Origin of the sequence: Stenotrophomonas sp. BR163 (assembly GCF_047520985.2) — a bacterium.
GTDB classification, from domain to species: domain Bacteria; phylum Pseudomonadota; class Gammaproteobacteria; order Xanthomonadales; family Xanthomonadaceae; genus Stenotrophomonas; species Stenotrophomonas sepilia.
Genome location: NZ_JAXBRE020000012.1, coordinates 1 through 107,299, shown reverse-complemented (window position 1 = coordinate 107,299; position 107,299 = coordinate 1). Strand labels below are relative to the sequence as shown.

The 107,299-nt window shown below is 67.5% G+C and carries 96 protein-coding genes, 3 tRNA genes, 2 pseudogenes and 1 riboswitch; of the genes and pseudogenes, 31 read left to right on the top strand and 70 right to left on the bottom strand.

The genetic code is table 11. The annotated features are described in order from the left end of the window. Positions 1-139 (top strand): annotated as a pseudogene (locus ACM0PY_RS12090) (NADP-dependent oxidoreductase); the annotation flags it as partial. A gap of 79 nt (positions 140-218) precedes the next feature. Here ACM0PY_RS12090 and ACM0PY_RS12085 read toward each other — a convergent pair. After that, entirely contained in the window at positions 219-494 is a 276-nt protein-coding gene (locus ACM0PY_RS12085) for a methylated-DNA--[protein]-cysteine S-methyltransferase (RefSeq protein WP_495493259.1), read from the bottom strand. Here ACM0PY_RS12085 and ACM0PY_RS12080 point away from each other — a divergent pair. Beyond that, positions 432-824: pseudogene (locus ACM0PY_RS12080) on the top strand (methylated-DNA--[protein]-cysteine S-methyltransferase); the annotation flags it as partial. The gene ACM0PY_RS12085 and the pseudogene ACM0PY_RS12080 sit on opposite strands and share 63 nt — an antisense overlap. A 79-nt stretch (positions 825-903) precedes the next feature. Here the strand turns inward: ACM0PY_RS12080 and curA are convergent. After that, entirely contained in the window at positions 904-1,929 is a 1,026-nt protein-coding gene (gene curA / locus ACM0PY_RS12075) for an NADPH-dependent curcumin/dihydrocurcumin reductase (protein WP_111202250.1), read from the bottom strand. A 364-nt stretch (positions 1,930-2,293) separates the two neighbouring features. Between curA and ACM0PY_RS12070 the strand changes: the two genes are divergently transcribed. From ACM0PY_RS12070 to dxs, 7 genes are all read left to right on the top strand, one after another. After that, positions 2,294-2,369 (top strand) — tRNA-Phe (locus ACM0PY_RS12070). Between the two features lie 71 nt (positions 2,370-2,440). Next, positions 2,441-2,516: transfer RNA gene (locus tag ACM0PY_RS12065), tRNA-Phe, on the top strand. Between the two features lie 159 nt (positions 2,517-2,675). Beyond that, the gene (locus tag ACM0PY_RS12060; protein WP_005417806.1) at positions 2,676-3,227 is read left to right on the top strand and encodes a lipocalin family protein; all 552 of its coding nucleotides are present in this window, start codon (positions 2,676-2,678) and stop codon (positions 3,225-3,227) included. A gap of 142 nt (positions 3,228-3,369) precedes the next feature. After that, the gene (locus tag ACM0PY_RS12055; protein WP_111202251.1) at positions 3,370-3,846 is read left to right on the top strand and encodes an LEA/WHy family protein; all 477 of its coding nucleotides are present in this window, start codon (positions 3,370-3,372) and stop codon (positions 3,844-3,846) included. A 64-nt stretch (positions 3,847-3,910) separates the two neighbouring features. Further along, a complete protein-coding gene (locus ACM0PY_RS12050) occupies positions 3,911-5,701 on the top strand; it encodes an acyl-CoA dehydrogenase C-terminal domain-containing protein (protein ID WP_180884610.1) in 1,791 nt (596 codons plus the stop codon). A gap of 390 nt (positions 5,702-6,091) precedes the next feature. Next, positions 6,092-6,757, top strand: a complete 666-nt coding sequence (locus tag ACM0PY_RS12045) for an HNH endonuclease (protein ID WP_032954353.1) — start codon at positions 6,092-6,094, stop codon at positions 6,755-6,757. Between the two features lie 105 nt (positions 6,758-6,862). Next, positions 6,863-8,770, top strand: coding sequence for a 1-deoxy-D-xylulose-5-phosphate synthase (gene dxs / locus ACM0PY_RS12040; protein WP_134971690.1), 1,908 nt, complete (start codon positions 6,863-6,865; stop codon positions 8,768-8,770). 119 nt (positions 8,771-8,889) lie between these two features. On the opposite strand, the gene ACM0PY_RS12035 is transcribed toward dxs, so the two are convergent. From ACM0PY_RS12035 to ACM0PY_RS12025, 3 genes are all read right to left on the bottom strand, one after another. Continuing rightward, positions 8,890-9,093: a hypothetical protein gene (locus tag ACM0PY_RS12035; RefSeq protein ID WP_005417823.1), complete on the bottom strand. Its 204-nt coding sequence runs from the start codon at positions 9,091-9,093 to the stop codon at positions 8,890-8,892. Positions 9,094-9,267: 174 nt separating this feature from the next. Further along, on the bottom strand, positions 9,268-9,825 hold the full coding sequence (locus ACM0PY_RS12030; protein ID WP_005417825.1) for a DUF3011 domain-containing protein: 558 nt from the start codon (positions 9,823-9,825) through the stop codon (positions 9,268-9,270). Between the two features lie 132 nt (positions 9,826-9,957). Next, positions 9,958-10,164 (bottom strand): hypothetical protein, encoded by a 207-nt coding sequence (locus tag ACM0PY_RS12025; protein WP_072169134.1) that lies wholly within the window; start codon positions 10,162-10,164, stop codon positions 9,958-9,960. 401 nt (positions 10,165-10,565) lie between these two features. On the opposite strand from ACM0PY_RS12025, the gene ACM0PY_RS12020 reads away from it, so the two are divergent. The 3 genes from ACM0PY_RS12020 to ACM0PY_RS12010 are packed head-to-tail and all read left to right on the top strand — an operon-like array spanning position 10,566 to position 11,462. After that, on the top strand, positions 10,566-10,850 hold the full coding sequence (locus ACM0PY_RS12020) for a hypothetical protein (protein WP_053499224.1): 285 nt from the start codon (positions 10,566-10,568) through the stop codon (positions 10,848-10,850). Between the two features lie 12 nt (positions 10,851-10,862). Beyond that, positions 10,863-11,096 (top strand): DUF1653 domain-containing protein, encoded by a 234-nt coding sequence (locus ACM0PY_RS12015; protein WP_180884609.1) that lies wholly within the window; start codon positions 10,863-10,865, stop codon positions 11,094-11,096. 33 nt (positions 11,097-11,129) lie between these two features. Beyond that, positions 11,130-11,462 (top strand): SMR family transporter, encoded by a 333-nt coding sequence (locus ACM0PY_RS12010; protein WP_053499229.1) that lies wholly within the window; start codon positions 11,130-11,132, stop codon positions 11,460-11,462. Positions 11,463-11,484: 22 nt separating this feature from the next. Here the strand turns inward: ACM0PY_RS12010 and ACM0PY_RS12005 are convergent, their stop codons facing one another. The 5 genes from ACM0PY_RS12005 to ACM0PY_RS11985 form a co-directional block, all read right to left on the bottom strand. After that, complete coding sequence (locus ACM0PY_RS12005; protein WP_005417836.1) at positions 11,485-11,658, bottom strand: DUF1328 domain-containing protein; 174 nt, start codon at positions 11,656-11,658, stop codon at positions 11,485-11,487. Between the two features lie 94 nt (positions 11,659-11,752). Further along, positions 11,753-12,394 (bottom strand): LysE family translocator, encoded by a 642-nt coding sequence (locus tag ACM0PY_RS12000; protein ID WP_134971694.1) that lies wholly within the window; start codon positions 12,392-12,394, stop codon positions 11,753-11,755. Between the two features lie 98 nt (positions 12,395-12,492). Further along, entirely contained in the window at positions 12,493-13,101 is a 609-nt protein-coding gene (locus ACM0PY_RS11995; RefSeq protein WP_134971696.1) for an ATP-dependent Clp protease proteolytic subunit, read from the bottom strand. A 37-nt stretch (positions 13,102-13,138) separates the two neighbouring features. Continuing rightward, the gene (locus ACM0PY_RS11990; RefSeq protein ID WP_134971698.1) at positions 13,139-13,489 is read right to left on the bottom strand and encodes an SRPBCC family protein; all 351 of its coding nucleotides are present in this window, start codon (positions 13,487-13,489) and stop codon (positions 13,139-13,141) included. Next, positions 13,489-13,800 (bottom strand): ArsR/SmtB family transcription factor, encoded by a 312-nt coding sequence (locus ACM0PY_RS11985; protein ID WP_072169128.1) that lies wholly within the window; start codon positions 13,798-13,800, stop codon positions 13,489-13,491. The genes ACM0PY_RS11990 and ACM0PY_RS11985 overlap by 1 nt, the downstream gene beginning before the upstream one ends. 86 nt (positions 13,801-13,886) lie before the next feature. Here ACM0PY_RS11985 and ACM0PY_RS11980 point away from each other — a divergent pair, with 86 nt between their 5' ends. Further along, the gene (locus ACM0PY_RS11980; protein WP_180884607.1) at positions 13,887-14,579 is read left to right on the top strand and encodes an aspartate/glutamate racemase family protein; all 693 of its coding nucleotides are present in this window, start codon (positions 13,887-13,889) and stop codon (positions 14,577-14,579) included. 12 nt (positions 14,580-14,591) lie between these two features. Here ACM0PY_RS11980 and ACM0PY_RS11975 read toward each other — a convergent pair whose 3' ends face one another. Continuing rightward, the gene (locus ACM0PY_RS11975; RefSeq protein ID WP_061478088.1) at positions 14,592-14,987 is read right to left on the bottom strand and encodes a hypothetical protein; all 396 of its coding nucleotides are present in this window, start codon (positions 14,985-14,987) and stop codon (positions 14,592-14,594) included. Positions 14,988-15,228: 241 nt separating this feature from the next. Between ACM0PY_RS11975 and ACM0PY_RS11970 the strand changes: the two genes are divergently transcribed. Then, a complete protein-coding gene (locus ACM0PY_RS11970; RefSeq protein WP_005417847.1) occupies positions 15,229-15,744 on the top strand; it encodes a DUF3011 domain-containing protein in 516 nt (171 codons plus the stop codon). Positions 15,745-15,947: 203 nt separating this feature from the next. Here the strand turns inward: ACM0PY_RS11970 and ACM0PY_RS11965 are convergent, their stop codons facing one another. The 11 genes from ACM0PY_RS11965 to thrS all read right to left on the bottom strand — a co-directional run bounded on the left by ACM0PY_RS11965 (position 15,948) and on the right by thrS (position 24,398). Further along, positions 15,948-16,289 (bottom strand): low molecular weight protein tyrosine phosphatase family protein, encoded by a 342-nt coding sequence (locus tag ACM0PY_RS11965; protein ID WP_111200639.1) that lies wholly within the window; start codon positions 16,287-16,289, stop codon positions 15,948-15,950. Then, positions 16,286-16,486, bottom strand: coding sequence for a hypothetical protein (locus ACM0PY_RS11960; protein ID WP_088496157.1), 201 nt, complete (start codon positions 16,484-16,486; stop codon positions 16,286-16,288). The genes ACM0PY_RS11965 and ACM0PY_RS11960 overlap by 4 nt, the downstream gene beginning before the upstream one ends. Before the next feature lie 117 nt (positions 16,487-16,603). Then, positions 16,604-16,680: transfer RNA gene (locus tag ACM0PY_RS11955), tRNA-Pro, on the bottom strand. 68 nt (positions 16,681-16,748) lie between these two features. After that, complete coding sequence (locus tag ACM0PY_RS11950) at positions 16,749-17,105, bottom strand: MerR family transcriptional regulator (protein WP_053518690.1); 357 nt, start codon at positions 17,103-17,105, stop codon at positions 16,749-16,751. Next, a complete protein-coding gene (locus ACM0PY_RS11945; RefSeq protein WP_005410432.1) occupies positions 17,086-17,385 on the bottom strand; it encodes an integration host factor subunit alpha in 300 nt (99 codons plus the stop codon). Before ACM0PY_RS11945 ends, ACM0PY_RS11950 begins: the two co-directional genes overlap by 20 nt. Positions 17,386-17,412: 27 nt before the next feature. Then, on the bottom strand, positions 17,413-19,794 hold the full coding sequence (gene pheT / locus ACM0PY_RS11940; RefSeq protein WP_180884605.1) for a phenylalanine--tRNA ligase subunit beta: 2,382 nt from the start codon (positions 19,792-19,794) through the stop codon (positions 17,413-17,415). 87 nt (positions 19,795-19,881) lie between these two features. Further along, positions 19,882-20,877, bottom strand: a complete 996-nt coding sequence (locus ACM0PY_RS11935) for a phenylalanine--tRNA ligase subunit alpha (RefSeq protein ID WP_072169124.1) — start codon at positions 20,875-20,877, stop codon at positions 19,882-19,884. 193 nt (positions 20,878-21,070) lie between these two features. Next, complete coding sequence (gene rplT / locus ACM0PY_RS11930) at positions 21,071-21,430, bottom strand: 50S ribosomal protein L20 (protein WP_005410435.1); 360 nt, start codon at positions 21,428-21,430, stop codon at positions 21,071-21,073. A gap of 11 nt (positions 21,431-21,441) precedes the next feature. Beyond that, positions 21,442-21,639, bottom strand: coding sequence for a 50S ribosomal protein L35 (gene rpmI, locus ACM0PY_RS11925; RefSeq protein ID WP_005410436.1), 198 nt, complete (start codon positions 21,637-21,639; stop codon positions 21,442-21,444). Positions 21,640-21,905: 266 nt separating this feature from the next. Then, complete coding sequence (gene infC / locus ACM0PY_RS11920) at positions 21,906-22,448, bottom strand: translation initiation factor IF-3 (protein ID WP_080104334.1); 543 nt, start codon at positions 22,446-22,448, stop codon at positions 21,906-21,908. 48 nt (positions 22,449-22,496) lie between these two features. Further along, positions 22,497-24,398, bottom strand: coding sequence for a threonine--tRNA ligase (gene thrS, locus ACM0PY_RS11915; RefSeq protein ID WP_049413664.1), 1,902 nt, complete (start codon positions 24,396-24,398; stop codon positions 22,497-22,499). 428 nt (positions 24,399-24,826) lie between these two features. Between thrS and ACM0PY_RS11910 the strand changes: the two genes are divergently transcribed. From ACM0PY_RS11910 to ACM0PY_RS11900, 3 genes are read left to right on the top strand one after another with little or no spacing between them, the layout of a single operon-like run. Continuing rightward, positions 24,827-25,123 carry a hypothetical protein gene (locus ACM0PY_RS11910; RefSeq protein ID WP_111200641.1) on the top strand — a complete coding sequence of 99 codons (297 nt, stop codon included), beginning with the start codon at positions 24,827-24,829 and terminating at the stop codon, positions 25,121-25,123. Next, positions 25,123-25,386 carry a hypothetical protein gene (locus ACM0PY_RS11905; protein ID WP_061478092.1) on the top strand — a complete coding sequence of 88 codons (264 nt, stop codon included), beginning with the start codon at positions 25,123-25,125 and terminating at the stop codon, positions 25,384-25,386. The genes ACM0PY_RS11910 and ACM0PY_RS11905 overlap by 1 nt, the downstream gene beginning before the upstream one ends. Before the next feature lie 10 nt (positions 25,387-25,396). Beyond that, on the top strand, positions 25,397-26,956 hold the full coding sequence (locus tag ACM0PY_RS11900; protein WP_134972537.1) for a PepSY-associated TM helix domain-containing protein: 1,560 nt from the start codon (positions 25,397-25,399) through the stop codon (positions 26,954-26,956). Positions 26,957-26,993: 37 nt separating this feature from the next. Here ACM0PY_RS11900 and ACM0PY_RS11895 read toward each other — a convergent pair whose 3' ends face one another. The 9 genes from ACM0PY_RS11895 to ACM0PY_RS11855 form a co-directional block, all read right to left on the bottom strand. Beyond that, positions 26,994-28,184: a glycoside hydrolase family 18 protein gene (locus ACM0PY_RS11895; RefSeq protein WP_134969084.1), complete on the bottom strand. Its 1,191-nt coding sequence runs from the start codon at positions 28,182-28,184 to the stop codon at positions 26,994-26,996. A gap of 287 nt (positions 28,185-28,471) precedes the next feature. Beyond that, positions 28,472-30,580: a polyribonucleotide nucleotidyltransferase gene (pnp, locus tag ACM0PY_RS11890; RefSeq protein ID WP_005417884.1), complete on the bottom strand. Its 2,109-nt coding sequence runs from the start codon at positions 30,578-30,580 to the stop codon at positions 28,472-28,474. A 151-nt stretch (positions 30,581-30,731) separates the two neighbouring features. Next, entirely contained in the window at positions 30,732-30,992 is a 261-nt protein-coding gene (gene rpsO, locus ACM0PY_RS11885) for a 30S ribosomal protein S15 (protein ID WP_005417886.1), read from the bottom strand. Between the two features lie 173 nt (positions 30,993-31,165). After that, a complete protein-coding gene (gene truB / locus ACM0PY_RS11880) occupies positions 31,166-32,074 on the bottom strand; it encodes a tRNA pseudouridine(55) synthase TruB (protein ID WP_134972535.1) in 909 nt (302 codons plus the stop codon). Positions 32,075-32,179: 105 nt separating this feature from the next. Continuing rightward, positions 32,180-32,563: a 30S ribosome-binding factor RbfA gene (gene rbfA / locus ACM0PY_RS11875; RefSeq protein ID WP_005410447.1), complete on the bottom strand. Its 384-nt coding sequence runs from the start codon at positions 32,561-32,563 to the stop codon at positions 32,180-32,182. A gap of 163 nt (positions 32,564-32,726) precedes the next feature. Further along, positions 32,727-33,206 (bottom strand): transcription antitermination factor NusB, encoded by a 480-nt coding sequence (gene nusB / locus ACM0PY_RS11870; protein ID WP_005415268.1) that lies wholly within the window; start codon positions 33,204-33,206, stop codon positions 32,727-32,729. Next, positions 33,203-33,670 (bottom strand): 6,7-dimethyl-8-ribityllumazine synthase, encoded by a 468-nt coding sequence (gene ribH, locus ACM0PY_RS11865; protein WP_005415267.1) that lies wholly within the window; start codon positions 33,668-33,670, stop codon positions 33,203-33,205. Before ribH ends, nusB begins: the two co-directional genes overlap by 4 nt. Positions 33,671-33,806: 136 nt before the next feature. Further along, complete coding sequence (ribB, locus tag ACM0PY_RS11860; RefSeq protein ID WP_180885644.1) at positions 33,807-34,907, bottom strand: 3,4-dihydroxy-2-butanone-4-phosphate synthase; 1,101 nt, start codon at positions 34,905-34,907, stop codon at positions 33,807-33,809. Then, positions 34,904-35,530 (bottom strand): riboflavin synthase, encoded by a 627-nt coding sequence (locus ACM0PY_RS11855; RefSeq protein WP_134972008.1) that lies wholly within the window; start codon positions 35,528-35,530, stop codon positions 34,904-34,906. The genes ribB and ACM0PY_RS11855 overlap by 4 nt, the downstream gene beginning before the upstream one ends. Positions 35,531-35,604: 74 nt before the next feature. Next, positions 35,605-35,750: riboswitch (FMN riboswitch) on the bottom strand. Positions 35,751-36,050: 300 nt separating this feature from the next. Here ACM0PY_RS11855 and ACM0PY_RS11850 point away from each other — a divergent pair. The 3 genes from ACM0PY_RS11850 to ACM0PY_RS11840 all read left to right on the top strand — a co-directional run bounded on the left by ACM0PY_RS11850 (position 36,051) and on the right by ACM0PY_RS11840 (position 38,195). Then, entirely contained in the window at positions 36,051-36,671 is a 621-nt protein-coding gene (locus ACM0PY_RS11850; protein ID WP_134972006.1) for a hypothetical protein, read from the top strand. Positions 36,672-36,821: 150 nt separating this feature from the next. Next, positions 36,822-37,706, top strand: coding sequence for a hypothetical protein (locus ACM0PY_RS11845; protein ID WP_134972004.1), 885 nt, complete (start codon positions 36,822-36,824; stop codon positions 37,704-37,706). A gap of 114 nt (positions 37,707-37,820) precedes the next feature. Next, positions 37,821-38,195, top strand: coding sequence for a hypothetical protein (locus ACM0PY_RS11840; RefSeq protein ID WP_180885646.1), 375 nt, complete (start codon positions 37,821-37,823; stop codon positions 38,193-38,195). Between the two features lie 34 nt (positions 38,196-38,229). On the opposite strand, the gene ribD is transcribed toward ACM0PY_RS11840, so the two are convergent. From ribD to ACM0PY_RS11805, 7 genes are all read right to left on the bottom strand, one after another. Next, positions 38,230-39,315, bottom strand: a complete 1,086-nt coding sequence (ribD, locus tag ACM0PY_RS11835; protein ID WP_134972002.1) for a bifunctional diaminohydroxyphosphoribosylaminopyrimidine deaminase/5-amino-6-(5-phosphoribosylamino)uracil reductase RibD — start codon at positions 39,313-39,315, stop codon at positions 38,230-38,232. A 136-nt stretch (positions 39,316-39,451) separates the two neighbouring features. Then, positions 39,452-39,973, bottom strand: coding sequence for a transcriptional regulator NrdR (gene nrdR / locus ACM0PY_RS11830; protein WP_005415256.1), 522 nt, complete (start codon positions 39,971-39,973; stop codon positions 39,452-39,454). A gap of 90 nt (positions 39,974-40,063) precedes the next feature. Continuing rightward, positions 40,064-40,498 (bottom strand): hypothetical protein, encoded by a 435-nt coding sequence (locus tag ACM0PY_RS11825; RefSeq protein WP_180885648.1) that lies wholly within the window; start codon positions 40,496-40,498, stop codon positions 40,064-40,066. A gap of 86 nt (positions 40,499-40,584) precedes the next feature. After that, positions 40,585-41,019: a hypothetical protein gene (locus tag ACM0PY_RS11820; protein WP_134971998.1), complete on the bottom strand. Its 435-nt coding sequence runs from the start codon at positions 41,017-41,019 to the stop codon at positions 40,585-40,587. Between the two features lie 27 nt (positions 41,020-41,046). Next, positions 41,047-41,466, bottom strand: a complete 420-nt coding sequence (locus tag ACM0PY_RS11815; RefSeq protein WP_072167831.1) for a hypothetical protein — start codon at positions 41,464-41,466, stop codon at positions 41,047-41,049. A gap of 67 nt (positions 41,467-41,533) precedes the next feature. Then, positions 41,534-42,787, bottom strand: coding sequence for a serine hydroxymethyltransferase (gene glyA / locus ACM0PY_RS11810; protein ID WP_057494411.1), 1,254 nt, complete (start codon positions 42,785-42,787; stop codon positions 41,534-41,536). A gap of 185 nt (positions 42,788-42,972) precedes the next feature. After that, positions 42,973-43,452 (bottom strand): RcnB family protein, encoded by a 480-nt coding sequence (locus ACM0PY_RS11805; RefSeq protein ID WP_049414548.1) that lies wholly within the window; start codon positions 43,450-43,452, stop codon positions 42,973-42,975. Positions 43,453-43,704: 252 nt separating this feature from the next. Here ACM0PY_RS11805 and ettA point away from each other — a divergent pair, with 252 nt between their 5' ends. From ettA to ACM0PY_RS11790, 3 genes are all read left to right on the top strand, one after another. After that, positions 43,705-45,369: an energy-dependent translational throttle protein EttA gene (gene ettA, locus ACM0PY_RS11800; protein WP_005415249.1), complete on the top strand. Its 1,665-nt coding sequence runs from the start codon at positions 43,705-43,707 to the stop codon at positions 45,367-45,369. 183 nt (positions 45,370-45,552) lie between these two features. Continuing rightward, positions 45,553-46,869: an NCS2 family permease gene (locus ACM0PY_RS11795; RefSeq protein WP_070488733.1), complete on the top strand. Its 1,317-nt coding sequence runs from the start codon at positions 45,553-45,555 to the stop codon at positions 46,867-46,869. Between the two features lie 83 nt (positions 46,870-46,952). Next, positions 46,953-47,957 carry a DUF4434 domain-containing protein gene (locus tag ACM0PY_RS11790; RefSeq protein WP_180885650.1) on the top strand — a complete coding sequence of 335 codons (1,005 nt, stop codon included), beginning with the start codon at positions 46,953-46,955 and terminating at the stop codon, positions 47,955-47,957. Here the strand turns inward: ACM0PY_RS11790 and ACM0PY_RS11785 are convergent. The 8 genes from ACM0PY_RS11785 to ACM0PY_RS11750 form a co-directional block, all read right to left on the bottom strand. After that, positions 47,951-50,785 carry an NfrA family protein gene (locus ACM0PY_RS11785; RefSeq protein WP_180885652.1) on the bottom strand — a complete coding sequence of 945 codons (2,835 nt, stop codon included), beginning with the start codon at positions 50,783-50,785 and terminating at the stop codon, positions 47,951-47,953. The two genes, ACM0PY_RS11790 and ACM0PY_RS11785, sit on opposite strands and share 7 nt — an antisense overlap. After that, a complete protein-coding gene (locus tag ACM0PY_RS11780) occupies positions 50,782-52,929 on the bottom strand; it encodes a glycosyl transferase family protein (protein WP_414609388.1) in 2,148 nt (715 codons plus the stop codon). The genes ACM0PY_RS11785 and ACM0PY_RS11780 overlap by 4 nt, the downstream gene beginning before the upstream one ends. 6 nt (positions 52,930-52,935) lie before the next feature. Next, positions 52,936-55,137, bottom strand: a complete 2,202-nt coding sequence (locus ACM0PY_RS11775; RefSeq protein ID WP_180885654.1) for a hypothetical protein — start codon at positions 55,135-55,137, stop codon at positions 52,936-52,938. Continuing rightward, entirely contained in the window at positions 55,134-56,318 is a 1,185-nt protein-coding gene (gene wecB, locus ACM0PY_RS11770; protein ID WP_134972085.1) for a non-hydrolyzing UDP-N-acetylglucosamine 2-epimerase, read from the bottom strand. The genes ACM0PY_RS11775 and wecB overlap by 4 nt, the downstream gene beginning before the upstream one ends. A gap of 266 nt (positions 56,319-56,584) precedes the next feature. Next, positions 56,585-57,619 carry a fimbrial protein gene (locus tag ACM0PY_RS11765; protein ID WP_180885656.1) on the bottom strand — a complete coding sequence of 345 codons (1,035 nt, stop codon included), beginning with the start codon at positions 57,617-57,619 and terminating at the stop codon, positions 56,585-56,587. Beyond that, the gene (locus ACM0PY_RS11760; protein WP_134972089.1) at positions 57,610-60,174 is read right to left on the bottom strand and encodes a fimbria/pilus outer membrane usher protein; all 2,565 of its coding nucleotides are present in this window, start codon (positions 60,172-60,174) and stop codon (positions 57,610-57,612) included. Before ACM0PY_RS11760 ends, ACM0PY_RS11765 begins: the two co-directional genes overlap by 10 nt. A gap of 92 nt (positions 60,175-60,266) precedes the next feature. After that, positions 60,267-60,995: a fimbrial biogenesis chaperone gene (locus ACM0PY_RS11755; protein ID WP_005415239.1), complete on the bottom strand. Its 729-nt coding sequence runs from the start codon at positions 60,993-60,995 to the stop codon at positions 60,267-60,269. Between the two features lie 85 nt (positions 60,996-61,080). After that, positions 61,081-61,620, bottom strand: coding sequence for a fimbrial protein (locus ACM0PY_RS11750; RefSeq protein WP_005415238.1), 540 nt, complete (start codon positions 61,618-61,620; stop codon positions 61,081-61,083). 459 nt (positions 61,621-62,079) lie between these two features. Here ACM0PY_RS11750 and ACM0PY_RS11745 point away from each other — a divergent pair, with 459 nt between their 5' ends. Continuing rightward, a complete protein-coding gene (locus tag ACM0PY_RS11745; RefSeq protein WP_134972086.1) occupies positions 62,080-62,445 on the top strand; it encodes a fimbrial protein in 366 nt (121 codons plus the stop codon). 10 nt (positions 62,446-62,455) lie between these two features. Here the strand turns inward: ACM0PY_RS11745 and pncB are convergent, their stop codons facing one another. From pncB to purL, 17 genes are all read right to left on the bottom strand, one after another. After that, the gene (gene pncB, locus ACM0PY_RS11740; protein ID WP_005415236.1) at positions 62,456-63,634 is read right to left on the bottom strand and encodes a nicotinate phosphoribosyltransferase; all 1,179 of its coding nucleotides are present in this window, start codon (positions 63,632-63,634) and stop codon (positions 62,456-62,458) included. A gap of 108 nt (positions 63,635-63,742) precedes the next feature. Beyond that, the gene (locus ACM0PY_RS11735; RefSeq protein ID WP_134972087.1) at positions 63,743-64,582 is read right to left on the bottom strand and encodes a glycosyltransferase family 2 protein; all 840 of its coding nucleotides are present in this window, start codon (positions 64,580-64,582) and stop codon (positions 63,743-63,745) included. Continuing rightward, positions 64,579-65,430, bottom strand: coding sequence for a glycosyltransferase family 2 protein (locus ACM0PY_RS11730; RefSeq protein WP_065179817.1), 852 nt, complete (start codon positions 65,428-65,430; stop codon positions 64,579-64,581). The genes ACM0PY_RS11735 and ACM0PY_RS11730 overlap by 4 nt, the downstream gene beginning before the upstream one ends. Before the next feature lie 682 nt (positions 65,431-66,112). Continuing rightward, entirely contained in the window at positions 66,113-68,314 is a 2,202-nt protein-coding gene (gene gspD / locus ACM0PY_RS11725) for a type II secretion system secretin GspD (RefSeq protein ID WP_180885658.1), read from the bottom strand. Positions 68,315-68,323: 9 nt separating this feature from the next. Further along, positions 68,324-69,112 carry a type II secretion system protein, XpsN-like gene (locus ACM0PY_RS11720; RefSeq protein ID WP_180885660.1) on the bottom strand — a complete coding sequence of 263 codons (789 nt, stop codon included), beginning with the start codon at positions 69,110-69,112 and terminating at the stop codon, positions 68,324-68,326. Then, positions 69,102-69,815, bottom strand: a complete 714-nt coding sequence (gene gspM / locus ACM0PY_RS11715; RefSeq protein WP_061478433.1) for a type II secretion system protein GspM — start codon at positions 69,813-69,815, stop codon at positions 69,102-69,104. The genes ACM0PY_RS11720 and gspM overlap by 11 nt, the downstream gene beginning before the upstream one ends. Next, positions 69,790-70,935 carry a PilN domain-containing protein gene (locus tag ACM0PY_RS11710; RefSeq protein ID WP_065179642.1) on the bottom strand — a complete coding sequence of 382 codons (1,146 nt, stop codon included), beginning with the start codon at positions 70,933-70,935 and terminating at the stop codon, positions 69,790-69,792. The genes gspM and ACM0PY_RS11710 overlap by 26 nt, the downstream gene beginning before the upstream one ends. Then, entirely contained in the window at positions 70,932-71,795 is an 864-nt protein-coding gene (locus tag ACM0PY_RS11705) for a type II secretion system minor pseudopilin (RefSeq protein WP_065179641.1), read from the bottom strand. The genes ACM0PY_RS11710 and ACM0PY_RS11705 overlap by 4 nt, the downstream gene beginning before the upstream one ends. Continuing rightward, positions 71,792-72,424 (bottom strand): type II secretion system protein J, encoded by a 633-nt coding sequence (locus ACM0PY_RS11700; RefSeq protein WP_111200815.1) that lies wholly within the window; start codon positions 72,422-72,424, stop codon positions 71,792-71,794. The genes ACM0PY_RS11705 and ACM0PY_RS11700 overlap by 4 nt, the downstream gene beginning before the upstream one ends. Then, positions 72,421-72,840: a type II secretion system protein XpsI gene (gene xpsI / locus ACM0PY_RS11695; RefSeq protein WP_111200814.1), complete on the bottom strand. Its 420-nt coding sequence runs from the start codon at positions 72,838-72,840 to the stop codon at positions 72,421-72,423. The genes ACM0PY_RS11700 and xpsI overlap by 4 nt, the downstream gene beginning before the upstream one ends. Then, complete coding sequence (gene xpsH / locus ACM0PY_RS11690; RefSeq protein ID WP_049417201.1) at positions 72,837-73,331, bottom strand: type II secretion system protein XpsH; 495 nt, start codon at positions 73,329-73,331, stop codon at positions 72,837-72,839. Before xpsH ends, xpsI begins: the two co-directional genes overlap by 4 nt. 6 nt (positions 73,332-73,337) lie before the next feature. Further along, entirely contained in the window at positions 73,338-73,781 is a 444-nt protein-coding gene (gspG, locus tag ACM0PY_RS11685) for a type II secretion system major pseudopilin GspG (RefSeq protein ID WP_005415225.1), read from the bottom strand. 49 nt (positions 73,782-73,830) lie between these two features. Continuing rightward, a complete protein-coding gene (xpsF, locus tag ACM0PY_RS11680) occupies positions 73,831-75,051 on the bottom strand; it encodes a type II secretion system protein XpsF (protein ID WP_069139470.1) in 1,221 nt (406 codons plus the stop codon). 24 nt (positions 75,052-75,075) lie between these two features. After that, positions 75,076-76,797: a type II secretion system ATPase GspE gene (gspE, locus tag ACM0PY_RS11675; RefSeq protein ID WP_414609387.1), complete on the bottom strand. Its 1,722-nt coding sequence runs from the start codon at positions 76,795-76,797 to the stop codon at positions 75,076-75,078. A 136-nt stretch (positions 76,798-76,933) separates the two neighbouring features. Next, positions 76,934-78,787, bottom strand: coding sequence for a S8 family peptidase (locus ACM0PY_RS11670; RefSeq protein ID WP_072168891.1), 1,854 nt, complete (start codon positions 78,785-78,787; stop codon positions 76,934-76,936). 158 nt (positions 78,788-78,945) lie between these two features. Then, positions 78,946-86,853: an ESPR-type extended signal peptide-containing protein gene (locus ACM0PY_RS11665; protein WP_180885664.1), complete on the bottom strand. Its 7,908-nt coding sequence runs from the start codon at positions 86,851-86,853 to the stop codon at positions 78,946-78,948. Positions 86,854-87,292: 439 nt separating this feature from the next. Continuing rightward, positions 87,293-91,177 (bottom strand): phosphoribosylformylglycinamidine synthase, encoded by a 3,885-nt coding sequence (gene purL, locus ACM0PY_RS11660; RefSeq protein WP_235646810.1) that lies wholly within the window; start codon positions 91,175-91,177, stop codon positions 87,293-87,295. A gap of 814 nt (positions 91,178-91,991) precedes the next feature. On the opposite strand from purL, the gene ACM0PY_RS11655 reads away from it, so the two are divergent. After that, entirely contained in the window at positions 91,992-94,091 is a 2,100-nt protein-coding gene (locus ACM0PY_RS11655) for a glycosyl hydrolase family 18 protein (RefSeq protein ID WP_180885668.1), read from the top strand. Between the two features lie 121 nt (positions 94,092-94,212). Here ACM0PY_RS11655 and ACM0PY_RS11650 read toward each other — a convergent pair whose 3' ends face one another. After that, positions 94,213-94,998 (bottom strand): thioredoxin fold domain-containing protein, encoded by a 786-nt coding sequence (locus tag ACM0PY_RS11650; protein WP_088496901.1) that lies wholly within the window; start codon positions 94,996-94,998, stop codon positions 94,213-94,215. A 100-nt stretch (positions 94,999-95,098) separates the two neighbouring features. Beyond that, positions 95,099-96,076 (bottom strand): site-specific tyrosine recombinase XerD, encoded by a 978-nt coding sequence (gene xerD / locus ACM0PY_RS11645; protein ID WP_072168877.1) that lies wholly within the window; start codon positions 96,074-96,076, stop codon positions 95,099-95,101. Positions 96,077-96,132: 56 nt separating this feature from the next. Between xerD and ACM0PY_RS11640 the strand changes: the two genes are divergently transcribed. Then, the gene (locus ACM0PY_RS11640; protein ID WP_072168876.1) at positions 96,133-96,624 is read left to right on the top strand and encodes an RDD family protein; all 492 of its coding nucleotides are present in this window, start codon (positions 96,133-96,135) and stop codon (positions 96,622-96,624) included. A 90-nt stretch (positions 96,625-96,714) separates the two neighbouring features. Here the strand turns inward: ACM0PY_RS11640 and lptG are convergent, their stop codons facing one another. After that, positions 96,715-97,821 carry an LPS export ABC transporter permease LptG gene (gene lptG, locus ACM0PY_RS11635; RefSeq protein ID WP_134972845.1) on the bottom strand — a complete coding sequence of 369 codons (1,107 nt, stop codon included), beginning with the start codon at positions 97,819-97,821 and terminating at the stop codon, positions 96,715-96,717. Continuing rightward, a complete protein-coding gene (gene lptF, locus ACM0PY_RS11630; RefSeq protein ID WP_180866674.1) occupies positions 97,818-98,900 on the bottom strand; it encodes an LPS export ABC transporter permease LptF in 1,083 nt (360 codons plus the stop codon). Before lptF ends, lptG begins: the two co-directional genes overlap by 4 nt. A gap of 104 nt (positions 98,901-99,004) precedes the next feature. Here lptF and ACM0PY_RS11625 point away from each other — a divergent pair, with 104 nt between their 5' ends. From ACM0PY_RS11625 to ACM0PY_RS11610, 4 genes are all read left to right on the top strand, one after another. Next, positions 99,005-100,483, top strand: coding sequence for a leucyl aminopeptidase (locus ACM0PY_RS11625; protein WP_180885670.1), 1,479 nt, complete (start codon positions 99,005-99,007; stop codon positions 100,481-100,483). Positions 100,484-100,565: 82 nt separating this feature from the next. Then, positions 100,566-100,991, top strand: coding sequence for a DNA polymerase III subunit chi (locus ACM0PY_RS11620; RefSeq protein ID WP_005415211.1), 426 nt, complete (start codon positions 100,566-100,568; stop codon positions 100,989-100,991). Between the two features lie 72 nt (positions 100,992-101,063). After that, positions 101,064-103,892 (top strand): valine--tRNA ligase, encoded by a 2,829-nt coding sequence (locus ACM0PY_RS11615; RefSeq protein ID WP_180885676.1) that lies wholly within the window; start codon positions 101,064-101,066, stop codon positions 103,890-103,892. A 133-nt stretch (positions 103,893-104,025) separates the two neighbouring features. Continuing rightward, positions 104,026-104,847, top strand: coding sequence for an EamA family transporter (locus ACM0PY_RS11610; protein WP_134972707.1), 822 nt, complete (start codon positions 104,026-104,028; stop codon positions 104,845-104,847). 45 nt (positions 104,848-104,892) lie between these two features. Here ACM0PY_RS11610 and rimI read toward each other — a convergent pair whose 3' ends face one another. The 3 genes from rimI to pssA are packed head-to-tail and all read right to left on the bottom strand — an operon-like array spanning position 104,893 to position 106,663. Then, the gene (gene rimI, locus ACM0PY_RS11605; protein ID WP_053462112.1) at positions 104,893-105,390 is read right to left on the bottom strand and encodes a ribosomal protein S18-alanine N-acetyltransferase; all 498 of its coding nucleotides are present in this window, start codon (positions 105,388-105,390) and stop codon (positions 104,893-104,895) included. Further along, positions 105,387-105,890, bottom strand: coding sequence for a hypothetical protein (locus ACM0PY_RS11600; RefSeq protein ID WP_061480607.1), 504 nt, complete (start codon positions 105,888-105,890; stop codon positions 105,387-105,389). Before ACM0PY_RS11600 ends, rimI begins: the two co-directional genes overlap by 4 nt. Continuing rightward, positions 105,887-106,663 (bottom strand): CDP-diacylglycerol--serine O-phosphatidyltransferase, encoded by a 777-nt coding sequence (gene pssA / locus ACM0PY_RS11595; protein WP_414609497.1) that lies wholly within the window; start codon positions 106,661-106,663, stop codon positions 105,887-105,889. Before pssA ends, ACM0PY_RS11600 begins: the two co-directional genes overlap by 4 nt. A gap of 80 nt (positions 106,664-106,743) precedes the next feature. On the opposite strand from pssA, the gene ACM0PY_RS11590 reads away from it, so the two are divergent. After that, positions 106,744-107,121, top strand: a complete 378-nt coding sequence (locus ACM0PY_RS11590) for a DUF4124 domain-containing protein (protein ID WP_032953917.1) — start codon at positions 106,744-106,746, stop codon at positions 107,119-107,121. Positions 107,122-107,299 lie beyond the last annotated feature (178 nt).

The following is a 107,299-nucleotide window of genomic DNA, read 5'->3' as shown; positions in this document are numbered from 1 at the left end:
CGAGATGGCGCAGTGGCTGCGTGAGGGCCGCATCCAGTACCGCGAGGATGTAGTGGAAGGGCTGGAAAATGCACCGGAGGCGTTCTTCGGGCTGCTGCAGGGGCACAACTTCGGCAAGCTGGTGGTGAAGCTGGACTGAGGGCTTGGCCGATGCCGGCCAAGGTTGGCGGCTACCGGAGGTTGGGTGCGCCGACAAGGTCGGCGGCTTGCGGGTCGCGTCAGCCGTTGGCGACCTTTTCCCGGCGCAGCAGTTCGCGCTTGCGTGCCACGCCCCAGGCATAGCCGGACAGGTCGCCGTCGCGGCGCACCACCCGGTGGCAGGGCACCGCCACGGCCAGCGGATTGCTGGCGCAGGCGCGTGCCACCGCGCGGCTCGATCGCGGCGCGCCGATACGCGCGGCGATTTCGGCATATGAGGCCGTCTGTCCGCGCGGAATCTGCAGCAGCGCTTCCGCCAGGCCGAACTGGTCGGGGCCGACAGCGGCTATGAGCAACTGGTGGCACAGGTGGTGGGCCTGGTCGAGGATCCCTCGCGAGGCGCCACGTTGCCGCTGGACATCCGCGGCACGGCTTTCCAGCAACGTGTATGGCAGGCGCTGCAGCAGATTCCGCGCGGACAGACGGCCTCATATGCCGAAATCGCCGCGCGTATCGGCGCGCCGCGATCGAGCCGCGCGGTGGCACGCGCCTGCGCCAGCAATCCGCTGGCCGTGGCGGTGCCCTGCCACCGGGTGGTGCGCCGCGACGGCGACCTGTCCGGCTATGCCTGGGGCGTGGCACGCAAGCGCGAACTGCTGCGCCGGGAAAAGGTCGCCAACGGCTGACGCGACCCGCAAGCCGCCGACCTTGTCGGCGCACCCAACCTCCGGTAGCCGCCAACCTTGGCCGGCATCGGCCAAGCCCTCAGTCCAGCTTCACCACCAGCTTGCCGAAGTTGTGCCCCTGCAGCAGCCCGAAGAACGCCTCCGGTGCATTTTCCAGCCCTTCCACTACATCCTCGCGGTACTGGATGCGGCCCTCACGCAGCCACTGCGCCATCTCGCGCTCGAAGTCCGGCCACAGGTGCTTGAAGTCGTGCACGATGAAACCGCGCACGGTCAGGCGCTGGCGCAGGATCTGGCTGAACAGCACCGGCAGGCGGTCCGGGCCAGGCTGCGCAACACCACGATTGTTGTAGGTGGCGATGGTGCCGCACACCGGAATGCGGGCGAAGTCGTTGAGCAACGGCAGCACCGCATCCAGCACATGGCCCCCGACGTTCTCGAAGTACACGTCGATACCCGCAGGTACCGCCGTGCGCAGCTGCTCGGCAAAATCAGCCGCGCGATGATCCAGCGCCACGTCCACGCCCAGCGTCTGCAGATAGGCACGCTTGGCCTCGCCACCGGCGATAGCCACTACGCGCGCGCCCTGCAGCTTGGCCAACTGCGCCACGGTCGCGCCGACCGGCCCCGTTGCGGCGGCCACCACCAGCGTCTCTCCCGGCTGCAGGCGGGCGATTTCATGAAGGCTGGAATAGGCGGTGAAGCCCGGCATGCCATACACCCCCAGCGCCGTACTCAACGGCAGCCCGGCCGGGTCCAGGCGGCGGCCCAGCGCCTTGGCCGGCAGCACGGCGTGGGTCTGCCACCCGCCCGGCGCCAGCACCCGTTCGCCCACTGCGACACCCTCGGCCCTGGACTGCATCACCTCGGCCACGGTCTGGCCTTCCATCACAGCCCCCACTGCCACCGGCGCGGCATACGACGGTCCCTCATCCATGCGTCCACGCATGTACGGGTCCAGTGAGAGGTAGCGATTGCGCAGCAGCACCTCGCCGTCGCCCAAGGGCGGCAGCGCGGCCTGCTCCAGGCGGAAATTGGCTGCGGTGGGCGCCCCCTGCGGACGCGACGCCAGCACGATGCGGGTGGTGGTCGATGAGTCGGACATGACGACGGTCTCTGCTGTTGCCAGCATCAGGAAAGGAACGCCGACACTACGCCGCAGCGTTCCCCCATGGCGGTCACGAAAACAGCGTTCCATGTCCGGTATTGGTGCCGTCCACGCGCAGGCCGCGCCACGCCGCGTTTGTCGATCACCGTGGCCCGCTGAATTCCGCCGCACGCGATGATCACCGCGCCGCCGCACCCGGTTGAATCGGCATCCAGCGCGCCCCCGCTCCGCGACGGCGGATCAAGTACTTGCGCCTGCGCAGACGGCAATGTGAAGGTTTTTTGCCAAAATGCTTGCCGTAGGCGGCTGACCTCCGTAATATGCGCGTCCTTGGCAGCGACCTCGCTGCAATGAACTACGTGGCCGAGTAGCTCAGTTGGTAGAGCAGGGGATTGAAAATCCCCGTGTCGGCGGTTCGATTCCGTCCTCGGCCACCACGTTCGACAGCCTGCAGAAATGCAGGTCTTTTTTTCGGGAATCGCAGTTGATCGTGATTGCCACACAGTTTGGCCGAGTAGCTCAGTTGGTAGAGCAGGGGATTGAAAATCCCCGTGTCGGCGGTTCGATTCCGTCTTCGGCCACCATCTTTCGAGACCTGCAGAGATGCAGGTCTTTTTTTGTCCGTGCTTCGCGCACTGCACGAGTGGCGGATGCGGCGCCTGCGCACACGCCCGGTTGACGAAACATTTACACCGGCATGCGCGGCGGCACCTACGCTCCAGACTCCTGCCTGGAGCCTGACGATGCCTCTGCGCCCCGCCCTGTTCGCCTGCCTGCTGCTGGCCGCTTTCCCGGTGATCGCCACTGAACCTGTGCGCGCGGTCGAGCGCCTGGACATCGATCGCTACGCCGGCCAGTGGCACGAGATTGCGCATCTTCCGGTCTCGTTCCAGAAGCAGTGCGTGGGCGAGATCACCGCCAACTACGGACTGCGCAGCGATGGCCGCATCAGTGTCACCAACGCCTGCCGCAACGGCGACGGTGAGCGCGTGGTCGCCGAAGGCGTGGCTCGCGCGGTGGCCGGCCATCCCGGCCAGTTGCAGGTGCGCTTCGCGCCGGACTGGCTGAGCTGGGTCCCGCTGGTCTGGGCCGACTACTGGGTGCTGGCGCTGGATCCGGACTATCAGTGGGCGCTGGTCGGTGAACCGGACCGAAAGTACCTGTGGATCCTCTCGCGCCTGCCGGAAATGGATCGCGCACGCTTCGAAGCGCTGAAAGAAAAAGCCGAGGCCATGGGCTACGACCTGCGCCCGCTGCGCCTGATGGCCCCGCTTCGCGATACGCCCGCCGATTGAACCGCGTCGCAACCGCGGCGCCGCGCACGCCCGGCCACCATCTTCACGCGCTACCCTCTGCGACGGGTCGCCACAGGCGATCCAAACGACCATACGCCGTAGTATGCTTATTCAAACGCACCCCTCCAGAGGACTTGCGCCCATGCTCCACCGTTTCCGTATCGCCTTGATTGTCCTGTGCACCCTCGCCCTTGTTGCCTGCAACAACGGCATCGTCAAGCGTGTTTCGGAACCGGCGGCCAGCCTGCAGCAGCTGACCGTGCGTGCCGACGGCAACTGGACCGTGGCCCTGCGCCTGCAGAACTTCAGCTCGATGCCGATGACCTTCGATGACGTCTCGCTGGCGCTGACCGTCGGCGACAACGAAGCCGGCACCCTGCAGGCCAAGCCCGGCATCTCCATCGGCGGCACCTCCGCCGACGTCATCAATGTCGACCTCGTGCCCAGCTCGGCCGCGCGCCTGGTGGTGGCCGATGCGCTGGCCAGCAACCGCACCCTGGCCTATGGCCTGAAGGGAACGGTGGCGGCCACGCCGCAGGAGAAGAAGCAGCGCAGCTTCGACATCAACAGCCGCAGCACCCTCAACCAGGCCCCCGGCCTGCCCGGCGTGCTGCGCTGAACCCGCCTTTCGTGGCGGCGCCCGGCGCCGCTCTCCCCTGCCCTGATCAAATCGAGACGTACCGATGAGCAGCTACACCGCCCCGCTTTCCGACCTCCGTTTCGCGCTGCACGACGTGCTCAAGGTCGAACCCCTGTTCGCCCGCCTGGGCTTCACCGACGCCACCGCCGACGTGGTCGATGCCGTGCTGGAGGAAGCCGGCCGCTTCAGCGCCACCGTGCTGGCCCCGCTCAACAGCGTCGGCGACGAGATCGGCTGCGTGCTCGACCAGGCCACCGGTGAAGTGACCACCCCGCCCGGCTTCAAGCAGGCCTACGACCAGTTCGTCGATGGCGGCTGGACCGGCCTGACCGCCTCGCCGGAGCTGGGCGGCCAGGGCCTGCCGCACACCCTGGGCGTGCCGCTGAACGAAATGATCAACGCCGCCAACCTGGCGTGGGGCAACTTCCCGCTGCTCTCGCACGGCGCGATCGAAGCATTGAAGCAGCACGGCGAGGCCTGGCAACACGAGGCTTTCCTCAAGCCGCTGATCGAGGGCCGCTGGACCGGCACCATGTGCCTGACCGAACCGCACTGCGGTACCGACCTCGGCCTGCTCAAGACCAAGGCCGAGCCGAACGCCGATGGGAGCTATTCGATCACCGGCACCAAGATCTTCATCACCGCCGGCGAGCATGACCTGACCGGGAACATCGTGCACCTGGTGCTGGCCAAGCTGCCCGACGCTCCCCCGGGTGCCAAGGGCATCTCGCTGTTCGTCACCCCGAAGTTCAAGGTCGACCGCGACGGCAACGTCGGCGAGCGCAACGCACTGCGCTGCGGCTCGATCGAGCACAAGATGGGCATCAAGGGGTCGGTCACCTGCGTGATGAACTTCGATGGCGCGCAGGGCTACCTGGTCGGCCAGCCGCACAAGGGCCTGCAGGCGATGTTCACCATGATGAACACCGCGCGCCTGGGGGTCGGCCTGCAGGGCATCGGCCTGTCCGAGCGCGCCTACCAGAACGCGCTGAAGTACAGCCGTGAGCGCCTGCAGTCGCGCGCCCTGAGTGGTGCCAGGTTCCCTGACAAGCCGGCCGACCCGATCCTGGTCCACCCGGATGTGCGTCGCATGCTGCTGACGGTGAAGTCGCTGGTCGAAGGCAGCCGCCTGCTGGCGCTGCACGCCGCCACCCTGATCGACGTCGCCCACCATGCCGAAGATGCGGCCGAGCGCGAGCGCGCCGACACCCTGGTGAGCTTCCTGACCCCGATCTCCAAGGCCTGCCAGACCGAATGGGGCATCGAGAACACCTACAACGCCCTGCAGTGCTTCGGTGGCCACGGCTACATCCGCGAACACGGCATGGAACAGCTGGCCCGCGATGCCCGAATCACCACGCTGTATGAAGGCACCACCGGCATCCAGGCGCTGGACCTGATCGGCCGCAAGACCGCGTCCAGCCAGGGCGCCGGCCTGAAGCTGATGCTGGCCGAGATCGAAGCCTTCGCCAAGCAACACGAGGGCAACGAAGCGCTGACCGAGTTCATTGGCCCGCTGCGCGCCAAGGCCGCCGAATGGGGCAAGCTGACGATGGACGTGCTGCAGCGCGCGGCCGCCAATCCGGACGAACTGGGCGCGGCCAGCTACGACTACCTGTTCTATTCGGGTTACGTGGTGCTGGCCTACTGGTGGGCCCGCAGCGTGGCCGCCGCCGATGCCAGCGCGCACGGCGCCGCCTTCGCCCAGGGCAAGCGCGAGACCGCGCGGTTCTACTTCGCCCGTGTGCTGCCGCGCACGCTCAGCCACGCCGCTGCGATCCAGTCCGGCGCCGCCCCGCTGATGGCGATGGACGACGAGCGCTTCGGCGTCTGAGCCGGGCTGCCGCCCGGCACCGGTAGTGCGGGCCGCTGGCCGGCAACCGCAACAGCAACAGCTGCATCCCGGTGGATGGCGGGGCGGTGTGGGCTGGCAGGACACGCCGTAAACCCATCCATGGGGGCTCGATGGCGCCATCCATGGCGCCAACGGTCCTGCCACCCCACACCGCCCCGCCTCTGACAGTTCCCCGCGAACTGCGTAGATCCACGGCATGCGTGGATGCCCCCCCCGAAATCCATCTGGAGAAGAGCCCCCTTTTGTTAAAGGGGGCGCGCCAAAGGCGCGGGGATTAGGAGGAATGCGCGGACCTGAATCTTGCGATTTGGGTTTCGCCCTCCGGGCGATACCCAAATCGCAATGATTCAGGTATAAGCTGTTCTCCCGATGGAGACAGACACTACACGCTTGGGTCTGATCGAAGCCGGAGCTCCGTTTTCTGCTCCGGGCGCCGAAGCATCGCCCAACGCCACGACGCTGCATCGCCCCGGTTCGGTCCGGCTGCTCTCGCTTGATGCTCACGGACGCGTACTGGACTGGATCACCTGGCAGGATGCGGCCTGCCTCTACGCCCGCGAGGCAGTGGCCTGGACGCTCGGCGATCCCTGCCTGCACATCCACGGTGGCACCAACCGCTTCAGCGGCCTGCAGAGCGGCATGGACCTGCACCCGATCATCGCTGCCCGCGGCCACGCCCGCTCCCGCGCGATCGACCCGACGCCGAACCTGACCAACCAGGCCCTGTTCGCCCGCGACGCCCATCTGTGCATGTACTGCGGCCAGCAGTTCACCCGCCCGACGCTCACCCGCGACCATGTCATGCCGCTGTCCAAAGGTGGCCTGGACTGCTGGGAAAACGTGGTCACCGCGTGCTTCCACTGCAATTCGCGCAAGAGCGACCGCACCCCGCAGCAGGCCGGCATGCCCCTGCTGGCAGTGCCCTACCGGCCCAGCTGGATCGAGCACCTGATCCTGTCCAACCGCAACATCCTGGCCGACCAGATGGCCTTCCTGAAGGCGCAGTTACCCAAGCGCTCGAAACTCAGCACCTGAACGCCCGAACATGCAACCCTCACCGTCCTGTCACGGACGGCGGCGTTTGCTTGCCCCACCCCCGTTTGAGGGCGAAAATGGGCGTTCAGAAAAAGTGCGAACATGATGATCGACTCTGCCCGCTATCCCCGCCTCGCGCGCATCCAGACACCGGATGACCTGCGCACGTTCGACGAATCCGAATTGAGGGCGGTCGCCGACGAACTGCGCGCCTACCTCATCGAATCGGTGGGCAAGAGCGGAGGTCACTTCGCCGCCGGCCTGGGCGTCATCGAGCTCACCGTGGCCCTGCACTACCTGTACCAGACCCCGGTCGACCAGCTGGTGTGGGACGTCGGCCATCAGACCTACCCGCACAAGATCCTGACCGGCCGCCGCGACGAGATCCATACCGTCAAGCAGAAGGACGGTGTCGCGCCGTTCCCGAAGCGCGAGGAAAGCGAGTACGACACCTTCGGCGTCGGCCACTCCTCCACCTCGATCTCGGCCGCGCTCGGCATGGCCATCGCCCGCCAGTCCGAAGGCGACGACCGCAAGGTCGTGGCAGTGATCGGTGACGGCGCGATGACTGCCGGCATGGCGTTCGAGGCGCTGATGCACGCCGGTGGCATGGAGCCGGAGCCGAACCTGCTGGTGATCCTCAACGACAACAACATGTCGATCTCCGAGGCAGTGGGCGGCCTGACCAAGATGCTGGGCCGAGCGACCGGCAGCCGTACGCTCAACGCGCTGCGCGAAGGTGGCAAGAAGATCCTCGGTGACAAGAAGAACAACCCGGCGCGTTTCGTGAAGCGCTGGGAAGAACACTGGAAGGGCATGTTCGTGCCCTCCACGATGTTCGAGGAAATGGGCTTCCACTACACCGGCCCGATCGACGGCCACGACATGCCGGCGCTGTTGTCCACCCTGAAGACGCTGCGCGCCTCCAAGGGCCCGAAGCTGCTGCATGTGATGACCACCAAGGGCAAGGGCTACGAGCCGGCAGAAGGCGATCAGATCGGTTACCACGCCGTGGGCCCGTTCGATCCGGACAAGGGCCTGGTGGCCAAGGGCGGGGCCAAGAAGCCGACCTATACTGATGTATTCAGCGACTGGCTGTGCGATGCCGCCGCCGCCGAGCCGCGCCTCTACGGCATCACTCCGGCGATGCGCGAAGGCTCTGGCCTGGTGCGCTTCAGCAAGGAATATCCGCAGCGCTATTTCGACGTGGCGATCGCCGAGCAGCACGCGGTCACCCTCGCCGCCGGCATGGCCACCCAGGGTGGCAAGCCGGTGGTGGCGATCTACTCCACTTTCCTGCAGCGTGCGTACGACCAGCTGGTGCACGACGTGGCGATCCAGGATCTGGACGTGCTGTTTGCGATCGACCGCGCTGGCGTGGTCGGTCCGGACGGCGCGACCCACGCCGGCAACCTCGACCTCAGCTTCCTGCGCTGCGTGCCGAACATGGTGGTGATGGCACCCTCCAATGAAGCCGAGTGCCGGCAGATGCTCAGCACCGGCCTGCAGCACCCGGGTCCGGCTGCCGTGCGCTACCCGCGCGGTACGGGTACCGGCGTTGCGGCCGGCACCGACCTGTCGACCCTGCCGATCGGCAAGGGCGAGCTGCGCCTGCAGGGCAACCGCATCGCCCTGCTTGCCTTCGGCAGCACCGTGCCCGCCGCCGAGCAGGTCGGCCGCGAACTGGGCCTGAGCGTGGTCAACATGCGCTTCATCAAGCCACTGGATCGCGAGCTGGTGCTGGCCATGGCCGCCCAGCACGAGGGCCTGGTCACGATCGAAGACAACGTCGTGGCCGGTGGTGCCGGTTCCGGTGTCGGTGAACTGCTCAATGCCGAAGGCGTGCTGCGTCCGATCCTGCACCTGGGCCTGCCCGACAGCTACCAGCACCACGCCAGCCGCGAGGACCTGCTGGCCGAAGCCGGTATCGATGCGGCCGGCATCCGCGCCGCCGTGCTCAAGCGTTGGCCGCAGCTGGCCGCAGGCAGCCCGCCGCTGAGTGCCGCAGGCTGAGGCCGATCAGGAATCCACGCATCACGGGAAGGTGCAGTCGAAGGCTCGCACCTTCCACGGTGGAAGCAGGTGGTTCCACGCCATGCGTGGATGGCCGAACCCCGGCAGGCGCCCCACGCTCAACCGTAACTGACCGCTTCCACGAACGCCCCGCTGGCCTCCACGCGCACGGCGGCGCGCTGCCCGGTGTCGACGAAGTGCAGGCGGGCCAGGGTCTCGGCAAAGTCATAGGCTCGTGCGCCATCACGGAACTCGATCGGCTCCGGCCTATCCGGGTGCAGCACGCGCCACTGGCGCTGTTCGCATTGCAGGCGGATCAACATGCAGCTCACTCCTTGAGGCAGCGTATCGACAGCGGCGCGATGCTGATGCCGGCTACGGCAATCGACATCACCGGGTATCAGGGCACGCAGGGCGCCCTGATCACAGACGATACGTCGTTCAAAATGTGAGCTGTATCAGATTATTCTGATTTTCACGGGTTGATCCCGTAAAGCTCAGTTCACCTGGAACTGCGCCCTGCAGCCATCGCTCACCCAGATGCCGCGGCGATCCCAGCCCCAGCTCTGACCTTCGATGCAGGCACTGCGCGAGTCCTGGCGGATCAGGCGCACGCCCCGGCGGATGCGGGCATCGCAATACTCCTGCCGGTGGCCATTGGAATGGCAGGTGACCACATCGCCACCACCCCATCCATTGCCGTTGCCCCAGCCGCCGCCATTGCCGCCCCAGCCGCCGCCGCGGCGGTATTCACCGACGAATTCGGCACGGCACCCCTGTGTGACCCAGACGCCGTTGCGCGACTGGCCCCAGGTCTCACCTTCCACACAGGGCGAACCGGACAATTGGCGGATCAACCGCGCGCGGCCATCCAGGCGGCACTCATTGCTGCGGTTCTTGACCGACTCGCAGCGCACGATGCCACTGCCATCGCGGCCGCCGTAGCGGTCGTCGTCGTAGCCGTAGCCATAGCTCTGCGCCTGGGCGCCGCCGGCGGCCGCCAGCATCGGCAACAGGGTGCAGGCCAGGGTGCGCCAGGTGAGTGCCTTGCCCATCGAGATCTCCAGATGAATACGATGGCGCAAGCATCCGGGATTCACGGCCCGGCGCACAGAGGGAGGCGCGATGGCAGTTGTTCCCCCATTCAAACAACTCAACCGTGGCTGACTGCACTAAGGGGGCTGGCGTCACTCTCCAACGTAAAGCGCGTCTACCGTGTTGCCAAGCGCCTCGACCCGCACCGTGCTGCGCTGGCCGGTGCGGCGGTGATGCTCCAGGGCCAGCGCGGCGGCGGCATCAAAGGCGTCGGCGCCCCGCGCGTAACCCGTGGTGTCGCTCAGCTGAGGATGCAGTACGGACCAGCGCTGGGCATTGCATTGGACGGTGATGACCATCGGAGTCTCCTGCGGATGAAAGGGTGCAGTGGCAGGCAGTTGGCCGCTTGCCGTTACACCATCAGGCTAGCGACCGCCTCCGGGATGGCCTATCAGATTTGTACGAAAATGCCGCGCCCTCGCGTCGGATCTTGGCTTTCCTCACATCCCTGAGTCCGTTTAGCCCGTTCATTCCGTGATCCTTGTCACGGAGTCAGGCTGGCTTCACACTACCGTCATCAACAGGGGCCCCTTCCACATGCGCACCTTCTTCTCGCACCAGCGTTCGACGTTGCTGAAGTTCTATTTCGTGGCCAGCTATCTGATCCTGATCGAAGAGTTGATCCGCGCCGCCGTGCATTGAGCGCTTGCTGACGGGCTATTTGCGACAGAAAATGTCGCTTTACGCACGGAGCTCGCGCATGAAGGTGCTTCTTCTGATCCCGGCCCTGCTGGCTCTGGCCGCCTGTGCCAGCCAGGACACGGCGACCGCGCGCGCTGATGCCGCTGAGGCGTCGCCAGCGACGCCGGTGGTCGGGGGCGATCGTGATGCGCACGGCTGTATCGGCTCTGCCGGCTATCAGTGGTGCGAACACAGCCAGCGCTGCGAGCGCCCCTGGGAACTGGCGCAGGCGCAGGGCCTGGCCAACACGGCCGAGGCCATCGACGCGTACTGCGCCAAGCCCGCCAGCCCGGCGCGCAAGTGAGCACGCCCTGCCATGGCTGAGCTGACTCCCCTGCCCGATCTCGCCCGTGGCCGGTATCGCCACTTCAAGGGCGGCGAGTACGAGGTGCTCGACATCGTCCGCAGCAGCGAGACGTTGGAACCGATGGTGCTTTATCGCGCACGCTATGGCGAAGGCGGCCTGTGGGTACGCCCCTACCCGATGTTCATCGAGCAGGTTCCGGGCGAACACGGCCCGCAGGCGCGCTTCGCTCGCATCGACGATTGATCCGGTGCGACCCGCAGTGACCCGGAGCCCGCGATGAACCCCTATATCTACCTGGCCGCCGCCATCGTGCTGGAAGTGATCGCCACGTCACTGCTGAAAGCCTCGGACGGCATGAGCCGGCTGTGGCCGACAGTGGGCGCGCTGGTTGGCTATGGGCTGTGCTTCTACCTGCTGTCGGTCACCATGAAGTCGGTGCCGACCGGCATCGCCTATGCAATCTGGTCCGGCGTCGGCATTGTGCTGATCTCGCTGATCGGCCTGGTGGTGTTCAAGCAGCGGCTGGATGCACCGGCATTGATCGGGATCGGCCTGATCTGCGCCGGCGTACTGGTGATCAATCTGTTCTCGCGCAGCAGCGCGCACTGAAGACGCTGCTGCGCGACTGGCGCTAGCTGACCTTCTTCGCCACGCTCATGCCGATCAGGAACAGGACAACGGCGATGATGATGCCTGCCCAGAACAGGAACTTGGCGATGCCCACGGCGGCGCCAGCGATGCCGCCGAAGCCCAGCACGCCCGCGATGATGCCGATGATGGCGAAGATGATGGCCCACTTGATCATGTCGATCCTTTCCCTGCAGGGAATGCAAACGGTGCGATCAGGCTAGGCCGCCACCGATGCGGCGCTCGTGAACGGGCCGCGTGTGCGGCGTGAATCAACGCGGCCGGAAGCGCAACAACGCCACTGCGAAAGCCAGGAACACGCTTCCCACCAGCCGCTCGAACCAGCGCCGTGCGAATGGCTTTGCAAGCCAACGGCGCAGGCCGTGGCCACCGGCTGCGTACATCACGTACCAGAACAGTTCGCAGGCCGCGAAGGTTGCCACCAGCACGCTGTACTGCACGGCCTGGCTGCGCGACGGGTCCACGAACTGTGGCAGGAACGCTGCGGCGAACAGCAGTAGTTTGGGATTGCTCAGGCCAACCCACAGGCCGCCGCGGAACACCGTTCCTGCGCCATGTACCGGCGCCAGCAGCGGCTCGGCGTCGCCGCGCACCGTGGAGGCGGGCCGGCAACTGTCACGCCAGGCCTTGATGCCGAGCCAGGCCAGGTAGGCCACACCGAGATAGCGCAGCACTTCGAACAGCATCGGCGAGGAATGCAGCAGCGCACTCAGGCCCGCTGCGGAAGCCGCCAGCACCAGCAGCATCGCCAGCAGGCAGCCGGCCATGGCCGGCACACTGCCACGGAACCCCAGCCCGACGCTGCGGCCAAGGATGTGCAGCATGTTGGGCCCGGGCGTCCCGCACAGCACGAAGACCGTGGCCAGGAACCACCACCAGGTATGCAGGGCCATATCAGGCGTCCACTTCAGAACATCCATCCAGCATAGAGTGCGCCGGCCTGGCACGGCACACACAGTGCAGCATGGATGCGGTGGTTACAGAAACAGGCTCAGGCCGCGGGCGCGTCGCGCCGTACCAGTACCTGGTCGATCAGGCCCCATTCGCATGCCTGCTCGGCGCTCATGAACCGATCGCGGTCCAGGGTCTGTTCGACCTCCTCGAAACTGCGTCCGCAATGCCGCGCATACAGCTGGGTGATGCGATGCTTGGTGCGCTGCATCTCCTCGGCGTGGATGAAGATGTCCGAAGCCTGGCCCTGCACCCCGCCCAGCGGCTGGTGCACATGCAGGCTGGCATTGGCCAGCGCCGCGCGGTGACCCGGCTCGCCGGCCATCAGCAGGAACGAACCCATCGACCGCGCGGTGCCCATGCACAGCGTATGCACCGGGGCCGAGATATATTGCATCGTGTCGTACATCGCCAAGCCGCTGGAGATCACCCCGCCCGGCGAGTTGATGTACAGATGGATCGGCTTCTCCGGATTTTCAGATTCAAGGAACAGCAGTTGCGCGCAGACCAGCGCCGATACGGTGTCATCGACTTCGCCGTTGAGAAAGATGATGCGCTCGCGCAGGAGCCGCGAGTAGATGTCATAGGAGCGCTCACCGCGCTCGCTGCGTTCCACCACCATCGGTACCAGCTGCATTCTGTCCCGCATGTGCCTGCTCCCTGTAGCGTTCGATCCAGGCGCCGGCTCACGCCGCGCGCATCACCGTGCGATGGTCATCGTTGGACGCCGGCGGTATCAGCGCGCGCCGGTCGGTGAGCCGATGCACGATGGTCAGCACCGTTCCCCCATCCTCATCACCGCGCAGCCGGAAACACACCAGGCTGTGCAGATGTGGGGGCTGTGCATCTCGCAAGCGGAACCCCAGCTCCCGCCCCTCCTCGCACAGGCAGGGCTGTGGATCGGCAAGATCGGCGGCAGGCAACCAGCGCTCACGCAGTGCCGGATCGAACAGTGCGCGCCAGACCCGTTCCGGTGGCGCAGGCAACCGCTGCTCCATCACCAGCGCGGGAGCCGCTTCCTCCAGAACATCGTCCATCAGTCCATCTCCTCCAGCAGGTTCTGCAGTGCGGACATCCGCGCCGGCCAGTAGGCCCGGTAACGCTGCAGCCAGCGACCGATGTGGGCCAGCCCGCGCGGATCGACTTCATAGTGGACGAAACGTCCCTGACGCTGCTCACGCACCAGCCCTGCATCGCGCAGCACTGCCAGGTGCTGGGACATCGCAGACTGGCTGATCGCAATGCCCTCGCGTAGCGCGCTGGCATGTTGCCCGCCATCGGCCAGCTTTTCGAAGATATGGCGGCGGGTGGGGTCGGCCAGCGCCTTGAACAGGGCGTTCTCGATCATAGCCTATACATTAGCGATCACTAATGTGTCGTGCAAGTCCCGCATCGGTTGTGCTGCAATGACGGCTTCCTGGCATGGAGCTGAGCATGAAGACCCTTGGCCTGATCGGCGGCATGAGCTGGGAAAGCTCCGCGCAGTACTACCGTCTCATCAACGAGGCGGTGCGGAACCGCCTCGGTGGCGCCCATTCGGCGCAACTGCTGCTGTGGTCGGTGGATTTCGCCGGCATCAAGCAGTTGCAGCACGACGGTCGGTGGGATGTGCTGGGCAACCACATGCTCGATGCCGCACGGCGACTGCAGGCCGGTGGCGCCGAGCTGCTGGTGATCTGCACCAACACCATGCGCATGCTGGCCGGCCGGATCGAAGCCGAATGCCCGCTGCCCCTGCTGCATATCGCCGACCCGACCGCCACGGCGATCCTGCAGGCAGGCATCCGCAAGGTCGGACTGCTCGGCACCGCCTTCACCATGGAGCAGGCGTTCTACCGCGACCGGCTGCAGGACCGCTTCGGGCTGCAGGTACTGGTTCCGGAGGCTGATGATCGCCGCTGCGTGCACGACATCATCTACCAGGAGCTGATCGCCGGCGTGGCCAGCGAGCACTCGCGGCAGGTGTACGCCGGCGTGATTGCGCGGCTGGTCGCGCGCGGCGCCGAAGCGATCATCCTCGGCTGTACCGAGATCATGCTGCTGGTGCGCCCCGAAGACAGTGCGGTGCCGTTGTTCGACACCACCACCCTGCACGCGCTTGCGGCGGTGGACGCTGCGCTGGCCTGACCGCGCGCAGCGTCAGCCTTCGCCCTGGACTTCCAGTGCGGTGATCAGCCAGTCGACCACAGCCTGCGAATCACACAGGAAGAAGATGGCATCGCCCGAACGCGCTTCGGTCAGCAGCCGATAGACGGTAATCGCCACCGCCGACTGGTTGGCGATGAACACCTCCGGGCTGCGCGGCCCTTCGCTGTGGCCGGCCACGGCGTGCAACGCCTTGCGCGCAGCCACGGTGGCGGGCGGGTCTGCGCTGCGGGTCAGTTCCGGCCCGCGCAGGCCCCACGCAATGAACACATGCTTGCCCTTGAACGTGGTGTCCAGGACACGCACCTGCCCGGCCTCTGCGCCAGCCGAGCGATGAATGACGGTACTGCTGATCAACGCAACCCCCTGTGGTCGTCGTGGTCCGCGCATCCTCCTCCGCAAGCCGGCTGCACGCCAGTGACGGCAGCCACAGGCTGCGCCGGCATGCGTGGGAGACATGTAAGAAGGTGTAAGCCGATGCGATCGGATGTGCCGCGATGATAAGGGATGTAAGGCCCTGCATGGGCCGGTGCGCACTACTAAATCCCCACTGAGCCAGCGCCGGAACGATCCGTTCCGACGGCCTCGGGCTGGTCCATTCTTGCGGCCGTTCCCCCTGCCGAGGCTCTCCATGACCCATCGCCTGTTGCCGCCCATTGCCACCTCCGCCCTGGCCCTGCTGCTGGTCGCCACCACGGTGGCCGCCCAGGACTACGACAGCGATCACATTCCGCCGCTGCGTTGCGAGTCGCAGTTCAACAAGACCCAGCAGTGCCCGATCGAAGGCCGCATGCGCATGGCCAGGCAGCTGTCGGTCACCCGCTGCGTCGAGGACCAGAACTGGGGCCAGAGCCGCCGCATGCTCTGGGTCACCGAAGGCTGCCGCGCTGAGTTCGTGGCCGACGAACAGGGACGCGGCCGCTGGCCGGGGCGCGGCCGGGATCGTGATCGGGATGACGACGGCGAGCGCCTGGTCTGCGAGTCCTACGAGCAGAAGGACAAGGAATGCCGCATCCGGGTGCGCCATGAAGTGCGCCTGGTCAAGCAGAAGTCGGTGACGCCGTGCGTCGAGGACCGCAACTGGGGCTGGGACCGCCGCGGGGTGTGGGTCAGCGACGGCTGCCGTGCCGAGTTCCGCGTGTATTGACTGCCGACCACACGCTGGCTTTGGCGGATACGCAGACACGGCCGACATGATCGATGGACTGGGCGCATCCAGTCCAGGAGCCTGCGATGGCACCCCCCGATCCTTCCTCGACGATGCTGCATATCCGCGAGGTGATGCTCGCCTCGGGTTCTTACCGGCAGCGACATCGTGCAGGGTTTGGACGAAGGCGATCCGGAGCTGATCTACCGCTTTTCCGGCAGCTGATCGAGATACATGGTCACCTTTGCGTCCAGCAGGTTCATCAATACCGGATCCATGCAGCGATAGTCGTCGGGGATATCCAGGCAATGCAGGCGCTTGTGTTCCAGCAGGCGCGCGTACGCGGCCTGCAGGCGATGCTGGTGCTTGGCCTCCATCACGAAGATGACATCGGCCCAGCGGATATCCGCCGGGCCGATGGGGCGTCGTGCGTGCGGGCTGGTGCCGGCCGACTTCGCGTTGAAGCCGGGCCGCCGTCGCCACATGGCTTCGGCGGTCGGGCTACGCAGCTGGTTGCGGCTGCAGACGAACAGCAGGTTGATCATTCCTGTTCCTGCAGTTGGCGGGCGCTGAGGACCGGATAGGTGAAGCCCAGCTGGCGTGCACGCGCGAGCTTGGCATCGCGCGTATACAACAGCTTCCAGTTCTTCTCGGGCTTGTAGCGGTAGGCCGTCGTGGCGCGGTCGCCACCACGGTTGCGGGCCTGGCTGCGACGCCAGGCACGGTTTCTTGCAGATTCCATGATGTGTTCTCGTGAGTACCGGGTTCAGCAGCCGCGGTAGTACGAGTGGCGCGCAGCATACACCGCACGCACAAAAAAGCCCACGCATCGCTGCGCGGGCTTCTTGATTCATCACAGTGGTCGGGACGGCCGGATTCGAACCGACGACCCTCTGCCCCCCAGGCAGATGCGCTACCAGGCTGCGCTACGCCCCGACTGATGCTGCGATGTGCCCGCCAGTGCGGCGGGCCGTGAAGTATAGCGGATTACGATGGAAATGGGATCAGCGGCGCAGCAACTGCAGCACTTCTTCCAGTTCCATGCGCACCTGCTTGATGATCTGGTTGCTCAGCGCCGATTCCTCGCGGGCATCGGGACCCTCCAGGCGCAGGCGTGCACCACCGATGGTGTAGCCCTGTTCGTACAGCAGGCTGCGGATCTGCCGCACCATCAGCACGTCATGGCGCTGGTAGTAGCGGCGGTTGCCTCGGCGCTTGGCCGGCTCAAGGCTGGGAAACTCGGTTTCCCAGTAGCGCAGGACGTGCGGCTTGACGTCGCACAGCTCGCTGACTTCACCGATGGTGAAGTAGCGCTTGGCCGGGATCGGCGGTAGTTCGCGATTACTGCCCGGATCCAGCATAAGCTTCCACCCTCTCCTTGAGCTTCTGGCCCGGACGGAAGGTAACCACCGTACGGGCGGAAATCGGAATTTCCTCGCCGGTCTTGGGGTTGCGACCCGGGCGCTGGTTCTTGCGCCGCAGATCGAAATTACCGAAGCCCGACAGCTTCACCTGACGTCCCTGTTCCAATGCTTCACGCAGCACATCGAAAAACGCGTCGACGAATTCCTTGGCTTCCCGCTTGTTCAGACCGACTTCGTCGAACAGCTTTTCCGCCATCTCCGCCTTGGTCAATGCCATTGCCTGCTACCCCCAAGTGCTGCCCGCTCAGCCGCGGATCCGGGCGTGGTGTTCACGCTCGATGGCAGTGACCGCCTCGGCCACCACCGCATCCACGTCGCGGTCCGTCAGAGTGCGCGACTTGTCCTGCAAAATCAAGCCCATAGCGAGACTCTTGAACCCCGGCTCGACGCCCTGGCCAACATAGCGATCGAACAGATTCAGGTCGCGCAGCAGCGGGCCGGCGGCCTGGCGGACGGTCGCCGCCAGATCGGTCCAGGCCACCTGTTCAGGCACCACGAACGCCAGGTCGCGACGCACCGCCGGGAAGCGCGACAGCTCGCCGGCACGTGGCAGGCGACGAGCGGTCAGCGGTTCCAGATCCAGCTCGAAGGCGTAGACATCGGCCTCGATATCCATCGCCTTGGCCAGGCGCGGGTGGATCTGGCCGATCCAGCCGATCGCCACGCCATCGCGGAACACCTCGGCCGACCGCGCCGGGTGGCCGTAGGCACGGGCCGACGGGCGGAGCTCCAGTACCGCACCACTGGCAGCCGCCAGCGATTCCAGGTCGCCCTTCAGGTCATGGAAGTCGGCCTTGCGAGTCGGCAGGCCCCACTGCACCGCCTGCGCGTCACCGCAGATAGCTGCCGCCACGCGCAGGGTTTCCAGCGGTGCCAGTTGGCCATCTCCGGCCTGCTGGGCGAACACGCGGCCGAGCTCGAACAGGCGCACGCGGCCGAGCTGGCGGGCGGCGTTGCGGCCCAGGGTGGCGACCAGGCCCGGCAGCAGCGACGGGCGCATCACCGCCAGTTCGGCCGACAGCGGGTTGGCCAGCGGCACCAAGGCGTCGCGCAGCTGCCACTGGGCCAGCAGGGCATCGTCGACGAAGGCGAAATTGACGGTTTCCTGCAGGTCGCGGGCGATCAGCTGGCGGCGCACGCTCAGCGCGTCCAGCTGGGTCTCGCTCGGCATCGCCACGCGCGAGGCACCGCCCGGCAGCGTGGTCGGGATCTGCTCGTAACCGTGGATGCGGGCCAGCTCTTCGATCAGGTCTTCTTCAATGGCGATGTCGAAGCGGCGGCTCGGCGCGGCGACCTGCCAGCCCTCGGCCGTGGCAGCCACGTCCATGCCCAGCGCGCGCAGGATGCGCTCGACTTCGGCGTCGTCGATGGTGATGCCCAGCACGCGGGTGATGCGTGCGCGGCGCAGTGCGATCGTCGCCGGCTGCGGCAGGTCATCGGCGCGCACGGCCTCGGTGACCGGCGCCGGGGTACCGCCGGCCAGGTCCAGCACCAGGCGGGTGGCGTATTCGATGGCGGTGCGCGGCAGTGCCGGATCTACGCCACGCTCGAAGCGGTGGCCAGCATCGGTGTGCAGGCCCAGCTTGCGGCCACGGCCCATGATCGCAGCCGGCGCGAAGTGCGCGGCTTCCAGGAACACGGCAGTCGTCGCGTCGGTGACGCGGGTGTCGAAGCCGCCCATCAGGCCGGCAAGGCCGATCGCACGATCGGCGTCGGTGACCACCAGGAAGCTGTCGTCCAGCGCGGCATCGCGGCCGTCCAGCAGCTTCAGCGTCTCGCCCGCGCGCGAACGGCGCACGGCAATGCTGCCCTGCAGGGTGCCGAGGTCGTAGGCATGCATCGGCTGGCCCAGCTCCAGCATCACGTACTGGGTGATGTCGACCAGCAGCGAGACCGGACGCACGCCACTGCGGCGCAGGCGCTCGGCCATCCACAGTGGGGTCTTGGCGGCAGCGTTGACGCCCTCGATCACACGGCCCAGATAACGCGGCGCTTCGGCGCCAGCGTCGAGCTGGATGGCCAGCTCATGGCTGCCGGCAGCCGGAATGGCGTCGGCGGCGAAATCCAGCACTTCACTGCGGGTAGCGGCGGCGACGTCGTAGGCGATGCCGCGCAGGCTGAAGCAGTCGGCGCGGTTCGGGGTCAGCTTGATTTCGATACTGGCGTCCGGCAGGCCCAGGTACTCGACCAGGGCCTGACCGACCGGGGCGTCATCGGGCAGTTCCAGCAGGCCGGAGGCATCGTTGTCCAGGCCCAGCTCCTTGGCCGAGCACAGCATGCCGTTGGACTCCACGCCGCGCAGCTTGGCCGGCTTGATCTTCAGCTCGCCGATCTGCGCACCCACCATGGCCAGCGGCGCGACCAGGCCCGGGCGCGCGTTCGGTGCGCCGCAGACGATCTGCAGCAGTTCGCCCTGCCCGGCATCGACCTTGCACACCTGCAGGCGATCAGCTTCGGGATGGCGCACGGCCTCGACGATGCGCGCCACGACCACGTGATCGAGGCCTTCGCCCAGCGCGGTCACGTCTTCCACTTCCAGGCCGATGGCGGTCAGCACTGCACTCAGTTCATCGCGCGAGGCGCCGGTCGGGACATGGCTGCGCAGCCAGTTTTCGGAGAATTTCATGGTGTCACCCTGGTGGGCCCGGCGCATGCGCCTGGGCCTGCAAATTTAGGAGCAGCCGAGCATGGCTCGGCTCTACGTGGTTGCGGCTTACGCGAACTGTTTCAGGAATCGCACGTCGTTCTCGAAGAACGCGCGCAGATCGTTGACGCCGTAACGCAGCATCGCGAAACGCTCCACGCCCATGCCGAACGCGAAGCCGGTGTAGCGCTCCGGATCGATGCCGACGTTGCGCAGCACGTTCGGATGGACCATGCCGCAGCCCAGCACTTCCAGCCAGCGGGTGCTGCCGTCGGGCTGCTGCCAGGCAATGTCCACTTCCGCGCCCGGCTCCACGAACGGGAAGTAGCTGGGGCGGAAACGCATCTCGAAATCGCGCTCGAAGAACGCGCGCACGAACTCGGCCAGCGTGCCCTTCAGGTCGGCGAAGGTCGAATGCTCGTCCACCAGCAGGCCTTCGACCTGGTGGAACATCGGCGAGTGGGTCTGGTCGCTGTCGCTGCGGTACACCTTGCCGGCGGCGATCATGCGCAGTGGCGGCGCGTGGTCGCCCATGTAGCGCACCTGCACGCCGGAGGTGTGCGTGCGCAGCAGGCGGCCGTCGCCGAAGTAGAAGGTGTCGTGCATGGCGCGCGCCGGATGGTGCGGCGGGAAGTTCAGCGCCTCGAAATTGTGCCAGTCGTCCTCGATCTCCGGCCCTTCCGACAGCTCGTAGCCCAGCCGGCCGAAGATGCCGGTGATGCGCTCCAGGGTGCGGGTGATCGGGTGCAGGCCGGCACGCTCGCCGTTGCGGCCCGGCAGGGTGATGTCGATGGCTTCGGCGGCCAGGCGCGCATCCAGCGCCGCGTCTTCCAGCAGCGCCTTGCGCTCGCCCAGCGCGCGGGTCAGCGCGTCGCGGGCCTGGTTGATCGCTTCACCAGCGGCCTTGCGCTCGTCCGCCGGCAGGGCGCCGAGCTGCTTGAGCTGCGAGGTGATGCTCCCACTCTTGCCAAGCAGGGCAACGCGCAGCTGTTCCAGCACGTCGGGACTCTGTGCGGCGGCCACATCGGCCAGCGCCTGGGTGGTGAGGGATTGGATGTCGCTCATGGGGGGCCGGAACTCCAGTCGATCTGCCATCGCGATGCGCGAAGGGCCGACCCCTGTCGCCACCGCCGTCCCCGCGCTGCCGCCATGGCCTCGCCGGAACCCAAAAAAGAATGGGGAAGGACTTGCGCCCTTCCCCATGCATTGCCTTGACCTGACACCGTTCCGAGTGAACGGTTACGGCATCGGGAAGGACTTATGCCGCCAGCGCGCCCTTGGCCTTTTCGGCCAGCGCGGCAAAACCGGCTGCGTCGTGCACGGCGATATCAGCCAGGACCTTGCGATCCAGGGTGATGCCAGCCTTCAGCAGGCCGTTCATGAAGCGGCTGTAGCTCAGGCCGTTGATGCGGGCAGCCGCATTGATACGGGTGATCCACAGCGAACGGAAGTTGCGCTTCTTCTGCTTACGGCCGATGTAGGCGTACTGCTGTGCCTTGATGACCGCCTGCTTGGCGACGCGGAAGACCTTGCGACGGGCGTTGTAATAGCCCTTGGCGAGATCCAGAATCTTCTTGTGGCGGCGACGCGCCTGTACGCCACGCTTAACTCGTGCCATTTTTCAGTTCCTCAGAGGTAAGGGAGCATGCGGTCCAGACGGCCTGCGTCTTCTGCACGGACATGGCCCGTCTGACGCAGATTACGCTTACGCTTGGTCGCTTTCTTCGTGAGGATGTGGCTACGGTTGGCGTGGCCGCACTTGTACTTGCCCGAGGCGGTCTTGCGGAAACGCTTGGCCGCTGCCCGGTTGGTCTTGATCTTGGGCATTGCAATGTCCTTGATGGGATATGACCCTGGTTTCTGACTGATCTGGCGGCGGCCTGGGCCGCTCTTTCCGTCCTGCCATGATCGGCGTACGACCCGTCCTGGGTGGGTCGAGCCGGGCATGATACAGGCAAAACCGCCCTGCCACCAGCCCCTGCAACCCTTTCGCCGGCACTTCACCGGCATCCTGCAAAAGCAAAGGGACGCCAGCGGCGCCCCCTTACCCTGAACCATTCAGCCAGGCGCCCCGCAAGGCGGCCCGTCAGGCCTCAGGTCTTCTTCTTCGGCGCGATCATCATGACCATCTGACGCCCTTCCAGGCGCGGACGGGATTCGATGACGATGTCCTCGCCCAGATCGGCCTCGATCCGGTTGGCCATTTCACGACCCAGTTCCTGGTGGCTCATTTCACGGCCACGGAAGCGGATGTTGACCTTGATCTTGTCGCCTTCTTCAAGGAACCCGCGCATCTTGCGCAGCTTGATCTGGTAGTCGCCCTCGTCCGTGACCGGACGGAACTTCACTTCCTTGATCTCGACCTGCTTGGTCTTCTTCTTGGCCTCGCTGGCCTTCTTCTGCGCTTCGAACTTGAACTTGCCGAAGTCCATGATCTTGCAGACCGGCGGATCGGCCTGCGGCTGGATCTCGACCAGGTCCAGGCCTTCATCTTCGGCCATGGACAGCGCTTCGTCGCGCGACAACACGCCGATCATTTCTCCGTCACTGCCGATCACGCGGACGCGCGGCACACGGATTTCCTGATTCTTGCGGTTCTGTTTGTTGTCAGGGGTGCTGATATTACGTTCTCCCAAGGGTATCGAACCGGTCCGGGTGCCTGTGCGCCCGGACCGGACCTTTGCTTACGCGCCCTCGGCGTGGAGCCGCTCGATGAAGGCCTGCAGGCTCATGCTGCCCAGGTCTTCGCCAGAACGCGTACGCACCGCTACAGCCCCATTCTCCTTCTCGCGGTCACCGATGACCAGCAGGTAGGGCACGCGCTGCAACGTATGCTCGCGGATTTTATAGCCGATCTTCTCGTTACGCAAATCCGAGCTGACGCGGAAGCCTTGCTCCGCAAGGGTTTTGGTCACGCCCGCGACGTAGTCGGCCTGGGCATCGGTGATGTTGGCCACCACCACCTGGGTCGGCGCCAGCCAGGCCGGGAACTGGCCGGCATGGTGCTCGATCAGGATGCCCAGGAAGCGCTCCATCGAGCCGACGATGGCGCGGTGCAGCATGACCGGGTGCTTCTTCTGGCTGTTCTCGTCCACGTACTCGGCGCCGAGGCGACCCGGCATCATGAAGTCGACCTGCATGGTGCCCAGCTGCCAGGTACGGCCGATCGCGTCCTTCAGGTGGTACTCGATCTTCGGGCCGTAGAAGGCACCCTCGCCCGGCAGCTCCTGCCACTCCACGCCACAGGCGGTCAGTGCCGAGCGCAGCGCGCCTTCGGCCTTGTCCCAGGTCGCGTCGTCACCCAGGCGCGATTCCGGACGCAGCGCGATCTTGATCTGGATCTCGTCGAAGCCGAAGTGCCGGTAAACCGCCAGCGCCTGCTGGTGGAAGGCCGTCACTTCCGACTCGATCTGGTTTTCCGTGCAGAACACGTGGCCGTCGTCCTGGGTGAAACCACGCACGCGCAGGATGCCGTGCAGCGCGCCGGACGGCTCGTTGCGGTGGCAGGAACCGAACTCACCATAGCGGATCGGCAGGTCGCGGTAGCTGTGCAGGCCCTGGTTGAACACCTGGATGTGGCCCGGGCAGTTCATCGGCTTGACCGCGTACGTGCGCTTCTCCGATTCGGTGAAGAACATGTTGTCCTGGTAGTTGTCCCAGTGGCCGGACTTCTTCCACAGGCTCACGTCCAGGATCTGCGGGCAGCGCACTTCGCCGTAGCCGCTGTTGCGGTAGACCTTGCGCATGTACTGCTCGACCACCTGCCACAGTGCCCAGCCCTTCGGGTGCCAGAACACCAGGCCCGGGGCTTCTTCCTGCAGGTGGAACAGGTCCTGCTGCTTGCCGATGCGGCGGTGGTCGCGCATCTCGGCTTCCTCGATGCGCTTGATGTACGCCTCGAGCTGCTTCTTGTCGGCCCAGGCGGTGCCGTAGATGCGCTGCAGCTGCTCGTTCTGCGCGTCGCCGCGCCAGTAGGCGCCGGAGATGCGGGTCAGCTTGAAGGCCTTCAGGAAGCGCGTGTTCGGCACGTGCGGGCCGCGGCACATGTCCACGTATTCCTGATGGTAGTACATGCCCATCGCCTGGATGTCGTCGGACATGTCTTCGATCAGGCGCAGCTTGTAGTCCTCGCCACGGGCCTTGAAGATCTCGATCACTTCAGCGCGCGGCGTCATCTTCTTGATGACGTCGTAGTCCTGGGCGATCAGTTCACCCATGCGCTTCTCGATCGCGGCCATGTCGTCCGGCGTGAACGGGCGCTCGGAATAGATGTCGTAGTAGAAGCCTTCGGCGATCACCGGGCCGATCACCATCTTCACGTCCGGGTACAGCTGCTTGACGGCGTGGCCGACCAGGTGGGCGCAGGAGTGGCGGATGATCTCCACGCCCTCCTCGTCCTTGGCGGTGATGATGCGCAGGCTGGCATCGTGGTCGATGACGTCGCTGGCATCGACCAGCACGCCATCGACGGAACCGGCGATGGTGGCCTTGGCCAGGCCGGCACCGATCGACTGGGCGACGTCCATGACGCTGACGGGATTTTCGAACTCGCGGCGGCTGCCGTCGGGAAGGGTAATGTTGATCATCGCAGTGGCTTCGTGCGGGGCCCGCGGGGCGGGCTGGAAAGCGTTCCCGGGCCGCGGCCCGGGCAATAAAAAAGCGCCGCGAGGGCGCCTGGAACACAGGGCCTTCGGGGGCAGGTCAACAGTGGGCGGTGGTAGTGCTCATGTCGCACGCTCGGCCGGCGCTGGGCGCGGGCCACCTTGTTCCAGTCAGGAGTCTGCGACGATCTTAAACCAGCGCACCGGAAAGCCCAAGGGCTGCCGTACGGTCCGCTGAATGGCCGGCGCTGGCGGCGTGAAAACGCAATGATTACCATGTCCGCGCAGCCCGCCCCGTGCCAGCCTGCCCGCTTCCCCCAGGACCTCGTGATGCGCCACCCGCTCCGACCGGCTCCCGCCGGCCCCGCCCGTGCCCCGCGTTCGCCGGCCCACTGCCGCGGCGCCCGCCCGCAATGATCACCGTCGGCCTTTCCACCCTGGGCTTCTGCAGCCTGGGCATGCTGGCAGCGATGTTTTCGGCACTGGCCTTCTATGCCGCCTCGCCGCACTGCCGTTGGCCGCGCCTGCGCCGCGCCGGTCGCCTCGGCCGCCAGATCGGCCTGGTCGCCGCGGCTGCCGCATTGTGGCTGTGGATGGCCGAACTCGGCTTCGCTGCCGGTCTGGTGGCGATGCTGTGCACCTGGATGCTCGTCGCGATGCTGCTGCCGGCGCTGGCCGCCTGGCATCGCCCGGGCACGGAGTCGCCGTGATGTGGTCGCGCGCCATCGCCGGCATCATCGCTGGCTTCCTGCTTGCGGCCGCCGCGACCGGCCTGCTGGCCTGGCTGCCGCCCGGCCCGTGGCAGCGCGCACTGGTGCCGACCCTGATCGCCTTCATCCCGTTATGGATGCTGGCCGCCCTGTGGGCGTTCAGCTTCCGCAGCGCACTGCGCGCCTGGCTGGTTCTGGGTGGCAGCGCCGCAGCCGGCTTCGCCGTGCTCGGGCTGCTGCGCCTGGCCGGCGCGGTGCAATGAGAGCTCCCCCATGAAGTTCAGTTCGCAGACGCTGCGCACATTCACCACCCTGCACACCTGGGTCGGCCTGGTCGCCGGCTTCGGCCTTTTCGTGGCCTTCTATGCGGGTGCGCTGACCCTGTTCCATCACGACCTGCCGCTGTGGCAGACCCCGGGCGCCGCCACCGCCTTGCCGGCGGGCCTGGACGATGCGCAGTATCTGCTGGAAGACGTACTGGCGACACACCCGGAGGCCCGCCGCCACGTTGGCATGACCTTCCCCGGTACCGAACACCCGCAGCCCCTGGCGTACTGGCAGGCCGGCGACGGCAGCTGGCGCTACGCCTGGCCGGGCCAGATCGCCGGCAGCCCCGCGCCGCCGCAGACCGGACTGGCCGAACTGGTCAACGAGCTGCACTACAGCCTCGGCCTGCCGGTGGCCGGCATCTATGTGATGGGCATCGTCAGCCTGCTGTATGGCATGGCGCTGCTGAGCGGCCTGGTGATCCACCTGCCGAGGCTGTTCGGCGACCTGTTCGCGCTGCGCCCGGGTCGCAACCTGAAGCAGCTGTGGCAGGACGCGCACAACGTGATCGGCGTGCTCAGCCTGCCCTTCCACCTGATGTTCGCGGTCACGGGCGCCCTGCTGTGCCTGGTGTTCGTGCAGATGGCCCTGCTCAATCCGCTGATCTACGATGGCAAAGCGCTGCAGGCGGTACCGACCGCGATGGACACTGCGCCGGTGCGCGATGCCAGCGGGATTCCGGCGCCACCGGGCAGCCTGCGCGTGCTGCATGCGCGCGCACTTGAAGTGGCCCGCGCGCAGGGCGTGGCCAACTTCGAGCCGGCGTACCTGAAGCTGGCCAATGGCGGCGATGCCAACGCCACGATCGAGATCACCGGCGAGGCCAGTGGCACCCTCGGCCCGCTTGGTGCCGTGGCATTGGACGTGGCCAGCGGCGACCTGCTGGCGTCCCAGCTGCCGGGCCAGCGCGACGCCAACCACGCCACGCTCAGCGCCGCCTACGCGCTGCACTTCGGTGAGTTCGGCAACGGCGTGGTGGTCTGGCTGTACTTCCTGCTCGGCCTCGGCGGTGCGTTCCTGTTCTACTCCGGCAACCTGTTGTGGATCGAGTCGCGGCGCAAGCGTCGCCAGCCGCAACAGCCACGTGCCGGTGTGAACATGGCGCGGGCCACGGTCGGCGTGTGCATCGGCCTGTGCGTGGCGATCTCGGTCGCGTTCGTCACCGCACTGGTGCTGGAGCGGCTGGCACCGTCGGCGGTCGACCACGGCATCCGCTGGGCCTGCTTCGGCAGCTGGGCAGCCTGTGCGCTGTGGGCTGCACTGCGCCGTCCCGCGCAGGCCGCGCGCGAACTGCTGTGGGCCGCAGCGATCAGCACTGCACTGGTGCCGGTCCTGCACGGTGCACTCAATGGTGACTGGCTGTGGCGCGCCGCCGCGCGTGGCCAGTGGCCGCTGTTCTGGATCGATGCCATCGCGCTGGCCATGGCATTCGGCTTCGCCCGCCTGGCCGTCGCCAGCCAGCGCCGCGCCCGCAACGGCGATCCGAACAGCGTCTGGGCGAACTGAAGCGTCGCCGGGCATGAGCCCGGCGCCAGCAGGCGACTCAATCGCCGATACGCGCCTTCTGCCACGGGCCGAGCATGGCGTTGAGCAGGCTGGCCTGCTCGTCGTCGCCGGTCAGCTCCCACATGAACACCCCGGCCAGGCCCTGCTCGCGGGCGAACTGCGCACGCAGCCCGATCGAGCGCGGATCTTCATAGCTGATGAAGACCTTCTGTTCGGCGTTGTACAGCCACGGGCTCTGCGCCTGCGGCTGCCAGTGCCTGGTCCAGCCCGGCTGGTCGAGATAGCGCGCCTTGATCACCCGCCAGTCGCCGGCGTCGGCCGGTGCGCTGTAAGGCTGATACAGGCCATCCGGTGCATCGCCGGTGACCTTGAAGCCGCGCCCGTAGAACGGCACGCCCAGCACCAGCTTGTCGGCCGGTACACCGTGCTCGCGGTAGTACTGCACCGCGCCGGCCACGTTGTTCCAGCGGCGCAGCTCCGGCGCCAGCGGATCGGCCGGCACTTCATGCAAGGGCGCATTGAAGGTCGACACCGACGAGAAGCCGGTGCCCATGTCGTAGCTCATCAGGTTGATGAAATCGAACACCCTGGCCAGCGCCGGCAGGTCGTAGCTCGCCGCCGGATCATAGGGGCCATCGGTCTGCAGGCGACCGGCGGCCAACGCGGCGGTCAGCAGCATCGGCTGGCCAACCTTGCGACCGCGCGCATCGAGTGCCTGGCGGAAGGCCTGCGCAAGCCGGGTCAGGTTGGCGCGATCCTGCGGGCGGTGTGCCAGCTCCTTCGGCCCACCACTGACCGGGAATTCCCAGTCGATGTCCACACCATCGAAGCTGCCTGCATGGCGCTCGAAGAACAGCGCCATGCATGAGTCGACCAGGCGCTTGCGGCTGGTTTCGGTCAGTGCCGCATCGGAGAAGCCGCCTGCGCCCCAGCCGCCAATGGAAATCAGCGTGCGCAGGTGCGGGTGCGCCTTCTTGAGTTCGGCCAGTGCGGCGAAATTCTTCGGCGCTTCCGCACCGACCGTGCAGCGGCCGTCCTCGATGGTGGAGAACGCGTAGAACAGGTGGGTCAGGCGCTCGGCCGGAATGCTCGACACCGGATAGCGCTCGGCCGATCCACCAGGGTAATAGGCGCCGAAGATCGGCTGCTGTGCGGGCGCTGCGTGCGCGGCAATGGGCAAGGCACCGGCAATCAGCACGGCAAGGACGGCCACGGTCTGGCGGAACATGGGATCTCCCGGTTCAAAGGCGCCGCCACGTTAGCAAACCGATAGGGCTGCGGTACGGATGTCGCGGCATGTCGTCCCATGGACAGGCGCGATCCATGCAACCGTGACACAACGATGGCTGCGTGGCGGCGATCATGCACTGCAGCAGGACATGCAGCGACCTGGATGAGCGTCTCTTCACAACATCGAGGCAAAGAAAAAGCGGGCCGAAGCCCGCTTTTTCATTTCAGCCATTCCAGAAGCGTGTCAACCAGGGTTGACACCTACCGTAATCGACCGGAGGTCGATTATTCGGCGCTGGCGCCTTCGCCTTCTTCGACGGCCTTCATCGACAGGCGGATACGGCCCTGCTTGTCGACTTCCAGCACCTTGACCTTGACCACATCGCCTTCCTTCAGCTTGTCGCCGACCTTCTCGACGCGCTCGCTGGAGATCTGCGACACGTGGACCAGGCCGTCCTTGCCCGGCAGGATGGTGACGAACGCACCGAAGTCCATGATCTTGGCGACCTTGCCTTCGTAGATGCGGCCCGGCTCGACGTCCGAGGTGATCTGCTCGATGCGGGCCTTGGCAGCCTGGGCAGCGATGGCGTTGACCGACGCGATGACGATGGTGCCGTCGTCCTGGATGTCGATCTGGGTGCCGGTTTCCTTGGTGATGGCCTGGATGGTCGAGCCACCCTTGCCGATCACTTCGCGGATCTTGTCCGGGTGGATCTTGATGGTCAGCAGGCGCGGCGCGTAGTCCGACAGCTCCTCACGCGGAGCGGTCAGGCCGTGGGCCATTTCACCCAGGATGTGCAGACGGCCAGCCTTGGCCTGCTGCAGGGCCTGCTTCATGATCTCTTCGGTGATGCCTTCGATCTTGATGTCCATCTGCAGGGCGGAGATGCCCTCAGCGGTACCGGCCACCTTGAAGTCCATGTCGCCCAGGTGATCTTCGTCACCCAGGATGTCGGACAGGACCACGAAACGGTCGCCTTCCTTGACCAGGCCCATGGCAATACCGGCCACCGGTGCCTTCACCGGCACGCCGGCGTCCATCAGGGCCAGCGACGAGCCGCAGACCGACGCCATCGACGAAGAACCGTTCGACTCGGTGATTTCCGAGACGACGCGGATGGTGTACGGGAAGGCTTCCAGCGACGGCATGACAGCCAGCACGCCGCGCTTGGCCAGACGACCGTGGCCGATTTCGCGGCGCTTCGGGCCCATCATGCGGCCGCACTCACCCACCGAGAACGGAGGGAAGTTGTAGTGGAACAGGAAGTTTTCCTTGTACTCACCGGCAACGGCGTCGATGACCTGGCCGTCACGGGCGGTGCCCAGCGTGATGGTCACGATGGCCTGGGTTTCGCCACGGGTGAACAGCGAGGAGCCGTGGGTACGCGGCAGCACGCCGGTCTTCACGGTGATCGGGCGGACGGTGTCCAGCGCACGGCCGTCGATGCGGACCTTGGTGTCCAGCACCGAGTCACGCATGGTGCGGTATTCCAGTTCGCCGAATTCCTTCGACAGCTCGGCCGGGTTCCAGCCTTCGGCGGCCACACGGCCGGCCAGGGCTTCGAACACGTCCTTCTTGATCGCCGAGATGGCGTCACGGCGCTGCAGCTTGTCACGCACCTGGAAGGCTTCGCCCAGGCGCGGGCCGATGGCTTCCTTCAGGGCGGAGATCAGCGCGTCGTTCTTGGCCGGGGCTTCCCAGGTCGACGGCTTGGTGCCAGCTTCGACGGTCAGCTCGTTGATCGCGTTGATGACCTTCTGCATTTCGCGGTGACCGAAAGTCACGGCGCCCAGCATCACTTCCTCGGACAGCAGCGCGGCTTCGGATTCGACCATCAGCACGGCGTTGGAGGTACCGGCGACAACCAGTTCCAGCTGCGAGTCAGCCAGTTCGCTGACGGTCGGGTTCAGGATGTACTCGCCGTTCTTGTAGCCGACCTTGGCAGCGCCGATCGGGCCCATGAACGGGGTGCCGGCCAGGGCCAGGGCAGCCGAGGCGCCGATCAGGGCCGGGATGTCGCCGTCCACGTCCGGGTTCAGCGACATGACCGTGGCGATGATCTGCACTTCGTTCTTGTAGTCTTCCGGGAACAGCGGACGGATCGGACGGTCGATCAGACGCGAGATCAGCGTTTCCTTCTCGGTTGCACGGCCTTCACGCTTGAAGAAACCACCCGGGATGCGGCCGCCGGCGTAGAACTTTTCCTGATAATCGACGGTCAGCGGGAAGAAGTCCTGGCCTTCGCGCGCGCTCTTGGCGGCGACGGCGGTGACCAGCAGTACGGTGTCGTCCATCTTGACGATGACCGCACCGCTGGCCTGGCGGGCGACTTCGCCGGTCTCAAGCGTGACGGTGTGCTTGCCGTACTGGAAGGTTTTGGTGATTTTTGCCACGGAGGGTGTCCTTGGGGATGCTGTCTGCGAATTTGGACCGTCGGCGACCCTTGCCGCCAGCGGGTGGCCGGATCGTTCCGGCCTGAATCGGGGATTGCGGTGCTACAAAACAAAACCGCGGCGCATCGCTGCGCCGCGGGGGATTCGTTGCTTAGCGACGCAGGCCAAGCTTTTCGATCAGGGCCTTGTAACGCTCGACGTCCTTCTTCTTCAGGTAGTCGAGCAGGCTGCGACGGCGGTTGACCATCTGCAGCAGGCCGCGGCGGCTGTGGTGATCCTTCTTGTGGGTCTTGAAGTGGCCGGTCAGCAGTTCGATGCGGGCGGTCAGCAGGGCAACCTGGACTTCCGGGGAGCCGGTGTCAGCGGCGCTGCGCTTGTTGTCTTCAATGACCTTCTGGGTGTCGATCGACATTTCTTTTTTCTCTGTGATGCGTGGCCGGCAGGAACGCGCTTCGCGCACCGCCAGGCTCGCCGTGGACTACGAGGATGAAACCTGCGGGAGGCAGGTTGCCGGAAAACGGCCGCGAAATTGTAACGGCCAGGGGCTTCCGGGACAAGGACCGGGGCTGAACCACCCTGCCGCGGTCAGAGGTTGAAACGGCGCTGCGGGGCCAGCAGGCCACTGTCGTCGACCTGGCCCAGGCCTTGGACAGCATCGTCCGGACCGAACACGGCCACCAGGCCATGCGGCCAGGACATGTCACGCTGGCGCTGGCCGACGCAGAAACGGTGAGCCTGGGCGGCGTCGAGGTCGACCCGCGGATACTCGGCCAGGCCGGCCGCCAGCGGCAGCAGCAGCGCGTCCATACCCGCCTCGTCGCCGGCCTCGGCCATCACCCGCAGCTGGTCCAGAGTGACCATCACCGGTTCACGGAACGGCTCGACCCACAGCCGGCGCAGCGCACTGATATGGGCGCCGCAACCCAGGCGTTCGCCGAGGTCGCGTGCCAGGCTGCGGATGTAGGTGCCGGAGCCACAGGTCACGCGCAGCCGCAGCCGTTCCGGCTGCTGCTCGAGTACCTCGATGGCGTGCACCTGGACCTCGCGCTCCGGGGCCTCGATGGCCTCGCCGCGGCGGGCCTTCACATACAGCGGTTCACCGCCCTGCTTCAGCGCCGAATAGATCGGCGCCCGCTGGCGGATGTTCCCCGTCAGTGGAGCCAGCGCAGCCTGCAGGGCCTCGGCGCTGATCGCCGGCACCGGACGCTGCAGCAGCACCTGGCCCTCGGCATCATCGGTATCCGTGGTCTGGCCGAGCACGATCTCGGCATCGTACGCCTTGGCCGAACCCAGCAGCAGGCCGGCGATCTTGGTCGCCTCGCCGAAGCATAGCGGTAGCAGGCCGGTGGCCAACGGGTCGAGGCTGCCGGTGTGGCCACCCTTCTCGGCACGGAACAGGCGGCGCGCCACCTGCAGGGCGGCGTTGGAGCTCATGCCGGTCGACTTGTCGAGCAGCAGGATGCCATCCAGGCGGCGGAACTGAATTCGGGTCATGACAGGATGTTGTAGAGCCGAGCCATGCTCGGCTGCAGCGGCGCGGCCCGCACAGGCATCGCGTTGCCGGAATGGAAAGACGCCGGGCATGGGCCCGGCGCTAGCTTATTCTTCGTCGCTCTCGCGACGCTTCTCCGCGGCCAGCGTATCGGGCAGGTCGCGCAGGATGTTGTCGATGTGCTCACCACGGTCGACCGAATCGTCGTAGTGGAAATGCAGCTCCGGCACGTGGCGCAGCTTCATCGCACGGGCCAGGTCCATGCGCAGGCGGTAGCCCAGCTCCTTCAGGCCGGCCACGGCTTCAGCCGAGCGTTCCGGCATCAGGGCGGTGACGAACACCTTGGCATGGGCCATGTCGCGGGTGATTTCCACGTCGGACACGCTCACCGAGGGCAACCCGTGCTCGCGCACGGCGTTGTGCACCAGGGTGCCGAGTTCACGGCGCAGCTGGGCGGAGACACGGTCGGTTCGATGGAAAGTCTTGGGCACGAGCAGCTCTTGGTTCAGTTGTCGCCCGACCAACGGTCGGGCGCTACCTTTGATTCGATTGTCGCCCGACCAACGGTCGGGCGCTACAGGTACATGGTAGGGCCCGACCGTGCCTCAGGATCCCTGCAGCTGCCGGCCAGCGGCCGGCACTACCACAGGTGGGTCAGTGACCCGATTCGACCTTGCGCCATTCCACGGCCGCACGATCCAGCACGCCGTTGACGTAGGTATGGCCATGTTCGGAACCGAAACGCTTGGCCGATTCGATCGCTTCGTTGATCACCACGCGGTACGGCACGTCCAGGCGATAGCGCAGCTCGTAGGCGGCCAGGCGCAGCACTGCGCGTTCGATCGCGTCCACTTCCTCGATGCCACGGTCCAGGTACGGGCCGAGCGCTTCGTCGATGTCGCGACGGTTGTCGAGCACGCCGTGCACCAGCGCCTCGAAGTACGCCAGGTCGGCGATTTCGCGGGCCTGCTCGTGGGCGAACTGGGCGATCAGCGACTGGGCGTTGCCGCCGGAGATCTGCCAGGCGTAGATGGCCTGCACGGCACGACGGCGGGCGCGCGAGCGCAGCACCGGGTCGACGCCATCGCGGCGGACGGGTTTACCGGAGGGCTTGCCCTGGGTGTTCTTGTTCATGGCAGTTGCTCCAGCAGATTGACCATTTCCAGTGCGGCGAGTGCGACTTCCTCGCCCTTGTTGCCGTGGCTGCCGCCTGCGCGGGCCTCGGCGTCTTCAACGCGTTCCACCGCCAGCACGCCGTTCAGTACCGGCACGCCGAAATCCAGCTGCACACGCATCAGGCCTTCGGCGCAGCGGTCGGCCACGTGTTCGTAGTGGCGGGTGTCGCCACGGATCACGCAGCCCAGGGTGAGGATGGCGGCGTGTTCATGGGCGGCGGCCAGGCGTGCGGCCACCAGCGGCAGTTCCCAGGCACCCGGCACGCGGATCACGTCGATGTTGGCTTCGGTGATGCCGTTGCCGGCCAGGCTCAGGCGGGCGCCTGCGACCAACGCGTCGGTGATGCGGGCGTTCCAGCGGCTGGCCAGGATGGCGAAGCGCGCCGACTCGGGAGTGCGAAGATCGCCTTCGTAGTGGCTCATATGCGGCTTGGGGGACTCGATAAGGGGGTAATTCTAGCGTGGATGGGCCCCGGCCGTGGCTGGCGGGGGCCTGCAGGGTGTGCCGACCAACGGTCGGTCCCCACCGGTAGTACCGGCCGCTGGCCGGCACTACTCATTACAGGGTGACCGTCTCCACCACTTCCAGGCCGTAACCGGCCAGGCCGATCTGGCGGCGCGGGGTGCCCAGCACGCGCAGCTTGCCCAGCCCCAGGTCGGACAGGATCTGCGCGCCGGCACCGTTGCGGCGCCACTGGCCCACGTCCTTGTCCTTGCCCGGCACCACCGGCGCCGGCTGCTGGCGCAGGCGGGCCAGCAGGGCTTCGCCATCGCGCGGGGCCGACAGCACCACCATCACGCCTGCGCCCTCGGCATCGATTGCACGCAGGGCGTCGGTGGCCGCCACGCCGAAGTCGTCACGGCGCCAGTGCAGCAGGTCAGCCAGCGGATTTTCCACCTGCACGCGTACCAGGGTCGGGGTGTCCGCATCCGGGGTCCCGCGCACCAGGGCGAAATGCAGGTCGTGGGCGATGCGGTCGCGGTAGGTCACCAGCTTGAACGGGCCGAACTCGGTGTCGATGTCGCGCTCGTCCACACGTTCAACAGTCTTTTCGGTGGCCAGGCGGTAGGCGATCAGGTCGGCGATGGAGCCCATCTTCAGGCCGTGCTCGCGCGCGAACACTTCCAGCTCCGGGCGGCGCGCCATGCTGCCATCCGGGTTCAGGATTTCCACCAGCACGCCGGCCGGTTCCAGCCCGGCCAGCATGGCCAGGTCGACGCCGGCTTCGGTATGGCCGGCGCGGGTCAGCACGCCGCCCGGCTGGGCGATCAGCGGGAAGATGTGGCCCGGCTGATGCAGGTCCGACGGCTTGGCATTGGGCTTCACCGCGGTGCGGATGGTGTGTGCGCGGTCGTGGGCCGAGATGCCGGTGGTAACGCCCTCGGCGGCCTCGATGCTGACCGTGAAGTTGGTCTGGAACTGCGCGGTATTGGCCTGCACCATCGGCGCCAGGCCGAGGTCGGCGGCGCGGGTGCGGGTCAGGGGCAGGCACACCAGGCCACGGCCGTGGGTGACCATGAAGTTGATGTCCGACGGCTTGACCAGTTCGGCGGCCATGATCAGGTCGCCTTCGTTCTCGCGGTCTTCGTCATCGACGATGACCACCATGCGGCCCTGGCGGATGTCTTCCAGGATTTCCGGAATCGGGGCGAAATTCATGCGGCATCTCCGTGTGGGTGCTGACCGTTGGTCGGCACACTGATCAGGCGCTCCACATAACGGGCGACCAGATCGATTTCCAGATTGACTGCACTGCCCACGCCGGTGGCGGAGAAGGCGGTGTTGGCCACGGTGTGCGGAATGAGGGCGACTTCAAAGCCTTCACCGTCCACTTCGTTGACGGTGAGGCTGACGCCGTCCACGCAGATCGAACCCTTCCTGGCGATGTAGCGGCGCAGCGAGGCCGGCGCGGCGAAGCGCCAGCGCTGGGCACGTGCATCTTCGTGGATGGACAGCACCTGGCCGAGGCCGTCGACGTGGCCGCTGACCAGATGGCCGCCGAGGCGGTCGGTCGGGCGCATGGCGCGCTCCAGGTTGATGACCGCACCCTCGCCCAGCTGGCCCAGCGTGGTCAGGCCCAGAGTCTCGGTGGACGCGTCGGCCTGGAAGCTGCGGGCGTCGAATCCGATGACGGTGAGGCAGACGCCGTTGATGGCAATGCTCTCGCCCATCTGCACGTTGTCGAACGGCAGATTCCCGACATTGAAGGTGAAGCGGACATCGCCGCCGATGGATTCACGTGCGGCCAGACGGCCGACGCCTTCGATGATTCCAGTAAACAAGTAACGTTCTCCGCGAAAAGTGAGCGAAAAACGCCGCAAGGCAAACAGGTGCACGCAGGGCAAGAGCCCTGTGGCACCGTCTTCTTTCATCCGGACTATGACCGTCGGCTCCGGCATTGGACCGGATCTGCTGACCCCCGGCCGTGGGCCGGGGCGCTCGCGGGCTCGTGCTTGCGCACCTACCGCCGGTGGGGAATTGCACCCCGCCCTGAAGACGTTTGTGTACCGGCGAACCGGCCTGGTCAGTGTACCAGCCCGGCCTGAACGGGGTGGGATGCTCAAGGTCTGGGCCCCCTCCGCAGAACAGGGTCTGGCCCGGGGCCTGTCGGATGGGCGGAGGGGTCAGAGCCGTTTTCCGGTGGAAAACGGATCCGAACCCTGGCCACTCCTGCCTGGCCTGTGACGGCCGTCTCTCGCATTTTGTAAAACTTTCATTAAAATCCGCAGCGGACGACATGAGGTCGCCACGGGCAGCCGCGAGGGCAGGCCCGCCAATGGACTGAAACTCACAGGAATTCCCATGCGCAAGATCCTGATCGTGGCCGCGCTGCTGGCCACCGCCCCGTTCTCGGCTTCGGCCGAGGCCCTGAGCTACACCTACGTTGAAGGCGGCTGGACCCAGGTCCAGGTTGACGACAACCTGCTGGACGACCCGAAGGTCGACGGTGGCTACCTGCGCGGTTCGGTCGCGCTGGCCGAGCAGGTCTACGTGTTCGGTGGCTGGTCGCGCACCAGCAAGACCCGCCACTACGGCGAAGATTCGCTGAAGCTGGAACTGAACCAGCCGGAGCTGGGTATCGGCTACCACATGCCGTGGACCGACCGCCTGGACTTCACCGCCGATGCCGCCTGGGTGCGCCAGAACGCCGAATCGACACTGCGTTATGACGGTGTGCGTTACCACGGCAAGGACCACACCAACCTGGGCCGCGTCACCATGGGCATCCGCGGCAAGCCGTCGCGCATGACCGAAGCCTGGGCCAAGGCCGGCTACATGGATGGCGGCAACAACTACAAGGGCACCTGGGTCGGCACTGTTGGCGGCCAGATCAACTTCACCAAGACCTGGGGCCTGGTGGGCGAGATCTCCGGCTACCGCGACGTCACCCAGTACTCGGCCGGCGTCCGCGCCAGCTTCTGATCCAACGGTCGCTCCTCGTCGTGCGATCGAACGGGCCCCGCAAGGGGCCCGTTTTTTTTGCCCCGCGCGTCGGCACGTGATCACAGGGCGCCGTCGGGCCTGCGCAAAGATGCGCTAGGCTTGCGCGCCTCTGGAACAGGAAACACCGTCATGAAGACCCCCTTGCGTACCCTGCTGGCCAGCGCCCTGCTGGCTGCCCCGCTGCTGGCCAGCGCCGCCCCGGCCACACTGACGCCCGAACAGGCCTTCGATCTGTATGCCCGCGTCCTGCTGGAAGACGACGCCGCCGCGACCCGCACCCTCAACGATGCGCTGAAGCCCGCCTTCGACGGCCAGGACGCGGTAACCCCGAACCCGGGCGCATTGGCCAAGGCGCTGGCCGAACCGTGGCAGGTCGTGCTTGCCAGCACCGGCGCCAAGGCCGACGCGGCCGCCAGCGAGGCGATGTATGCCAAGGCCCTGCGTGATTCGAGGTGCCGCGCCAGCAAGAGCGTGATTGAAGACAACGAGTACGTGGACGACCAGAAGCTGGCGCGCATCACCTTCAGCTGCCAGGTGCCCGACCTGGGCAAGGTACGTCCGCTGTTCGCCGCCAGCCTTGCCGCCGACGCCAGCCCGGCCTCGCGCAAGCAGTTCACCGACGCCTACACCCAGGCGCTGCAGAGCGGCGCGCGCGTGCCGGTCAGCGGCACCTTCACCCTGTACCCGGCCAAGGACAACGGCTACTGGTACAGCGGCAACTTCGATGATCTGGTGGGCACCGTGACCGGGGCGCTGGCACCGTTCGAGGAATGGATGCAGGACGTGCAGGCGGCCAGCGCACCGAAGGTGACCGGCGTACCCGGCTGCGACCTGCTGCTGCAGCAGCACCGCAGCTGCGTGGCGAAGGTCGCACCCGACCAGATCAGCGGCGTGGATGCGATGGCCGAGGAGCTGAAGGCCAAGGCACAGGTCAATTCAGCCGATGAGATGACGCAGGAGTGCAAGGCGCTGCGCCCGATCGCCGAGATGATGTGGACCGACGAGTGCACATAAGCACGATGTAGCGCCGTTGCCTGCAGCAGGATCAATGGCACTTTCAGAACCGTTGCATGGCCGTGCGCACACTGCGTGATCAATGCTGTTGCCCTCTTCCACGAGGGCAACAGCATGAAGCACCGCATAACCTCGACCACGGTCCTGCTTGTCGCGCTGATGGCGTGCTGGCAGGCCGAAGCGTCCAGACCCAGGACCTTCTTCGTGCAACCTTCGGTTGCGTTCGAGTCGACCCAGCTGCGCGACCGCGACATCGACGCGCAACTGAGCGAGAACGACGATTGCCGCGCGTTCCTGCAGTACCACGATCAGTGCGCACCGTCGGTACTGCCGGACGAGTACGACCAGGGCATCAGCCGGCGCAGGCTGCGGTGGAAGTCAACGCAACTGACGGGAGAAGCACTCGGTGCCTACTGCCGTGACCTGCATGTGCTGTGGAAGCAGCAATGGAAAGAGCAGTGCCCCGCCCACGAGGACGAGGGCACCTGAGGCACCGGAACGGGGCCAGTGCCCCGCCATTGCCTCACGGGCGCAACAGCAGCCGGATGTCCTCGCCGACCTGGCACTGGTCAACCACGTGCAGGCGGCGCTGCTGCTCCATGGCATCGATGCCGAGGCCGGCCAGCAGCGGGCGTCCGTTGTCGCCCAGCAACGTGGGGGCCTGGTAGAGCAGCAGTTCGTCCACCCAGCCACCGCGCAGCAGCGCACCGGCCAGCGTCGCGCCGGCTTCGGTATGCACTTCGTTGATGCCGCGCTCGGCCAGCAGCGCCAGCACCGCGCCCAGGTCCAGCCGCCCTTCAACGCAGGGCACGCTGGCAAATTCGGCGTCGGCCGCATCCGGTGCACTCACCGCTGCATCGTGCAGGTACAGCGTCGGCGCACCGCCCTCGCGCACACGGCTGCATTCGAGCGAGCGCAGGCGCGAATCGAGCACCACGCGCAGTGGTGGCATCACTTCGGTACCGGCCAGGCGCACGGTCAACATCGGGTCGTCGGCCAGCACGGTATCGGCGCCAGTCAGGATCGCACCGGCGCGAGCGCGCCAGTGCTGCACGTCCTCGCGCGCGGCCGGCCCGGTGATCCACTTGGAGCTGCCGTCGGCCATCGCGGTGCGGCCATCGAGGCTGGCGGCCAGCTTCACCCGCAGCCACGGGCGGTTGCGCTCCACGCGCGACAGGAAGCCCTTGTTGAGCTCGCGCGCCGGCGCCGCCATCAGTCCTTCGGCAACCTCGATACCCGCATTGCGCAGCAGTTCGAAGCCACCGCCATCAACCTTCGGGAACGGATCGCGCATCGCGGCCACCACGCGCGTCACGCCCGCTTCAATCAGCGCCAGTGCGCACGGCGGCGTGCGCCCGTAGTGGGCGCAGGGCTCCAGGGTGACGTAAGCGGTCGCACCGCGGGCCTCGCTGCCGGCTTCGCGCAGCGCGAACACCTCGGCATGCGGGCCGCCTGCGCGCTGGTGCCAGCCCTGCCCTACTACGCGTTCGCCGTGGGCGATCACGCAGCCGACCATCGGGTTGGGCCGGGTGGTATAGGCAGCGCGCTCGGCCAGGCGCAGCGCGTTGGCCATGTGCAGGTGGTCGAGGACGGAGAACGAAGGTGTCATGCGGCCATGGTAACGCCGCCGGTGTGGATGCACGCCATCGGTAGATCCACGCCATGCGTGGATGGACACCTCCGTGCCAACCAAGGTTGGCACCCACCAGATCATGGGCGCCTCCGTGCCACCACAGCGGTGTCGGTCAGCCCTTCTTCTTCTTGGTCAGGGCGATCACATCGCCCAGCAGCTGGAGCTGTTCGGTGCTGGACGGCAGGTCGCGCTCGAGCTTCTCGATCTCCTCGCGGAAATCGGCCACGTCCTCGAAGCTGCGGTAGACCGAAGCGAAGCGCACATAGCCCACGTGGTCGAGCTTGCGCAGTTCGTTCATGACGAACTCGCCGACCTTGATCGAGGGCACTTCGCGCTCGCCGCTGATGCGCAGCTGGTGCACCACCGCACGTACCGCCGCTTCGATCTTGTCTTCGGGAACCGCACGCTTCTGCAGCGCGCGGTCGAACCCCGCGCGGACCTTGCGCTGGTCGAACGCTTCGCGGGTGCCATCGCTCTTGACGATGGCCGGCAGCTTCAGCTCGACCGTTTCCAGGGTGCTGAAGCGCTCGCCGCAGGCTTCGCATTCCCGCCGACGGCGAATCGTCGCGCCGTCTTCAGAGACGCGCGAGTCGATGACCCGGGTATCGGCATGTTGGCAGAAGGGGCAATGCATGGAACGCCTGGCTCAGGGAGCAATTGCCACCATCATGGCAGCGTCGCAAAGGTACCTGAGAAGGGGCCAGGCAGCAAATTCCGTTTTTCTTCACTGGCGCCCGCAGGCCTTCGACAGCCATCGGAAGTGGTAGGCAAGGCTGATCCAGGGAGCCCCCCAACCGATTGCCAATATCAGCAGTATCGGATGCACTCCAAGACTTGAAACTGTTATCACCAACGCGGACACAGCCTGAGCACCTGACACTAGAAACAGCGTCTCCAGCACTGGCGAGGCGGGCTTCAATCCATCCGGTCCGCGCATCTGCCACGTGTTTACAAGCTGATAAACCGGTGGGATCGCCGTCACGGACAGGACACCCCACATCGCAAGCAATCCAAGAACTGCGCTGTTGTCACCGCCTTGCGCCCATACCCCTAGCAGCAGCAGCAGCGAACCCAACAGGCCGGCCAACGCGCAGGGAATGGAAAAAAGAAGGCTGTGGACAAGCAGGTAGAGGCCTTGTCGGCGGCGCCAGGATTGCATCGGGGGCTCCTTTCATTAGCTCGGAAGACCCTAGTCCTGACGCCTGCAGCACACCATGCAATTTCTCTGAAACTTCCAAGCACCCGTCACACAGCGTCGGTCACGCCCCAGCGCAACCACAACAGGTGCGCGGCCAGCACCAGCAGCAGTGGGCCAAACCCGAGAAAGCCCAAGGTCGAGGTCTCCCCTTCCTTGAAGGTGAAATACAGCGTGGCGGCGACGACACCCAGCGCGGCCAGTATTCCCAGCACCAGGCCAATCCATGCGACCACCGGCGCCTGATGCAGGCCTGCGCGACCACGCCACAGGAAGAGGCCGCTCAGCCACATCCAGGACAGCAGGCCGAGCACTCCGGCCGACGACCACAGCAGCAACAGCGTGTACTCGTCGCCCGTCAGGTACTTGCCGTCCCATACGGCCATCAGCCCCAGCACGGCACCCGTGCCGCCTGCCGCCACGGTGGGCAGGCCTACCAGCAGGCCGGCAATCGCCATCGCGCGTTTGTGCAGGCGCTCATCCATGCGTTCGACGTCCTTCCATGGGCCACGTCATGCGCGGCGCTTGATCCACACCAGCATCGCCGCCGGCACCAGCATCGACGGGCCCAACAGCAACAGGGCGATGCCTTCGGCGTGGACGGTGATGCTCCACCACAGCGCCAGCCCCAGCGGGGGTACGGCGGCAAGACCGCCGGCCAGCAGCAGCCACCACCAGAGGCGATGCACCTGCAGCCCGGCACGCCCCTGCAGCAGATACCCGGCGCTGAGCCACAACCAGGCCAGGCAGCCGGCAATGCCGGCGAGGCCCCACAGCGGCATCACCGTCACCGCGGCCAGCGTGCCATGGCCGAACTGGCCCAGCCCCGTCAGCAGCAGCATCGTCGCCGCGGCACCGCCCACCACCAGGCTGGGCAGGCCGAATGCCACCGCCAGGGTGGCGTACAGATACTTGAGGCGGCGCTCATCCATGCGCGGGATTCCTGGTGACGGGGTCAGAGCCCTTCCCTGCGGGAAGGGATCCGACCCCCTGCGCCGATCAGCCGTAGACCGGGTACTTGCGGCACTGCGCGCTGACCGCGTCGCGCACGCGGGCGATGACGGCATCATCGTTCGGTGCGTCCAGCACGTCGGCGATCCAGTTGGCCAGGTCCACGCAGTCCTGCTCGACGTAGCCACGGGTGGTCACGGCCGGGGTGCCCAGGCGCAGGCCCGAGGTCACGAACGGAGAACGCGGGTCGTTCGGCACCGAGTTCTTGTTGACGGTTATGTGAGCCTTGCCCAGCGCAGCTTCCGCATCCTTGCCGGACACGTCCTTGCCGATCATGTCGACCAGCATCAGGTGGTTCTGGGTGCCGCCGGAAACGATCTTGTAGCCCCGCGCGATCAGCGTGTTGGCCATCGCCTGGGCGTTCTTCACCACCTGCTGCTGGTAGGCCTTGAAGCCCGGTTCCAGCGCTTCCTTGAAGGCCACAGCCTTGCCGGCGATGACGTGCATCAGCGGACCGCCCTGGATGCCCGGGAACACGATCGACTGCAGCTTCTTGACCAGGTCTTCGTCGGCGCCCTTGGCGATGATGATGCCGCCACGCGGGCCGCGCAGGGTCTTGTGGGTGGTCGAGGTGACGACGTGGGCGTGGTCCAGCGGGCTCGGGTAGACGCCGGCGGCGACCAGGCCCGCGACATGGGCCATGTCCACGAACAGGTAGGCACCGACCTTGTCGGCGATGGCGCGGAAGCGCGCCCAGTCGATCACCTGCGAGTAGGCCGAGAAGCCGGCCACGACCATCTTCGGCTTGTGCTCCAGGGCCAGGCGCTCGACCTCGTCGTAATCGATCAGGCCCTGGTCGTTGACGCCGTACTGCACGGCGTTGAACAGCTTGCCCGAGGCATTGACCTTGGCACCGTGGGTGAGGTGGCCGCCGTGGGCCAGGCTCATGCCGAGGATGGTGTCACCCGGCTGCAGCAGGGCGAAGTACACGGCCTGGTTGGCCTGCGAGCCGCTGTGCGGCTGCACGTTGGCGTAGTCGGCGCCGAACAGCTGCTTGAGGCGGTCGATCGCCAGCTGCTCGGCGATGTCCACGTATTCGCAGCCACCGTAGTAGCGCTTGCCCGGATAGCCTTCGGCGTACTTGTTGGTCAGCTGGCTGCCCTGGGCTTCCATTACGGCCGGGCTGGTGTAGTTCTCGCTGGCGATCAGCTCGACGTGGTCTTCCTGGCGCTGGGTCTCAGCGGCGATGGCCTTGGCCAGTTCGGGATCGTAGGTTTCGATGCGGACGTCACGCGGGAACATCGGGTACTCCAGCAGGCAGGGAAAGGGGTACGGCTCAGCCCCTGATTGTAGCCCCGCACCGGCCTGCCGGGGCCGGAAAGGCCGGGGCCGGCACTCCCGAAGGAATCCGGCCCCGTATGGTTTCGAGGGACGTTGTGGGATCACAGACCTTTCCGTGGAAAGGGATCCGACCCCAGCCGCGATCCTCAGCGACTGTTGATGATGTAGTCGGCGATGATGCCGGTCGCCACCGCCACCAGCAGCATGTTGCCGCGGTCGTCGCGGATCCAGTGGTGCCCATACGGCGGGCGGCGCAGGTGGTAGCGCGGGTAGTCGTTCACCACATAGATCGGGCCGCGGTAGTAATCGCGGTAGCGGTGGCCGACCTTCCAGCCGTAGCCCGGGCCGTAGGCCGGGCGGTAGACCACGCGCGGCGGCGGCGGGGCCGGACGGTAGTAGCGGTCGTGGTCGCGGTGCCAGTCGCGGCGGTCGCGCTCCCAGTCGCGGCGTGCCTCGCGGCGGTCGCGTTCCCAGTCACGGCGGTCCTGTCGCCATTCGCGGCGGTCCTCGCGCCACTCGCGGCGGTCATGGCCGCGACGGTGGTCGTTGTCGGCAAAGGCCGGGGCCACGGCGCCGAGCGCCAGCACAGAGGCCACGGCGCTGGCCATTACTCGATTGATGCGCATGTCAGACCTCTGCTTGGGTGGTGGTGAGCCCATATTGCGCACCCGATCTGAACCGTTTCCGGCTGGAAACGCTTCCCGCTGCAGGACTGTGACGGAGTATTCAGGCCACGGCCAGCCAGCGCCCCTGCCACGGGCGCGGCCCGGAACCGGTTCCGGCTATAATTGGCGGTATTCCTTTCCAGTCTGTGCCCGCTGCCACAACGGGATGTTCCCGTGATGGGCCGGGCGCAGGGCCGCGCCTACGGAGACCTCATGTCCTCGCAATACATCTACACCATGAACCGCGTGTCCAAGGTGGTCCCGCCCAAGCGGCAGATCATCAAGGACATCTCGCTGTCCTTCTTCCCGGGCGCGAAGATCGGCCTGCTGGGCCTGAACGGCGCCGGCAAGTCCACCGTGCTGAAGATCATGGCCGGCGTGGACACCGATTTCGAGGGCGAGGCCCGCCCGCAGCCGGGCATCAAGGTCGGCTACCTGGCACAGGAACCGGAACTGGACCCGAACAAGACCGTGCGCGAGTCGGTCGAGGAAGGCGTGGGCGAAGTGCTGCAGGCCCAGGCGGCGCTGGAAGCGGTGTACGCCGCCTACGCCGAAGAAGGTGCCGACTTCGACGCGCTGGCCAAGGAGCAGGAGCGCCTGGAGGCGATCCTGGCCGCCGGTGATGCCCACACCCTGGAAAACCAGCTGGACGTGGCCGCCGATGCGCTGCGCCTGCCGCCGTGGGACGCCAAGATCGCCAACCTGTCCGGTGGTGAAAAGCGCCGCGTGGCACTGTGCCGCCTGCTGCTGCAGAAGCCGGACATGCTGCTGCTGGACGAACCGACCAACCACCTCGACGCCGAGTCGGTTGAATGGCTGGAGCAGTTCCTGGCGCGTTACACCGGCACCGTGGTGGCCGTCACCCACGATCGCTACTTCCTGGACAACGCCGCCGAGTGGATCCTGGAACTGGACCGCGGCCGCGGCATTCCGTGGAAGGGCAACTACACCGAATGGCTGGTGCAGAAGGATGAACGCCTGAAGCAGGAAGAAAACCAGGAAAAGGCCCGCCAGAAGGCGATCCAGAAGGAACTGGAGTGGTCGCGCCAGAACGCCAAGGGCGGCCGTTCCAAGGGCAAGGCCCGTCTGGCCCGCCTGGAAGAACTGCAGTCGCAGGACTACCAGAAGCGCAACGAGACCAACGAAATCTTCATCCCGCCGGGCGAGCGCCTGGGCAACATGGTGATGGAGTTCAAGAACGTCTCCAAGAAGTTCGGCGACCGCCTGCTGATCGACAACCTGTCGATGCTGATTCCGCCGGGCGCGATCGTCGGCATCATCGGCCCGAACGGCGCCGGCAAGTCGACCCTGTTCAAGATGATCACCGGCCAGGAAAAGCCGGATTCGGGCGAGATCGTGATCGGCCCGACCGTGCAGCTGTCCTACGTGGACCAGAGCCGCGACAAGCTGGAAGGCAACCACAACGTCTTCCAGGAAATCGCCGGCGGCCTGGACATCCTCAACATCAACGGCATCGAGATCCAGTCGCGCGCCTACATCGGCCGCTTCAACTTCAAGGGCCAGGACCAGCAGAAGATGGTCGGTTCGCTGTCCGGTGGTGAGCGTGGCCGCCTGCACATGGCCAAGACCCTGCTGCAGGGCGGCAACGTGCTGCTGCTCGACGAACCGTCCAACGACCTGGACATCGAAACCCTGCGTGCACTGGAAGACGCGCTGCTGGAGTTCCCGGGCAACACCTTCGTGATCTCGCACGACCGCTGGTTCCTGGACCGCATCGCCACGCACATCATCGCTTTCGAAGGCGACTCGCACGTGGAGTTCTTCCAGGGCAACTACCGCGAGTACGAGGAAGACAAGAAGCGCCGGATGGGCGATGACGCTGCGCCCAAGCGCCTGCGCTTCAAGGCGCTGAAGTAAGGCAACCGGAAAGGCCGCGCTCGCGCGGCCTTTCTCCTTTCGGTAGGTCACCACCGTTGGTGGTGACGCTTTGAAGCGTACCGACCAACGGTCGGTACCCACCACCAACGGTCGGTACCCACGTTCTGCATTCGGGTAGGTCACGACCGTTGGTCGTGACACCTTATCGTCGCGAGAATCCCCATGTCCCTGTTCGAGCGCATGTTCCAGCTGCAGCAGCACGGCACCACCGTGCGTACCGAGCTGCTGGCCGGCATCACCACCTTCCTGACGATGTCCTACATCGTCTTCGTCAACCCGGAGATCCTCGGCACCACCGGCATGGATGCGGGTGCGGTGTTCGTGGCCACCTGCCTGGCCGCCGCGCTGGGTTCGGCGGTAATGGCGCTGGCGGCCAACTTCCCGGTCGGCATGGCACCGGGCATGGGCCTGAACGCGTTCTTCGCGTTCACCGTGGTCGGCGCTGCCGGCCTGCCGTGGCAGCAGGCGCTAGGGGCGGTGTTCATCTCCGGCCTGGTGTTCCTGGTGTTGTCGCTGACCGGTGTGCGGGCATGGCTGGTGTCGGGCATCCCTTCGTCGCTGCGCTCGGCGATCGTGGCCGGCATCGGCCTGTTCCTGGCGATCATCGCGCTGCAGAAATCCGGCGTGATCGTCGGCAACGAAGACACGCTGGTGGCGCTGGGCCCGTTGAATACGGCGCCGCCACTGCTGGCGCTGGCCGGTTTCCTGTTGATCGCAGTGCTGGAAGCACGCCGGATCCGCGGCGCGATCCTGATCGGCATCCTGGCGGTGACCGGTGCGGGCTGGGCATTGGGCGACGTGCAGTACCAGGGCCTGGTCTCGCTGCCGCCGAGCCTGGCCCCCACCTTCCTGCAGCTGGACCTGCCGGGCCTGCTGCACCATGACGGCGGCGCACCGATCGCGGTGCTGCTGCAGGTGGTGCTGGTGTTCGTGCTGGTGGAAGTGTTCGATGCCACCGGCACCCTGTACGGCGTGGTCGGCCGCGCCGGTCTGCTGAAGCTGCCGGGCGCGCAGAAGCGCTTCGGCCGCGCGTTGCTGGCCGACAGCACCGCCATCGTGGCCGGTTCGGTGCTCGGCACCAGCAGCACCACCGCTTTCGCTGAAAGTGCTTCGGGCGTGCAGGTGGGCGGGCGCACCGGCCTGACCGCGCTGGTCGTGTCGGCGCTGTTCCTGGCCGCGCTGCTGTTCTCGCCGCTGGCGGCGATGGTGCCCAGCTATGCCACCGCACCGGCGCTGCTGTTCGTGGCCGGCCTGATGCTGCGCGAACTGGTGGAAGTGGACTGGAGCGACCTGACTGAATCGGTGCCGGCCGCGCTGTGTGCGCTGGCGATGCCGTTCACCTACTCCATCGCGAATGGCCTGGCGTTTGGCTTCATCGCGTATGCGGCGCTGAAGGCCGGCACCGGCCGCTGGCGCGAAGTGCATCCGGCGGTATGGCTGGTGGCGGTGCTGTTCACCCTGCGCTACGCGTTGGAGTAAGCACGCGGTGGTGCCGGCCAGCGGCCGGCACTACCCGTTGCTGGGTTCACCTGCTGCGCACGGTGCTCTGGGATGATGCGGGCATGGTTGCGCCCGTCCTTCCCGCAGATCCGTCTTCGCCATTGCGCCGCCGCCTGCTGCGAGCGGCCGTGCTGGCGCCGTTGGCCGGTACGCTCGCCACCCTGCCCGGCTGCTCGGTGCCGGTGCAGGTCGACGGCACCTTCCTGCAGCCCTGGCGCAGCCACCTGCAGTGGGGACCGGCCGACTGGCAGCGCTCGTTGAAGCTTGCACATACGCTGGGCTGCCGTCAGCTGGTGCTGCAATGGACCGGCATCGTCGGCGGCAGTGACGGCGACTGGTCACTGCCCGACGGCAGCCTGCATCAGCTGTTCACCGCCGCCAGCCAGAACAACCTGCGCATCCGTGTCGGCCTACCCTTCCAGCAGCGCTGGTGGCAGGCGATCGGCGCCGACGACGCCGCGCTGCAGGCGTTCCTGGCCGACAGCCTGGCGCACGCACGCAGCTGGTTGGCACAGGCGCCGTGGGCCGAGCAGCCGGCCTTCGGGGGCTGGTACCTGCCCTACGAACTGGAGCAGTACCACTGGGCCGATCCGGCCCGCCAGCAATGGCTGGCGCAATGGCTGCACGGGCTGGCAGACGCCACCGGCGCGCGCGGCGGTGACTGCGCGATCTCCTGCTACTTCAGCCGCCTGCAGTCCGATGGCGACCTGGTCACGCTATGGCAGGCGGTACTGGCCCAGGCCACGCTGCGACCGATGGTGCAGGACGGCGTGGGCGTTGCCGGCGCCGGCAACGTACAGCAGCTTCAGCCGTTGCTCGATCATTTCCACGCGCACGACATCGGCTTCGATGTGATCGTCGAGCTGTTCCGCGAACTGCCCGGCAGCGCCGCTGATGGCAGCGGGTTCAAGGGCGAGACTGCCGATGCCGCACGGATCCAACGGCAGCTGGCGTGGGCGCGCGACAGCGGCGCACAGCACGTGCTGGTCTATGCGCTGGAGCCGTGGCTGACCCAGGACACGCCGCAGGCGGCGGCGCTGCGGCGGCGGTGGGGGCTGCCTCAGTAATAGAGGATGGCGGTGGCGAACAGGCCCTTGGCGCGCTGCGTATCACCGCCACCGATCGCAAAGCGGTACTGCACGGTCAGGTCGAGGTAGGAACGCGGCGTGTTGTAGTGGTCCTCGCGGAACCAGTAGCGCACGCCCAGGCCCGGCCCCGCGCCCAGTGACCAGCTGCGCTGCGTATCGTTGAGCGCGAACGACTGTACCGGAAACAGCGGGTAGCGGATGTCGCGCACGCGCGAGCGCTGGTCCAGCCAGTCCGCCCCCACCACCGCATACGGCGTGACCACCCAGTGGGTCTGCCCGGCACCGAAACGGAAGCTGCGTCCGGCGCGCAGTTCAGCGGCAGCGAACCACTGTTCGCGATGCAGGCGCCCATTGGCATCACCGATCCGCCGCACCGGTATGCCGTTGGCATCGAGTGCATCCAGGGTGAAATGCGCGCTGTTGTCATCCCATGTGTAACCGCCCTGCGCGTAGCCGCTGACCATCCACCACTGGTTCACGTCGGTGCGCAGGTCGGTACCGTGGTAATAGCCGTAGGTCAGGTAGGACATCCAGCCACCGGAACCGCTGGCCAGGCGGTAGCGGGCCAGGGTGCTGGATTCCAGTGGCGGGTTCAGGGCCAGCTGCAGGCGGCACTGCACGGCCGCGGAGGCGGGATAGACATCGCCCGTGCGCGTGGCACTACCGAGGAACTGGCGGCGCTCGATGCCGGCGCTCAGGCCGGTCTGGCCGAAGGCGTAGCGCATGCCGAACGAGGCGATGGTGGACGGCCAGCCGGTGGTGGAACGCGAACGGCTGAGACGGTCGGCGCGTGCACGTGCGTCGGGTGTCGATTCGCCGGTGCACGGGTCCACTGCGCGGATCGATTCGTAGGTGCCGCCCTCGTCGTACAGCGTGTTGAGCAGCCGCGTGTAGAGCTCCAGCGTGCCGTGCTGGTCGTTGAACGCCGGGGGCCGCCAGAACGCTTCCAGCGTGCTGAACACCGAATCGCCCGGCGTACTGATCGCCGCGCCGCCGACATTGGTCGCGGCCTGGCGCGCGCCGCGGAAGCCGGCCGAGGCGATCACGCCCCACTCGCGCGAATAGTTGGCGATGGCATTGCGCACGTTGTAGCGCTGATGCGCATCCAGAGGCAGCTCACCGGCGTCGGCGCGATCGATGGCACTGCGCAGCAGCGACACCGCCTGCGGATGATCGCCGTTGGCCGCACTCGCGTACGCCTGGTCGATCACCACGCTCTTGGGTGCCTTGCCGGTGGCCTCGGCGGCACGGAAGTCGGCCAGTGCGCGCGCCGGTTCACGGGCCTTCTGGTTGAGGTAGCCGCGTTGCATCAGCGCCACCGCGTCATCAGGGTGTTGTGCCAGCGTCGCATCCAGGCGCAGCCGTGCTTCGTCCTGCTGGCTGCGGTTGCCTGCCGCCAGCGTGGTGGTCAGCAGGCCTTGCAGGTCTGCATCGTCCGGTGCGAGTTGCACGGCCTGCCGAGCTTCACCTATGGCCTCGGCAAAGTCCTGGCGCGCGTAGGCTGCATATGCGCGCTGTGCAGCGCCACCGTCGCCCTGCAGATCAGCCGGCATCAGCTCGCAGATATTGGCGGCGTCATCCGATTGGCAATGCTGGAACGGCGCTGGATAGGCCTGCGCACTCATGCGCGGAAGCTCGCGACTGGATCCGGTCGCCCTGGCGCGCTGCTCGATGCCCTGCTGCAGCAACTGCTGCGCGCGTGCATCGCCTGCATCGGCTGGCAATACCGACCGCAGCGGCGCCAGCAGTGCAGCCGCACGTGCGCGATCCCCAGCGGCCAGGGCCGCATCCACGGCCAGCAGGCGCACGTTACGCTGTTGCGTTGTGGACCCCGGCATGGCGAGCGCGGTGTCGAAGTCCTCATTGGCAAGCACGGTCTTGCCCTGGCGCTGGCGCAGATAGCCGCGCATCACCCGGGCATTGAGATCCCTGCCGTCGGCCTGCAGTGCCTGGTCGGCGCTGCGCTCGGCGTCGGCCAGCCGCCCCTGCTGCAGCTGCGCGGTGATCAACAGCAACCGGTACGAAGCAACATCCGGCGCAAGCTCGACGGCGGCGCGCGCCTGCGCGACGGCCGCCGCATCGTTCTGCGTGGACAGCGACTGGTAGGCCTGCTGGGCCTGCAGCAGCGCGCGCTGGCGGGCCAGCGCCACGCGCCGCGCGCGCAGTTCCTCGACGTTCGGTGCGCCCAGCTGCAGCGCCGTGCCGATGGCCGCGTCGGCCAGTTCGGCCTGTTGCTGTGCTTCCAGCGCCGCCACCCACAGCATCGCCCAGGCACCCTGCTTCGGCTGCTGGCGGAAGGCCTGCTCGGCCTTGCTGGCCGCTTCCCGCATGCGCCCGGCGTCATAGGCAGCATAGGCCTCGGTGGCCAGCGTGTAGGCCTGCTGCCTGGCGCGGTCTGCGCCGCTGCCGGCCGCGCGCGGTGGAGAGGGTGCGCGCCCGCCCCGGGCATCCGGGGGCGTGCTGCGCGCAGCGGTGGCAGCGGCCAATGCCGGCAAGGCCGGATCCTTCAACCCGGCATCCAGTGCACGGCGCGCCTGCTGCTGCGCCTCCGCCGGCCGGCCCAGTTTCTGCAACGCATAGATCTGCAGCAGGCGCAGCCGCACCACGTCCGGGCGCAACCGGATCGCTTCGCTGGACTGCTGGTAGGCCGCAGCGTAATCACCGCGCTCGTAGGCGGCGAAGGCCTGCTCGGCGACGCGGTAGGCCGCACCGGACAACGGCAGCGGCGCATCGGCCTGCGCCTGTGCCGGCGCGGTAGCCGTTGCCAGGGCGACAGCGATGACGGTGGACAGCAGCGTGGTCTTCATGCCGGCAAGGCTCCGGGAGGCGGCGACTGCAGCGCGGCCGCACGCCGGCGCTGCTCCTGCATGGCCTGGGCGACGGCGTCCTCGGTGGTGATGCCCTGCTTGACCAGGTAATCGCCAATGCGGCCATCGCGCTGCGGCTTGTACGCATCCAGTGCAATCTCGAAGCGCGCGTGGTCGATCAGGCGCATCTCCACCAGCAGGTCGCCCAGCAAGGGCACGTTGTCCAGCTGCCAGTGCTGGTCACCGCCGATCAGGCGCAGGCCTGCGTTGATTTCGCTTTCGCGGGCGATGCTCTGTTCGATGTGTGCGCTGCGGGTTTCCTGCTTCAGTAGCGCCAGCGCGTCTTCGGGCAATGGGCTGGCCACGGCCAGCCGCAGTGTCTGCTGCTGCCGCGGCGGTAGCGGCAGCATGCGCCACTGCACGCAGGCATCGGCGCTGACCGGGAATGAGCCCGCGCGCAGGTAATCGATGTCGATGACCGCACGCGGCAGGTCGCCCTGGAAGGCGATGGCTTCGGCCAGGGTTTCATCATCCAGCCAGCCCTGGGTGAGCAGGATGCGGCCCAGCGGCTGCCGCCGGCCGGCATGCTGCTGCGCCAGCGCCTGCTGCAGCCGCTCCGGTTCCACCGCCTGCCAAGTGGTCAACAGCTCACCGAGCTGCTTGCGGGTCTGCACCAGCTGTGCCGCATCGGGGAAGTCGTGCATGGTCTTGTCCCAGACCATGCGCTTGCCGAACAGCAGGTAGGCCAGGAACACCTTCCATGCGCGGGCGGTGGCCATGAAGTTGATCATGTTGCCGACCACCATGCGCGGGATCGACATCAGCGCATGCTCCCAGCCGTACAGGCGGTTGACGAAGTAGAAGCGCTGCACGACGCGGGTCGCCAGTGCCGCCGTGGTCAGCAGCGCGACATTCATCTGCCAGGTACCGGCCTGGAACACGCTGGGGAACTGCATCGTCCACACCCCGGTCGCCTTCAACAGCCAGAACAGCAGCAACTGCAGGAAAATGAGGTAGGCGATGATGCTGACGAACGAGGTGATGATGCCCTTGCGATCGCGCGCCAACAGGTACTTGGTAGCCAGCGAACCGCGCCAGCCCAGCGACTCCCAGCTCTGCAGGCCGATGCCCAGCACCCAGCGCGCCTTCTGCCGGTACGAGGCGCGGAAGTTGTCGGGGAAGTACTCACGCACGCACAGCGCCATCTGCTGGGTGCGCTCGCGCACCGGCCCCCAGCCGAACCATGACGGCCGACGCACGCGGAACTGCACCGGGAAGCGGGCGAAGATCGACTGCATGCCCATGGCCGCCAGCCGCGCACCGACGTCGTAATCTTCGGTGAGGCTGTCGGTGTTGAAGGGCTGGTTGTCGGTCTGCGCGCTCAGCGCCAGCAGCGCACGCCGCGAAAAGCAGGTGCCGACGCCGGCCGACGGCACCATGCCGGACACGCTCTCGCGCACCACCAGGTCCTTGGCGTGCCATTCGGCGAACTCGTCCATGTAGACACCGGCCACCAGTTCGTACCATTCGCGGTCCAGTGAGGTGACCGGCAGCTGGATCATGCCCTTGCGCGGCAGCAGGTAGTTGTAGAAGCGCAGTTCCATCGGGTGCAGCACGTCTTCGCTGTCGTGCAGGATCACCCCGGCGAACTCGATGTCGTGGCGCTTCTCGTAGTCGAAGATCGCCAGGATCAGCCAGTTCAGGCAGTCGGCCTTGCTGGTCGGTCCGTCATGCGGCACCTCCACGCGGCGCAGGCGCTTGTAGCGACGGCGCATGCGCTCGACTTCGTCGATGGTCTGCTGGTCGTTGGGATAGGTGCCGACGAACACGACGTACTCGCGGTAGTCGAGCACGTTGATCATGTTCTCGACCATCTGCGCGATGACGTCGTACTCCATCCACGCCGGCACCATGATCGCCAGCGGCTGTTCCGGCCGCTGCAGCAGGTCTTCCTGGGTCAGCGGCCGGTACGCGTCGCGGCGCTTGACGGTCAGCGCGCGCCAGCTCTCGCGCACCCAGTACCAGACATCGATGAACAGGTCATCGAGGCTGGAGATCAGGATCAGCACGGCCACCGCCGCCGCCGTGGTTTCCAGGGCGGCGTAGTAGTTGGCCAGCTGGATGTTCCAGAACAGACCGTCCACGGTGGATCAATGTCCTGCGTTGGCGGACTTGCGGCGGCGCACCTGGGTGACGCGGGCGGCCAGCAGCGCGAATACGATCACGCCGACCAGCAGCAGCAACCAGACCATGTGCCGTTCCCACTTCGATTGCGGATTGCCGTCGTGCGCGAGGCGAGTGCCATAAGGATCCTGGCGGTCGAATTCGCGCACGACATCAGTGCCGTCAAGCACGGCAAGATCGCCGCGCAGCAACCGGAACGGTGCGCTGAACGACGGTGCCTGTGCGCCGAGGTCGCTGTAGAGAACGCCCAGCTGGCCGCCGGACGAACCCACCTGCACCACCGCGGCGTGATCCAGGCCGCTGACATCCAGCAGCGGTTGCGACGTGCCACCGACGCGCAGGTGGCCATCCTTCAGGCCGGCCACATCGACACCGGCCGGTGCAACGCCGAAGGCCAGCCATGGCGCGCCCGGGCTGACCGCGGCACCAGCGTCGACCACCTTCAGTTCCGACGCCTCCGGCGAAGCGCCCACTGCACTGGCCACCGCGATGACCTTGCCCAGCGAGGCCGGTGCATCCTGCAGCCAGGCGCCGGGCACGAACACCTGGTTGCCGCGTGACAGCTGGCTGCTGGCACCGACGAAATCACTGCCCAGCGAGCGCCTGGCCAGGGTCAGGTGGCTGCTGGGCAGGATCGAGACTGGATAGCCGGTCGCCGGATCGTGGCAGTAGGGGCGTGCCGGTTGGCGCAGGAAGCTGACACGGATCTCGTTGCGCGCCGACAGCGCGTAGGCCGGTACCTTGGCCACCAGCCGTTGCGGTTGGCCGTTGGCCGACAGCACCTTGCCGCCCAGCAGGTAGTCGTTGAGGTAGATCGTGGCCACCGCGCCCTGACCCGCCGCATTGGGGGCCGCCGAGACATCGATCACCACTTGCTCGGGCAGGCGGCCGTCGGCCGACAGCGTGCCCAGATCGAAGCTGGCGCTGCGGTCGGCGCGGGTCACCACATCCATGGTTCCGGCGATGTTTCCGAGCCGGCTCAGCAGTACCTGGTCACCGTCCAGTTTGGGCGTTCCTGCTGCGCTGACCTGCAGGCTGCGGCCCAGCGCATAGCTGCGCCACTGTTCGGCGAACAGTCCGGCCACCTTGCCCGCTGCCGCCGGGTCGACCACCAGCGTCGGACGGCCTGCAACGGCCACCACGCTGACCGACACGTTGGCGGCGGGCTTCTCCAGGCCGCCCATGTCAGTACCGCGCCACGTGGCAAACGCTGCGCCCGCATCGGTGCCCGCCGCGCCGACCTGTGCGGCCAGCGCATCCAGCGCCGCGCGTACGCCGACGCGCAATGCATCGCTGCCGATCATCACATCGGCGGCCAACGGCCCGCTGTCACGCAACGACAGCAGCGCTCCCACTTCGGCCAGGTACTTGATCGCGTGCACGCGCTCGCCCGCGGCCAGCGCGGCGTACGCCGGCACGCCCTGCAGGCTGGCCGGGATGCTGATGCCGGCCAGGTCGACGCTGTCGCCGACCTTGGGCAGCGTCACCACCTGCACCTGTTTGCCTCCGGCCTGCAACGCGGTACCAATGCGCCAGGCGGCATCATAGGTGGGCGCCTGCAGCGCCTTGCCCTCCACCAGCAGGCGCACCCGCGGTGGCAGCGCGCCCCAGGCCTTGGCCACGGTATCCACGGCACGCCCATCGAAGCGGTAGCTGAAGCGCGAGTCCGGCGACAGCCGCAGCACATTCGCCGGCGCGCTCTGGTCGGCACATTGGTAGTCGGACACGATCGACCACCAGCCGACACCGACCCGCACGAAGCCGTTCTGGCGGGGTTCGCCATCGATGGCCAGCAGCTGGCTGGCATCGCCCTGGGCATCGGTGATCGAACGCGCGGCGATCGGATCGCCATCCACCGACCACAGGCCTGAAGTTCGCCCGGCGTGGCCACGCACATAGCGGCCATCGAGCTGCAGCTGCGCATCGCGAGTGGCAACACCGGCCGGCACCGGCAGGTAGACCTCGCGCTGGCTCTCCTGCCCACTGAGTACCAGCGGCTGGCGGAAGCCGAGTTCGCGCAGGGTCATCTGCCGGCTCACCGTGCTGTCGCCGCTCCATTCTGCGAACTGGCCGGCGACGCTGTCGGCGGCGTGGGCACTGCCAACCGCGCACGACAGGACGAACGCGGCGGCGGAAACAAACAGGGGACAGCGGCCGGTCTGGCTCATGGCGTCACTTCATGGAGAGGGTGGTGGGCGGCACCGCCGCTGCGGAGACCGGGCGAGAACTCGGGAAGAGGAGCGCCACGCAGGGCGGCGACGATGCGGGCGCTGGCGCGGCCGTCGCCATAGGGACTGCCATCGGGGTCGAAACGGGTCGGCCGCGGTGGCTGCGCCAAGGCCGCATTGACCCCCTCGACGATGCGCGAGGGCGTGGTCCCGACCAGCGTCACCACACCGGCCTCGACCGCCTCCGGGCGCTCGGTGACGTCGCGCATCACCAGCACCGGCTTGGCCAATGCCGGCGCTTCTTCCTGCACGCCACCGGAGTCGGTGAGGATGACGTCGGCGCGCTGCATCAGGCGCACGAAGCGCAGGTAGTCCTGCGGCGGCACCAGGTGCACGTTGTCGAGGTTGCCCAGGTGTGCGTTGACCGGTGCCTGCACGTTCGGATTGAGGTGCACCGGGTACAGCACCTGCAGGTCCGGCCGCTGGGCCAGTTCGGCCAGCGCACGGCAGATGTCCTCGAAGCCCTGGCCGAAGCTCTCGCGGCGATGGCCGGTGACCAGCAGCAGGCGGCGCCCGGGGTCGAGCATGTGGAAGGGTTCGTCGGCCTGGGCACGCAGTGCCGGATCGGCATCCAGGCGCTGCACGGTCTGCTGCAGGGCATCGATGACGGTGTTGCCGGTGACCAGGATCTGCCCGCCCAGATGCTCACGGGCCAGATTGGCGCGCGAGCCGGGAGTGGGTGCATACAGCTGATGACCGACCACGTCGATCACCCGCCGGTTCATCTCCTCCGGCCATGGCCGGTTGATGTCGCCGGTGCGCAGGCCGGCCTCGACATGGCCGATCGGAATGCGGTGGTGGAACGCGGCCAGGGCAGCGGTCATCGCCGTGGTGGTATCGCCGTGCACCAGCACGCGATCCGGGCGGACCTGCGTGTAGAGCGCGTCAAGCCGCTCGAACAGCCTGGAACACAGGCCATTGAGGGTCTGGTTGGGCACCATGACCTCCAGGTCATGGTCGGCGGTGATCTCGAACAGCGACATCACCTGGTCGAGCATCGCCCGGTGCTGGCCGGTGATGCAGACCACCGATTCGACATCCGCAGCCTGGGCCAGGGCGCGCACCAGCGGCCCCATCTTGATCGCTTCCGGCCGGGTGCCGAACACCGACAGGACCTTCACCGGGGTGCTCCGGAAGGCCGGTGCTGGAAAATGCCAGGAGCTGTAGCCACGTCTGGATCCTTTCGGCGTTACCGTCCAATGCCCGCAGGCAGGAGACGGTCACCTCATGAGGAAACTCCAAATTCGCGACGTCCATCACATTCGATTGATGGCACGTGCGTCGTGGCAGTGATCTTCATCGTTGGAAGATCAAGACGCAGTCAACGCCGCCCGTGGGACGGGCGACGTTGCGGCGGAACGCAGCAGGGGCAGCCGCCCGAGCGGCCTTACTCGTACTGGATGGTGAACGTGGCCTGGCCGTTCGCGACACCCGCACCCACCGTGCCAGCCTGGGTCTGCACATAGCGCGCGCGCAGCGGCAGCGCCATGACGCTGGTCCCCGGCGCGGTGGTGCCGACGTTGATGGTCTGGCCGAAGCGCACTTCGCGCTCGGTGGTGCCAACGCGCTGGACCATCTGGATGCCGATGCGGGTGGCGCTGTTGCTGGCTGCGCTGAGCTTCAGCACACCCGGCATGTTCGAGCTGTCCTGGTCGGCATCGAGGCGGATGCCGATCTTGCTCTGGTAGGCGGCAACATTGCTGCCCTGGCAGTTCAGGCGGATCTCGAAATCACGATCGACCGCGCGCGAACCGACACCGGTGAAGGTGGTGTTGGGCACGCTGCCGAAGTCGACGGCGATGTTGCGGCTGCCGGCCTGCACTTCGCAGGTCGGGCTGACCACGGTGGTACCGGAGCCCTTGAAGGTCGAGGTCAGCACCGGGCGACCGGGGCCATCGCCGTCGAAGTAGTACGTGGTGAAGCGGCCGTTCGGCGCGATCACGCCCGAGCCGGTCTGGGCAGCGGTCTTGATCAGCTGGATGCGGAACGTGCCTCCCACCAGCGAGATGGTGCTGCTGCTGCCGAAATTGATGGTGTGCGGATAGTAGGTCTGGATCGCACCGGAGTCCCGGTACAGGCGGATACCCACGCCCGCCACATCGGTTTCATAGACGTTCGAGAAGCCGGCCACCGGACGCTTCTGCGCGGCGTTGACGTACTCGCCAATGGAACGGCCACCGGACCAGTCGCAACGTGCCACGCTGTTCTGCTGGTTGATCGGCTCGCTGATCTCCTTGATCACGCCACCGACCGGCGTGCTGGGCAGGATCACGATCTGGCCCATGTCCATGGTCACGTCCTGCGCGGTGAACCAGCTGGACTGGATGCGGCACGACGCGCTGGCCTGCTGTGCCAGCAGTGCGCCACCCAGCAGTACAAGGGCCGTCAGCGCCTTGCGGCCACGGGAAGAAATCATCGGCATGCTGCCTCCAGCGGGATGAAGCCGGTCTTGGACGCATCGGCGTCCGCCGGAACCTGGTAATCGATGGTGCAGCGCTGGTCGGCACCGGCGCCCCACTCCACCAGCAGGCGACCCTGGTTCTTTTCACTTCGCACGTACAGGCGGCCGCCCTGGCTGACCATGCCGACCGGCTGGCCCTGCTCATCCTTGACCTGCGCACCGAACGGCATGCTGCGGCCATCCGGGTTGCGTACCTGGATCAGCAACGCGTTGCCCTTGCGGGTATCGAAGCGCAGGTAGCTGATGGCACCGGCGAACGGTGCGATCGACTGGCTGGTGCTTTCCAGCTCGACGTCGTGGGCCATGCCCTGCGGATCGAGGGTGACGGTGTTGAGGCGGTACGGCGACACGTACGGCACCACGGCGTAGCCGCGGCCATCGACGCGCAGGCCCGGGGCGTTGCTGACGATCGCATCGCGCGCGCCCGGGGCCTCGACCAGCACCATGGTGTCGCCACGCTGCGGGGTGAACGTGAAGCCGCCCGGATGCACCACCACGCTGCCGTTGGCACCGACCGAGGCCTGGCGGAAATCACGCGAGTGGCTGTAGGTGGCATTCAACGCGGAGTAGCGGCTGCGGTATTCGGCATTGCCGACCGCCGTGGTGCCACCCTCGCGGGAATCGGACAGGGCCACGCCGTAGCTGAAGTTGTTGTCGACGCCGGCCGAACCGGTGATGCCGACGCGGCTGTTGTCGTAGCCACCGCGGTCGCGCACGCCGAGATCGGCACTGAACGACACCGGGTGGGTACCACGGCCCAGCGGCACGCTCATCGACAGCAGGTACTGGGTGTCGGAACGGCCGAGCACGCCTTCTTCGGTGCGCAGCGCCGAGAATCCGTAGTTCATCGAACGCCAGGCGTTGTTGTAGCCCACCTGGTACTGCTTGGAGGTGCCGGAGCGGTCATAGAAGTCACGCACCGAACCGGTCACGTACAGCGCACCGCCACGACGGCCCAGTGGCTGGTTCAAGGTCACCTGGAACTGGCTGCGCTGGCGGCCACGGGTGGTCGGATCGATACCGCGCGCGTCCGAGTCACGGCCATACAGCGCGTCCTGCAGGCTGTAGAAGCCTTCGGTCGAGTAGCGGTAGGCGGCCAGGGTCAGGTTGGTGCCGGTCTCGCCGATCATGTTGCTGTAGCTCAAGCGCACGCTGGCGCCAGTGTGGCTGCCGTAGTGGTCGAACGAGGTGCGTGCATGGGTGACGTCTGCCGCGAAGGCACCGACCCGCGTGGACAGGCCGACACCGTACAGCAGCGACAGGTAGCCATCGCTCAGCGCGCTGCCGCCGTACAGGGTCAGCTGGTTGCCGATGCCGCGCTGGTAGGTGCCCTGCACCAGCCAGGGTTCGTCGGCCAGCAGCTTGTTGCGCACCTGGCCGGCGGTCAGCGAGTAACGCGACACGCCTTCGCGCAGCATCTGCGGCACCGAGCCGAACGGCACCTTGAATTCGCGGCGGCGGCCATCGGCCTCGATCACGCTCACTTCCAGGTCGCCGCCGTAGCCGGTCGGGTACAGGTCATCGATGACGAAGTTGCCCGGCGAAACGGTGGAGGAGTAGATCAGCTGCTGGTTCTGGCGCACTTCGATGCGTGCGTTGGTCTCGGCGATGCCGCGCACCACCGGCGCGTAACCGCGCAGCGAATCGGGCAGCATGCGATCGTCGCTGGCCAGGCTGGCACCGCGGTAGCCGATCGAGTCGAACAGCTCGCCGGTGGTGTAGGCCTCACCGATGGTGAGCATGCCGCGCACCTGCGGGATGCCGCGCTGTGCGTAGGTGGCGATGCTCTGCCAATGGCGGCCGTCACCCTCGGACCAGGTCAGGTTGGAGTCGTGGCGGAACTGCCAGCCACCCAGGTTCAGGCCGGCATTGAGGCCGAGATAGGCACTGCGGTTGCGCTGGCCACCTTCGACACGGCTGTTGCTGTCGATGGCATTGAAGCTGTAGCCGACGAAACCGGCATTGATGCCGCGGTCCCACAGCGCCGGGTTGACGTAGCCGCGTGCCTCACGGCGCAGGAACACCTGCGGGATGCTGAGGTCGTAGCGCAGGTTGCCGCTGTCGTAGACACCGTAGGCGTTGGCCATGCGCTGCTGCACCGGCACGCAGCTGGTCGTGTCGGTCGGCAGCGTCGGGTCCTGCTGCAGCAGCACGGCCTCGCTGTCCACGCCCATTTCCTCCAGCATCGGCAGCGGCAGGCAGGCGTCGACACGGCCCTGTGCATCGGCCTTGAACTGCAGGTCACGACGGCCCTGCCAGGCACCGTTGACGTAGACGTCGACACGGTAGTTGCCGGCAACCATCGGGTTGCCATTGCTGAAGGCCGCCAGGTCGACCTGCTTGGCCTGGCCGGACAGGAAGCTGGAATTGAACTGGGCCGATTCCGGTGCACGCGCATTGGCCGCACCACTCTGCGCCATCAGCGCCTGTTCACCGAGATTGGCCGGCGCAGCCAGCGCCCATCCTGGGCAGGCCGCGCCAACAACCAGCAGGCAAAGCGCCTGATGGATCGACAATGTCAATCTGTTTCCGATCACACTGACATTCCTTCAATTCGCCGCGCGGCGGCGGTGGCGGGATGCGCAGGCCCTTGGCCGGCGCGGCGCGTTCAGCTCCCGGTGCTGTCGAGGCGGACGGTGTGCTCGACCCGGCCGCCGTAATCGTTAATGGTGATGAAGCGCACCTGGTTGGTGCCCGCCGGCGCGGCGAACTCCAGGCTCTGCTTCGGCGCGACCATCGCGCCCTTGTCCTCGACGGCCTTTTCGCTGCTGCCGGTCACGGCATGCACTTCGGCCAGAGTGACGTGGAAGGGGCTCGGGTTTTCCACCCGCAGGCGGTCGCCATTGCGGGTCCAGCGCAGCGCTGCCGGTGCGTCGTTGGCGACGCCCTTCAGGCCCTGCGGCCGGTAGAAAAGCTTCAGGCGCGAACGGAACGCCACCTGCAGGTAATTCTGGTCACCGCTGTCGGCGTTGTCCGGCGACGGCGGTACATCCAGCACGTTGAGCCAGAACACCGTCTCGCGATCGGTCGGCAGCTGTGCGCCGGAGAAGATCAGGCGCAGCGCCTGGCTGCGGCCCGGCTCGACGCGCGCGATCGGCGGCGTCAGCACGAACGGAGCATCGCTGGTATCGGCGGTCTGGTTGGCGTCGCCACTGTCGATCCAGGCCTGGACCAGTGCGGGCGAGTCGCCCACGTTGTCGACCTGCACGGTGACTTCGCGCGCCTGTGCCGGGTAGATCACCCGCGTGCCATTGACCACCACGCCGGCCAGTGCGTTCTGGCAGAGGGGCAGCGTGAACGCTGCCAGCAGCAGCGCCCGGGGAAAGAGTGCTTTCATCGGAAGTACTACGCTCGAGGGGTGTGGCCAGGGGCCGCGGAGCACTGGCCGGCGCGTACGCCGGCCAATGCGGGTACAGCTACGATCAGTTGTAGATGATCGTGTACTTGACGCTGCTGGTGACGTCGCCCGGGGTGGCGGCGGCAGTGGCGTAGTACTCAGCGTAGTAGTTCAGGTCGGCCGAGCCGTCGGTGCCGACGGTGACCCACTGCGAGTTGGTCTGGGCCAGGCCAGCGCCGGCAGCCTTGATCGGCAGGAACTGGTTGTTCGAGCCCAGCAGCTGCAGCTGCACGTTGGTGGCAGCGTTGGCCGAGGCCTGGTTGACCAGGCGGCCGCTGTTGAAGTCGACGGTCGAACCCGGCTCGAAGTAGGTGGCGACGTTGCCGGCGCTGCACTTGGTCAGGTTGATGGCGAACGGGGTACGGCCCGCAACGGCACCGGCGGTAGCCAGGGTGTTCTTCGACACGGTCGGCAGGGTCACGGCGAAGTCCTTGCCGCCCGGGGTCGAGATGGTGCAGGTCTTGTCGGTCACCTTGCCATTGAAGGTGATGGTGCCGTCGGCGGCGTTGGCGGCCAGCGGAGCGGCGGCCAGCATCAGAGCGGCAATGAGGTTGATCTTGTGCATTCGCTTTTACCTAACCCTACTGAAGAGATGAGAAGTAGAGGAGGAAGCAAGGAGCACTGCCGGGCTAACAAGACCCATCCTTGCGTCTCACCTGTGGCCGGACTCGGACATACCTTCCCCTGAATCCGTGACGCAAGTATATGCACAACTGTGATGAAAGTCTCATTATTTTTCTGAACGCCAATTCATTGACGCCCTAAATGTGACGTGATAGGTGGAATCAGCGCCTGGGACGCGTGGAAGATTTGACGACGGGGCCGCCAGGTCGCGGCCGACCGTGGATGACGCGTCGAGAGGCGCGTTCGGCAGGCGCGGAAACAGGCATTTTTCAGGCGGAAATCACCTTATTTGATGCGCATCACTCTTTCTTGGTGATGGCCCTAGCAGATTCGGATTTGTCCTATTAAAGGCGGATAGAACCTGTCGCTAACTAGGACACACCGAACCAGAGAACGTGTCATGAGGAATTCCATTCTGCTGTGTGTGGCCCTGATGTCCGTCAGTGCGCTGGCCCAGGCCAGCAGCGGCAGCATCCGTTTCAGCGGCCGCATCGCCGAGCCGGGCTGCACGACGAACCTGTCCCAGGGTGAGCTGAGCCTGGCGGCCTGCCCGCCGTCGGCCAAGGGCTCGACGGTGGAAGTGACGGCACTGGGCGATGGCCAGGCCGCGACGCTGCGCGATGGCAAGCGCCAGGGCCAGAAGCTGTCGGTGTCGGCCAGCGCGATGCGCGCCGGCGATATCGCCTTCTCCGAGCGTTACAGCGTGCAGGCTTCGAAGCAGCAGCCGCTGCAGGGCGCCTACCTGGTGGTGGTCGACTACCTGTAAGCCGACGTATTTACGCCGGCGGCAGCTCGAAGACCTGGCGCAGGTAGGCCAGGTAACCCGGGTCGTCGCACATGCTCTTGCCCGGCGAATCGCTGAGCTTGGCCACCGGCTGGCCGTTGCAGCGGACCATCTTGATGACGATGTTGAGCGGTGTCGGGCCCAGGTCATTGGTCAGGTGGGTGCCGACACCGAACGCGACCTGGCAGCGACCGCGGAAGTAGTCGTACAGGCGCATGACCTTGGCGATGTCGAGCCCATCGCTGAACACCAGCACCTTGCTGCGCGGATCGACCCGGCGCTGCTGGAAGTGCGCCAGCATGCGGTCACCCCAGTCGAACGGATCGCCTGAGTCATGGCGCACACCGTCGAACAGCTTGCAGAAATACATGTCGAAGTCGCGCAGGAACGCATCCAGGCCGACCACATCGGACAACGCGATGCCGAGGTCGCCGCGGTACTCGCGCGCCCAGGATTCCAGTGCCGCCACCTGCGAATCACGCAGGCGCGGGCCGAGCGCCTGGAACGCCTGCAGATACTCGTGGGCCATGGTGCCGTGCGGGGTCATGCCGTACAGGCGCGCGAAGTGGACGTTGCTGGTGCCGACCAGCTGCGGGCCGAGCGCGTCGCGCAGCAGCGGCAGCAGCCGCGCGTGCCAGTCACGCGAGTAGCGGCGACGGCTGCCATAGTCGGCGATGCGGCATTGTTCGAAGCCGGGGGTATCGCGCAGCAGCGCGGCCTTGGCCTGCAGGCGGCGCTCGCCTTCGGCGAAGTCGGCCGTGGTGGTGTTGCGGAACCAGACTTCGTTGATGATCGCCAGCAGCGGCACTTCAAACAGGATGGTGTGCAGCCACGGGCCGGTAATGTCCAGTTCGATCTCGCCGGGCACGGCCGTCGACGCGCGCAGCTGGATGTACTTGCGGTCGAGGTGGAACAGGCCGAGGAAATCGGCGAAATCCGGCTTCACGAAGCGCAGGCCACGCATGTAGTCCAGCTCCGCGTCGCTGAAGCGCAGGCTGCACAGGTGGTCGATTTCTTCGTCGATCTGGTCGATGTAGCGGGCCAGGTCAATGCCGGGCGTACGGCACTTGAACCGGTACTGCACCTGGGCGCCGGGGTGCTGGTGCAGCACCGCCTGCATCATGGTGAACTTGTACAGGTCGGTGTCGAGCAGGGACTGGATGATAGGCATGGAGCGGATTATGCGCCCGGCAGGGTGAACCGGGGTGCCTGCGGCCACGCTCGGCTCACGGGGAACAGCATTGGTAGATCCACGCCATGCGTGGATGCTCCTGCGGCGCTACAGCGACCTGCGCAGCAGCCTCGGCACCAGCATCAGCGCATGCGCCCAGATCGCGGCCCACACCGCAACGCGTACCGGCAGCGTGCGCTGCCTGGCCTCGAACTTCTGGAAGTAACGCCACAGCCCCCTGTGCTTGTGCCATTCCACGAAGAATGGCCGCGAGCGGCTGGAGACGCCGCGCACATGGGTAACCTGCAGGTCGTTGGCGATCGCCACCACCGCGCCGGCCTCGCGTGCGCGGCGGCACAGATCCAGGTCTTCGGCATGCAGGCGGTAACCCGCATCCCAGCCACCGATGCGCTCGAACAGGGCACGCGGCATCATCAGCAGCGCACCGGACAACGCCGGCACGGGCTGCACGGCCTGGTGTGGATCGCGCGGAACCGCCAGCTTCGAGCCCTTGCCCGGCGAGCGCAGCATCAGCAGGAAATCCGGATCGCGACGGCGCACCGCTTCATCGGCGTGGCCGTGCTCGTCCACCTGCTCCACGCCCAGCAGGCAATCGCCCAGCACCTCGCCACGGCTGCGCAGTTCGGTCAGGGTGTCCGGCTCAATCATCAGGTCCGGGTTGATGAAGGCCAGCCACGGGCTGTGCGAGTCGGCCACGCCCTGGTTGTTGGCGGCGGCAAAGCCGGGATTGTCCGGATTGCCGACGAAGCGCACGCGCGGGTCATGGCTGGCATGCCGCTGCACGATGTCCAGCGTGCCATCCAGCGAACCATTGTCGATCACCCGGATCTCGGCGATGTCCTGCGCCTGGCGCAGGCGCGACAGGCAGGCATCGATGGTGCTGCCACTCTGGTAGGTGACGACGATGGCGGCAATGGTTGCATTCAAACGGGAGGCTCCGGCGCGGGCGGGACAAACAGGTCGCCCTGTTCCTTCGGCATTATCGCCTGCCGCATGCGCTGCTGCAGGTCGGCACGCAGACCGTGCAGTGGATCGTGCATCAGGAAATCGGCCAGCCGCGGCACCCAGGCCGGCCAGCGTGCCGCCAGGGCCTCCAGGTCGCCATCGCGGCTGACCGCCTCCCCTGCCCGGCTGACGAACGCGGTCTCGCACAACACATTGCGCCACCCCAGGCCCGCCATGCGCAGGCTGAGATCGATCAGCGCGGCATTCCAGCCGGCATAGCTGTCCACGTCCAGGCCACCGGCACGGCGGCGCGCGTTGCCACGTACCAGCACCGCGTGGGTGACCGCCGATGGCAACTCCGGGTGCAGCGTCGGCAATGTAGCGCAGGTATGCGCCAGCAAGGCCGGGTCATGGGGTTCGGGATTGATCTCGCCCAGCCGTGGCCACGCCGCGGTCTCGCCGGCATTGCACCAGGGGGTCGCGGTGGCGATGGCGGCATCGCGGGCGAAGGCATCCTGCAACTGCTGCAACCAACCGGGCGACGGCACGCTGTCCGGCGCCAGCACGGCCACGTCCAGGCCATCGCAGGCGCGCAGCATCTCATCCAGATGGGCAACCTCGCCCAGTGGCCGCGCGCGCCGGGTGTACTCGGCCTGCAGCGGCGTATGCGCCAACCAGTGCTCGACCACGGCCTGCGCACGCGGCCCTGCCTGCGCGTCATCGGCCAGCCAGACCGCGGTGCCCGGCGCGGTGCCGGCATCCAGTGCGGCCAGGCAGCGGTCCAGCGCGGCATCGTCCACGCACAGCGGCAACAACACGATCGCCCCCATCCCGCCTCCGTGGTTGTCGGTGGTCACAGCGTAGCACCGGGAGGGTATCGGCCGGGTTGCACCCGGCACCTGCAGAGACCGGAGCCGAAGCAAGAGCCAGAGCGGGTTCCTGGGGAATGGTGGGGTGGGTCCGGTTGCGGGGGACGCCGTAAATACGTCCCTGTAGGCTCGGTCGCGCCATCCATGGCGCTCACGCCCCCGCAACCGGACCCACCCCACCTTCGACAGATTTCTGCGATCTGTCGGGCCTTGCTTTCTGTAGAGCCGAGCCATGCTCGGCTCAGATCTCACAGATGTAGAAATATTCGATTTCGATGAAGAGTCATCCACGCATGGCGTGGATCTACCGTATCGACCAAGGTCGACACCTACCAACAGCCGCGGAAATCTGTCAGAGGTGGGTCGGCGTGGGGTGGCAGGACCGTTGGCGCCATGGATGGCGCCATCGAGCCCCCAAGGGTGAGGGCGCTTTGCTTGCGAAGCACTGCTTCGCAAGCGCCCGAACGCCCGGCCTCTCGCGGCTGGGCCGGGCCGCGGAGCGGGGTTTACGGCGTGTCCTGCCACCCCACGCCGACGCGCCCCCCTCAGTAAACCCGCTGTTGCTTTGGCTTTGGCTTTGGCTTTGGCTGTTGCCGTTGCTCCGGCCTCGGCGGGTGCCGGGCGCAGCCCGGCCGTAAACCCCCTACTTCTTCGCGCGCGGCTGGTTCAGCGGCTCCATCGCGCGGAAGCGCTTGCTGTACTCATCGGTCAGGTTGCGCGATTCCTGGTTGTTGCGGACGATGGTCGGGGTCAGCAGCACGATCACCTCCGAACGACGGCTGGTGCGGGTCTTCTGCCCGAACAACGCACCGACCACCGGGATCCTGCTCAGGCCCGGAATGCCGCTGCTGCCATCGGTGGCCGAGTCGGTGATCAGGCCCGCCAGCATGATGGTGTCGCCGCTCTGTACCGCCGCTTCGGTGGACAGCTTCTTGGTCGAGATGCGCGGATTGCAGTTGCGCTCGTTCGGGTTGCAGGCGTCCGGCACGTCGGAGGCGCTGCTGACCTCCTGCACGATATCCAGGAACACCGTGCCATCGCGGGTCACGCGCGGGCGCACCTTGAGGATCACGCCCGTGTCGATGTACTGCACCGAGCTGTAGGTGCTGGTGCCCACGCCGGTATTCACCGTGGTGGTGTTGATCGGCACCTTGTCGCCAACGTTGAGCGTGGCCTCGGCGTTGTTGCGCACGAACACCGACGGTGTCTGCAGCAGGCGCAGGTCGGTGACCTTGTCCAGCGCGCTGACCACGGCGGCCGCGTTGTGGCCGGTGAATGCCCAGCCCACGCCGTCGTTGCCGGTGACACCGCCGGCGAAGGTATTCCACGAACCGCCCGCTGCCGGCGGCAGGGTCAGGCCTGCCAGTGCGCCGGTCAGCGCGCGACCAGCCACAGCGTTGTCGAAGAACCAGTTCACGCCGTACTTCAGGTCACCGGTCAGCGCGACTTCGGCCACCTGTGCCTCGATGTGCACCTGCAGCGGCATCACGTCCAGCTTCTCGATCACCTCGCGGATCGAGCGCCAGGCCTGCGGGGTCGAGCGCACCAGCAGGGTGTTGGTCTCCTCCACCGCCGACACGCCGACGCGGTCGCCCTCCACTTCCAGGCTGACGCTGACGTTGCCGGGCTGGCGCTGCGGCAGGTTCAGGCTGCCGTTGCTGCTGCCACTGCCACTGCTCCCGCCCACCGTCGAGCCGAGGGTGCTGCTGTTGTTGTCCATGCCACGATCGCCGTCACCGCCCAGCTGCGACGGGATGGCGCCTGGCGCGAGCGAGGCCGGGCTGGAGGCGCCGCGGTTGCCACTGCTGGCGAAGGCCTCGCTGAGGCGCTCGGCCAGGTCGCGTGCCTTGATGTAGCGCAGCTCGTAGGAGAACAGGCGGGCGCTGCCACCTGCGGTGTCGATGCGATCCAGCCACTGCTGGATCTGGTCCAGGTAACGTACCTGCGGCGTGATCACCAGCACGGCGTTGGCGTTCTCCAGCGGCAGGAAACGGAACATGCCAGCACTGGGCGTCTTGCTCTCTTCGCCGAATACCTTTTCCAGGTCGGCCGCGACCTGCTCAGCCTTGCCCGACTGGATCGGGAACACGCCCACCGACATGCCCGACAACCAGTCGACGTCGAAGATCTCGACGGTGCGCAGGTAGTTTTCCAGTTCTGCGCGCGTACCACCGAGGGTGATCACGTTGCGGCCGCTGTCCACATTGACGATGGCGTTGGGACGCGCATACGGCTCCAGCACCTTCTTCATCTCGGTGGCGGAGATGAACTGCAGCGGGACCACGCGGACCTCGAAGCCGCGTGCGCTGGCCGCCGGCGCGGTGCTCGGCGCGACCGTGCCGGCCAGCGCCTGGTCGGCGGCGACGATGTTGTAGCGGCCGCCGCTGTAGACCATGCGCGCGTTGTTCCAGCCCAGCACCATCTCCAGCAGGTTCAGCGCCTGCGCCGGCGAGACCGGCTTGGGCGTGGCCAGGGTCACCGTGCCCTGCACGCCCGGTGCAATCACGTAGTTCTGGCCAAGCATGTCGCCAAGGATGGCCTTGACCACCGCATGCAGCGATTCGCCTTCGAAGTTGAAGGTGGCCTCGCCGGTGCTGGCGCCATGCAGCGCCGGGGCCGGTGCGCGCGCGGCCTCACGGTTGATCATGGTGCCGGTGCCGCGACGGATCACCGCCTGCGGTGCGCCCTGGCTTTCGCGGGCGGCATCAGCGGCGACGTCGGCCGCTTGGCCGGCAGCGGCGCTGGGCGACAGGTTGCCGTTGCGCTGCACGTGCGGCGCGGACACCGTACTGCAGCCGACCAGCAGCGCGAGGGCAAAGGACCAGGGAAGAAAACGCAGGTTCATGCATTCACTCTATCGGTTGGTGCCATCGCCCGGGGGCGGCGACGGTTGTTGCTGCTGTTGCTGCAGCTGGCGGCGGCGGGCCTGGATGCGTTCGCGGATGGCCTGCATCTGCGCTTCGCTGGGACCGTTGTTGTTGGCCGGTGGTGTTTTGGCAGCTGACGCCGCAGGTGTGGGGGCATTGCCGGCGGGCGGCGTCGGTGGGGTGGCCGCGACCGGGGACGGCGCCGGCGGAGCACCCGCCGAAGGCGGCACAACGATCGCACCTGCAGGCGGTACACCGTTGGCACCGCGCAGCACCGTCGGCGGCTCACCGCCCTGGCCGTTGAACACGGCCAGTTCCAGGACCTGGTTGCCACCGGGGCCGATCACCGTCGCCTGACGCGGCTGCAGCGCGACCAGCTGCCAGCCATCCACGGCTTCGCCGTTGAGACGCAGGCGCAGCGAGCGGTTCTGTTCGGTGGTGAAGGTGGCCATGCCGAAATCGCCGGTCAGCAGCACGCCGGTCAGGCGCAACGCGGCACTGGCCGCCGGTTCGCTGCCCCCCAGCAGATAGGGCCGCGGCCTGCGGTCTTCGGCGAACAGCGGGCGCTCTCCGATCGCGCTGTAGCTGTCGGCGCTGGCCATGCGCTCTGCAGCCAGCGGCGGCAGCGATGGCAGCGATGGCGCGGCGTCGGCATCACCGTCCGCGCCCGGCAGCTGGCTGCCCAGCCCGAAGACGGTTGCCAGCCAGACCATCGCCGCCCAGCCGGCCAGTGCCAGCAGGAAGCCGGTACGCAGGCTGATCTGCTCAAGCTTCATCGGCCACCTCCTGCCCTTCGGACGGGGGCGCCGGCTGGGGCGCAGGCGTGGCCTCGGCCGGCGAAGCAGCCGGCGTCGGCGCTGCAGCGGGCGCCGGAACCGTGCCATCGGCGGCGGCGCCTGGCAGCAGATAGCCGGCCAGCTCGAAGGACACATCCAGGCCCAGCCCCGATTCGTTCGGCGATTGCTGGAAGCGCTGCGCGATCAGGTTGAGGTTGTCGACGAACAGGCGGGGGCTGCCGGTTTCGAGGCTGTGCAGCACGGTGGCCAGTTCGGCCACGCCGCAGCGCAGGCGCACCTGCATGGCGACGCGCACGAACTCGGCATCGCGCCGGTTGTCGGTCAGCGGCGTGCGGTTGCTGATGGTGCAGCTGCGGTTGCCCGGGCTGGCCATCGCTACCGCATCCTGCAGCCGGGCGCCCAATGCAGCGGCGGCAGCTTCGGCGGTGGCTTCGCGCAGGAAGCCTGGCCGCTGCTGCAGTGCCTCGCGGGTAGCGCGAAGGCGCTGTTCGATCTGCGGCTGCTGCTGCAGCTGCGCCTGCACGCGCGACTCGCGTTCGCGCAGGGCGGCGACATCGGCATCGATCGCACGCAGCGGCTGGGTGAACCAGGGGTGCACCAGCAGCAGATAGGCCAGGCCCAGCACTGCCAACAGCAGTGCCAGCGCCAACCAGCGATCACGGCGTGCGCTTGGCATCGGCATCGGCCGCCTCCGGGGTCGGTGCTGCGGCCGGCAACGGCTGCAGTTCGGCGGTCATGGTGAAGCGGTCGCGGCCACTGGCCGCGCCATCGGCCTGCAACACCCCGGTCAGGTTGACCTTGCGCCACTGCGGTGCATCCTGCAGCAGCTGCACCAGCTGCGATGCCTCGCGGCTCAGGCCGATCAGCTGCAGGTTGTTGTTCTCGATCGCCAGCTTTTCCAGGTAGGTGCCTTCCGGCAGGCGCCGGGTCAGTTCGTTCCAGATCTCCACGGTACCGGCGCGCTGGCTGCGCTGCTTCTCAAGGAATGCAGCACCATCGATCAGCGCCTGCAGCTGCGCGCGTTCGCTGGCCACGCCACGCGCGCTGCGCGCGCTGCGCTCGACCTGCGCCCGCAGTTCGTCGGCGGCGGCCTGGCGGTTGTCCAGCAACTGCACCGCGGCCAGTACCAGCATCACGACGGATGCCGCTGCCAGCAGCAGGTTCCAGCGCCGCATCGGGTCTGGCCGCAATTGGCGCTGCGCGGGCGGCAGCAGGTTCACCTGCAACACGTTGCCCTGCGCATCGATGGCATCGACGCCGGCCAGCGCATCGGCCCATTGGCCCACCCGCGTGCGCCATGCTTCCAGCTGCCGCAGTGGCCACGCTACCAGTTCGACCTGCAACTGCCCTTCGCCGCCCGCGCCGAGTTCACGCACGTCATAGCTGACCTGGGACGCTTCGAACGGGGTCTGCCGGTCGATCTCGAAACCGACCACGGCACGCAGGCGGTCGGCCGCCGCGGCGGGCAGGCGCAGCGTGCGCCGCAGCACATCCGCCGCGGGCAGCAGCCACACCCGGGGCAGGCTGCGCAGGCGCGGCTCGAGTACCCGGTCCAGTTCCACCGGCGACAGCGGCCACGGCAGGCGCGCCACCACTTCGCGGCGTTCACCGGCCTCACGCCAGACCTGCAGCTGGTCGCTCTCAGGCTGCAGCAACAGGCGGGCCTGGCCCCAGCCCAACGCCCATTGCCAGCGCACCGGTACCCAGGCCAGCAGCGACTGCCGCCACCAGCGCAGGAAACGGCCAGCGCCCGGGCCGATCCGGCCCTGCACCTGCCGCAGACTGTCCTGCCACGCCGTCATCTTGCTGTCATTCCCTGCTCCCAGCGAAGCACTGTGTAGGTCCGCCCGGGAACCCCGCCCGAGCCACTGCGTATCACTGCCTGCAACACCGACCTGCGTCCACTGCTGTCGATGGCAGCGGACTCGATACTATAGGTGCCGCTGCTGCTGGCAAGCGTTGTCGTACCACCAGCGGAATCTGCATCACGCTCCTGCTGGGCGCGCTGCGCCAGCACGGTATCCGCATCCAGGCCCAGTGCGGTCAGCACCGGTGCGCCGGCGAACTGGGGATCCGGCCGCGCCTGGCGGCTGTACAGGGTCAGGTGCGGCAACATCGCCCGGTACAGCGTGCCGCGCATGCCCAGCACGCGCTGCAGCTCGCCCAGGGTCTCGAACCGCTTGTTGCGTGGGCCATAGGGCAACCCGGCTGCGGCGTAGTCCTGCGCTTCGGCACCACCGCCCGGCTGCAGCAGGCTGTCCTCGTCACGCCAGTCGATGATGGCCCCGGCCAGCTGCCGGGCCTGTGCATCGTCTTCACCCAGTGCCTTGAGGAAGGCGGCCAGCAGCGCGGCATCGGCCAGGTTCAGGTTGATCTTGCCGTTCTCGTCCAGCACCTTGATCTCGATGCTGGCGTCGTCGAACTGCCAGCGATAGGTCCGGCCATCGGCACGCCAGGGCGCGCGCTGCGGATCTGCCGACAGGCGCAGCAGTGCATATTCGAGGCCGGCGCGCGCACGTTCCTGCCCGCGTGCATCGTCATCCAGCACGCGCTGCTGCAGGTGTTCGACCCGTGCGCTCAGCGCGAATGCGCCGACCAGCGCGGTCATCAACGCGATCAGCCACAGCACCAGCACCAGTGCCGCCCCCCCCTGACGCCTCATCGCGCGCCTCCGCTGCCACCGGCGCGCAGCGCCACCACCAGCGGCGGCCACGGCGCACCCCGGGCCGGCGCGATCTGGATCTCCACCAGCATCGGCAGGCGGCGGGTGTCGTCCCAGCGAGGCATCCAGTCAGTCACCTGCCCGGTGCTGGCATCGATACCCCGATAGCGCAGCTGCACCGACTTCAGGTTTTCCACCAGCACCTCGGGCGGGCGCGGCGGGTTCTCGGCGATGCGCTCGCCTTCCTGCAGCAGCACCAGCTCCAGCAGCAGGCGCTGTTGGCCAGCGCGTCCGTCGACCTGCAGCGCATGCAGGTAGGGTCCGCCACGGCCGAGGTAGCCGGGCAGGTCGGCGGCGAACAGCATGCGCTGCTCTTCGCCCTGGAAGAAGACCGGCTCGCGGGTGGGATCCGGAACTTCCAGCGGCGTGCGCAGCGCAGCCGCCAGCTGCCTGCGCAGCAACGATTCCACCGCGCGCATGCGTTCGCTTTCGGCGGCGATCTGCTCGCCGCGCTGGCTGACCGCCATCGCCGAGCGCACGCTGGCAAAGGCCAACGCCAGGCCGCCGGCCAGCAGCACGGTGGCCAGCATCACTTCGACCAGGGTGAACCCTGCGGCGCGGCGCCTCACCGGGCATTCTCCAGGTCGGGCGGCAACAGGCGCAGGCTGCGCCAGCGCAGCTGCTCGCGTTCGCTGTCGCCCCAGCGCACCTGCAACTGCAGCTCCGCCAGCCATGCAGTACCCGGTGACGTCGCCTGCCCGGCAGTACCGGCGCGGGGCTCCACCCACGGCTGAACCTGCAGTTCCCAGTGATAGCGCCCCTGTTCCCAGTCACCCTGTTGGCTGCCCACCTGCAGCGGCGTGTCGACACCGGCTTCGGCCAGCAACGACTGGGCGTGCAGCACCGCGCGCGTGCGCAACTCGGCATCGCGCACCTGTTTTGCGCCGCCGGACAGGCTGCCCAGCAGCAGGGTCAACGCCAGGCCCAGCAGGGCGAAGGCGATGATCACTTCCAGCAGGGTGAAGCCACGCGCGCGCCGCTTCATTGCGCCCGCCAGGGGCCGGAGCGGACCTCGCCGGTGAGCCAGCCGACGTCGACGCGCCATTCGGCGCCGTCGCGCTGCAACCGGATGCGGCCACCGCTGGAGCCACCATCGGGATGAAATTCGATCACACCCTGCCCCGGCGCGGTGGCCAGCTGTGCGGCACCTTCGAACTGCACCTGCAGCTGTGCGGGCACCTCACCGTGGCGCTGGTTGGCGCCCTCCCAGCGCCGCCGCGCCGGCTCGATGACGAAGCGCTGCGGTTCACCGCGGGCGATCGCCTGCGCGCGCACCATGCGCAGCTGGCTGGCGATGTCCTTGCCTGCGCTGCGCAGCTGCATGCCGGCGAAGCCGCGCGACAGGCCAGCGGCGGTGATCAGGCCGATCGCCGCGATCAGTGCGATCACCAGCAGCATTTCCAGCAGCGACAGTCCCGCCGCGCGCCTGCCGTGCAGGCGCGGGTGGGGCAACCGGCGCGGCAGGAAATACGTCATGCGCGGTTACGGCTGGTAGCGGATGTCAGCGTCGACGCTGCTGCCGCCGGCCTTGCCATCCTTGCCCAGGCTGACCAGCTCATAGGGCTGGCCTTCGCCCGGTGCGCGGTATTCCAGGGCGTGGCCCCACGGGTCGTTCAGGTCGGCCGGCTTGGCGTACGGGCCGAGCCAGCCGCCAACACCGGCCGGTGCGGTCACCAGGTCATTGAGCGAGCCGGGCAGCTTGCCGGTGTCGATCTGGTAGTTGTCGATCTTGGACGCCACGGTCTGCACCTGCGCCTTGGCGATGTTGGCCTTGCCACGGTCGGCACCGCCCAGCACGCGGCTGGCGACCAGGGTCAGCACCGCGCCGATCAGCACGATGACGATGATGATTTCCAGCAGGCTCATGCCCGACTGGTTGCGCGCGGCAGTGAAGGAAAGGCGGATCGGTCGGCGACGGGCAATCATGGACGGTCCTTTCAGTTGCGGAGTGTCGGGGTTGCAGGGAGTGCCATCGTCAACCGATGGCATTGGTCAGGTCGTACAGCGGCACCAGCACGGCCACGATCACCGCGCCCACCACCGAGGCCAGCACCAGGGTGATCGCCGGCACCATCGCCGCCAGCAGGCGGTCGATGCGCCGGGCACTATCCTGTTCGAAGGTGTCGGCCGCCTTCAGCAGCATGGTATCGAGGGCGCCGGATTCCTCGCCGACCTGGATCATCTGCAGGGCCAGGCGCGGGAAGCGCTTGCCGCGCGACAGTGCCAGCGACAGGCCGGCGCCGTTCTTCACTTCATCGGCGGCCGTTTCCACGTCGGCGGCCAGCGCGCGGTTGCCCAGTACGTTGCGGGCGATGCCCAGTGCGCCCAGCAGGGGCACGCCGTTGCGCAGCAGGGTGCCCAGCGTGCGCGCCAGGCGCGCGGTTTCCAGTTCACCGACGAGACGGCCGATGCCACGGCGCTGCAGCAGCCAGCCATCCAGCGCCAGCCGGAACGCGGGTTGCCGCGCCTTGCGCTCGAAGAACAGCGCCAGCAGCGCCGGCACCACCAGCAGCAGCACCCACCAGTCGCGCACGAACAGGCCCAGCTGCAGCACCGCATTGGTGAACCACGGCAGCGCCACGTCCAGGCTCTCGTACATCTGCGCGAACTGCGGCACCACATAGCCAAGCAGGAACAGCAGCGCGCCGCCCACCACCACCAACAGGATGGCCGGGTAGACCAGTGCGTTGATGACCTTGCCCTGCAGCGCGCGGCTGCGCTCGAGGTAGTCGGCCAGGCGTTGCAGGGTTTCATGCAGGCTGCCACCGGCTTCGCCGGCGCGTACCATGTTCACGTACAGCCGCGAGAACAGCCCATGCTGGCGTTCCAGCGCGGTGGACAGCGGTGCACCGCCGCGCACCACGTCGCGGATGTCGGTGATCGCGCGGCGCGATCGTTCGTCCTCGGGCAACCCCAGCAGGATCGACAGCGCGCGGTCCAGCGGCTGGCCGGCACCGAGCAGGGTCGCCAGCTGCTGGGTGAACTGCAGCAATGCAGCGCCCTGCAACGGGCGCTGCTGCAGCAGGTTGCGCCAGCTGCTGCCGCCGATCGCGCCGGCGTCGGCCAGCTGCGTCTCCATCGGCAGGTGGCCCTGGTCCTGCAGGCGCGCGATCAGCTCGGCCTCGCTGGCCGCTTCCATCTGCCCGTCGAAGACCTCACCGTGCGGATTGAGCGCCTTGTAGCGGTAGTTCGGCATGTCAGCCCCGGCGTCCTGCACGCATCAGCTTTCCTCGGTCACGCGCAGCACTTCCTCGATGGTGGTCTGTCCGCTCAACGCCTTGGACAAGCCATCCTCGTACATGGTGCGCATGCCGGCTTCGCGGGCGATGCGCTCGATCTCGCCCATGCCATCGCGACGCATCACCGCACGCCGCAGCGCATCGTTCATCACCAGGAATTCCATGATGGTGGTACGCCCCAGGTAGCCGGTCGGCGCCAGCGCCGAGGGCTTCGGGCGGTAAAGGTGGATCGGTCCCTCCGGCTGCAGGCGGCGCAGCTCGAAGCGTTCGATCTCCTCTGGCGAGGCTGCGTAGCGTTCGGCATGGGTCGGCTCCAGCCGGCGCACCAGGCGCTGGGCGAGGATGCCGTTGATGGTCGAGGTGAGCAGGTAATCCTCCACGCCCATGTCGAGCAGGCGGGTGATGCCACCGGCCGCATTGTTGGTGTGCAGGGTGGACAGCACCAGGTGGCCGGTCAATGCCGACTGGATGGCGATGCGCGCGGTTTCCAGGTCGCGCATTTCACCAATCATGATGATGTCCGGATCCTGGCGGACGATGCTGCGCAGCGCGTTGGCGAAATCCAGGCCGATCTGCGGCTTGGCCTGGATCTGGTTGATGCCCTCGATCTGGTATTCGACCGGATCTTCCACCGTGATGATCTTGACGTCGGCGGTGTTGAGCTGGCTCAGCGCGGTGTACAGCGTGGTGGTCTTGCCCGAGCCGGTCGGGCCGGTCACCAGCAGGATGCCGTGCGGCTGCTCCAGTATCTTGCGGAACTGCGGCAGGAAGGCGTCGGTGAAGCCGAGCCGGTGGAAATCGAAGACCACCGTTTCACGGTCCAGCAGGCGCATCACCACGCTTTCGCCATGCGCGGTGGGCACGGTACTCACGCGCAGGTCCAGCTCCTTGCCCTGCACGCGCAGCATGATGCGGCCGTCCTGCGGCAGGCGGCGCTCGGCGATGTTGAGCCGGGCCATGATCTTGATGCGGCTGATCACCGCGGCGGTGAGGTTGGCCGGCGGGCTTTCGCCCTCCACCAGCACGCCATCGACCCGGTAGCGGACCTTCAACCGGCTCTCGAAAGGTTCGACATGGATATCCGAAGCGCGCAGTTCCACCGCACGCTGGATCACCAGGTTGACCAGACGGATCACCGGCGCTTCCGAAGCGAGGTCGCGCAGGTGCTCGATATCGTCGACCGCGCCGCCCTCGCCATCGGCGGTTTCCACGATCGCGCCCATCGCGCTGCGGCCCTGGCCGAACCAGCGCTCGACCAGGTCATCGATCTCCGCGCGCATGCCCAGCACTGGTGTCACCGGAACCCCCAGCGCCAACTGCACGGCCTGCTGCGGATAGGCATCGTGGGCATCGGCCAGCCACAGACGCACCCCGTGTTCATTCAGCTCCAGCGGGCACACATGGAACTGTTTCAGGAAACGCAGCGACAGCGGCAGTCCCTCGGCCAGCGCCTGCGGCGGGGCTTCCGGCACCTGCTTGCCCTCCAGCAGCGGCAGGCCCAGCACCTCGGCGCTGGCCTGTGCCTGGTCGCGTTCAGACACCAGGCCCAGGCGCACCAGCAGGCCCAGCAGGCTGCCGCCGGCCTCGGCGTGCAGCGGCCGCGCGCGCGCCAGGTCTCCTTCCTTGAGCCGGCCGCGTGCCAGCAGCGCATCCAGGATGCGGCCTTCGGCATCGTCGGTAACGGTTGCAGTGAGCGCGTTCACGTGACTCTCCTGTCAATCGGACCGACTTTAGCAGTTAAGCCATGATTTCCGCCGCCATGCGGCCAGCTTTCGTAAAAAGACGAAGCCCGTCACACAGGATGACGGGCCTCGGCCGTTCAACTACGACACGTCAGGCTTACTGCGTGGCGAGGATGCTCACGCCGTTGTAGGCCGCTTCGCCCACCACCTTGATGTAGTAGGTGCCTGCCACCGGCTTGTTCACCCGTACCGTTTCGGACGTGCCGGGACGGGTCGACTTGCCATCGTTGTCGCTGGCGCTCGGCTCGCGTCCCTGGGCGATGTAGACCGACACGTTGCCGGTGCCACCGTAGGTGATCACGCTGAGCTGCTTGCCAGCGGCTGCCTCGAAGCTGTACAGGCGGCTGCTGCCGGCCGTACCGTTCAGGCCCCCCACGGCGGCCTTGTTGGTCAGCGGCGTCGCCACCGGCCCGCAGTTCTCGGTGCACGGCTCTTCCAGTGCCTTGGCCAGCGCCGCCTTGGCATCGACGATGCCGGTGCCGATAGGGGTGGCGGTCGGGATGCTGACCGGGAACGGGCGCGCGGTTTCCTTCAGCAGCGCGCGCATCGCGGCGGGGGCCAGCGGATCCTTGCCCTTGGCGATCAGCGCGCTCTGCACCAGTGCAGCGACGGCAGCCACGTGCGGCGAGGCCATCGACGTGCCACCCATGCCCATGTAGCTGTAGCTGCCTGACTCCGGCGTGGTGGCCGCATCGGAACCGGACTGCCAGACGTAGCCGCCCGGATTGCCATCGACGCTGCCGCCCCCCCCCGGACCGGACAGGTCCACGCGGGTGCCGTAGTTGGAGTAGTAGGTGATGCCGCCGGTGATGCGGGTGGCGCCGACGGTCACCACGCCGTCGCAACTGGCCGGACGGTACTTGGATGCGTTGTCGGTCTCGTTGCCGGCCGCCACGACCACGGTGGTGCCACGCGAGATCGCGCCATTGATCGCATCCTGGTAGGTTCCGTCACAGCTGCCGCTTCCACCCAGGCTCATGTTGATGATCTCGGCCGGGTTGGCATTGGCGGGCACGCCCGCCACGGTGCCGCCGGAGGCCCAAGTGATGGCGTCGGCGATATCGGAAAGGTAGCCACCGCACTTGCCGAGCACGCGGACCGGCAGCACCTTGGCCTTGTGCGCGACACCGGCCATGCCGACGCCGTTGTTGGTCTGCTCGGCCACGGTGCCGGCCACATGGGTACCGTGCCAGGAGCTGTCCTCCGCGACGGAGCCGGTGTAGCACTCGTTGTCGTTCTCGACCCAGTCGCCATAGTCCTGCGCGCCCGGCACGCGATCGTTGGTGGCACGGCGCGACGTCTCGGCATCGCTGATGAAGTCGTAGCCTTCCAGCAGGTTGCCGACCAGGTCCGGGTGCTGCGGCAGGATGCCGGTGTCGAGCACGGCTACCACCACGCCCTCGCCCTGCGATACATCCCACGCCGACGGTGCGTTGATGCCACCGGTGGCGTTGTGCAGGTGCCACTGGTACTGCTGGTAGTACGGATCGTTCGGCGCCAGCGCCGGCTGCACGTCACCGGCGCGCAGCTCGGTGCGGCGCAGCTTCACGTCGGCTTCGGCGTACTGCACGGCCGGGTCGGCCTTCAGTTCCTTCAGCACGCGCTGCAGTTCCGCAGGCGCCAGGCGCCCCTGCAGGCGGATCAGGTCGGCACCGACGCCGAGCCTGCGCACGACCTGCGGGCCCAGCGTGCTGGCGCGGGCGGTGCCACCGGACAGGCTGGCGCGGGTCAGCGCGGACTGCACGGTGGACAGCTTGGCCGAACGGTCGCCCGCCGCAGCGGTGCCGGCACGATACTTGACGATGATGCGCTCGGCGCCCGGCTCGGCGGTGCTGGCCTGGCGCACCGGTTCACGGGTCGGCAACCCGGCGGCGTGGACGGCACCCACCGCGGTCATCGACAGCACGGCGGCGGCAAGCACATTGATGCGAAGGTTCTGCTTCTTGATCACGTCGAAATTCCTCTTCTGGGTCATGGATCGAACCAACACTGCGGCCATCATTCCTTGACGACTCCCGGCCGGCCCAGCCGGGATTGCCGTGACCTCCCCCCAGGCCCTCGTTGCAGGTGATGCGCCGGCGTGGGTGGCCGCCGGCGCAGTGGTTTGGCTTACCAGCCGAAGCCAGCACCGACGCCAACCGAGCTGTCGTCGCTGCTGAAGGCACCGCCGAAGGTGACCGTGGCGCGATCGCTGATCGCACGCTGGTAGCCCAGCGACAACGCCGACTCGCCGCCCTGGAAACCGATGCCGACGCCGACCCGGTTCTGGGTGCGGATACCGGCGGCACTGGTGGCCATGTTGAGCATCGCCGCGCTCATGGCGCCCTGGCGGTCGATGCGGCGATCCATGTGGCGCAGGCGCCCGTCGATCTCGCCCTTGAACACATCGAAGCTGTCGGCGACGGCCTGCACGCGGCTGTCGGTGTAGCTGTTGGCAGTGGCCATGCCACGGTCCAGCTGGCCCTTGTTGACGGCGTCGGTGGCGGTGGTGCCGGCGGCGACGTTGGTGACCTGGCGTTCGTTGCCTTCGCTACCGACCGACACGGCGTTGGCACGATCGGCAACCGAGCCCTGGCCCAAAGCCACCGCGTTGGCAGCCGTGGCACTGGCACCCTGGCCGATGGCGGTGGACGAGGCGCCACTGGCCACTGCGCCCTCACCCATGGCGACGGCATTGAAGCCCGTGGCCGGGGTGCCAACCGGAATCCCGGCACCGGCGGCGGCGGCCGTCGGCGTGCCCTGCACGCGTGCGGTGCTGGCCGGTGCCGCGTCGGCGGTGGCCGGTGCGTCGGCGACGCTGGCCAGTGCGCTTTCATCCAGCGAGGCACTCATCGAACGCAGGCTTGCCGTTCCCGAACGCGTGCCTCCGGCGGTGCGGCGATCGATCTCGCTGACCTTGCGGTCCAGCGCACCGAGCGCATCGCCGACGTTGCTGTAGGTGGCGCCCTGGATCACGTAGTTCGGCGCCACGAACACGCCCTGCATGCCGACGCTGGCGCCACCGCCGAGGAAGCTGGCGGCATCACTGAGCGACTGGAACAACTGCCCGCCATTGATCGCCTGGCGGCTGCCGGCGGCGATGCTGCCGGCACCGACGTTGTCGATGGTGGTGCCCTGGAAGCCGGACAGGGTCAGGCGATCACGGCTGGCGTCGTCATAGCCGACCGCACTGGCCGCCGTAGTCTCGACCGTGGCGATGCGCGAGTCGAAATCACCGACGCGGGTTTCCACTGCGCCCACGCGCTGGTTGGTGACGTTGAGCTGCGAACCGGTGACCGCATCGGTGCTGCCGGCAGCGATGCGGCCGTCGGCCACATTGACGATGCGCCGCGTGGCCGGGCCATCGGTGCCATTGCCGCCGCCGACCGAGACCACGTTGGCATCGAGCGCACGCGAACCCGCCCCCAGAGCCACCGAGTTCGCACCGGACGCGCCGGCGCTGTTGCCCAGTGCAAGCGCACCATTGCCAATGGCCATCGCGTTGGCACCCAGCGCATTGCTGCGTGCACCACTGGCACTGGCGGCCGAACCGACCGCAGCGGCATCGCTGCCGCTGGCACTGGCGGTACCCGCACCAGTGGCCTTGACGTAGCGTGCGGTGCCATCGGCGGTCGCCGCGACCGCATCGAGCTGGCCACGATTGACTGCATCGGTGCGCTCGGTACCGGCGGCGACACGGGTGATCTGACGATCACTGGTGCCGCTGCCCACTGACACGGTATTGGCACGATCAGCCACCGAGCCGGCACCCAGTGCGATGCTGCCGGCTGCCGACGCATTGGCGCTGACACCCACTGCGGTGGCATTCGCGCCGGTGGCCTTGCTGCCGTAGCCGACCGCCGTACCAAGCCGGCCACTGGCTTCGGCATAGCTGCCCAGCGCGGAGGCACCGTCAGCCGAGGCGTTGGCGCGGAAGCCGCTGGCCTGCGACTGCGTGCCGCTGGCCGTGGCCTGCGCACCACTGGCGGTGCTGTAGGCACCCTTGGCCTGGGCACCGGTGCCGCTGGCGCTGGCACCGAGTTCGCTGGCGCTGGCGCCGCTGCCCACCGCCACGCTGTCCACACCACTGGCCTGTGCGTTGTTGCCCAGAGCCGCGGCGTTGTTGCCGGTGGCCAGGGCATCGACGCCGATGGCGGTGGCGTTGACGGCCATGGCGTTGGCTCCGCTGCCCAGCGCGGTGGCGCCGTTGCCGACGGCGTTGGCCGCGTTGCCGGCGGCCAGTGCGTTGTCGCCGTCGACCAGGGCACCGGCTTCGCCATCGGCGTTGCCGCTGGCCTGGAACTGCCGGGCAGTCCTGTCGGCAACGCTGGCAACCGCGTCCAGCTGGCCCTTGTTCACCGCGTCGGTGGCCTCGGTGCCGGCTGCGACATGGGTCACCTGGCGCTCACCGCCCGCGGTGCCCACGGCCACGGTATTGTCGCGCTCGGCCTTGGAGCCGGCGCCCAGCGCCACGCTGTTCAACCCACTGGCGGTGGCACTGGCGCCCAGTGCCGTGGCATCTGCCGCATCCGCCCACGAGTTCCAGCCGATCGCGGTGGCGTAATCTTCGGTCGCCCAGGCGCCGGCACCGAAGGCCGCCGCGCCGGTGCCGCTGGCGCGCGACGGGATCAGGCCGAAGAAGGTGCTGCCACCGATGGCCACGCTCTCAGCGCCACTGGCTTCGCTGGACTGGCCGACCGCAACGGCACCGCTACCGGCCGCGGCGGCGCCGAAGCCCACTGCCGTGGTGTTGGCACCGCTGGCCGCCGAGCCGTAGCCCAACGCGGTCCCGAGGCGACCGCTGGCTTCAGCATAGCCACCGACCGCGGTGGTGCCATCGGCGGAGGCGGCACTGCGGAAGCCACTGGCCAGTGCCTGCGTGCCGCTGGCGTTGGATTCGGTGCCGGTCGCGGTGCTGTACGCACCACTGGCCTGTGCACGCGTACCCGCGGCGCTGGCACCCAGCTCGCTGGCGCTGGCGCCGGTACCGAGCGCAAGGCTGTCTTCGCCGGTGGCCTGTGCGGTACTGCCCAGTGCTGCGGCGTTGTTGCCGGTGGCCAGCGCATCGATGCCGACCGCCGTGGCGTTGGCCGCCAGTGCATTGGCGCCGCTGCCGAGTGCGGTGGCACCGTTGCCGATGGCGTTGGCCGCATCACCGGCCGCCAGCGCGTTGTCGCCCTCGACCAGGGCGCCGGTTTCACCATCGGCGTTGCCACTGGCCTGGAACTGCCTGCTGGTCTTTTCCGCTGCTGCGGCTACGGCGTCGAGCTGGTTCTTGTTGACCGCATCAGTGCCCTGCGTGCCAGCGGCCACGTTGGTGATCTGGCGGGTATTGCCACCACCGCCCACCGACACGGTGTTGTCGCGGTCCGCGATCGAATCGGCGCCCAGCGCCACGCTGTTGGCCGCGCGCGATTCGGCGGCGTTGCCCAGTGCGGTGCTGTTGATGCCACCGGACCAGGCGCCACCACCGACGGCGGTGGAGTAGTTGCCCGATGCTTCGGTGGCCAGCACGCCGAACAGCGAGCCGCCGACGGCGACGCTGTTGGTGCCGGTGGCCAGGCTGCCCTGGCCGGTGGCGGTGCTGTAGGCACCCGACGCCTCGGAGTCGCCGCCCAGCGCCACGCTGTTGGAACCGGAGGCATTGGCGAAGTTGCCGAAGGCGGTGGCATTGAACGCCGAGGCCTGCGCATAGCCACCGATGGCGGTGCTGTAGCCACCGGTCGCTTCTGCGCCGATGCCGAACGCTGCCGACGCGGTGCCGCTGGCGACGCTCTCGCTGCCGACCGCGGTGGAGCCGCTGCCACTGGCGTTGCTGAAGTAGCCCACCGCCACGGCTTCCTCGCCGGAGGCTTCGGACAACACACCGTTGGCGGTACTGCCGGCACCACTGGCGATGCTGGCGGCACCGAACGCTGCGCTCTGCTCGCCGCTGGCTTCGCTTTCCGCACCCTGCGCGGTGGCGTACTCACCGGTCGCCTGTGCGTTGGCACCGACGGCGCTGGCGTTGGCGGCGCTGGCCAGCGCGTTGAAACCGATCGCCTGCGCGTTGTTGGCCAGCGCGTTGGCACCACTGCCGAGCGCAGTGGCGCCGTTGCCGATGGCGTTGGCCGCATCACCGGCAGCCAGCGCGTTGTCACCCTCCACCAGCGCACCGGCTACGTCGTCGCCGCTGCCACTGGCCTGGAAGAAGCGGCTGGTGGTGGTGGCGGTACTCGCGACCGCATCCAGCTGTGCCTTGTTCACCGCGTCCGTGGCTTGGGTACCGGCAGCGACGTTGGTGATCTGCCGCTCGTTGCCGCTGCTGCCCACCGACACCGTGCGTGCACGGCTGGCAACGGAACCGGCACCGAGCGCGACAGCATTGCTGGCGCTAGCGTTGCTGCCGGCGCCCAACGCAATCGCGCTTTCACCACCGGCCACCGTGTTGGTGCCGATGGCAATGCTGTTGAGGCTGTTGCCCAGCGCCTGGAAGCCCAGCGCCACGCTGTTGTCGCCATAGCCGAAGGCACCACGGCCGACCGCGGTGGAGCTGGCACCATTGGCCCAGCTGTTGTAGCCGATGGAGGTTGCGCCACTGCCGCTGGCCCACGCCGCGTTGCCGAATGCCGAGGCATTGGTGGCGGTGGCCCACGCACCCGAACCGAACGCTGCTGCGCCACTGGCCGTCGCCCAGCTGTAACCACCGACAGCGGTGCTGTCATCGCTGCTGGCGAAGGCGCTGTCACCGACCGCGACCGCATAGCTGCCGGTGGCGCGCGACTTGCCGCCTGCCGCGAAGCTGTTGTCGCCACTGGCCTTGGCGGCATTGCCGAACGCGCTGCTGGCAGCCCCGGTGGCCTGTGCACCGCTGCCGACCGCCGTGGCATCGGCGGCCGCCGTGGTGCCCACCTGCTGCGCCTTGCCGTCGGCGCCGATGATCGGCTGGTTGTACTCATCGTAGGCCTGCCCGAGGCCACCGATGGCAACACCGCCGTTGCCGGTGGCGCTGCTGTTGCGACCCACCGCCACGCTGTCATCACCGATCGCCGACGCGGCAGCGCCATGTGCAACCGCGCCGGCGCCAATCGCATTGCTCGACGAACCGGCCGCGACCGCGCCTTCGCCCTCGGCGAACGCACCGGCATCACTGCCCGCTTCGGGCTGTGCCTGGAAGAAGCGCGCGGTGCCGTCGGCGGTGCTTGCCACAGCGTCCAGCTGCGCCTTGTTCACTGCATCCGTCGCCTGCGTACCCGCGGCCACGCTGACGATCTGGCGTTCATTGCCATTGGTGCCCACGGCCACCGTATTGGCCCGATTGGAGCCCGAATAGGCGCCCAGCGCGACACTGTTTTCGGCGCCAGCGGTGGCGTAGTAACCGATGGCCGTGCTGTCCTTGCCGATGGCCCAGGTCTGCGCGCCCAGTGCACTGGCGTTGTCGCCTGCGGCATAAGCGAAGTAACCCAGCGCGGTGGATTCCGCGCCCACTGCTTCGGTGAAGCTGCCGTTGGCCAACGAGCGGTCACCACTGGCGACCGCACCGCCGCCTACCGCGGTGGAGGACACACCGCTGGCCCGCGTCTGCACATACAGTCCCATGCCCGGCACGATGTCGGCCGGGCCACCGATGGCAACGCTGCCAGCGCCGGTGGCGCTGCTCTGCGTTCCCAGGGCGGTGGCGTTGCTGCCACTGGCGGTGGCCGCCGCGCCGAAGGCCGCGCTGCCCTGCCCCGAGGCCAGCGCGTTGCTGCCGACGGCAGTGGCGCTCTGCGCGATGGCGACGGCGCCCGCACCCAGTGCACTGGTGCCATTGCCGATCGCATTGGCCGCCTCGCCAGCGGCCAGCGCATCTTCACCTTCGGCCAGCGCACCGGCATCGCTGTTGCTGCTGCCGGTGGCCTGGAAGTGCTTGGCGGTGGCATCAGCCACGGCAGCGACGCCCTTCAACTGGGCCAGATTGACCGCATCGGTGGCTTCACTGCCCGCGGCAACGCTGGTGATCTGCCGCTCGTTGCCTGCGCTGCCCACGGCCACGCTGTTGGCGCGCACCGCTTCGGAGTTCGCGCCCAGTGCAACGCTGTTGGCACCGCGAGCGGTGGCGTAATAACCGACGGCGGTACTCTGCGCGCCGCTGGCCCAGGTCTGCGCACCGAGCGCGCTGGCATTCTCACCCGGGGCATAGGCGAAGTAGCCCACGGCGGTGGATTCCGCACCGGACGCTTCGGTCAGGCTGCCGTTGGCCACCGCACGATCACCGCTGGCAATGGCACCGGCGCCGACGGCCGTCGCCGCTTCGCCGCTGGCCTGGGTCTGCACGAAGAAGCCCAGGCCCGGAATCAGGTCGGCCGGGCCACCGATGGCGACGCTGCTGGTACCGGTGGCGGTGCTCTGCGTACCCAGTGCGGTGGAGTAGTCACCGATGGCATTGGCGACCGCACCGAATGCGGACGACTGCGCACCGGCGGCATACGCGCCAACGCCGTAGGACGACGCCGCAAATCCACTGGCTTCGGCACTGGCACCGACTGCAGTGCCACCGACGCCTGCGCTGGTGGCGCCGGTTTCCACCGGCACGCCGCCACTGGTGATCAGCGGATTGCCATCAGCATCAACGGCGGCACCGCCGACGGCGACGCTGCCCGGGCCGTTCGCCTGTGCGTTGTTGCCGAACGCGGCGCTGTTCTGGCCTGACGCCAGCGCGTTGTTGCCGATGGCGGTGGCGTTCTGCGCAACGGCCGTGGCACCGGCACCCACGGCGGTGGTGCCATTGCCGATGGCGTTGGCCGCCTCGCCGGCCGCCAGTGCCTCGTCACCTTCGGCCAGCGCGCCCGCATCGCTGTTGCGGCTGCCCGTGGCCTGGAAGTGCTTGGCGGTGGCATCGGCCACGGCGGCCACGTCCTTCAACTGGCCGACATTGACCGCGTCGGTATCTTCAGTACCCGCCGCGACGCTGGTGATCTGCCGGGTCAGGCCATATTCGGCGGCGCCGACCGACACGGTGTCGACACGGTCGGCCAGCGAGCCGGCGCCAAGCGCCACGCTGCCGGTGGCAACCGCCGCCGAGTTGGACCCCAGCGCGGCGCTGTACTCACCCACGGCGGTGCTGAACGCACCCACCGCGATCGATGCTTCGTTGGCGGCGGTGGCGCCGCGGCCCAGTGCGGTACTGCCCAGGCCCATCGCCACGGCACCGCCACCCACGGCAGTGGCGCCATCGGCAGTGGCTTCGGACAACGCGCCCAAGGCGGTGGCCGCGCCATTCTCGCTTGCCGCATAGGCACTGGCGCCGACGGCGGTGTCACCAAGACCGAACGCGGCAGCACTCTGCCCGACCACCACGCTGGCGTCACCGATTGCCAATGCGCCCTGGCCGAACGCGCTGGCGCCCAGGCCGGCGGCAATCGCCTGGGTACCGATGGCGGTGGTGGCATTGGCCAACGACTGCGCACCGGCGCCCGCTGCAACCGCGCCCTGCCCGTCGATCTTCGCCGCGTCGCTGTCATCACCTGCGCCATCGGCCTTGAAATAGCGGTTTCCATCTGCGGCGACGTCCGCCAGCGCGGCCTGCGTGGCGCGCGCCTGCGCATCCAGCTGTGACTTGTTCACCGCATCGGTGGCCTGGGTGCCTGCAGCCACGTTGGTGATCTGCCGTTCCTTGCCGGCATCGCCAACGGACACCGTGTTGGCGCGGGTGGCCCTGGAGCCTGCGCCCAGCGCCACGCTGTTGGCGGCAGTGGCGCTGCTGTTGCTGCCGATCGCCACCGCGTTGCTGCCCTTGGCACTGGCGGAGCCTTCCACCAGGCATTTTTCCAGCAGCTTGCCGCTGAATGCCACGCAGGTGGCGCTGCCGCCGATCTGCACCGACTGTGCAATGGCGGAACCGCTCAGGCCCAATCCCAGTACCAGGCCCAGTGCCACCGCCAACAGCGCGGGCGTGGCCGGTGTCGTATCGCGGCGCTGGTCGACAACACCACCGCTGCTGTCGGAGGAGGCCAGTTCCGAGGCCACCACCAACTGACCCAATGCTTTGTTCCAGACCTTGCGATAAATCCGATTCATCGGTACGGCTCCTGATTGGACTGGTTTTGGGCAAAGCAACGCCACCGCCGGGCCTTCTGGCCCAACGTCCCCTGGGGGCGTTTTTTCGCGTGATTTACTGCGGGGTATTGCCGAACGGCGCGCAGCGACAGAAAACCGAGCGCGTACGCCGAGCGGTTACTGCGGAATGAATGGTTCTGAAACGGGGTTCAAGTGTTAACGGCAACTTTGCAGATCGTCAAGACTTTGACACGACAAATGCTATTGCCGTGAAGCAGTTCACCATTTCGCGTGTTTATAAAAGTATTTTGTTAGGTACACGTGACGGACCGCTGGCGCATGAAAACCGATGTAACTAGCGGGCGCGACAAGGGTTTCACGCGTACAAAGAAAAACCCGCCGACGAAGCGGCGGGTTTTTCCATACGCGGTGGCATTGCGCCCTGCGCGGAACGACGCGATCAGCCGCACCATACCCGCGCGTTGCGGAACATGCGCATCCACGGCGAATCACCCTGCCATTCCGCCGGTGCCCAGCTCAGGTTGAGCGCGCGCGGGGTACGTTCCGGGTGCGGCATCATGATGGTGACGCGGCCGTCGCTGCTGGTCAGGCCGGTGATGCCGTCCGGCGAACCGTTCGGGTTCAGCGGGTACTGGCTGGCCACCTTGCCATTGCCATCGATGTAGCGCAGCGAGACACGTGCAGCAGCCTGGTCGACGGCATTGTCGAACACGGCCTGGCCCTCACCATGCGCCACCGCCACCGGCAGGCGCGAGCCGGCCATGCCACGCAGCAGGATCGACGGCGATTCCACCACTTCCAGCAGCGCGGTACGGGCTTCGAACTGCTCGCTGGCATTGCGGCGGAACTGCGGCCAGTGCTCGGCACCCGGAATGATGTTCTTCAGCTGGCTCATCATCTGGCAGCCGTTGCATACGCCCAGCGCGAAGCTGTCTTCGCGCGCGAAGAACGCGGCGAAGGCATCACGCAGTGCGCTGCGCTCCAGGATCGAGGTGGCCCAGCCACGGCCGGCACCGAGCACGTCGCCATAGCTGAAGCCACCACAGGCCACCAGGCCGGTGAAATCCTGCAGGGCCACGCGGCCTTCAATCAGGTCGCTCATGTGCACATCGAAGGCACGGAAGCCGGCACGCTCGAAGGCGTTGGCCATTTCGATCTGGCCGTTGACGCCCTGCTCGCGCAGCACCGCCACGCGCGGACGCGCACCGGTGCTGATGAACGGTGCGGCCACGTCTTCGTTGAGGTCGAAGCTGAGCTTCGGCTTCAGGCCCGGTGCGTTGAAGGCACGCGCGACCTCGCGCTCGGCATCGGCGTTGGCCGGGTTGTCGCGGCGCTTCTGCATCGCGTGGGTGACCGACCACCAAGCGTCGAACAAGGCCTCCCAGCGCCACTCGGCCAGGTTCTCGCCGCCCAGCGACACGCGCACCACCGGTGCGGTGGTTGGCTTGGCGATGCGCTGCGCGCATTCGGTCAATGCATGGCGTTCAACCAGGTCGGCAAACGCGGCACGGTCTTCGCGCGCGATCTGCACCACCGCGCCCAGTTCTTCGTTGAACAGGCTGCGGAACGGATCATCACCCCAGGCATCGAGGGCGATATCCAGGCCCAGGCGCGAGGTGAAGGCCATTTCGCACAGGGCGGCGAAAGCACCGCCGTCGCTGCGGTCGTGATACGCCAGCAGCAGGCCGGACTGGCGTGCATCGCGGATCAGTTCGAAGAAACCCCGCAGGCGCTGCGGATCGTCCAGGTCCGGGGCGGCACCGGCGAAGGCCGGCAGGTCGCCGTGGTCGGCATGCACCTGGGCCAGGATCGAACCCCCCAGGCGCTGCTTGCCGGCACCGAGGCCGATCAGCCACAGCTCGCTGTCCACCTCCCGGTCGAGCAGCGGGGTCAACTGCTGGCGCACGTCGGCGACCGGCGCGAACGCCGAGATCACCAGCGATACCGGCGACACGCTCTTGTGCGCTTCGCCCTGGTCGTGCCACTGCGCCTGCATCGACAGCGAGTCCTTGCCCACCGGGATGCTGATGTCCAGCTGCGGGCACAGTTCCATGCCCACCGCCTTCACCGCGTCGTACAGCAGCGCGTCTTCGCCGGGGTGACCGGCCGCAGCCATCCAGTTCGCCGACAGCTTGATCTCATCCAGCGCATCGACCGGGGCCGCGCACAGGTTGGTCAGCGCTTCGCCCACCGCCATGCGTGCCGAAGCAGCGGCATCGAGCAGGGCCAGCGGGGTGCGCTCGCCGATCGACATCGCTTCGCCAGCCACGCCATCGAAGTCGGCCAGGGTGATCGCCACGTCGGCCACCGGCAGCTGCCACGGACCGACCATCTGTTCGCGCGCGGTCAGGCCGCCAACGCTGCGATCACCGATGGTGACCAGGAAGTTCTTCGAGGCCACGGTCGGGTGCGCGAGCACGCGCAGGCCGGCTTCCTGCAGGTCCAGGCCACCGGTCTTCAGCGCCGGCCAGCGCGGTGCCGGCGGGTGCGCGGTATCGCGGTGCATCTTCGGCGGCTTGCCGAACAGCACGTCCATCGGCAGGTCGATCGGTGCATCGGCCGGGGTGTGGCCCGGCACGGCGCCGTAGGCCACCACCAGATGCTCTTCAGCGGTGGCCACGCCGACGGCCGCGAAGGGGCAGCGTTCGCGGGCGCACAGCGCGGCGAACTCGGCCAGGCGCTCCTGGGCCACGCCCAGCACGTAGCGTTCCTGCGACTCGTTGCACCACAGCTGCATCGGTGACAGCGACGGATCATCGGTGGGCACCTTGCCCAGGTCGATGACACCACCGACGTTCGAGTCGTGCAGCAGTTCGGGGATGGCGTTGGACAGGCCACCGGCGCCGACGTCGTGGAAGAACTTGATCGGGTTGTTGGCGCCCATCGCCACGCAGCGGTCGATGACCTCCTGGCAGCGGCGCTCCATTTCCGGGTTGTCGCGCTGCACACTGGCGAAGTCCAGGTCCTCGGCGCTTTCACCGGAGGCCACCGAACTGGCCGCACCGCCGCCCAGGCCGATCAGCATCGCCGGGCCACCCAGCACGATCACCGCATCACCGGCCTGCAGCGGGATCTTGTCGACCTGCACGCGATCGATCGCACCGAGGCCACCGGCCAGCATGATCGGCTTGTCGTAGGCGCGCACCAGGTCGGCGCCTTCCGGCAGCTCGAAGCTGCGGAAGTAGCCGAGCAGGTTCGGGCGGCCGAACTCGTTGTTGAACGCGGCGCCGCCGAGCGGGCCGTCGGTCATGATTTCCAGCGCCGGTGCCATGCGCGGGTTCAGCGCGCGCGGCGCCTCCCACGGCTGCGGCAATTCCGGAATGCGCAGGTGCGAGACCGAGAAGCCGGTCAGGCCTGCCTTGGGCTTGCCGCCACGGCCGGTCGCGCCTTCGTCGCGGATCTCGCCACCCGCGCCGGTCGAAGCGCCCGGGAACGGTGCGATCGCGGTCGGGTGGTTGTGGGTTTCCACCTTGATCTGGAAGGCACTGGGCACCTGCGCTTCGCGGCGGTATTCGCCACTGGCCGGATCGGGACGGTAGCGCGACGCCGGATGGCCTTCGATCACTGCAGCGTTGTCGCTGTACGCGCTGAGCGTGTGCTGCGGGGTCTGCTGGTGGGTGTTCTTGATCATCCGGAACAGCGAGCGGTCCTGTTCCTGGCCATCGATGGTCCAGCTGGCGTTGAAGATCTTGTGGCGGCAGTGCTCGGAATTGGCCTGCGCGAACATCATCAGTTCCACATCCGACGGCGAGCGGCCCAGCGCGGTGAAGCGTTCACGCAGGTAGTCGATCTCGTCCTGGGCCATGGCCAGGCCGAGGCGCTGGTTGGCGGCCTCCAGCTGGTCCACCGGCACGCGTTCCAGCTCGCCACGGGCCGGCGCCGAGAACAGCGCCTGGCCCTGCTCCACGGTCTCCAGCACCGACTGCGTCATCGGGTCGTGCAGCGCCTTGACCAGCGCCTGCTGGGCGTCAGCATCTGCCGGCCAGCCCTGCACGTCGATACGCAGGCCACGCTCGACCCGGCTGACCGGCTGGCCGGCACCGCGGACCAGTTCGGTGGCCTTGCTCGACCAGGGCGACAGCGTGCCCAGGCGCGGCACCACGATGCGGCTGACTGCGCCTTCGGCCACGGCTTCGGCCTGCGGCGCCGCTTCGAGGATGCGGCACAGCGTGATCAGGTCGGGGGCGGCGCTGCCTTCGGGCTGCACGAAGTAGACGTGCCAGGCACCGCTGATGCGCAGGGAGGGAGCGATGGACTGCAGGCGGGATTCAAGACGTTCGCGGCGGAACGGCGACAGGGCGGGCGCGCCCTCGAGGACCATCATGTCCGGGGAACCGTAGTTGGGAAACGGGCCCGACATTGTACCGGAAGCGGGGGGAGGGCTTTGGCCGGGCGGCGCCCGGCACCTGCCGAGGCCAGGGCAACGGCAACAGCAACGGCCCAAGCAAAAGCGGGGTTCACATGGGATGGCGGGGCGGTGGGGGCCAGCAGGACACGCCGTAAACCCGTCCATGGGGGCTCAATGGCGCCATCCATGGCGCCAACGGTCCTGCTGGCCCCCACCACCCCGCCCCCGACAGATTTCCGCGATCTGCCGCCATGCGTGGATGCTCCCCGGTAGTGCCGGCCGCTGACCGGCAACCAGGAAAATGTCAGAAGTCAGGCATTGAAGAGCGAAGCGACCGGCTTCTGCTTTTGATTTTTTGTTCTGTCTTTCGTGGCTGGCCGCGCAGGAACCTGTCCGTGGCCGGGCGGGTGGGCTGCGCAGGGGCGTAAGCGCCATGGATGGCGCGCCCGAGCCTACAGGGACGTATTCACGGCGTCCCCTGCGCAGCCCACCCGCCCGGCCAACCCCAGAAATCTGCTTTTCGCGGAAAGCCCCAGCCACGAGGGGGCCCCGCCGCTGGCCGCCGACCGCGCGCCAGCGCCGCTTTCCGCCCAAATCCTCCAACCATGCGCTTGCTCACGGATTGACCACGCAATTGATGACAACGTTGTCCCCACCTGGTGCCGGACTCTCTCCCCGGCCTCCCAGGTGCCTCCGTCCGGCCCCTCCGTCGCCTTCCCGGGCGATGCCCGGACCTGCGTCACGCGCGGCGCCATCGGGGCCCGCGCGCCCTTTGATCGGAGACTCACCCATGTACGACCCGATTGTGCGCAGTGCCGAACGTTCGACCCGAAGCTGTCGTCCCCGCCACTTGGCCTGGCTGCTTGCCCTGGCCGCCGGCAGCGCCGCCCTGCCCGGCCTGGCGCAGGCCGCTAGCTGTGCCGGCGTGGCCCAGTGGGACCAGGCCAAGATCTACCGGGCCGGCGATACCCTGCAGAAAGGAGGCGTCCTCTATCGGGCGAACCAGGACATCTGGAACGCGCCGCCGGACCATCCGGCCGGTGCGCCCTACTACACCAACCTCGGTGCCTGCGATGGCACCGGCACCAACCAGCCGCCGGTGGTCAGCCTGACCTCGCCGGCCAACGGCGCCACCTTCAGCGCCGGCAGCACGGTCAACGTGACCGCCACCGCCAGCGATCCGGACGGCAGCGTCGCCAAGGTCGAATTCTTCCGCGACGGCAGCACGCTCGGCGTGGCCACCAGTGCGCCGTATGCGGCCAGCTGGGCCAATGCCAGCGCCGGCAGCCACACCCTGCGCGCGGTCGCCACCGACAACAACAACGCCACCGCCAGCACCGCGACGATCACCATCACCGTCAACGCCGCCAGTGGCGATACCACCGCACCGAGCGTACCCGGCGGGTTGGCGGCCGGCACCCGCACCGCCAACAGCATCGCGCTCAGCTGGAGTCCTTCCACCGACAACACCGGTGGCAGTGGCCTGGCCGGCTATGACGTGTACCGCAACGGCAGCCTGGTCGGTTCGCCGTCCAGTGCCAGCTATGTCGACGGCGGGCTGACCGCGTCGACCACCTACCGTTACCGCGTGCGGGCGCGCGACAACGCCGGCAACGCATCGGCGCAGGGCACCGAGATCAGCGCCACCACGCTGGCCGGCGACGGCGGCACCACCGGCAAGCGGGTCATCGGTTACTTCACCCAGTGGGGCATCTACGGCCGCAACTACCGGGTCAAGAACATCGACAGCAGCGGCTCGGCGGCGCGCCTGACCCACATCAACTACGCATTCGGCAACGTGCGCAACAACCGCTGCGAAGTCGGCATCACCCAGCCGTCGGACCCGAACAGCGGTGCCGGTGGCGATGCCTTCGCCGACTACACCAAGGCCTTCAGTGCCGCCGAGAGTGTCAGCGGCAGCGCCGATACCTGGGACCAGCCGTTGCGCGGCAACTGGAACCAGCTCAAGCAGCTCAAGGCCAAGTACCCGAACCTGAAGGTACTGATCTCGCTGGGTGGCTGGACCTGGTCGCGCGGCTTCTCCAGCGCGGCGCGCCCGGAAAACCGTCAGGCCTTCGTTGCCTCGTGCATCGACGCGTACATCAAGGGCAACCTGCCGGTGACCGACGGTGCCGGCGGCGCCGGTGCGGCGCTGGGCGTGTTCGACGGCATCGACATCGACTGGGAATACCCGGTGGCCTGCGGCATCGAATGCGGCAAGCCGGAAGACAACGCCAACTTCACCGCGCTGATGGCCGAGTTCCGCCGCCAGCTCGATGCGGTGCGTCCGGGCCTGTTGCTGACGGTGGCGGTGGGTGCCGGCATCGACAAGATCCGCGTCACCGATCCGGCGGCGTACCACCCGTACCTGGACTACATCAACGTGATGACCTACGACTTCCACGGCGCGTGGGATGCGAGGACCAATCACCAGTCGGCGCTGTTCGATTCGCCGAATGATCCGTCCACCGGCGACCAGAAGCTGTACAACAGCAACGACGCCATCGAGGCCTTCATCAGCCGTGGCGTGCCCGCCGCCAAGCTCAACCTGGGCATCGGCTACTACGGGCGTGGCTGGACCGGCGTGGCCAATGCCAACAACGGCCTGTACCAGACCGCCAGCGGTGCCGCCCCGGGCACATATGAAGCCGGCATCGAGGACTGGAAGGTGCTGAAGAACCTGGCGTGGCCGGGCTACACCGACAACACCGCCGGCGCCACCTGGATCTACAACGGCAGCACGCTGTGGAGCTTCGACACCCCGGCCAACATCACCCGCAAGATGGGTTACGTGAAGACCCAGGGCCTGGGCGGCGCGTTCGTCTGGGAGTTCAGCGGTGACGATGCGCAGGGCACGCTGACCAAGGCGGTCAGTGATGGCCTGAAATAAGGCAAAAGCCGGGGGCGCATTTTTCGCCCCCGGCCTCTGATCTGTGGCGCCGAGCCCATGCTCGGCTGATGGTTGCGCAGCCGAGCATGGGCTCGGCGCTACAGGAAAAGGTCAACGGCGATCAGCGCTTGGCCGACAGCTTTTCCAACGCCGCGCGCAACTGTGCCGGCGGCAGGTAGCCCCCCAGCTGGGTGCCGTCCGGCGCGAAGATCGCCGGCGTACCATTCACGCCCAGCTGCTGGCCCAGCGCGTACTGCATCGCCACCGGATTGGTGCAGTTCTTGGCGGGAACGTTGCCGCCGCGCTTGGCGTTGGTCAGCGCCTGGCGACGATCCGCTGCACACCAGACCGAAATCATGTCGGTGTAGTCCTTGCTGCCCAGACCCATGCGCGGGAACGCCAGGTACTCGACGGTGATGCCGTTGCGGTTGAGCTCGGCGATGTCCTGGTGCAGCTTGCGGCAGTAACCGCACTCGATGTCGGTGAACACGCTGATGGTGTACTTGGCGTTCGGCGCGGCGAACACGATGCGATCGCCGTGGTTGGCCTTGGCCAGCAGGCCGCGGCGATAGCCGAGCAGGCCTTCGCTGTTGGCCGGGCCCTTGGCGCGGGTGTCGTAGGGCTGAGACTGGAACAGATAGCGGCCGTCATCGGACACATACAGAAGCTGGCCTGAAACGACGACCTCGCGGAAGCCGGGGAAAGGCGCGGCGCCAATGTAGTCCACCTGGAAACCGGGGTTCAACGCGGTCAGTGCGGCGCGTACCGCCTGGTCGGCGGGCGCATTCGCGGCCGGACTGGCCTTGGCCGCAGCGGCGGCGGGTGCCTTGGCGGCCGGTGGAGCCGGCTGGGCGCAGGCGGTCAGGCTGAGCGCACCGAACACGGCGGCGATGGCAAATCGGAGCATGGAGCGGTCCGCGACAGAAGAAGACCCCGGATTCTGACACAGCCACCGCGACCGGGCGGCGACGGCCGGCAGCGCCCCGGGCAGCGATTCAGCCCGGCACTCAGCCACGCGGATGGTGGCGGGCGTGCAGCTTCTGCAGGTGCTCGCGCGCGACCAGGGTATAGATCTGGGTGGTCGACAAGGAACTGTGGCCAAGCAGCATCTGCAGCGCGCGCAGGTCGGCACCGCGGTTGAGCAGATGGGTGGCGAAGCTGTGCCGCAGGCCATGCGGGCTGATCCGCGCCGGGTCGATGCCGGCCACCTGTGCGTGGCGCTTGACCAGATGCCAGAACGCCTGCCGGGTCAGCGCATGCAGCGTCGGTTCGACGAACAACGGGGTCTGCCCATCCGCCAGGGCATGCACCTTGCCCTTGCCGACCAGCTGCGGGCGCGACTGCTGCAGGTAACGCTCCAGCCAGTGCTGGGATTCCTCGCCCAGCGGCACCAGCCGTTCCTTGCTGCCCTTGCCGGTGACCCGCAGCACGCCCTGGCGAAGGTTGACCGCCGTGGCCGGCAGCAACACCAGCTCGCTCACGCGCAGGCCGGCGGCATACATCAGTTCCAGCATGGCGCGATCGCGCAGGCCCAGTGGGCTGTCGACATCCGGTGCTGCCAACAGCGCGTCGATCTGGCTCTCGGCCAGCGCCTTGGGCAGCAATCGTGGCAGCTTCGGCGGATCCAGCAGCGCACTCGGGTCCTCGCTGCGTTCGCCGCGCCGCACGCCATCGGCGAAGAACGCCCGCAACGCCGACAGCAGGCGCGCATTGCTGCGCGGCGACCAGCCATGCCGGGTGCGCCAGGCCAGATACTCGAACAATCCGGGACGCTCGATGCCGGCCAGGCCACCGTCGCGTCCATCCATCCAGCGCGCCAACCCTTCGAGGTCACGCCGGTAGCTGTCGAGGGTGGCACGGGCCAGGCCGTTCTCGGCCCAGATCGCATCGAGGAAGCGCTGGATGCGCACGCTGTCGTCGGCGCGAAGCTCGGGCAGTTGCTGGACCAGCTGGCGGCGTTCGGCGGGGGTGGAAACAAGAGCCATGCGTGCAGGATACGAGGGCCACTGCGGGCACGGCCAGCTTTGCGTATGCTCGGCGCATGTCCCGCCCTGCCACCGACACGGCCCCTGCGGCCGCCACCGAAATGCTCCATCCGCGCGCATTGCTGCTGTGGCGCGTGCTGGCGATGGTCTACGACGCACTGCCGGTGCTGGCGCTCTGGATGCTGGCCGGCACGCTGTTCACCCTCGCCTACACCTTCAGCGGCCACGCACAGCGCGAGAACATCGCGCCGTTCAGCGCCTGGCAGTGGCTGCTGTGGGCGGTGTGCTGGGCGGTCACGGGCTGGTACGCCACGGCCAGCTGGCGCCGCGGCGGACAGACCCTGGGCATGCGCCCGTGGCGGCTGAAAGTGCAATCAATCGATGGCACGCCGTTGCGGCGCGGGCAGTTGTGGCTGCGCTTTGCGGTAGGCACGCTGTCCCTGCTGCTGGGCGGACTGGGATTCTGGTGGGCGTGGGTCGACCGCCAACGCCTGACCTGGCACGACCGCGCCAGCGGTACCCGCCTGGTGCGGATGCCGAAACGGTAAGGCGCTGTCTGTAGAGCCGAGCCCGTGCTCGGCTGCTTTCCGCACTGTACGTGACAGCCGAGCACAGGCTCGGCTCTACAACAATCAGAATCAGCCCGACTTGCGCCGGAACAGCAGTCCGGACACAGCCAGCATCACGATCGGCGGCAGCGCATAGGCGATGCGGTAATCGAATTTCAGCGCGCCGGCCATGCGGCCGAAGAACAGCTGCAGCAGCCAGAAGCCCAATGCGAACAGGATGCCCAGGAACAGGCGCTTGCCCATGCCGCCGCTGCGCAGCGATCCGAACGCGAACGGCACCGCCGCCAGGCACAGGGCCAGCACGTTCACCGGATAGAACCAGCGGCTCCAGTACACATCCTCGAAATCGCGCGCGTCCAGCCCGTTGCGTTCGCGGTAGGCAATGCTGGTGCTCAGCTCGGACACGCTGAGGTTGCGCGGCTTGGCGATACCGGTCGCCAGCGCGGCCGGGTCCAACTTCGAGTTCCAGGGCTCACGTGCCACTTCCTGACGGGTTGCCGAGCGCTCGCCAAAGGTGTCGCGGCGCACGCCGGTCAACACCCAGCCGTCCTTGTCGTGCTCGGCGGTGGCGGCGTGGGTCAACGAGGCGATCTTGCCGTCTTCGGCGACCCGGTACAGGCGCACATCACGCAGGATCAGCCGCGTGCCCTTGTCGCCCACCAGCTGCTCCTCGCCGCTCTGCGCATTGAGGAAGGTGTCGCCTTCGCGTGCCCACAGCCCCGAGTAACGGGTAGTGGCAATATCCCGCCCCCATTTGGCGCTGGATTTCAGCGCATCGGCACGGTCCTGGCCCCACGGGCCCAGCGTCTCGGCGCTGAGCACCATCACTGCGGTCAGCAGCGACAGCGCAATCGCCACCGACACGCTCAGGCGCTTGCGCGACAGGCCCAGCGCGCGCAGCGCGGTCAGCTCCGAGGTCGCGGCCAGCTGGCCCAGGCCCATCAGCGCGCCGATCACCGCGGCGGTGGGGAAGAAGGTGTAGGCACGGCGGGGCACGGTGTACAGCACCCACGCCGCAGCATGGCCCAGCGAATAGCCGTTCTTGCCGATGTCCTTGAACTCACCGGAGAAGGCCATCACCACGTCCAGGCCGGTCAGCACCGCCCAGGTGAGCAGCACGGTGGTGAACACCGCACGACCCAGGTAGAAATCGAAACGCATCGGGCGCAGCTTCATGCGCGGCCTCCCTTCGGGCGGGCCAGGCGGCCATCGCGCGCGTACATCCAGATGGCGAACGCCAGCAGCGGCAGGGTCAGCCACCACAGGCCCAGCGCGCCGGGAATCCTGCCGTCGGCGATCCAGCCGGCGCCGATGAAGGTCAGGTTGGTGCCCACCATGTAGGCCAGCAGGGCCAGCATCATGCGCCCGTAGCGCTGCTGGCGCGGCGAGCTGCGGCCCAGCGGCACGGTCAGCAGGGCGAACGCCAGCGCGATCAGCGGCGGTGCCAGCCGGCGATGCAGCTGCGCCTGTGCCTGCGGCCGTGCATCACCGATCAGCTGCAGGGTCGGCATCAGTTCCGGGTCGTCCTCGGTGCGGGTCTGTGCGCCATCGGGCAGGGCCACGTCGTTGCGGGCGAAGGTCGCCAGCCGGTAATCCAGCCCAGCGGCCACCGGGCCTTCCACCTGGTGGCCATCATCCAGCTCCAGGAAACGCTGGCGGGTGCCCTCGAAGTACATGCGGCCACTGTTGGCCGACACCACTTCCAGGCGGTCGTCCTTCTGCCGCTGCAGGAACACCTTGCCCAGCTCGGTGCCGTCAGGCGAGATCGAGGACAGGTAGACCACGCCGCCATTGGGCAGCGGCGTGAACCGGCCCGGCTCCAGGCCGGCCATCAGCACGCTGCGGTTGGCCTCGATGATCATCTGCTCGGCCACCCGGCCTGCCCACGGGCCCAGCCACAGCGAGCAGGCGCCGACCAGCAGCACCACCGGCACCACCAGCATCAGCAGCGGTCGCAGCAGTCGCTTGGGGCCAACACCAATGGCGGTGATGACCGCCATTTCCGAGTCGCGGTACAGCCGCGCCACGGCCAGCAGCAGGCCCAGCATCAATGCCAGCGGCAGGATCAGCGGCAGGTAGGCGATGAACTGCAGGCCCAGCTGGGAGAACAGCAGCTTGGCCGGCAGGCGTCCGTCGGCGATGTTGCCGAGGATGTCCACCAGCACGCCGCCCACGCTGACCACCAGCAGGACGATCAGGGTAGCCAGGAAACTCTGGACGAAATCGCCCAGCAGGTATCGGTCGAGCTTCAGCATGGGGCGGTGGTTTAAACTCTGGGGTTCGTTCGCGGTGCCGCCCAGTCTACTGTCTGGGCGTAAACGGCCTGCGATTGTACGGACTCGCCAATGGAATCTGCTCAATGGCCCTCGAATTCACCCTGAACCACGTTGCTCCGGCCGCCGCCACCGTTGATTGCCTGGTGGTCGGCGCGTATGCCGACCATACCCTGACCCCGGCCGCGCAGGCCCTGGATGCCGCCAGCGGTGGCCGCCTGGCGGCCTTGGCCGAGCGTGGCGACCTGTCCGGCAAGACCGGCGCAACCACCTTGCTGCACGACCTGCCGGGCGTGACCGCCCCGCGCGTGCTGGTGGTCGGCCTCGGTGAAGCCGCCCGTTTCGGCGTGCCGCAGTACCTGAAGGCCGTGGGCGACGCCGTGCGCGCGCTGAAGGCCGGTGCTGCCCGCAGCGCACTGTTCACCCTGTCCGAAGTGGCGGTGAAGGACCGCGACGCGGCCTGGGCGATCCGTCAGGCGGTGATCGCCGCCGATCACGCCGCCTACCGCTACACCGCCACCCTGGGCAAGAAGAAGGCCGACGACGCCGGTCTGACCCAGCTGGCCATCGCCGGTGACGACGCGCAGGCGCTGGCTCAGGGCCAGGCCATCGCCGCCGGTGTCGAGTTCGCCCGCGAGCTGGGCAACCTGCCGCCCAACTACTGCACCCCGGCCTATCTGGCCGACGTGGGCGTGAAGTTCGCCGGCGAGCACGACGGTGCCGAAGCCGAGATCCTCGACGAGCACCAGATGGAAGCGCTGGGCATGGGCTCGCTGCTGGCCGTGGCCCGTGGCTCGGCCAACCGCCCGCGCCTGGTCGTGCTGAAGTGGAACAATGGCGGTGATGCGAAGCCGTACGTGCTGGTCGGCAAGGGCATCACCTTCGATACCGGTGGCGTCAACCTGAAGACCCAGGGCGGCATCGAGGAAATGAAGTACGACATGTGCGGTGGCGCCAACGTCATCGGCACCTTCGTCGCTGCGGTCAAGGCCAAGCTGCCGCTGAACCTGGTGGTGGTGGTGCCGGCGGTGGAGAACGCCATCGATGGCAATGCCTACCGTCCGTCCGACGTGATCACCTCGATGTCGGGCAAGACCATCGAAGTCGGCAACACCGACGCCGAAGGCCGCCTGATCCTGTGTGACGCGCTGACCTACGCGCAGCGCTTCGAGCCGGCCGCGCTGGTCGACGTCGCCACCCTGACCGGTGCCTGCATGGTCGCCCTCGGCCACCAGACCGCCGGCCTGATGAGCAAGCACGACGACCTGGCCAATGAACTGCTGGCCGCCGGCGAGCATGTGTTCGACCGCGCCTGGCGCCTGCCGCTGTGGGACGAGTACCAGCCGATGCTGGATTCGACCTTCGCCGACGTCTACAACATCGGTGGCCGCTGGGCTGGCGCGATCACCGCCGGCTGCTTCCTGTCGCGCTTCACCGAAGGCCAGCGCTGGGCCCACCTGGACATCGCCGGCGTGGCCAGCGATGAAGGCAAGCGTGGCATGGCCACCGGCCGCCCGGTCGGCCTGCTGAGCCAGTGGCTGCTGGACCAGGTCGCCCGCGCCTGATGCCGTACCCGACCCTGGCCGGCAGACGCCGGCCGGGGCCTCGCCCGGCACTGCCGGGCCCCTGCCTGACCCGGACCCTGCCATGCCCCGCGCCGACTTCTACCTGATCGCCAAGCCCCGCTTCCTGACCGAGCCGCTGCGCCTGGTCTGCGAGCTGGCGCGCAAGGCCAACGACGCCGGGTTGTTCACCCTGGTGCTGGCCCGCGACCAGGCCCAGGCCGAGGAGCTGGACGAGCTGCTGTGGGCGTTCGACAACGACGCCTACATCCCGCACCAGATCGCCGGCGAAGACATGGACGAGGAAGAGGCCCTGGTACTGATCGCGGTACCCGGCACCGAGGCACCGGCGCGTCCGCTGGTGATCAACCTGCGCGACGAGCCCTGGCTGGGCCAGTGCGAGCGCGTGCTGGAAGTGGTGCCGGCCGATCCGGAAGCGCGCGAACCGCTGCGCGAGCGCTGGCGCCAGTACAAGGCCGCCGGTTACGACCTGAACAAGCACGACATGTAAGCGCGCCCCGGCCCCCTTGATGGGCCGGCGCCGCGCCCTGATCCTTCAACGATTACCTCCTGGTTCCCCCGCATGACCCAACTCGCCTCCAGCTACGACCCGACGTCCTTCGAGACCGACCTCTACGAGGCCTGGGAGAAGGCCGGCCACTTCAAACCGTCCGGCACGGGCGAGCCGTACACCATCCTGCTGCCGCCGCCGAACGTGACCGGCACCCTGCACATGGGCCACGCCTTCCAGCAGACCCTGATGGACGCGCTGGTGCGCTACCACCGCATGCGCGGCTACGACACGCTGTGGCAGGTCGGTACCGACCACGCCGGCATCGCCACCGAAATGGTGGTCAGCCGCAACCTGGCGCTGGAAGGCAAGGGCGAGACCCGCGATTCGCTGGGCCGCGAGGGCTTCATCGGCAAGGTCTGGGAGTGGAAGCAGCAGTCCGGCGACACCATCGAACGCCAGATGCGTCGCCTTGGCACCTCCGCCGACTGGTCGCGCAGCACCTTCACCATGGACCCGCAGCCGTCGGCGGCAGTCAATGAAGCCTTCGTGCGCTGGTACGAGCAGGGCCTGATCTACCGCGGCCAGCGCCTGGTGAACTGGGACCCGGTGCTGAAGACCGCCATTTCCGACCTGGAAGTGGAGAGCGCCGAGGAAGACGGCTTCCTGTGGTCGATCGCCTACACGCTGGACGAAGGCCTGAGCTACGAGCACGTCGAGCGCGATGCCGACGGCGTGGAAACCCTGCGCGAAACCCGCGACTACCTGGTCGTCGCCACCACCCGCCCGGAAACCCTGCTGGGCGATACCGCGGTGATGGTGCACCCGGAAGACGAGCGTTACGCGCACCTGATCGGCAAGAGCGTGGTGCTGCCGCTGACCGGCCGCCGCGTGCCGGTGATCGCCGACGACTACGTGGACCGCGCGTTCGGCACCGGCGTGGTCAAGGTCACCCCGGCGCACGATTTCAACGACTATGAAGTCGGCGTGCGCCACAGCCTGCCGATGATCAACCTGTTCACCCCGGTGGCGGCGCTGAACGAGAATGCGCCGGAACGCTTCCAGGGCCTGGACCGCTATGAAGCGCGCAAGGCGGTGCTGGCCGAACTGGAAGACCTGGGCATCCTGGTCGAGACCAAGGCGCACAAGCTGCAGGTGCCGCGCGGCGACCGTACCGGCCAGGTGATCGAGCCGTACCTGACCGACCAGTGGTTCGTGAAGATGGACGACCTGGCCAAGCGTGGCCTGGAACTGGTCGAGGACGGAAGCATTTCCTTCGTGCCGCCGAACTGGATCAACACCTACCGCCACTGGATGAACAACATCCAGGACTGGTGCATCAGCCGCCAGCTGTGGTGGGGCCACCGCATCCCGGCGTGGTTCGATGCCGCCACCGGCAACTGCTACGTCGGTCGCAGCGAAGAGGAAGTGCGCGCCAAGCACAACCTGCGCAGCGACGTGGTGCTGAACCAGGAAAGCGACGTGCTGGAGACCTGGTTCTCCTCGCAGCTGTGGCCGTTCTCCACCCTGGGCTGGCCGAACGAGCAGGCCATGGCCGAGCGTGGCTTCGACCGCTACCTGCCGTCGTCGGTGCTGATCACCGGCTTCGACATCATCTTCTTCTGGGTGGCGCGCATGATCATGGCCACCGACAACCTGGTCGGGAAGATCCCGTTCAAGGATGTCTACTTCACCGGCCTGATCCGCGACGGCCAGGGCCAGAAGATGTCCAAGAGCAAGGGCAACGTGCTCGACCCGCTGGACATCATCGACGGCATCACCATCGACGATCTGGTTGCCAAGCGCACCGGCGGCCTGATGCAGCCGAAGATGGTCGAGAAGATCGAGAAGGCCACCCGCAAGGAATTCCCGGACGGCATCGCCGCCCATGGTGCCGACGCGCTGCGCTTCACCATCGCCGCGCTGGCCACCCACGGCCGCGACATCAAGTTCGACATGAACCGCGCCGAGGGCTACAAGAACTTCTGCAACAAGCTGTGGAACGCCAGCCGCTTCGCCCTGATGAACACCGAGGGCGCTGCGTTCACCGGCGTGCCCAAGCCGCGCACCGATGCCGAGCGCTGGATCCTCGCGCGCCTGGCCGCCACCACCGCCGAGGCACAGGGGCATTTCGCCGCCTACCGCTTCGACCTGCTGGCGCAGTGCCTGTACGAGTTTGCGTGGAACGCGTTCTGCGACTGGTTCCTGGAACTGAGCAAGCCGGCCCTGAACGGTGACGACGCCGCCGATGCCGAAAGCACCCGCCACACCCTGCTGTACGTGCTGGAAGCACTGCTGCGCCTGCTGCACCCGCTGACGCCGTTCATCACCGAACAGCTGTGGCAGCAGCTGGCCCCGCGCCTGGGCCTGGCCGAAACCACGCTGTCGCTGCGCCCCTACCCGACCGCCGCCGAGTTCGAAGGCGATTTCGCCCAGGCCGAGGCCGACGTGGAATGGCTGAAGGCGGTGATCAGCGCGGTGCGTCGCGTGCGCAGTGAGCTGAACGTCGCGCCGTCCAAGCTGGTGCCGCTGCGCCTGCAGGCCGGCCTGGAACAGGACCGCGTGCGTATCGAACGCTTCAGCGCTTCGCTGTCGTTCCTGCTGAAGCTGGACAGCATCCAGTGGCTGGCCGAAGGCGAAAGCGCACCGCCGGCGGCCGCCGCGATCGTGGGCGAGCTGAAGCTGCTGGTGCCGCTGGAGGGCCTGGTCGATCTCGATGCCGAGCGCGCGCGCCTGGACAAGGAGATCAAGCGCGTAGAAGGCGAGCAGGAAAAGAGCGAGACCAAGCTGGCCAGGTTCACCGACAAGGTGCCGCCGGCCGTGGTCGAGCAGGAGCGCGTGCGCCTGGCCGACTGGAACACCCAGCTGGCCGGCCTGCGCGAACAGCGCGCGAAGCTGTAACGCCGCGCTCTGGTGCGTGCCAACCAAGGTTGGCACCTACCATGGCGGGAGAGGTTGGCACCCAACCAAGCGGAATGGGAAACGCCGGGCAATGCCCGGCGTTTCCATTTCCCCCGCATGGCATCATCGCCGGATGCCTCTTTCGATCTTCCTGCTGGTTCTCGCCGCTGCGGCACTGCATGCCAGCTGGAATGCGATCGTCAAGCGCGGGCCGGACAAGTTCCTCGGCACGGTGCTGGTCACCGGAAGCGCAGCGCTGCTGTCCGCCGCTGCGCTGCCCCTGCTGCCGTTCCCGGCCGCGCACAGCTGGCCCTGGCTGGCCGCGTCGGTGCTGCTGCAGGTGACCTACTACGGATTGGTCGCGCGCTGTTACCAGCAGGTCGACATGAGCCTGGCCTATCCGCTGATGCGTGGCTGCGCGCCGATCCTGGTCGCACTGGCGGGCGCGCTGCTGGGTGAGACGCTGCCGGTGGCAGCCTGGCTCGGGGTGGTGCTGGTAAGCACCGGCATCCTGTGCATGGCGCTGGGTGCACGGGGCGGCCAGCTGCGACTGCCGCTGCTGACCGCAGCGATGATCGCCACCTACACGCTGGTCGACGCGCACGGCGCACGCCAGTCCGGCAACGCGCTCAGCTACACGTTGTGGTTGTTCCTGCTGTCGGGCATCCCGCTGCCGCTGTGGGCGGTGTACACGCGCGGCAGCGCGGTGCTGGACTATGCACGGCAGCATTGGCCGCTGGGGCTGGCCGGCGGCGTCGGCACCACCGCCTCCTATGCGATGGCATTGTGGGCCATGACCCAGGCGCCGGTGGCAATGATTTCGGCGCTGCGCGAATCCTCGATCCTGTTCGCGCTGCTGATCTCGGTGTTCCTGCTGCGCGAACGGATACCCCGCGCGCGCTGGCTGGCGGCGTCGCTCATCATCGGTGGCGTGCTGGCGTTGCGGCTGGCGTGATGGGCGCGTTGGTAGTGCCGGCCGCTGGCCGGCAACCCGTCTGCGTCACAGCGGCGGCATCGCCTGCAGGTCGCCGTCGACCAGCTCGATGGCCATCACCACCGCATCCTCGCGGCCCTGTGCAGCCGGGTAGTAGCGCGGGCGGCGGCCGATCTCGTTGAAGCCTTCGCTATGGTACAGCGCCAGTGCCGGCGTATTGGATGGGCGCACTTCCAGGAACACGCGCTGTGCGCCGCGATCGGCGGCCAGCCGCACCAGCGCGCGCAGCAGCTGGCGGCCCAGCCCGCGCGACTGCGCCAGTGGATCGATGCAGATGTTGAGCACGTGCGCTTCATCCGCGGCGATGCTGAGCACGCCATAGCCGACCAGCAGGCCATCACGCTCCATCGCCAGGCCGGGATAACCGGCGCGCAGGCAGTCGATGAAGATGCCGCGGGTCCAGGGAAACGGATAGCCCCGCAGCTCGATCGCCATCACGGCATTGAGGTCACTCTCGCGCAGCGCACGCAGGCTGACCGGGCCGGGCCGGGTTACCGCGCTCACGGCGTGCCCCGCTTGCGCAGGGCACGCAGCTGCGGCCACAGCGCACGCTTGGCGGCCGGGTCGCGGCGCAGCTGGTCCAGCGGCCAGCTGTCCATCAGCATCTGGGTGGCCGGGTCGTTCGGGTTGCAGCCGGAGGCGCGCAGCAGTGCGATCTGCAGGCGATCGGGCAGGCGTACCACCGGCTGGCGTGCGTTGCCGCTGGGCAGCGGGCGCTCAGCCGCCGGCACGGTATCCGGGGCACTGACCGGCGTTTCGCGGCGCGGCGGTGCCGGGCGTTCCGCGCGTACTGCGGTCGCGGGCGCGGCGTGGGCGTCGCGCGGCGGCACAGCGGCCCGCACCGGCTCCGGCGGGGCAACACTGGCTTCGGCTTCGGCCACGCTCAACTGCAATGCGGCATCCAGCTCGGCGGCCAGCTGGCCGTCGTGATAGACGGTATAGCCCATGGCCTGCAGCCAGGCCTGCTGGGCCGGTGACCACAGCACGGGCAGGTCCTGGCTCACGCGGCCTCGGGCTTCTTGCGCAGGCGCTGCACGGCCCACATCACCGGGCCGGACAAGGCGTACAGGATGCCGACCGCGAACAGCACGCGCGGCAGGTCGATGACCGCAATGGCAATGGCGACCGGCACCAGTGCCAACACCAGGAACGGCACGCGATCCGAACGGGTGCCCTTGGCATCGCCGCCCTTGAAGCTCCAGAAACGGATACGGCTGACCATCAGCAGCGCAGCGATGATCGTCACCGCCAGCGCCACATAGCGCAGCTGGTTGCCGTCCCAGCCCAGGTTGCCGTCGGCAAACGCCCAGACGAAGGACATCATCAGGCCCGCTGCGGCCGGGCTGGCCAGGCCGACGAACCAGCGCTTGTCGACCACCGCCACCTGCGTGTTGAAGCGGGCCAGGCGCAGCGCCGCGCAGGCCGCATACAGGAAGGCCACGGCCCAGCCGACGCGGCCGAGCAGCGGATCATCGAACTTCAGCCACGACAGCGACCAGTGGTACATCACCAGCGCCGGGGCCATGCCGAAGCTGACCAGGTCGGCCAGCGAGTCGTACTGCACGCCGAATTCGCTGCTGGTACCGGTCAGGCGCGCCACGCGCCCGTCCAGGCCATCCATCACCGCCGCCACGAACACGGCGATGCTGGCGTTGACGAAATGCCCGTTGGCCGCGGCGATGATCGCGTAGAAACCGGAGAACAGGCCGGCGGTGGTGAACAGGTTGGGCAACAGGTAAATCGTGCGCGAGCGCGGCGGCGGTGTGATCGGGTCCATGGAATCCAGTTTAATCGACTTGCCAGTGCTCGGCGCCAATGCTGCAATCGGCGTTCTACGCCCATTCCGTGGAGTTTGCCATGCGTGCCCTGTCCTGCCTTGGATGCCTGCTGCTGTTGGCCAGTGCCAACGCCGTGGCCGGTCCCGTGTACAAATGGAAGGACGCCCATGGCGTGACGCAGTACTCGGAGACCCCACCGGCGGGCAAGAAGTACGAGACCCGCGAGCAGGCCCGCACCCCGCAGGCCGCGGCCAGCACCGAGACCCCGGCCGCGCCGGTTCCCGAGCAGTGCAGCACGGCCCGGGCCAACCTGGCCCTGCTGGACGGCGGTGGCCAGGTGATGCAGGACACCGATGGTGATGGCAAGGCCGATACCCCGTTGACTCCGGAGCAGCACACCGCGCAGAAGGGATTGGCAGAGGCCGCCATCAAGGCTTACTGCCCACCGGCGGGTTAAGGGGGTCGGCAGGGCTGCGCCCTGCACCTGCCGAGGCTGCAAGCAACGGCAACGTCAAAAGCGGGCATTCCGTGGAATGGCGGGGCGGTGTCGGATTGCGGGGACGCCGCAAGTACGTCCATGTAGGCTTGGCAGCCTCGGCAGGTGCAGGGCGCAGCCCTGCCGACCCCCTTAACCC

Excerpts from the sequence above, each read along its gene's own strand:
- curA (WP_111202250.1), bottom strand. The coding sequence starts at position 1,929 with ATGTCCGACTCATCGACCACCACCCGCATCGTGCTGGCGTCGCGTCCG.
- ACM0PY_RS12060 (WP_005417806.1), top strand. The coding sequence starts at position 2,676 with ATGCCTCTGCGCCCCGCCCTGTTCGCCTGCCTGCTGCTGGCCGCTTTC.
- ACM0PY_RS12055 (WP_111202251.1), top strand. The coding sequence starts at position 3,370 with ATGCTCCACCGTTTCCGTATCGCCTTGATTGTCCTGTGCACCCTCGCC.
- ACM0PY_RS12050 (WP_180884610.1), top strand. The coding sequence starts at position 3,911 with ATGAGCAGCTACACCGCCCCGCTTTCCGACCTCCGTTTCGCGCTGCAC.
- ACM0PY_RS12045 (WP_032954353.1), top strand. The coding sequence starts at position 6,092 with ATGGAGACAGACACTACACGCTTGGGTCTGATCGAAGCCGGAGCTCCG.
- dxs (WP_134971690.1), top strand. The coding sequence starts at position 6,863 with ATGATCGACTCTGCCCGCTATCCCCGCCTCGCGCGCATCCAGACACCG.
- ACM0PY_RS12035 (WP_005417823.1), bottom strand. The coding sequence starts at position 9,093 with ATGTTGATCCGCCTGCAATGCGAACAGCGCCAGTGGCGCGTGCTGCAC.
- ACM0PY_RS12030 (WP_005417825.1), bottom strand. The coding sequence starts at position 9,825 with ATGGGCAAGGCACTCACCTGGCGCACCCTGGCCTGCACCCTGTTGCCG.
- ACM0PY_RS12025 (WP_072169134.1), bottom strand. The coding sequence starts at position 10,164 with ATGGTCATCACCGTCCAATGCAATGCCCAGCGCTGGTCCGTACTGCAT.
- ACM0PY_RS12020 (WP_053499224.1), top strand. The coding sequence starts at position 10,566 with ATGAAGGTGCTTCTTCTGATCCCGGCCCTGCTGGCTCTGGCCGCCTGT.
- ACM0PY_RS12015 (WP_180884609.1), top strand. The coding sequence starts at position 10,863 with ATGGCTGAGCTGACTCCCCTGCCCGATCTCGCCCGTGGCCGGTATCGC.
- ACM0PY_RS12010 (WP_053499229.1), top strand. The coding sequence starts at position 11,130 with ATGAACCCCTATATCTACCTGGCCGCCGCCATCGTGCTGGAAGTGATC.
- ACM0PY_RS12005 (WP_005417836.1), bottom strand. The coding sequence starts at position 11,658 with ATGATCAAGTGGGCCATCATCTTCGCCATCATCGGCATCATCGCGGGC.
- ACM0PY_RS12000 (WP_134971694.1), bottom strand. The coding sequence starts at position 12,394 with ATGGCCCTGCATACCTGGTGGTGGTTCCTGGCCACGGTCTTCGTGCTG.
- ACM0PY_RS11995 (WP_134971696.1), bottom strand. The coding sequence starts at position 13,101 with ATGCGGGACAGAATGCAGCTGGTACCGATGGTGGTGGAACGCAGCGAG.
- ACM0PY_RS11990 (WP_134971698.1), bottom strand. The coding sequence starts at position 13,489 with ATGGACGATGTTCTGGAGGAAGCGGCTCCCGCGCTGGTGATGGAGCAG.
- ACM0PY_RS11985 (WP_072169128.1), bottom strand. The coding sequence starts at position 13,800 with ATGATCGAGAACGCCCTGTTCAAGGCGCTGGCCGACCCCACCCGCCGC.
- ACM0PY_RS11980 (WP_180884607.1), top strand. The coding sequence starts at position 13,887 with ATGAAGACCCTTGGCCTGATCGGCGGCATGAGCTGGGAAAGCTCCGCG.
- ACM0PY_RS11975 (WP_061478088.1), bottom strand. The coding sequence starts at position 14,987 with ATGCGCGGACCACGACGACCACAGGGGGTTGCGTTGATCAGCAGTACC.
- ACM0PY_RS11970 (WP_005417847.1), top strand. The coding sequence starts at position 15,229 with ATGACCCATCGCCTGTTGCCGCCCATTGCCACCTCCGCCCTGGCCCTG.
- ACM0PY_RS11965 (WP_111200639.1), bottom strand. The coding sequence starts at position 16,289 with ATGATCAACCTGCTGTTCGTCTGCAGCCGCAACCAGCTGCGTAGCCCG.
- ACM0PY_RS11960 (WP_088496157.1), bottom strand. The coding sequence starts at position 16,486 with ATGGAATCTGCAAGAAACCGTGCCTGGCGTCGCAGCCAGGCCCGCAAC.
- ACM0PY_RS11950 (WP_053518690.1), bottom strand. The coding sequence starts at position 17,105 with ATGCTGGATCCGGGCAGTAATCGCGAACTACCGCCGATCCCGGCCAAG.
- ACM0PY_RS11945 (WP_005410432.1), bottom strand. The coding sequence starts at position 17,385 with ATGGCATTGACCAAGGCGGAGATGGCGGAAAAGCTGTTCGACGAAGTC.
- pheT (WP_180884605.1), bottom strand. The coding sequence starts at position 19,794 with ATGAAATTCTCCGAAAACTGGCTGCGCAGCCATGTCCCGACCGGCGCC.
- ACM0PY_RS11935 (WP_072169124.1), bottom strand. The coding sequence starts at position 20,877 with ATGAGCGACATCCAATCCCTCACCACCCAGGCGCTGGCCGATGTGGCC.
- rplT (WP_005410435.1), bottom strand. The coding sequence starts at position 21,430 with ATGGCACGAGTTAAGCGTGGCGTACAGGCGCGTCGCCGCCACAAGAAG.
- rpmI (WP_005410436.1), bottom strand. The coding sequence starts at position 21,639 with ATGCCCAAGATCAAGACCAACCGGGCAGCGGCCAAGCGTTTCCGCAAG.
- thrS (WP_049413664.1), bottom strand. The coding sequence starts at position 24,398 with ATGATCAACATTACCCTTCCCGACGGCAGCCGCCGCGAGTTCGAAAAT.
- ACM0PY_RS11910 (WP_111200641.1), top strand. The coding sequence starts at position 24,827 with ATGATCACCGTCGGCCTTTCCACCCTGGGCTTCTGCAGCCTGGGCATG.
- ACM0PY_RS11905 (WP_061478092.1), top strand. The coding sequence starts at position 25,123 with ATGTGGTCGCGCGCCATCGCCGGCATCATCGCTGGCTTCCTGCTTGCG.
- ACM0PY_RS11900 (WP_134972537.1), top strand. The coding sequence starts at position 25,397 with ATGAAGTTCAGTTCGCAGACGCTGCGCACATTCACCACCCTGCACACC.
- ACM0PY_RS11895 (WP_134969084.1), bottom strand. The coding sequence starts at position 28,184 with ATGTTCCGCCAGACCGTGGCCGTCCTTGCCGTGCTGATTGCCGGTGCC.
- rpsO (WP_005417886.1), bottom strand. The coding sequence starts at position 30,992 with ATGTCGATCGACACCCAGAAGGTCATTGAAGACAACAAGCGCAGCGCC.
- truB (WP_134972535.1), bottom strand. The coding sequence starts at position 32,074 with ATGACCCGAATTCAGTTCCGCCGCCTGGATGGCATCCTGCTGCTCGAC.
- nusB (WP_005415268.1), bottom strand. The coding sequence starts at position 33,206 with ATGAACAAGAACACCCAGGGCAAGCCCTCCGGTAAACCCGTCCGCCGC.
- ribH (WP_005415267.1), bottom strand. The coding sequence starts at position 33,670 with ATGAGCCACTACGAAGGCGATCTTCGCACTCCCGAGTCGGCGCGCTTC.
- ribB (WP_180885644.1), bottom strand. The coding sequence starts at position 34,907 with ATGAATTTCGCCCCGATTCCGGAAATCCTGGAAGACATCCGCCAGGGC.
- ACM0PY_RS11850 (WP_134972006.1), top strand. The coding sequence starts at position 36,051 with ATGCGCAAGATCCTGATCGTGGCCGCGCTGCTGGCCACCGCCCCGTTC.
- ACM0PY_RS11845 (WP_134972004.1), top strand. The coding sequence starts at position 36,822 with ATGAAGACCCCCTTGCGTACCCTGCTGGCCAGCGCCCTGCTGGCTGCC.
- ACM0PY_RS11840 (WP_180885646.1), top strand. The coding sequence starts at position 37,821 with ATGAAGCACCGCATAACCTCGACCACGGTCCTGCTTGTCGCGCTGATG.
- ribD (WP_134972002.1), bottom strand. The coding sequence starts at position 39,315 with ATGACACCTTCGTTCTCCGTCCTCGACCACCTGCACATGGCCAACGCG.
- nrdR (WP_005415256.1), bottom strand. The coding sequence starts at position 39,973 with ATGCATTGCCCCTTCTGCCAACATGCCGATACCCGGGTCATCGACTCG.
- ACM0PY_RS11825 (WP_180885648.1), bottom strand. The coding sequence starts at position 40,498 with ATGCAATCCTGGCGCCGCCGACAAGGCCTCTACCTGCTTGTCCACAGC.
- ACM0PY_RS11820 (WP_134971998.1), bottom strand. The coding sequence starts at position 41,019 with ATGGATGAGCGCCTGCACAAACGCGCGATGGCGATTGCCGGCCTGCTG.
- ACM0PY_RS11815 (WP_072167831.1), bottom strand. The coding sequence starts at position 41,466 with ATGGATGAGCGCCGCCTCAAGTATCTGTACGCCACCCTGGCGGTGGCA.
- glyA (WP_057494411.1), bottom strand. The coding sequence starts at position 42,787 with ATGTTCCCGCGTGACGTCCGCATCGAAACCTACGATCCCGAACTGGCC.
- ACM0PY_RS11805 (WP_049414548.1), bottom strand. The coding sequence starts at position 43,452 with ATGCGCATCAATCGAGTAATGGCCAGCGCCGTGGCCTCTGTGCTGGCG.
- ettA (WP_005415249.1), top strand. The coding sequence starts at position 43,705 with ATGTCCTCGCAATACATCTACACCATGAACCGCGTGTCCAAGGTGGTC.
- ACM0PY_RS11795 (WP_070488733.1), top strand. The coding sequence starts at position 45,553 with ATGTCCCTGTTCGAGCGCATGTTCCAGCTGCAGCAGCACGGCACCACC.
- ACM0PY_RS11790 (WP_180885650.1), top strand. The coding sequence starts at position 46,953 with ATGGTTGCGCCCGTCCTTCCCGCAGATCCGTCTTCGCCATTGCGCCGC.
- ACM0PY_RS11785 (WP_180885652.1), bottom strand. The coding sequence starts at position 50,785 with ATGAAGACCACGCTGCTGTCCACCGTCATCGCTGTCGCCCTGGCAACG.
- ACM0PY_RS11775 (WP_180885654.1), bottom strand. The coding sequence starts at position 55,137 with ATGAGCCAGACCGGCCGCTGTCCCCTGTTTGTTTCCGCCGCCGCGTTC.
- ACM0PY_RS11765 (WP_180885656.1), bottom strand. The coding sequence starts at position 57,619 with ATGCCGATGATTTCTTCCCGTGGCCGCAAGGCGCTGACGGCCCTTGTA.
- ACM0PY_RS11755 (WP_005415239.1), bottom strand. The coding sequence starts at position 60,995 with ATGAAAGCACTCTTTCCCCGGGCGCTGCTGCTGGCAGCGTTCACGCTG.
- ACM0PY_RS11750 (WP_005415238.1), bottom strand. The coding sequence starts at position 61,620 with ATGCACAAGATCAACCTCATTGCCGCTCTGATGCTGGCCGCCGCTCCG.
- ACM0PY_RS11745 (WP_134972086.1), top strand. The coding sequence starts at position 62,080 with ATGAGGAATTCCATTCTGCTGTGTGTGGCCCTGATGTCCGTCAGTGCG.
- pncB (WP_005415236.1), bottom strand. The coding sequence starts at position 63,634 with ATGCCTATCATCCAGTCCCTGCTCGACACCGACCTGTACAAGTTCACC.
- ACM0PY_RS11730 (WP_065179817.1), bottom strand. The coding sequence starts at position 65,430 with ATGGGGGCGATCGTGTTGTTGCCGCTGTGCGTGGACGATGCCGCGCTG.
- gspD (WP_180885658.1), bottom strand. The coding sequence starts at position 68,314 with ATGAACCTGCGTTTTCTTCCCTGGTCCTTTGCCCTCGCGCTGCTGGTC.
- ACM0PY_RS11720 (WP_180885660.1), bottom strand. The coding sequence starts at position 69,112 with ATGAAGCTTGAGCAGATCAGCCTGCGTACCGGCTTCCTGCTGGCACTG.
- gspM (WP_061478433.1), bottom strand. The coding sequence starts at position 69,815 with ATGCCGATGCCAAGCGCACGCCGTGATCGCTGGTTGGCGCTGGCACTG.
- ACM0PY_RS11710 (WP_065179642.1), bottom strand. The coding sequence starts at position 70,935 with ATGACGGCGTGGCAGGACAGTCTGCGGCAGGTGCAGGGCCGGATCGGC.
- ACM0PY_RS11705 (WP_065179641.1), bottom strand. The coding sequence starts at position 71,795 with ATGAGGCGTCAGGGGGGGGCGGCACTGGTGCTGGTGCTGTGGCTGATC.
- xpsI (WP_111200814.1), bottom strand. The coding sequence starts at position 72,840 with ATGAAGCGGCGCGCGCGTGGCTTCACCCTGCTGGAAGTGATCATCGCC.
- xpsH (WP_049417201.1), bottom strand. The coding sequence starts at position 73,331 with ATGACGTATTTCCTGCCGCGCCGGTTGCCCCACCCGCGCCTGCACGGC.
- gspG (WP_005415225.1), bottom strand. The coding sequence starts at position 73,781 with ATGATTGCCCGTCGCCGACCGATCCGCCTTTCCTTCACTGCCGCGCGC.
- xpsF (WP_069139470.1), bottom strand. The coding sequence starts at position 75,051 with ATGCCGAACTACCGCTACAAGGCGCTCAATCCGCACGGTGAGGTCTTC.
- ACM0PY_RS11665 (WP_180885664.1), bottom strand. The coding sequence starts at position 86,853 with ATGAATCGGATTTATCGCAAGGTCTGGAACAAAGCATTGGGTCAGTTG.
- purL (WP_235646810.1), bottom strand. The coding sequence starts at position 91,177 with ATGATGGTCCTCGAGGGCGCGCCCGCCCTGTCGCCGTTCCGCCGCGAA.
- ACM0PY_RS11655 (WP_180885668.1), top strand. The coding sequence starts at position 91,992 with ATGTACGACCCGATTGTGCGCAGTGCCGAACGTTCGACCCGAAGCTGT.
- ACM0PY_RS11650 (WP_088496901.1), bottom strand. The coding sequence starts at position 94,998 with ATGCTCCGATTTGCCATCGCCGCCGTGTTCGGTGCGCTCAGCCTGACC.
- xerD (WP_072168877.1), bottom strand. The coding sequence starts at position 96,076 with ATGGCTCTTGTTTCCACCCCCGCCGAACGCCGCCAGCTGGTCCAGCAA.
- ACM0PY_RS11640 (WP_072168876.1), top strand. The coding sequence starts at position 96,133 with ATGTCCCGCCCTGCCACCGACACGGCCCCTGCGGCCGCCACCGAAATG.
- lptG (WP_134972845.1), bottom strand. The coding sequence starts at position 97,821 with ATGAAGCTGCGCCCGATGCGTTTCGATTTCTACCTGGGTCGTGCGGTG.
- lptF (WP_180866674.1), bottom strand. The coding sequence starts at position 98,900 with ATGCTGAAGCTCGACCGATACCTGCTGGGCGATTTCGTCCAGAGTTTC.
- ACM0PY_RS11625 (WP_180885670.1), top strand. The coding sequence starts at position 99,005 with ATGGCCCTCGAATTCACCCTGAACCACGTTGCTCCGGCCGCCGCCACC.
- ACM0PY_RS11620 (WP_005415211.1), top strand. The coding sequence starts at position 100,566 with ATGCCCCGCGCCGACTTCTACCTGATCGCCAAGCCCCGCTTCCTGACC.
- ACM0PY_RS11615 (WP_180885676.1), top strand. The coding sequence starts at position 101,064 with ATGACCCAACTCGCCTCCAGCTACGACCCGACGTCCTTCGAGACCGAC.
- ACM0PY_RS11610 (WP_134972707.1), top strand. The coding sequence starts at position 104,026 with ATGCCTCTTTCGATCTTCCTGCTGGTTCTCGCCGCTGCGGCACTGCAT.
- pssA (WP_414609497.1), bottom strand. The coding sequence starts at position 106,663 with ATGGACCCGATCACACCGCCGCCGCGCTCGCGCACGATTTACCTGTTG.
- ACM0PY_RS11590 (WP_032953917.1), top strand. The coding sequence starts at position 106,744 with ATGCGTGCCCTGTCCTGCCTTGGATGCCTGCTGCTGTTGGCCAGTGCC.